This is a genomic window from Pseudonocardia sp. HH130630-07, from assembly GCF_001698125.1.
Taxonomy (GTDB): domain Bacteria; phylum Actinomycetota; class Actinomycetes; order Mycobacteriales; family Pseudonocardiaceae; genus Pseudonocardia.
In genome coordinates this window covers 2,333,008-2,446,088 of sequence record NZ_CP013854.1, presented here as the reverse complement: position 1 = coordinate 2,446,088, position 113,081 = coordinate 2,333,008, and the positions used below count along the sequence as shown (strand labels likewise).

Annotated in this window: 107 protein-coding genes and 1 tRNA gene (2 of these 108 only partly in view); 42 read left to right on the top strand and 66 right to left on the bottom strand. The window is 74.5% G+C overall.

Translation table 11 applies throughout. The features are described from left to right. From AFB00_RS11845 to AFB00_RS11835, 3 genes are all read right to left on the bottom strand, one after another. On the bottom strand, positions 1-278 hold the 5' portion of the coding sequence (locus AFB00_RS11845) for a YbaB/EbfC family nucleoid-associated protein (protein WP_068797275.1). It extends 52 nt beyond the left edge of the window; 278 of the gene's 330 nt are visible here — the first part of the coding sequence; the start codon lies at positions 276-278; its stop codon lies off the left edge, out of view. A gap of 51 nt (positions 279-329) precedes the next feature. Beyond that, positions 330-2,951 carry an ATP-dependent chaperone ClpB gene (gene clpB / locus AFB00_RS11840; RefSeq protein WP_068797274.1) on the bottom strand — a complete coding sequence of 874 codons (2,622 nt, stop codon included), beginning with the start codon at positions 2,949-2,951 and terminating at the stop codon, positions 330-332. Positions 2,952-3,251: 300 nt separating this feature from the next. Next, positions 3,252-4,028, bottom strand: coding sequence for a pyridoxamine 5'-phosphate oxidase family protein (locus AFB00_RS11835; protein WP_442965854.1), 777 nt, complete (start codon positions 4,026-4,028; stop codon positions 3,252-3,254). A 320-nt stretch (positions 4,029-4,348) separates the two neighbouring features. On the opposite strand from AFB00_RS11835, the gene AFB00_RS11830 reads away from it, so the two are divergent. Then, the gene (locus AFB00_RS11830; protein WP_197519827.1) at positions 4,349-5,521 is read left to right on the top strand and encodes a globin domain-containing protein; all 1,173 of its coding nucleotides are present in this window, start codon (positions 4,349-4,351) and stop codon (positions 5,519-5,521) included. Between the two features lie 9 nt (positions 5,522-5,530). Here the strand turns inward: AFB00_RS11830 and AFB00_RS11825 are convergent, their stop codons facing one another. From AFB00_RS11825 to AFB00_RS11810, 4 genes are read right to left on the bottom strand one after another with little or no spacing between them, the layout of a single operon-like run. After that, positions 5,531-6,340, bottom strand: a complete 810-nt coding sequence (locus AFB00_RS11825) for a TauD/TfdA family dioxygenase (RefSeq protein WP_197519826.1) — start codon at positions 6,338-6,340, stop codon at positions 5,531-5,533. A 57-nt stretch (positions 6,341-6,397) separates the two neighbouring features. Next, complete coding sequence (locus AFB00_RS11820) at positions 6,398-7,204, bottom strand: ABC transporter permease (protein WP_068797272.1); 807 nt, start codon at positions 7,202-7,204, stop codon at positions 6,398-6,400. A gap of 8 nt (positions 7,205-7,212) precedes the next feature. Beyond that, entirely contained in the window at positions 7,213-8,154 is a 942-nt protein-coding gene (locus AFB00_RS11815; protein ID WP_068797271.1) for an ABC transporter permease, read from the bottom strand. Continuing rightward, positions 8,151-9,707, bottom strand: coding sequence for an ABC transporter substrate-binding protein (locus tag AFB00_RS11810; RefSeq protein WP_083275458.1), 1,557 nt, complete (start codon positions 9,705-9,707; stop codon positions 8,151-8,153). Before AFB00_RS11810 ends, AFB00_RS11815 begins: the two co-directional genes overlap by 4 nt. A gap of 156 nt (positions 9,708-9,863) precedes the next feature. Between AFB00_RS11810 and AFB00_RS11805 the strand changes: the two genes are divergently transcribed. Further along, a complete protein-coding gene (locus AFB00_RS11805; protein ID WP_231974337.1) occupies positions 9,864-11,141 on the top strand; it encodes an MDR family MFS transporter in 1,278 nt (425 codons plus the stop codon). A 5-nt stretch (positions 11,142-11,146) separates the two neighbouring features. On the opposite strand, the gene AFB00_RS11800 is transcribed toward AFB00_RS11805, so the two are convergent. The 4 genes from AFB00_RS11800 to dnaK all read right to left on the bottom strand — a co-directional run bounded on the left by AFB00_RS11800 (position 11,147) and on the right by dnaK (position 15,594). Further along, complete coding sequence (locus tag AFB00_RS11800; RefSeq protein ID WP_068800228.1) at positions 11,147-11,533, bottom strand: heat shock protein transcriptional repressor HspR; 387 nt, start codon at positions 11,531-11,533, stop codon at positions 11,147-11,149. A gap of 101 nt (positions 11,534-11,634) precedes the next feature. Further along, on the bottom strand, positions 11,635-12,861 hold the full coding sequence (dnaJ, locus tag AFB00_RS11795) for a molecular chaperone DnaJ (protein ID WP_068797268.1): 1,227 nt from the start codon (positions 12,859-12,861) through the stop codon (positions 11,635-11,637). Between the two features lie 91 nt (positions 12,862-12,952). Beyond that, positions 12,953-13,675 (bottom strand): nucleotide exchange factor GrpE, encoded by a 723-nt coding sequence (gene grpE, locus AFB00_RS11790; RefSeq protein ID WP_068800227.1) that lies wholly within the window; start codon positions 13,673-13,675, stop codon positions 12,953-12,955. Between the two features lie 35 nt (positions 13,676-13,710). After that, a complete protein-coding gene (dnaK, locus tag AFB00_RS11785; protein ID WP_068797267.1) occupies positions 13,711-15,594 on the bottom strand; it encodes a molecular chaperone DnaK in 1,884 nt (627 codons plus the stop codon). Positions 15,595-15,961: 367 nt separating this feature from the next. On the opposite strand from dnaK, the gene AFB00_RS11775 reads away from it, so the two are divergent. Further along, entirely contained in the window at positions 15,962-16,783 is an 822-nt protein-coding gene (locus AFB00_RS11775; protein ID WP_068797265.1) for an ESX secretion-associated protein EspG, read from the top strand. Positions 16,784-16,876: 93 nt separating this feature from the next. Here AFB00_RS11775 and AFB00_RS11770 read toward each other — a convergent pair whose 3' ends face one another. The 6 genes from AFB00_RS11770 to AFB00_RS11740 are packed head-to-tail and all read right to left on the bottom strand — an operon-like array spanning position 16,877 to position 24,373. Beyond that, positions 16,877-17,902, bottom strand: a complete 1,026-nt coding sequence (locus AFB00_RS11770; RefSeq protein ID WP_083275456.1) for a C40 family peptidase — start codon at positions 17,900-17,902, stop codon at positions 16,877-16,879. Then, on the bottom strand, positions 17,899-18,498 hold the full coding sequence (locus AFB00_RS11765; protein ID WP_068797264.1) for a hypothetical protein: 600 nt from the start codon (positions 18,496-18,498) through the stop codon (positions 17,899-17,901). The genes AFB00_RS11770 and AFB00_RS11765 overlap by 4 nt, the downstream gene beginning before the upstream one ends. Beyond that, positions 18,488-20,404 (bottom strand): hypothetical protein, encoded by a 1,917-nt coding sequence (locus tag AFB00_RS11760; RefSeq protein WP_068797263.1) that lies wholly within the window; start codon positions 20,402-20,404, stop codon positions 18,488-18,490. The genes AFB00_RS11765 and AFB00_RS11760 overlap by 11 nt, the downstream gene beginning before the upstream one ends. Continuing rightward, on the bottom strand, positions 20,401-23,397 hold the full coding sequence (locus AFB00_RS11755) for an ATP-binding protein (protein WP_083275455.1): 2,997 nt from the start codon (positions 23,395-23,397) through the stop codon (positions 20,401-20,403). Before AFB00_RS11755 ends, AFB00_RS11760 begins: the two co-directional genes overlap by 4 nt. Next, entirely contained in the window at positions 23,384-24,097 is a 714-nt protein-coding gene (locus AFB00_RS11745; RefSeq protein WP_231974335.1) for a hypothetical protein, read from the bottom strand. The genes AFB00_RS11755 and AFB00_RS11745 overlap by 14 nt, the downstream gene beginning before the upstream one ends. A 3-nt stretch (positions 24,098-24,100) precedes the next feature. Continuing rightward, on the bottom strand, positions 24,101-24,373 hold the full coding sequence (locus AFB00_RS11740) for a hypothetical protein (protein WP_068797261.1): 273 nt from the start codon (positions 24,371-24,373) through the stop codon (positions 24,101-24,103). 573 nt (positions 24,374-24,946) lie between these two features. On the opposite strand from AFB00_RS11740, the gene AFB00_RS11735 reads away from it, so the two are divergent. Then, on the top strand, positions 24,947-27,400 hold the full coding sequence (locus tag AFB00_RS11735; RefSeq protein ID WP_068797260.1) for a heterodisulfide reductase-related iron-sulfur binding cluster: 2,454 nt from the start codon (positions 24,947-24,949) through the stop codon (positions 27,398-27,400). A 69-nt stretch (positions 27,401-27,469) separates the two neighbouring features. On the opposite strand, the gene AFB00_RS11730 is transcribed toward AFB00_RS11735, so the two are convergent. From AFB00_RS11730 to AFB00_RS11720, 3 genes are read right to left on the bottom strand one after another with little or no spacing between them, the layout of a single operon-like run. Further along, complete coding sequence (locus tag AFB00_RS11730) at positions 27,470-28,495, bottom strand: hypothetical protein (protein WP_156819495.1); 1,026 nt, start codon at positions 28,493-28,495, stop codon at positions 27,470-27,472. A gap of 45 nt (positions 28,496-28,540) precedes the next feature. Next, positions 28,541-29,125: a dCTP deaminase gene (gene dcd, locus AFB00_RS11725; RefSeq protein ID WP_068797258.1), complete on the bottom strand. Its 585-nt coding sequence runs from the start codon at positions 29,123-29,125 to the stop codon at positions 28,541-28,543. 23 nt (positions 29,126-29,148) lie between these two features. After that, complete coding sequence (locus AFB00_RS11720) at positions 29,149-30,321, bottom strand: UDP-N-acetylglucosamine 2-epimerase (RefSeq protein WP_068800225.1); 1,173 nt, start codon at positions 30,319-30,321, stop codon at positions 29,149-29,151. A gap of 158 nt (positions 30,322-30,479) precedes the next feature. Here AFB00_RS11720 and AFB00_RS11715 point away from each other — a divergent pair. Next, a tRNA-Gly gene (locus tag AFB00_RS11715) sits at positions 30,480-30,553 on the top strand. Positions 30,554-30,636: 83 nt separating this feature from the next. On the opposite strand, the gene AFB00_RS11710 is transcribed toward AFB00_RS11715, so the two are convergent. The 3 genes from AFB00_RS11710 to AFB00_RS11700 all read right to left on the bottom strand — a co-directional run bounded on the left by AFB00_RS11710 (position 30,637) and on the right by AFB00_RS11700 (position 32,892). Beyond that, positions 30,637-31,281, bottom strand: coding sequence for a uridine kinase family protein (locus AFB00_RS11710; RefSeq protein WP_068797257.1), 645 nt, complete (start codon positions 31,279-31,281; stop codon positions 30,637-30,639). 77 nt (positions 31,282-31,358) lie between these two features. After that, positions 31,359-32,186 (bottom strand): hypothetical protein, encoded by an 828-nt coding sequence (locus tag AFB00_RS11705; RefSeq protein ID WP_068797256.1) that lies wholly within the window; start codon positions 32,184-32,186, stop codon positions 31,359-31,361. Between the two features lie 73 nt (positions 32,187-32,259). After that, positions 32,260-32,892 (bottom strand): FMN-dependent NADH-azoreductase, encoded by a 633-nt coding sequence (locus AFB00_RS11700; RefSeq protein WP_068797255.1) that lies wholly within the window; start codon positions 32,890-32,892, stop codon positions 32,260-32,262. Between the two features lie 99 nt (positions 32,893-32,991). On the opposite strand from AFB00_RS11700, the gene AFB00_RS11695 reads away from it, so the two are divergent. From AFB00_RS11695 to AFB00_RS11680, 4 genes are read left to right on the top strand one after another with little or no spacing between them, the layout of a single operon-like run. After that, positions 32,992-33,528 carry a MarR family winged helix-turn-helix transcriptional regulator gene (locus AFB00_RS11695; protein WP_068797254.1) on the top strand — a complete coding sequence of 179 codons (537 nt, stop codon included), beginning with the start codon at positions 32,992-32,994 and terminating at the stop codon, positions 33,526-33,528. 27 nt (positions 33,529-33,555) lie between these two features. Further along, on the top strand, positions 33,556-33,933 hold the full coding sequence (locus AFB00_RS11690) for a nuclear transport factor 2 family protein (protein ID WP_068797253.1): 378 nt from the start codon (positions 33,556-33,558) through the stop codon (positions 33,931-33,933). Continuing rightward, complete coding sequence (locus AFB00_RS11685; protein WP_068797252.1) at positions 33,930-34,391, top strand: MarR family winged helix-turn-helix transcriptional regulator; 462 nt, start codon at positions 33,930-33,932, stop codon at positions 34,389-34,391. Before AFB00_RS11690 ends, AFB00_RS11685 begins: the two co-directional genes overlap by 4 nt. Before the next feature lie 58 nt (positions 34,392-34,449). Further along, positions 34,450-34,851 carry a VOC family protein gene (locus tag AFB00_RS11680; protein WP_068797251.1) on the top strand — a complete coding sequence of 134 codons (402 nt, stop codon included), beginning with the start codon at positions 34,450-34,452 and terminating at the stop codon, positions 34,849-34,851. 4 nt (positions 34,852-34,855) lie between these two features. Here the strand turns inward: AFB00_RS11680 and AFB00_RS11675 are convergent, their stop codons facing one another. The 3 genes from AFB00_RS11675 to AFB00_RS11665 are packed head-to-tail and all read right to left on the bottom strand — an operon-like array spanning position 34,856 to position 37,889. Beyond that, a complete protein-coding gene (locus tag AFB00_RS11675) occupies positions 34,856-35,206 on the bottom strand; it encodes a putative quinol monooxygenase (RefSeq protein ID WP_068797250.1) in 351 nt (116 codons plus the stop codon). Next, positions 35,203-36,960: a CocE/NonD family hydrolase gene (locus AFB00_RS11670; RefSeq protein WP_156819494.1), complete on the bottom strand. Its 1,758-nt coding sequence runs from the start codon at positions 36,958-36,960 to the stop codon at positions 35,203-35,205. Before AFB00_RS11670 ends, AFB00_RS11675 begins: the two co-directional genes overlap by 4 nt. Before the next feature lie 35 nt (positions 36,961-36,995). Next, complete coding sequence (locus tag AFB00_RS11665) at positions 36,996-37,889, bottom strand: NADP-dependent oxidoreductase (RefSeq protein WP_068797248.1); 894 nt, start codon at positions 37,887-37,889, stop codon at positions 36,996-36,998. A gap of 69 nt (positions 37,890-37,958) precedes the next feature. Between AFB00_RS11665 and AFB00_RS11660 the strand changes: the two genes are divergently transcribed. The 7 genes from AFB00_RS11660 (at position 37,959) to AFB00_RS11630 (ending at position 42,319) form a co-directional block, all read left to right on the top strand. Then, positions 37,959-38,546 (top strand): TetR/AcrR family transcriptional regulator, encoded by a 588-nt coding sequence (locus AFB00_RS11660; protein ID WP_068797247.1) that lies wholly within the window; start codon positions 37,959-37,961, stop codon positions 38,544-38,546. 81 nt (positions 38,547-38,627) lie between these two features. Further along, a complete protein-coding gene (locus AFB00_RS11655) occupies positions 38,628-38,969 on the top strand; it encodes a DUF6204 family protein (RefSeq protein WP_156819493.1) in 342 nt (113 codons plus the stop codon). A gap of 64 nt (positions 38,970-39,033) precedes the next feature. Further along, positions 39,034-39,913, top strand: a protein-coding gene (locus tag AFB00_RS31715; protein WP_442965865.1) for an IS5 family transposase whose coding sequence is annotated in 2 segments (ribosomal slippage) — positions 39,034-39,401 and positions 39,400-39,913 — 882 coding nt in all. Because the reading frame shifts where the segments join, the coding sequence is not laid out codon by codon here. A 25-nt stretch (positions 39,914-39,938) separates the two neighbouring features. After that, a complete protein-coding gene (locus tag AFB00_RS11640) occupies positions 39,939-40,511 on the top strand; it encodes a TetR/AcrR family transcriptional regulator (RefSeq protein WP_068797245.1) in 573 nt (190 codons plus the stop codon). Positions 40,512-40,646: 135 nt separating this feature from the next. Further along, on the top strand, positions 40,647-41,651 hold the full coding sequence (locus tag AFB00_RS11635; RefSeq protein ID WP_068797244.1) for a TetR/AcrR family transcriptional regulator C-terminal domain-containing protein: 1,005 nt from the start codon (positions 40,647-40,649) through the stop codon (positions 41,649-41,651). Further along, positions 41,648-41,770 carry a hypothetical protein gene (locus tag AFB00_RS35485; RefSeq protein WP_257785253.1) on the top strand — a complete coding sequence of 41 codons (123 nt, stop codon included), beginning with the start codon at positions 41,648-41,650 and terminating at the stop codon, positions 41,768-41,770. Before AFB00_RS11635 ends, AFB00_RS35485 begins: the two co-directional genes overlap by 4 nt. Positions 41,771-41,773: 3 nt before the next feature. Continuing rightward, complete coding sequence (locus AFB00_RS11630; protein ID WP_083275454.1) at positions 41,774-42,319, top strand: hypothetical protein; 546 nt, start codon at positions 41,774-41,776, stop codon at positions 42,317-42,319. Between the two features lie 14 nt (positions 42,320-42,333). Here the strand turns inward: AFB00_RS11630 and AFB00_RS11625 are convergent, their stop codons facing one another. The 8 genes from AFB00_RS11625 to AFB00_RS35595 all read right to left on the bottom strand — a co-directional run bounded on the left by AFB00_RS11625 (position 42,334) and on the right by AFB00_RS35595 (position 49,056). Further along, the gene (locus AFB00_RS11625) at positions 42,334-42,717 is read right to left on the bottom strand and encodes a hypothetical protein (protein ID WP_068797243.1); all 384 of its coding nucleotides are present in this window, start codon (positions 42,715-42,717) and stop codon (positions 42,334-42,336) included. 74 nt (positions 42,718-42,791) lie between these two features. Beyond that, positions 42,792-43,412: a pyridoxamine 5'-phosphate oxidase family protein gene (locus tag AFB00_RS11620; protein WP_068797242.1), complete on the bottom strand. Its 621-nt coding sequence runs from the start codon at positions 43,410-43,412 to the stop codon at positions 42,792-42,794. A gap of 45 nt (positions 43,413-43,457) precedes the next feature. Continuing rightward, positions 43,458-44,471, bottom strand: coding sequence for a ketopantoate reductase family protein (locus AFB00_RS11615; protein WP_083275453.1), 1,014 nt, complete (start codon positions 44,469-44,471; stop codon positions 43,458-43,460). A 14-nt stretch (positions 44,472-44,485) separates the two neighbouring features. Next, positions 44,486-44,824, bottom strand: coding sequence for an MmcQ/YjbR family DNA-binding protein (locus AFB00_RS11610; protein ID WP_068797241.1), 339 nt, complete (start codon positions 44,822-44,824; stop codon positions 44,486-44,488). A 50-nt stretch (positions 44,825-44,874) separates the two neighbouring features. Continuing rightward, entirely contained in the window at positions 44,875-45,597 is a 723-nt protein-coding gene (locus tag AFB00_RS11605; RefSeq protein WP_068797240.1) for an alpha/beta fold hydrolase, read from the bottom strand. Positions 45,598-45,607: 10 nt separating this feature from the next. After that, positions 45,608-46,432 carry a hypothetical protein gene (locus AFB00_RS11600; protein WP_068797239.1) on the bottom strand — a complete coding sequence of 275 codons (825 nt, stop codon included), beginning with the start codon at positions 46,430-46,432 and terminating at the stop codon, positions 45,608-45,610. A gap of 61 nt (positions 46,433-46,493) precedes the next feature. Then, positions 46,494-46,880 carry a hypothetical protein gene (locus AFB00_RS11595; protein WP_156819492.1) on the bottom strand — a complete coding sequence of 129 codons (387 nt, stop codon included), beginning with the start codon at positions 46,878-46,880 and terminating at the stop codon, positions 46,494-46,496. A 259-nt stretch (positions 46,881-47,139) separates the two neighbouring features. Continuing rightward, entirely contained in the window at positions 47,140-49,056 is a 1,917-nt protein-coding gene (locus AFB00_RS35595) for an Hsp70 family protein (RefSeq protein ID WP_068797237.1), read from the bottom strand. A gap of 281 nt (positions 49,057-49,337) precedes the next feature. Here AFB00_RS35595 and AFB00_RS11585 point away from each other — a divergent pair, with 281 nt between their 5' ends. From AFB00_RS11585 to AFB00_RS11570, 4 genes are all read left to right on the top strand, one after another. Beyond that, positions 49,338-50,153: a hypothetical protein gene (locus tag AFB00_RS11585; RefSeq protein ID WP_068797236.1), complete on the top strand. Its 816-nt coding sequence runs from the start codon at positions 49,338-49,340 to the stop codon at positions 50,151-50,153. Positions 50,154-50,269: 116 nt separating this feature from the next. Beyond that, a complete protein-coding gene (locus AFB00_RS11580) occupies positions 50,270-51,055 on the top strand; it encodes an IniB N-terminal domain-containing protein (RefSeq protein ID WP_068797235.1) in 786 nt (261 codons plus the stop codon). 194 nt (positions 51,056-51,249) lie between these two features. Further along, on the top strand, positions 51,250-53,094 hold the full coding sequence (locus AFB00_RS11575; protein ID WP_068797234.1) for a dynamin family protein: 1,845 nt from the start codon (positions 51,250-51,252) through the stop codon (positions 53,092-53,094). Further along, a complete protein-coding gene (locus AFB00_RS11570) occupies positions 53,091-54,575 on the top strand; it encodes a dynamin family protein (RefSeq protein ID WP_068797233.1) in 1,485 nt (494 codons plus the stop codon). Before AFB00_RS11575 ends, AFB00_RS11570 begins: the two co-directional genes overlap by 4 nt. On the opposite strand, the gene AFB00_RS11565 is transcribed toward AFB00_RS11570, so the two are convergent. Together AFB00_RS11565 and AFB00_RS33970 are read right to left on the bottom strand one after the other, a co-directional pair. Further along, complete coding sequence (locus tag AFB00_RS11565) at positions 54,572-55,468, bottom strand: CPBP family intramembrane glutamic endopeptidase (RefSeq protein ID WP_083275452.1); 897 nt, start codon at positions 55,466-55,468, stop codon at positions 54,572-54,574. The genes AFB00_RS11570 and AFB00_RS11565 overlap by 4 nt on opposite strands. Positions 55,469-55,628: 160 nt before the next feature. Then, positions 55,629-58,319, bottom strand: coding sequence for a helix-turn-helix transcriptional regulator (locus AFB00_RS33970; RefSeq protein ID WP_083275451.1), 2,691 nt, complete (start codon positions 58,317-58,319; stop codon positions 55,629-55,631). A gap of 93 nt (positions 58,320-58,412) precedes the next feature. Between AFB00_RS33970 and AFB00_RS11555 the strand changes: the two genes are divergently transcribed. The 3 genes from AFB00_RS11555 to AFB00_RS11545 are packed head-to-tail and all read left to right on the top strand — an operon-like array spanning position 58,413 to position 59,922. Continuing rightward, positions 58,413-59,072 (top strand): IspD/TarI family cytidylyltransferase, encoded by a 660-nt coding sequence (locus AFB00_RS11555; protein WP_197519825.1) that lies wholly within the window; start codon positions 58,413-58,415, stop codon positions 59,070-59,072. Positions 59,073-59,091: 19 nt separating this feature from the next. After that, a complete protein-coding gene (locus tag AFB00_RS11550; protein ID WP_068797230.1) occupies positions 59,092-59,565 on the top strand; it encodes a DUF6247 family protein in 474 nt (157 codons plus the stop codon). A 3-nt stretch (positions 59,566-59,568) separates the two neighbouring features. Further along, positions 59,569-59,922, top strand: a complete 354-nt coding sequence (locus AFB00_RS11545) for a hypothetical protein (RefSeq protein WP_068797229.1) — start codon at positions 59,569-59,571, stop codon at positions 59,920-59,922. A gap of 60 nt (positions 59,923-59,982) precedes the next feature. Here the strand turns inward: AFB00_RS11545 and AFB00_RS11540 are convergent, their stop codons facing one another. After that, a complete protein-coding gene (locus AFB00_RS11540) occupies positions 59,983-61,179 on the bottom strand; it encodes a peptidoglycan recognition protein family protein (protein ID WP_068797228.1) in 1,197 nt (398 codons plus the stop codon). A gap of 259 nt (positions 61,180-61,438) precedes the next feature. On the opposite strand from AFB00_RS11540, the gene AFB00_RS11535 reads away from it, so the two are divergent. The 3 genes from AFB00_RS11535 (at position 61,439) to lnt (ending at position 66,330) form a co-directional block, all read left to right on the top strand. Further along, the gene (locus AFB00_RS11535; RefSeq protein WP_068797227.1) at positions 61,439-63,277 is read left to right on the top strand and encodes an acyl-CoA dehydrogenase; all 1,839 of its coding nucleotides are present in this window, start codon (positions 61,439-61,441) and stop codon (positions 63,275-63,277) included. Positions 63,278-63,343: 66 nt separating this feature from the next. After that, positions 63,344-64,795, top strand: coding sequence for a polyprenol phosphomannose-dependent alpha 1,6 mannosyltransferase MptB (mptB, locus tag AFB00_RS11530; protein WP_068797226.1), 1,452 nt, complete (start codon positions 63,344-63,346; stop codon positions 64,793-64,795). A gap of 17 nt (positions 64,796-64,812) precedes the next feature. Beyond that, a complete protein-coding gene (gene lnt, locus AFB00_RS11525) occupies positions 64,813-66,330 on the top strand; it encodes an apolipoprotein N-acyltransferase (RefSeq protein ID WP_068797225.1) in 1,518 nt (505 codons plus the stop codon). Between the two features lie 4 nt (positions 66,331-66,334). Here the strand turns inward: lnt and AFB00_RS11520 are convergent, their stop codons facing one another. From AFB00_RS11520 to AFB00_RS11505, 4 genes are all read right to left on the bottom strand, one after another. Next, the gene (locus AFB00_RS11520) at positions 66,335-66,760 is read right to left on the bottom strand and encodes a CBS domain-containing protein (RefSeq protein ID WP_068797224.1); all 426 of its coding nucleotides are present in this window, start codon (positions 66,758-66,760) and stop codon (positions 66,335-66,337) included. A 96-nt stretch (positions 66,761-66,856) separates the two neighbouring features. Beyond that, positions 66,857-69,211: a VanW family protein gene (locus AFB00_RS11515; RefSeq protein WP_197519824.1), complete on the bottom strand. Its 2,355-nt coding sequence runs from the start codon at positions 69,209-69,211 to the stop codon at positions 66,857-66,859. A gap of 409 nt (positions 69,212-69,620) precedes the next feature. Next, positions 69,621-69,941 carry a GroES family chaperonin gene (locus AFB00_RS11510; RefSeq protein ID WP_068800222.1) on the bottom strand — a complete coding sequence of 107 codons (321 nt, stop codon included), beginning with the start codon at positions 69,939-69,941 and terminating at the stop codon, positions 69,621-69,623. A 196-nt stretch (positions 69,942-70,137) separates the two neighbouring features. Further along, complete coding sequence (locus tag AFB00_RS11505; RefSeq protein WP_068797223.1) at positions 70,138-71,328, bottom strand: ATP-binding protein; 1,191 nt, start codon at positions 71,326-71,328, stop codon at positions 70,138-70,140. A gap of 324 nt (positions 71,329-71,652) precedes the next feature. Between AFB00_RS11505 and AFB00_RS35480 the strand changes: the two genes are divergently transcribed. After that, positions 71,653-71,787 (top strand): hypothetical protein, encoded by a 135-nt coding sequence (locus AFB00_RS35480; protein ID WP_257785252.1) that lies wholly within the window; start codon positions 71,653-71,655, stop codon positions 71,785-71,787. A gap of 132 nt (positions 71,788-71,919) precedes the next feature. On the opposite strand, the gene AFB00_RS11500 is transcribed toward AFB00_RS35480, so the two are convergent. From AFB00_RS11500 to AFB00_RS11475, 6 genes are all read right to left on the bottom strand, one after another. Next, entirely contained in the window at positions 71,920-72,480 is a 561-nt protein-coding gene (locus tag AFB00_RS11500; RefSeq protein WP_068797222.1) for an FxsA family protein, read from the bottom strand. Between the two features lie 64 nt (positions 72,481-72,544). Continuing rightward, positions 72,545-74,059, bottom strand: coding sequence for a dihydrolipoamide acetyltransferase family protein (locus AFB00_RS11495; protein ID WP_068797221.1), 1,515 nt, complete (start codon positions 74,057-74,059; stop codon positions 72,545-72,547). A 12-nt stretch (positions 74,060-74,071) separates the two neighbouring features. Continuing rightward, complete coding sequence (locus AFB00_RS11490; protein ID WP_068797220.1) at positions 74,072-75,046, bottom strand: alpha-ketoacid dehydrogenase subunit beta; 975 nt, start codon at positions 75,044-75,046, stop codon at positions 74,072-74,074. Next, positions 75,043-76,236 carry a pyruvate dehydrogenase (acetyl-transferring) E1 component subunit alpha gene (gene pdhA / locus AFB00_RS11485; protein ID WP_156819491.1) on the bottom strand — a complete coding sequence of 398 codons (1,194 nt, stop codon included), beginning with the start codon at positions 76,234-76,236 and terminating at the stop codon, positions 75,043-75,045. Before pdhA ends, AFB00_RS11490 begins: the two co-directional genes overlap by 4 nt. A gap of 210 nt (positions 76,237-76,446) precedes the next feature. After that, positions 76,447-76,794, bottom strand: a complete 348-nt coding sequence (locus tag AFB00_RS35770) for an antitoxin (protein ID WP_068797218.1) — start codon at positions 76,792-76,794, stop codon at positions 76,447-76,449. A 102-nt stretch (positions 76,795-76,896) separates the two neighbouring features. Beyond that, positions 76,897-77,478, bottom strand: a complete 582-nt coding sequence (locus AFB00_RS11475) for a peroxidase-related enzyme (RefSeq protein WP_068797217.1) — start codon at positions 77,476-77,478, stop codon at positions 76,897-76,899. Between the two features lie 66 nt (positions 77,479-77,544). Here AFB00_RS11475 and AFB00_RS11470 point away from each other — a divergent pair, with 66 nt between their 5' ends. Further along, positions 77,545-77,889, top strand: coding sequence for a DUF3024 domain-containing protein (locus AFB00_RS11470; protein WP_068797216.1), 345 nt, complete (start codon positions 77,545-77,547; stop codon positions 77,887-77,889). A 3-nt stretch (positions 77,890-77,892) separates the two neighbouring features. Here AFB00_RS11470 and AFB00_RS11465 read toward each other — a convergent pair whose 3' ends face one another. The 4 genes from AFB00_RS11465 to AFB00_RS11450 form a co-directional block, all read right to left on the bottom strand. Next, a complete protein-coding gene (locus AFB00_RS11465) occupies positions 77,893-79,881 on the bottom strand; it encodes a hypothetical protein (RefSeq protein ID WP_156819490.1) in 1,989 nt (662 codons plus the stop codon). 328 nt (positions 79,882-80,209) lie between these two features. After that, positions 80,210-82,027 carry a phosphoenolpyruvate carboxykinase (GTP) gene (locus AFB00_RS11460; protein ID WP_068797214.1) on the bottom strand — a complete coding sequence of 606 codons (1,818 nt, stop codon included), beginning with the start codon at positions 82,025-82,027 and terminating at the stop codon, positions 80,210-80,212. Between the two features lie 359 nt (positions 82,028-82,386). Continuing rightward, positions 82,387-82,725, bottom strand: a complete 339-nt coding sequence (locus tag AFB00_RS11455; RefSeq protein WP_068797213.1) for a hypothetical protein — start codon at positions 82,723-82,725, stop codon at positions 82,387-82,389. A 165-nt stretch (positions 82,726-82,890) separates the two neighbouring features. Continuing rightward, positions 82,891-84,483, bottom strand: coding sequence for an MFS transporter (locus AFB00_RS11450; protein ID WP_068797212.1), 1,593 nt, complete (start codon positions 84,481-84,483; stop codon positions 82,891-82,893). Between the two features lie 117 nt (positions 84,484-84,600). Here AFB00_RS11450 and AFB00_RS35650 point away from each other — a divergent pair, with 117 nt between their 5' ends. Beyond that, positions 84,601-85,173 (top strand): TetR/AcrR family transcriptional regulator, encoded by a 573-nt coding sequence (locus AFB00_RS35650; protein ID WP_068797211.1) that lies wholly within the window; start codon positions 84,601-84,603, stop codon positions 85,171-85,173. Between the two features lie 80 nt (positions 85,174-85,253). Further along, positions 85,254-85,709 carry a hypothetical protein gene (locus AFB00_RS11440; protein ID WP_068797210.1) on the top strand — a complete coding sequence of 152 codons (456 nt, stop codon included), beginning with the start codon at positions 85,254-85,256 and terminating at the stop codon, positions 85,707-85,709. Positions 85,710-85,754: 45 nt separating this feature from the next. Here AFB00_RS11440 and AFB00_RS11435 read toward each other — a convergent pair whose 3' ends face one another. Together AFB00_RS11435 and AFB00_RS33130 are read right to left on the bottom strand one after the other, a co-directional pair. After that, on the bottom strand, positions 85,755-86,006 hold the full coding sequence (locus tag AFB00_RS11435) for a DUF6802 family protein (protein WP_068797209.1): 252 nt from the start codon (positions 86,004-86,006) through the stop codon (positions 85,755-85,757). A 49-nt stretch (positions 86,007-86,055) separates the two neighbouring features. Further along, complete coding sequence (locus AFB00_RS33130; RefSeq protein WP_068797208.1) at positions 86,056-86,826, bottom strand: hypothetical protein; 771 nt, start codon at positions 86,824-86,826, stop codon at positions 86,056-86,058. A 232-nt stretch (positions 86,827-87,058) separates the two neighbouring features. On the opposite strand from AFB00_RS33130, the gene AFB00_RS11425 reads away from it, so the two are divergent. From AFB00_RS11425 to AFB00_RS34765, 4 genes are all read left to right on the top strand, one after another. Beyond that, positions 87,059-88,018, top strand: a complete 960-nt coding sequence (locus AFB00_RS11425; protein WP_231974333.1) for a glycosyltransferase family 2 protein — start codon at positions 87,059-87,061, stop codon at positions 88,016-88,018. 69 nt (positions 88,019-88,087) lie between these two features. Beyond that, positions 88,088-89,092 (top strand): glycosyltransferase family 2 protein, encoded by a 1,005-nt coding sequence (locus AFB00_RS11420; protein WP_068797207.1) that lies wholly within the window; start codon positions 88,088-88,090, stop codon positions 89,090-89,092. Further along, positions 89,085-89,879, top strand: coding sequence for a tRNA (guanosine(46)-N7)-methyltransferase TrmB (trmB, locus tag AFB00_RS11415; protein ID WP_068797206.1), 795 nt, complete (start codon positions 89,085-89,087; stop codon positions 89,877-89,879). Before AFB00_RS11420 ends, trmB begins: the two co-directional genes overlap by 8 nt. A 913-nt stretch (positions 89,880-90,792) precedes the next feature. Then, positions 90,793-91,875 (top strand): nitric oxide synthase oxygenase, encoded by a 1,083-nt coding sequence (locus tag AFB00_RS34765; protein WP_231974430.1) that lies wholly within the window; start codon positions 90,793-90,795, stop codon positions 91,873-91,875. Positions 91,876-91,879: 4 nt separating this feature from the next. Here AFB00_RS34765 and paaI read toward each other — a convergent pair whose 3' ends face one another. Continuing rightward, the gene (gene paaI / locus AFB00_RS11405) at positions 91,880-92,272 is read right to left on the bottom strand and encodes a hydroxyphenylacetyl-CoA thioesterase PaaI (RefSeq protein WP_083276015.1); all 393 of its coding nucleotides are present in this window, start codon (positions 92,270-92,272) and stop codon (positions 91,880-91,882) included. Between the two features lie 146 nt (positions 92,273-92,418). On the opposite strand from paaI, the gene AFB00_RS11400 reads away from it, so the two are divergent. Together AFB00_RS11400 and AFB00_RS11395 are read left to right on the top strand one after the other, a co-directional pair. Then, positions 92,419-93,063, top strand: coding sequence for an NYN domain-containing protein (locus AFB00_RS11400; RefSeq protein ID WP_068797204.1), 645 nt, complete (start codon positions 92,419-92,421; stop codon positions 93,061-93,063). After that, the gene (locus tag AFB00_RS11395) at positions 93,060-94,412 is read left to right on the top strand and encodes an amidohydrolase family protein (RefSeq protein ID WP_068797203.1); all 1,353 of its coding nucleotides are present in this window, start codon (positions 93,060-93,062) and stop codon (positions 94,410-94,412) included. Before AFB00_RS11400 ends, AFB00_RS11395 begins: the two co-directional genes overlap by 4 nt. On the opposite strand, the gene AFB00_RS11390 is transcribed toward AFB00_RS11395, so the two are convergent. Together AFB00_RS11390 and AFB00_RS11385 are read right to left on the bottom strand one after the other, a co-directional pair. Then, on the bottom strand, positions 94,385-95,635 hold the full coding sequence (locus AFB00_RS11390) for a D-arabinono-1,4-lactone oxidase (protein WP_197519823.1): 1,251 nt from the start codon (positions 95,633-95,635) through the stop codon (positions 94,385-94,387). The two genes, AFB00_RS11395 and AFB00_RS11390, sit on opposite strands and share 28 nt — an antisense overlap. 464 nt (positions 95,636-96,099) lie before the next feature. Further along, positions 96,100-96,552, bottom strand: a complete 453-nt coding sequence (locus AFB00_RS11385; protein ID WP_068797201.1) for a hypothetical protein — start codon at positions 96,550-96,552, stop codon at positions 96,100-96,102. A gap of 460 nt (positions 96,553-97,012) precedes the next feature. Here AFB00_RS11385 and AFB00_RS11380 point away from each other — a divergent pair, with 460 nt between their 5' ends. Then, a complete protein-coding gene (locus tag AFB00_RS11380; RefSeq protein WP_231974331.1) occupies positions 97,013-98,386 on the top strand; it encodes an AI-2E family transporter in 1,374 nt (457 codons plus the stop codon). Next, positions 98,383-100,041 carry an SDR family oxidoreductase gene (locus AFB00_RS11375; protein WP_083275442.1) on the top strand — a complete coding sequence of 553 codons (1,659 nt, stop codon included), beginning with the start codon at positions 98,383-98,385 and terminating at the stop codon, positions 100,039-100,041. Before AFB00_RS11380 ends, AFB00_RS11375 begins: the two co-directional genes overlap by 4 nt. A gap of 17 nt (positions 100,042-100,058) precedes the next feature. Here AFB00_RS11375 and AFB00_RS11370 read toward each other — a convergent pair whose 3' ends face one another. After that, a complete protein-coding gene (locus AFB00_RS11370; protein ID WP_231974329.1) occupies positions 100,059-101,198 on the bottom strand; it encodes a class I SAM-dependent methyltransferase in 1,140 nt (379 codons plus the stop codon). Positions 101,199-101,384: 186 nt separating this feature from the next. Between AFB00_RS11370 and AFB00_RS11365 the strand changes: the two genes are divergently transcribed. Further along, positions 101,385-101,912 carry a dTDP-4-dehydrorhamnose 3,5-epimerase family protein gene (locus AFB00_RS11365; RefSeq protein ID WP_068797200.1) on the top strand — a complete coding sequence of 176 codons (528 nt, stop codon included), beginning with the start codon at positions 101,385-101,387 and terminating at the stop codon, positions 101,910-101,912. A gap of 42 nt (positions 101,913-101,954) precedes the next feature. Here AFB00_RS11365 and dnaB read toward each other — a convergent pair whose 3' ends face one another. From dnaB to rpsF, 5 genes are all read right to left on the bottom strand, one after another. Next, positions 101,955-103,367, bottom strand: coding sequence for a replicative DNA helicase (gene dnaB, locus AFB00_RS11360; protein ID WP_068797199.1), 1,413 nt, complete (start codon positions 103,365-103,367; stop codon positions 101,955-101,957). Between the two features lie 628 nt (positions 103,368-103,995). Next, positions 103,996-104,445 carry a 50S ribosomal protein L9 gene (rplI, locus tag AFB00_RS11355; RefSeq protein ID WP_068797198.1) on the bottom strand — a complete coding sequence of 150 codons (450 nt, stop codon included), beginning with the start codon at positions 104,443-104,445 and terminating at the stop codon, positions 103,996-103,998. 17 nt (positions 104,446-104,462) lie between these two features. Then, on the bottom strand, positions 104,463-104,699 hold the full coding sequence (rpsR, locus tag AFB00_RS11350) for a 30S ribosomal protein S18 (protein ID WP_068797197.1): 237 nt from the start codon (positions 104,697-104,699) through the stop codon (positions 104,463-104,465). A gap of 52 nt (positions 104,700-104,751) precedes the next feature. Continuing rightward, a complete protein-coding gene (locus AFB00_RS11345; protein WP_068797196.1) occupies positions 104,752-105,309 on the bottom strand; it encodes a single-stranded DNA-binding protein in 558 nt (185 codons plus the stop codon). 11 nt (positions 105,310-105,320) lie between these two features. Further along, a complete protein-coding gene (gene rpsF, locus AFB00_RS11340; RefSeq protein WP_068797195.1) occupies positions 105,321-105,635 on the bottom strand; it encodes a 30S ribosomal protein S6 in 315 nt (104 codons plus the stop codon). Between the two features lie 401 nt (positions 105,636-106,036). Here rpsF and AFB00_RS11335 point away from each other — a divergent pair, with 401 nt between their 5' ends. After that, a complete protein-coding gene (locus AFB00_RS11335) occupies positions 106,037-106,810 on the top strand; it encodes a deoxyribonuclease IV (protein ID WP_068797194.1) in 774 nt (257 codons plus the stop codon). Position 106,811: 1 nt separating this feature from the next. Here the strand turns inward: AFB00_RS11335 and AFB00_RS11330 are convergent, their stop codons facing one another. From AFB00_RS11330 to AFB00_RS11315, 4 genes are all read right to left on the bottom strand, one after another. Further along, positions 106,812-107,501, bottom strand: coding sequence for an NUDIX hydrolase (locus tag AFB00_RS11330; protein WP_068797193.1), 690 nt, complete (start codon positions 107,499-107,501; stop codon positions 106,812-106,814). Between the two features lie 21 nt (positions 107,502-107,522). Beyond that, positions 107,523-108,608 (bottom strand): glycosyltransferase family 87 protein, encoded by a 1,086-nt coding sequence (locus AFB00_RS11325; RefSeq protein WP_442965867.1) that lies wholly within the window; start codon positions 108,606-108,608, stop codon positions 107,523-107,525. A 422-nt stretch (positions 108,609-109,030) separates the two neighbouring features. Then, on the bottom strand, positions 109,031-111,667 hold the full coding sequence (locus AFB00_RS11320) for a transglycosylase domain-containing protein (RefSeq protein ID WP_269466027.1): 2,637 nt from the start codon (positions 111,665-111,667) through the stop codon (positions 109,031-109,033). A gap of 120 nt (positions 111,668-111,787) precedes the next feature. After that, positions 111,788-112,186 (bottom strand): DUF5318 family protein, encoded by a 399-nt coding sequence (locus tag AFB00_RS11315; RefSeq protein ID WP_068797191.1) that lies wholly within the window; start codon positions 112,184-112,186, stop codon positions 111,788-111,790. Between the two features lie 182 nt (positions 112,187-112,368). On the opposite strand from AFB00_RS11315, the gene AFB00_RS11310 reads away from it, so the two are divergent. Together AFB00_RS11310 and AFB00_RS11305 are read left to right on the top strand one after the other, a co-directional pair. Beyond that, on the top strand, positions 112,369-112,986 hold the full coding sequence (locus tag AFB00_RS11310; protein WP_068797190.1) for a PadR family transcriptional regulator: 618 nt from the start codon (positions 112,369-112,371) through the stop codon (positions 112,984-112,986). Position 112,987: 1 nt separating this feature from the next. Further along, on the top strand, positions 112,988-113,081 hold the 5' end (the start) of the coding sequence (locus AFB00_RS11305; protein ID WP_068797189.1) for an inositol-3-phosphate synthase. Its footprint extends 986 nt past the window's final position; only the first 94 of its 1,080 coding nucleotides appear in the window; the start codon lies at positions 112,988-112,990; its stop codon lies beyond the right edge, outside the window.

Sequence of the window (113,081 nt, the reverse complement as noted above, 5' to 3'; positions counted from 1 at the left end):
CGGGCGTCCGTGACCGCGTCGGCGGCCAGCCGGACCACCGTCTCCGCCAGCCGGGTCAGCGGGAGGTCACCGGCGCGGGCGCCGAACCGCACGTCGGTCAGCGCCCCGGACGCGTCGACGGTGATCGCGACCGCCCCGTCCCGGGTCTGCGCGGTCGCGGTCACCTCGCCCGCACGCGCGCAGGCCTGTTCGGCCCGGACCCGGGCGGCCTCGATCCGCCTGCGGTAGTCGTCCAGCCAGGTCCGCGCGGACGGCGGGGCGGATGTCGGTCGCTCCATGGGCCGGAACGATGACGGTGCACCGCCCCGGCCCGCTGGCGAGTCGGCGGATCAGTTCGCTATCGCGATCGGGGCCACCGACCTCCCGACGACCAGCGCGCCGGTCCCGCCGCCGGCCGCCGGGTCCAGGTCGACCCGCACGGTGTCGCCCTCACGCACCGCCCCGGACAGCAGCTCGCGGGCGAGCTGGTCGCCGATCGCGCTCTGCACCAGCCGGCGCAGCGGGCGCGCCCCGTAGACCGGGTCGAACCCGTTCATCGCGAGCCACTCCCTGGCGGGGTCGGTGACCTCCAGCGTCAGCCGCCGCTTCGCGAGCCGCTCGCCCAGCACCCCGACCGAGATGTCGACGATGTGGGTCAGCTCGTCGGTGGACAGCGCGTGGAAGACCACGACGTCGTCGAGCCGGTTGAGGAACTCCGGCTTGAAGTGCGTCCGGACGATCGCCAGCACCGCGTCCGCGCGGGCGGACTCGTCCAGCGACTGGTCGGCGATGGCCTGGCTGCCCAGGTTGGACGTCAGCACCAGGATCGTGTTGCGGAAGTCCACCGTGCGGCCCTGGCCGTCGGTGAGCCGGCCGTCGTCGAGCACCTGGAGCAGCGTGTCGAAGACGTCCGGATGGGCCTTCTCGACCTCGTCGAGCAGCACGACGGTGTACGGCCGCCGCCGGACCGCCTCGGTGAGCTGGCCGCCCTGGTCGTAGCCGACGTAGCCGGGCGGGGCACCGACCAGGCGGGCCACCGAGTGCTTCTCGGAGTACTCGCTCATGTCGATGCGGACCATCGCGCGCTCGTCGTCGAACAGGAACTCGGCCAGCGCCTTGGCCAGCTCGGTCTTGCCGACGCCGGTCGGGCCGAGGAACAGGAACGAGCCGGTCGGCCGGTTCTCGTCGGCGATCCCGGCCCGGGCCCGGCGCACCGCGTCCGACACCACCTGGACGGCCTCGGCCTGGCCGACGACGCGCCGGCCCAGCTCCTCCTCCATCCGCAGCAGCTTGGCGGTCTCACCCTCCAGCATCCGGCCGGCCGGGATCCCGGTCCAGGAGCTGACGACGTCGGCGACGTCGTCCGGGCCGACCTCCTCCTTGAGCATCACGTCCTCGGCGCGCTGCACCGTCTCGGTCGCCGCCGCCAGCTCCTTCTCCAGCTGCGGGATCCGCCCGTAGCGCAGCTCCGCGGCCCGGCCGAGGTCGCCGTCGCGCTCGGCCCGCTCGGACTCACCGCGCAGCTGCTCCAGCTGCTCCTTGAGCTCGCGGGTGGACTCGATGGCGCCCTTCTCGTTCTGCCAGCGGGCGGTGAGGGCGGCCAGCTCCTCGCGCTGCTCAGCCAGCTCGGCGCGCAGGGCGACCAGCCGGTCGGCCGACGCGGCGTCGGACTCCTGGGTGAGCGCCATCTCCTCGATCTCCAGCCGGCGCACGGCCCGCTCCACCGTGTCGATCTCGACCGGGCGCGAGTCGATCTCCATCCGGAGCCGGGACGCGGCCTCGTCCACCAGGTCGATCGCCTTGTCCGGGAGGAACCGGGCGGTGATGTAGCGGTCCGACAGCGTGGACGCGGCGACCAGCGCGGCGTCGGTGATCCGGACGCCGTGGTGCACCTCGTAGCGCTCCTTGAGCCCGCGCAGGATCCCGACCGTGTCCTCCACGCTCGGCTCCCCGACCAGCACCTGCTGGAACCGGCGTTCCAGCGCGGCGTCCTTCTCGATGTGCTGGCGGTACTCGTCGAGCGTGGTGGCGCCGACCATCCGCAGCTCGCCGCGGGCGAGCATCGGCTTGATCATGTTCCCGGCGTCCATCGCGCCCTCGCCGGACGCCCCGGCGCCGACGATCGTGTGCAGCTCGTCGATGAACGTGATGACCTCGCCCGCGGAGTCGGTGATCTCCTTGAGGACGGCCTTGAGCCGCTCCTCGAACTCACCGCGGTACTTCGCCCCGGCGACCATCGAGCCCAGGTCGAGGGCGATCACCCGCTTGTTGCGCAGCGACTCCGGGACGTCCCCGGTCACGATCCGCTGGGCCAGCCCCTCCACGATCGCCGTCTTGCCGACGCCCGGCTCGCCGATCAGCACCGGGTTGTTCTTGGTGCGCCGCGAGAGCACCTGCACGACCCGGCGGATCTCGGTGTCCCGGCCGATCACCGGGTCGAGCTCGCCGTCCCGGGCCCGGGAGGTGAGGTCCTGGCCGTACTTCTCCAGCGCCTGGTAGCTGCCCTCGGGGTCCGGGCTGGACACCCGGGCCGAGCCGCGGACCTTGCCGAACGCCTCGCGCAGCGCGTCCGGGCCGGCGCCGTGCCGGGCCAGGAGCTCCGCCACCGGGCCGCCGGACCGGGCGAGCCCGACGAGCAGGTGCTCGGTCGAGACGTACTCGTCGCCCATCTCGGTCGCGAGCTGCTGGGCGGCGGTGATCGCGGCCAGCGCGTCGCGCGACAGCTGCGGGGCGCTCACCGAGGACCCGGACGCCGACGGCAGCCGGTTCCCCAGCGCGGTCAGCTCCCGGCGGACGGGGTCGGCGTCCGCGCCGACGGCCGCCAGCAGCGGGACGGCGATCCCGTCGGCCTGGGCGAGGAGCGCCCCGAGCAGGTGGGTGGGGCCCACGTCGGGGTTGCCGGCCAGCGTCGCGGCCTGGACGGCCGCGGAGATGGCCTGCTGGGTACGGGTGGTGGGGTTGAAGGAGTCCATGCTCCGCGTTCCTCCTGGTCCTTCGCGCTCGGTGGGGGCGTTCGGATAGCCCGGGGGGAGCGCCCGGATCCCAGTGTGCCCGTTCGCCCCGTCCCTCGACACGTCCAACGGCAGGAAAGTTGAGCGTGTTCCGCTCAAGCACGACGGGTTCGCCGGATCACACCCGTGCCACCCACATGGACCACCGTCACCTGGCCCGGCCCACCCCGCCCGGCCCACTCATGGAGCTGGAGCCCGGCGGGAGCAGGCCGAAGCTCCATGAGTGCGGCCTGGCCGGGCGCCGGGGCGTGGCGTGACGGCTCAGCGGGAGTGCGGGCGGCGGCGCAGTGCGCGGGAGGCGCCGCCGCCGAGGTGCGTGGTGCTCGGGAACCGGCGCCGGGCCGGGCGCGGCGCGCGCTGCGGGGTCCCCTTCGCGCCGAAGAAGTCGCCGCCCTTGCGGGCCGGGTCGTCGGTGCCCCACTCCCGGCGCTGGGTCACCCGCTCCATCCGCGGGATGTGCTTGCGGCAGTGGATGTAGGCCTCCTCCACCTCGACGACCACCCAGCGCTCGGCGCGGCGGCCACCGGACTCCTCGCCGCCGGCGGCCGGGAAGCTCGCCCGGAACACCTCGTCGTCGACGATCCGGGCCCGGCCGTTGACGTGCAGGCCGATCAGGGACTCGGTGAAGTCGACCATGAGGATGCCGACGTGCGGGTTCTCCACGAGGTTGCCGAGGCTCGCGTAGACACCGTTGCCGCGGTACTCGGGGTAGGCGAGCGTGAACTCGTCCAGCACGCGGACGAAGCCGGGCGGCCCGGCGCGCAGCGAGCTGTCGCACTCGCCGTGGCCGTCGGCGGTGGCGACGAACGCCATCTCCATCCGGGCGATGAACTCGACCATCCGCGGGAGCAGCCGGTCCCGCAGCTGGTCGCCGTAGAAGCGGTCGGCGCGGGCGACGCTGCCGACCTGGTCCTGCAGGACATGCTCGCCGGCCGACCCGGGCCGGTGCGGCGGATCGACCGGATCCGGGACGATCTCCGGAAGGCGCGCGGGACGCTCCCGGCGGGGGAGCACCGGGGCGGGTGTTCGCAGCGGCACGACCACCACCGTGCCATCCGGCGGGCGCAGGACCAAACGATCACCACGACATTCGTCGGCCCGGCCAGGTCGGCACTCCCCGCGACGGACGCTATCCTGCCCGTGGCGCCACCCACGCCAGACGAGTACCCACCGTCCCCGAACGGATGATTCGTGATCATGCGTATCCGCTCACCGCTCCCGAGCGGGACGGCGCGTGCGCTGACCGCACGGGCCGCGCGGATCCTCGGGGGAACGGCGGATCTCGCGTACCCTGACCGGCGGTGCCCGGGCGTCGGCACCGCGGTACGGAGCACGACCGAGGAGAGTGTCCGCCAGGCATGACTGCTGACCAGCTGATCGCCGGCGGCGTCGCCCCGCCGCGTCGTCCCGCCTCCGAGGCGGACCGCACCGTCGAACTCATCCGGACCAGCTTCGCGCTGGTGGAGCCGGTCGCCGAGGACGTCGGGAAGCACTTCTACGCGACGCTGTTCAGCCGCGCCCCGGAGACGCGTGACCTGTTCCCGGTGAACATGGAGGTGCAGCGCAGCCGGTTGCTGCGCGCCCTCGTGCACGTCGTGCAGATGGTGGACCAGCCGGACGACCTCGTCCCGTTCCTCCAGCAGCTCGGTCGCGACCACCGCAAGTTCGGCGTGCTGTCCCAGCACTACAACGCGGTCGGCGAGGCCCTCATCACCGCGATCTCGGCCCACGCCGGGCGGCACTGGACGCCCGAGGTCGAGCGGGCCTGGACCGGCGCCTACGGGATCGTCGCGGACGCGATGCAGCAGGCCGCGGCGGCCGAGCGGGGCCCGGCGTCCTGGCTCGGCCGGGTCGTGGACCACCGGCGGATCGGCTGGGACATCGCCGTCGTCACCGTCGCGACCGACCAGCCGGTGCCCTACCAGGCCGGCCAGTACGTGTCGGTCGAGACACCGCACCGGCCGCGGTTGTGGCGCTACCTGTCCCCGGCCAACGCGCCGCGGCGGGACGGCACGATCCAGTTCCACGTCCGCGCCGTCGAGAACGGCTGGGTCAGCCGGGCGATCGTCGCGCACAGCCGGATCGGCGAGACCTGGCGGATCGGCCCGCCGATGGGCCGGATGGCGGTCCCGCAGAACACCGACCGCGAGCTGCTGATGATCGCCGGCGGCACCGGCGTCGCCCCGATGAAGGCCCTGCTCGACGAGGTCCGGCAGCGCCAGCGCCCGCCGCGCACCCAGGTCTTCGTCGGCGGCCGCACCTGGGACGACCTCTACGACTTCGACTCGCTGCGCAAGCTGTCCTACAGCTTCCCGTGGCTGGACGTGATCCCGGTCGTCGAGCACGAGGACGTGCCGTCCGGTGCCGAGACCGGCACGCTGGCCGACGTCGTGACCCGGTTCGGCGCCTGGAGCGACCACGACGTCCTCGTCTGCGGATCGCCGGCGATGATCCGGTCGACGGTCTCCCGGATGCTGGTCGCCGGCACGCCGCTGGACCGGGTCACCTACGACCCGTTCACGATGGACTGAGCGACCCGCTCAGAACGCGTCGGTGCTCCGTACCGACAGCACGTGCAGGACCCGGGACCCGGAGAACGCGTCCCGCCCGTGCAGGAACCGGTAGTTGTCGAGGACGAGCAGGTCGCCCCGCTCCAGCCGGAACCGCGGCGCCACCTCGAACGCGGTGGCGAGCAGGTCGGCGTACTCCTCGATCCGGGCCAGGTGCTCGTCCCACTCCGGCTCCCGGGGCACCGGCAGCGCGTAGTCGCTGGCCCGGACGGCCCGGCGACCGCCACGGGTGTGCTCGACCATCCGGCGCAGCAACGGTGTGGACGGCACACCGCGCGGCGGGTCGGTCCGGCTGCCGAAGAAGTCGGTGTCGGCGCCGGTGAGGAACGCGTGCAGACCGGGATCCTCGACGGCCACCCGGTCGATGAGCCGGTAGCCGTCGACCAGCACCGAGTCGCCACCGGACGGCGCCGGTGCGGAGCAGTGCATCAGCAGGTAGTCCTCGTCCGGGTCGCGCAGTCGCACGGTGCGTCCGTGCACGTCACCCTCGAGGAACGCGCCGTCGTTGTGCAGGCCGAGCACCGGTGAGTCGGTGCCGCCCTGCGGCCGGATGCCGAACAGCTCCCGCAGCCGCCGGCCGAGCAGCCGGGCGGCGGTCTCCACCAGCACCTCGGGATCGTCGCCGGCACCCGGGATCCGGACGACGCCGTCCTCGGCGAGCACCCGCCGGGCGTCCTCGACCGGCGCGGTGCGCGGCACCGTCCCGGTCTCGTCCACCAGGCCCTTGAGCTCGGGCCGGACCTCGCCCCGCCGCCGTCCGTCCGTGTCGGTGACCGCCACGTCGCACCTCCTGCCGCATCGTGGTTCTCGCAGCATTGTGGCAGCAGCAAGGTCCGATCAGTACTGTCCGGACGGTCCGGTGACCCACCGCCGCTCGAGCGCGCGGCCGAGCGCGGTCACCATCAGCGCCGTCCCGACGACGGCGGCCGCCGGCAGCAGCACGAGCTGCGGCGCGGAGAACAGGAACTGCCGCCCGTCGGCGAGCATCGCGCCCCACTCGGGGGTCGGCGGCTGCGGCCCGAGACCGAGGAACGACAGGCCGGCCACGGTCAGCAGCAGGTTCGCGAACCGCAGGCACAGGTGCGACAGCAGCGGGCGGGTCAGGTTCGGCAGCACGTGCCGGAACGCGATGCGGCCCGGCCCCGCCCCGACGGCGACCGCACCCTCGACGTAGGCCCGCCCCCGTTCCCGCACGACGAGCTGGTGGGTGAGCCTGGCGAACGGCGTCCACCCGGCGACGACCACCGCCACCAGCAACGATCCCGCGCCCGGCGCCCCGCCGGACGCCGCGACCACGACCAGCCCGACCAGCACGGCCGGGACCGCGACGAGCACGTCGATCGTCCGCTGGAAGACCTGCGCGACGGTCCGGCCGGCCCACCCCGCGAGCGTGCCGAGCACGGTGCCGATCAGCGCGCACAGGGCCAGCGCGACCAGGGTGAATCCGACCGAGGTCCGGGCGCCGACGGCGAGCCGGGCGAGCAGGTCGCGGCCGAGCTGGTCGGTCCCGAGCAGGTGCTCCACCGACGGGCCGGCGAACCGCTGGGACAGGTCGTTGGTCGTCGGGTCCAGGGGCAGCAGTGCGAGCACGAGGAGTGCACCGCCCAGCAGGGCACCGGTGGCCGGCCACGGGCGGTACCCCATGGCGGTCCTCATCGGGCCGCGCTCCGGGCGACCGGGTCCAGCGCCAGCGCGAGCAGCTCGGCGAGGATCCCGGCGAGCGAGGCGACCATGATGATCGCGAGCAGACCGGCCTGGACCACCGGGAGATCCTGACCGAGGACGGCGTCGTAGAGCAGCCGGCCCACCCCGGGCACCGCGAAGAGCACCTCGACGACGACCGATCCGCCCAGCAGACCGCCCAGGAACAGGCCGGACATCGAGGTCACCGAGGTCAGCGCGAGCCGGCCGCCGTGCCGCCACAGCACCGCGGGCTCGCTCATCCCCTTCGCCCTGGCCACCGTGACGTGGGCGCGTCCGAGCACGTCGACGGTCTCGGCCCGCACCAGCTGCGCGGCGAGCGCCGCCGGGAACGCGGCCAGGGTCAGCACCGGGAGCACCGCCTGGGCCGGGGTGCCCCAGCCGGTCGCCGGCAGCACCGGGACCACGACGGCGAACGCCAGTACCAGGACCGTCCCGAGCACGAACTCGGGCACCGCGACACCGAGCACCGAACCCGCCGTCAGCACCCGGTCGGCCCGGCCGCCGGGCCGGCGGGCCGCCCGCACCCCGGCCGGGATGCCGACGGCCCCGGCGACGACGAGCGCGCCCGCCGCGAGCAGGAACGACACGCCCAGCGCCGGCCACAGCGCGTCCGTCACCGGGGTGCGGCTGGCGTAGGACAGGCCGAGGTCCCCGCCGAGCAGCGCGGAGAACCAGCCGGTGAACTGGTCCCACCAGCTGCCGTCGAGGCCGTAGCGCTCGCGCAGCGCGGCGAGGACCGCCGGATCGGGGTCGGCCTCGCCGGTCCGGCTTCGGAGGATGCCCAGCGCCGTGTCCTGCCCGGACAGCCGGGGCAGCAGGAACACCAGCACCGATCCCAGCACGAACACCACCGGCAGCGCGGCCAGCCGGCGGACCAGCAGCGTCGTCACCCCGTCTTCGCCAGCCCGGGGACGACCAGCGACTTCGCGAGCGGATCGACGGTGTACCCCGCCACCCGGTACCCGACGCCGGTGGCCCGGGTGTGCACCAGCGGCACGCCGACGGCGTCGGCGGTCAGCATCGCCGACGCCCGGCGGAACACCTCCTGGCGGGCGGCCGGGTCGGTCTCGGTGGCCAGTGGGCGCAGCAGGGCGTCGAACGCGGGGGAGCAGTAGCGGTTGATGTTGTACGAGCCCTGGCAGGTGTAGTCCGTGCCCAGCGTGGCGCCGGCGTCCGGTACGTCGAGCAGGTAGCTGCGGGACAGCAGGTACATGTCGTAGTCACCGGCGAGCAGTTCGGGCTCACGGGCGTCGTGGTCACCGATCCGGACGTTCGCCTCGATCCCGGCCGCGCGCAGCATCTCCTGCACCGCGGTGGCGAGCGTCGGCAGCTCGGCGCGGTTGGCGTAGGTCCCGAGCTCGACCCGCAGCGGGCGGTCCGGGCCGAACCCGGCCTCGGCGAGCAGCTGCCGGGCGCGGGCCGGGTCGGCGGCGGGCGCCGGGGTCCGTGCCCCCCAGGCGACGGCCGGGCCGAACAGCTCCGACGCCGGCACGGCCGACCCGGCGAGTGCCTGCTCACCGAGCGCGGTCCGGTCGATCGCGGCGGTCACCGCCTGCCGCACCCGGACGTCGGAGAACGGCGCCCGGGACTGGTTGAGCAGCAGCGACGCGGTCCGGGGAGCGGCGACGGCCTCGTTGGCGTAGTCGCCTCCGGTGAACTCCAGCGCGGTGGCCTCCGGGAGCTCCTGGGCGATGTCGGCGTCCCCGGCCCGCAGCGCGAGCGCCCGGGCCGCCGGATCGGGGACGAAGGTCGCCGTGACCTCGGCGAGCCGGGCCCGCTCACCCCAGTACCGGTCGTGACGCTGCAGGGTCGCCGACTGGACGCCGTCGAGCCGGGTGATCGTCATCGGCCCGGTACCCGTGCCCTGCACCGCGGGCGGGGTGGACGCGTACGCCGACGGCGCCAGGATCGCGGTGTTCGCGCTGGACAGCCGCAGCGGCAGGATCGGGTCCGGCGCCGTCGTCGTGACCCGGACGGCGGCCGGCCCGTCCCCCTCGGCCCGCAGACCGACACCCTTGACCGCGCGCGGCGGTGCCGGGACGCCGGCCAGCCAGTTCAGCGCGGACGCGGCCGCCTCGCCGGTGAGCGGCTCACCGTTCTGGAACCGCACGCCGGGCCGCAGCTCGAACCGCCAGGTGCGCGGGTCGGCCTGCTGCTCCCAGGACACGGCGAGCGCCGGGTTCGCCCGGCCGTCCGGGCCGGAGGCGACCAACGACTCCGTCGCACCGAGCTGGGAGAGGACGAACGCGTCGTCGGTGTCGACGGCGTAGCCCGCGCCGGGGGCGAACGCCATGGCGAGGGTGAGCCGGCCGTCCGGGACCACCTGCCCGGTCCCGCCGCCGCCACCGCAGGAGGTGAGGACGAGTGCGCCGGCCGCCAGTGCGGCGACCACCCGGACGGCGGAACGACGGCGCCCGGGAACGGCGGCCGGTGCAACAGGCATGCGAGCTGTCCTCTCCGGCGCCTCGACGGGATGTCACCCGGCGCCCGGAAGATCCTCGGAAAGCGTGCGCGGACGGTCAAGCCTGTGCGTAGGTACGCATGGATGCCAGCTGCCACCGATTCGCGACAAGGGTGCCGGGTTTGGTACCACTTGCGGGTGCTCCGCAGTCTCGGCGACCGACCGGCCCGGGTGTCCGGCCGTGCGCGGTTCCGGGCGCTCCCGCCGGTCGTGCGGCTGCTCGTCGCGACCCAGCTGGCGTTCAACGTCGGCTTCTACATGGTGCTGCCCTACCTCGCGACGCACCTCGCCGAGGACCTGGGGCTGGCCGCGGCCACCGTCGGTCTCGTGCTGGGGCTGCGGACCTTCAGCCAGCAGGGGCTGTTCGTCGTCGGCGGCGCGCTGACCGACCGCTACGGGGCGAAGCCGGTCGTCCTCGCCGGCTGCGCGCTGCGGGTGCTCGGGTTCGTGCTGCTCGGCGCCGCCGGGTCGCTGCCCGCGGTGCTCGGCGGTGCGCTGCTCACCGGGTTCGCCGCCGCCCTGTTCTCCCCGGCGGTCGAGTCGTCGCTGGCCCGGGAGGCCGGACGCCTGGAACGTTCCGGCGAGGGGCCGCCGCGGGCCGAGGTGTTCGCGATGTTCGCGATCGCCGGGCAGCTCGGAACGGTCACCGGCCCCCTGGTCGGGACGGCCCTGCTGCTCGTCGACTTCGGCACCGCGTGCCTGGTGGCGGCCGCCGGTTTCGTGCTGGTCGGGCTCGCGCACTGGCGCCTGCTGCCGTGGCACCCGGCCGAGCACGCCGGGCAGCCGGTGCTCGCGGGCTGGGGCGAGGTGCTGGGCAACCGGCGGTTCCTGGTCTTCGCCGCCGGCTACTCGGGCTGGCTGCTGGCCTACAACCAGCTCTACCTCGCGCTGCCCGCCGAGCTGGAACGCGTCGACCGGGTGGCGGCGCTGGGGTTCCTGTTCGCGCTGATGTCGGTCCTGGTCGTCACCCTGCAGATGCGGATGACGGCGTGGTCGCGCCGGATCGGAGCGGGGCGCTCGCTGGTGCTCGGGTTCTGCCTCATCGCCGCGTCGTTCGCCGTCGTCGCGGTGGCCCGGCTGCTGCCCGGCCTGCCCGGCTGGTGGTCGATCGCGCCCGCGGTGGCGATGGTGCTGCTGCTCTCCGTGGGGGAGATGCTCGCCGTGCCCGTCGCGCAGGACCTCGTCCCGCGGCTGGCGGGGGAGCGACGACTGGGCGCGCACTTCGGCGTGCTCGCCTCGTTCGGCGGGCTCATGGTACTGATCGGCTCGACGGTCGTCGGTGCGCTGCTCGATCCGGCGGTCCCGCCGGCGGTGCCGTTCCTGGTGCTCACACTGGTCCCGCTGGTGGGCGCCGTCATCCTCGGGGCGCTCGCCCGGCGCGGCGGGATGGCCGTCGCGGTGCCCGCCACCGCCTGAGCCCGCTACTCCTCCGGACGGGCCGGGCGCCAGCGGACGATCGCCCGGCGGTCCACCGGGACGAGGTCACGCCGGTAGGACCGGTGCACCGCCGCCGTCGCCTGCGCGGCGGCCGCCCGCACCGCCTCCAGCTCCGCGGTGGTCTCCTCCAGCCGCGTGGACAGCTCGTCCACGAGCTGCTCCAGCTCGATGATCCGCTTGATCCCGGCGAGGCTGACGCCCTCGTCCTGGGAGAGCCGCTGGACCTCGCGCAGCAGGGCGATGTCGCGCTGCGAGTACCGCCGCCCGCCACCGGAGGCCCGGCCGGGGCTGACCAGCCCGAGCCGGTCGTAGCTGCGCAGGGTCTGCGCGTGCAGGCCGGACAGCTGGGCCGCGACGGAGATGACGAACACCGGGCTGTCGTGCGTGACGGCATCGTGGAACCCGGCATCCGGGACCCGACCGTGGTCGTCCCCGCTGCCCTCCCCGCCCCGGGAGCGTCCGGGCACCGCACTCACCTCCTGGCGTTACCGAGCAGGTCGGCCCGCGGGTCGAACGACGCCGTCGCCGCCGCGTACGCCTGCAGCGCCTCCGACGCCGACTGGTCCAGCTTCTGCGGCACCGCCACCTCGACGGTGACCAGCAGGTTGCCCTTCTTCCGGTTCTTGCGCTCCACACCGCGCCCGGCGACCCGGAAGGTACGGCCGCTGGCGGTCCCGGCCGGGATCTTCAGCGAGACCGTGCCGTCGAGCGTGGGCACCGTCAGGGTCGCACCCATCGTCAGTTCGGGGAAGGTCACCGGGACGGTGATCGTCAGGTCGTCGGCGTTCTTGGCGGACCGGCCGAACATCGGGTGCGGCGTGACGCCGACGGTGACGTAGAGGTCACCGGCCGGCGCGCCGCCGCGGCCGGGCTCGCCCTGCCCGGCGAGCCGGACCTTCTGCCCGTTGTCCACACCGGCCGGGACCCGCACGGACAGCGACCGGGTCCGGGTGGAGACGCCCTCGCCGTGGCACTCGGGGCACGGGTCGTCGATGATCCGGCCGGTCCCGCGGCAGTCGCGGCACGGCTCGGAGAAGGAGAACGCGCCCTGGCTGCGGTTGACCAGCCCGGCCCCGCCGCAGGTGCTGCAGGTGTGCGGGGTACTGCCGGGCCGGGAGCCGGTCCCGCCGCACCGCTCGCACCGGCCGGGCGAGGACAGCTGGATCGGCACCGTGGCGCCGCGGACCGCGTCGGAGAAGGAGATGGTCAGGCTGCTCTCGACGTCCTGCCCGCGGCGGGCACCGGCGGTGCCGTAACCAGCGGCTCCGGCACCCCCGGCACCGCTGTTGCGGGCGGCGCGGCCGAAGATGTCGCCCAGGATGTCGCTGAAGTCGCCCGAACCGGCACCGGAGCGCCCGGCCTGGCCGAACAGGTCGTTGATGTCGAACCCGCCCTGGCCGCCGGCCGGGCCGCTGCGGGGATAGCCGCCGCCGGTGCCGAAGCCGCCGAACCCGCCGCCTCCGGCGAACATCGCGCGGGTCTCGTCGTACTCCTTGCGCTTGCTCTCGTCCCCGAGCACGCCGTAGGCCTCGGAGACGGACTTGAACCGGGCCTCGGCCTTCGCGTCGCCCGGGTTGGCGTCGGGGTGCAGCTCGCGGGCGAGCTTGCGGTACGCCTTCTTGATCTCGTCCTGCGACGCCGACGACGAGACGCCCAGCTCGCGGTAGTAGTCCTTCTCGATCCAGTCGCGCTGGGTCATCCCGCCTCCTCTCCGGTCACGCACGCGGTGCGGTGGGCCGCTGCCCACCGCACCGCGTGCCGACGTCCGTGGTCGTCGTCGGTCAGGCCGATCAGGCCGGGTTCGCGGGCTCGTCCGCCGTATCGCCGGCCGCACCGTCGACCTGCCCGGACGACTCCACCGCCTCCGGGGACACCTCGGCCTCCGGGCGGTCCTGCACGGTCACCATCGCCGGCCGGAGGACCCGGTCGGAGATCCGGTAACCCCGGCGCAGCACCGCGGACAGCACGGTCACCGTCGGGCCGGAGCCCTCCGCCGGCTCGTGCTGCACCGCCTCGTGCACCTGCGGGTCGAACGCCTCGCCCTCGGCCCCGAAGGGCTCCAGGCCGAGCCTGGCCACCACCGAGGTGACCTTGTCCGCCGCGGACTTGAAGGCCCCGGTCAGATCGCCGTGCTGCTCGGCGCGCTCGAAGTCGTCGAGCACCGTGAGCAGGTCGGAGACGAACGAGACCTTGGCCGAGAGCTTCGCGTCCTCCCGGTCCCGGTCCGCCCGGCGCCGGTAGTTCGCGTACTCGGCGCTGACCCGCTGCAGGTCCGCCGTCCGTTCGGCGACCTCGGAGGTCAGCTTCTCGACTTCCGGGTCGATCCCGTCCGCCGGGCCCGCCACCGGGTCACCGGCGACGCCGTCCCCGGCCGGGACCGCCTCGTCGGCGATCCCGGTACCGGTGACGTCGATGTCGGTCTCGGTGTCCACCCTGGCCTCTCCGGTCTCCGGATCCACCTTGCGGCGGTCCCGGAACGTCACCGGCTCCTGCTGCTCGTCGTCACGTGCCATGTCGACCGTCCTGTCCTCGGGATGGCCGCCGGCCGTCACTTGTCGCCCTTGGCGTCCTTGTCGTCGTCCACGATCTCGGCGTCGACGACGTCGTCCTGCGGCTGCTCACCGGCGGCACCGGCGGCCCCGCCCGCGGCACCGGCACCGGCCGCCGCACCCGCGGCGTCCTCGGCGCCCGGCTGCGAGTACAGCGCCGACCCCATCTTCTGGGACTCGGTGGCGAGCTTCTCCATCGAGGACTTGATGGCCTCGTGGTCGGTGCCCTTGAGCGCCTCCTGGACCTCGCCCAGCGAGGCGTTCACCGAGTCCTTCACGTCGGACGGGAGCTTCTCGTCGTTCTCCTTGACGAACTTCTCCGTCTGGTAGACGAGGGTCTCCGCCTGGTTGCGGGTCTCGGCCTCCTCGCGGCGCTTGGCGTCCTCCTCGGCGTGTGCCTCGGCCTCGGACACCATCCGGTCGATGTCGTCCTTGGACAGCGCCGAGCCGCCGGTGATCGTCATCTCCTGGCTCTTGCCGGTGCCCATGTCCTTCGCGGACACGTTGACGATGCCGTTGGCGTCGATGTCGAAGGAGACCTCGATCTGCGGGACGCCGCGCGGGGCCGGCGCGATGCCGGTCAGCTCGAACATGCCGAGCTTCTTGTTGTAGGCGGCGATCTCGCGCTCGCCCTGGAAGACCTGGATCTGCACCGACGGCTGGTTGTCGTCCGCGGTGGAGAAGATCTCCGAGCGCTTGGTCGGGATCGTGGTGTTCTTCTCGATCAGCTTGGTCATGACGCCGCCCTTGGTCTCGATGCCGAGGGACAGCGGCGTGACGTCCAGCAGCAGGACGTCCTTGACCTCACCGCGCAGCACACCGGCCTGCAGGGCGGCACCGGCGGCGACGACCTCGTCCGGGTTGACGCCCTTGTTGGGCTCCTTGCCGCCGGTGAGCTCCTTGACGAGCTCGGTGACGGCCGGCATGCGGGTCGAGCCACCGACGAGCACCACGTGGTCGATCGAGCCGACCGGGATCCCGGCGTCCTTCACGACCTGGTTGAACGGGTTGCGGGTCCGCTCGAGCAGGTCGGAGGTGATCTTCTGGAACTCGGCGCGGGACAGCGTCTCGTCCAGGAAGAGCGGGTTCTTGTCGGAGTCGACCGTGATGTAGGGCAGGTTGACGCTGGTCGAGGACGAGCTGGACAGCTCGATCTTCGCCTTCTCGGCGGCCTCGCGGAGCCGCTGCATCGCCATCTTGTCCTTGGTCAGGTCGATGCCCTGGGAGCCCTTGAACTTGTCGACGAGCCAGGTGACGATCCGCTCGTCCCAGTCGTCGCCACCGAGGTGGTTGTCGCCGTTGGTCGCCTTGACCTCGACGACGCCCTCGGCGATCTCCAGCAGGGACACGTCGAACGTGCCGCCACCCAGGTCGAAGACCAGGATGGTCTGCTCCTTCTCGCCCTTGTCCAGGCCGTAGGCCAGCGCGGCCGCGGTCGGCTCGTTGACGATCCGGAGCACGTTCAGACCGGCGATCTGGCCGGCCTCCTTGGTGGCCTGGCGCTGCGCGTCCTCGAAGTAGGCGGGGACGGTGATGACCGCGTCGGTCACCTCGTCGCCCAGGTAGGCCTCGGCGTCCCGCTTGAGCTTCTGCAGGACGCGGGCGCTGATCTCCTGCGCGGCGTAGGTCTTGTCGTCGATCGACGGCGTCTTCCAGTCGGTGCCGATGTGGCGCTTGACCGAGCGGAAGGTGCGGTCGGAGTTCGTGACGGCCTGGTTCTTCGCGGACTGACCGGTCAGGACCTCGCCGTTGCGGGCGAACGCGACGATCGACGGAGTGGTGCGAGCGCCCTCCGAGTTCGCGATCACCGTCGGCTCGCCACCCTCGAGGACGGCGACGACGGAGTTGGTTGTCCCGAGGTCGATGCCGACCGTACGAGCCATGGTGACTGCCTCCGAATGTATCCGTGGATGATGTGAGTGCCTTCGGCTCAAGTTCTACCAGACCGGGGAGCGGTGCGTGGGAGGAGCTTGAGCGACGGTCGCTCAACCTGTTCGTACCCGGCTCAACGGGCGACCCCGGAGACTTGTTCCCGGCCGGCTCAACTTTTCTCCCGGCGCCGGTGGCGGGCGCCCGGTCCGGATTCGCAGTCGCGAACCGGGGCCGGCGTTCCCCCGTGCCCGGGCCGTGGTGCGTCTACGCTGCCGTCATGCAGACGCAGGCACATCTGCCCCGCGGCACCGGGCCCGGCGGTCCGATGGCCCAGATCACCGGGACCGACACCGCCGTCGGCCCCGAGGAGGACCCTCGATGATCGACTGGACCCGGGCCACCGTGCTCACCGTCACCGAGTTCGACGTCGCCCGCGACCTCCTCGATCTCGGTCGCAACCCGGCCGTGCTGGACCTGGTCAGCCCGGGGCCCAGCGACGGGGAACGGGCCCGTGTCGTGCGGGAGGCGCTCGGCTCGCTGGCGGCCCGCGGCCTGTTCGCCGACGGCGGGTTCCTGCCCGCCCTGACCGACGACCTGCGCACCGTGGTCGACGCCGAGTTCCAGCACGACCTGGTGGTCGCGCCGCCGCGCCGGCAGCGGGCGATGGTCGGGCACCGGGCCGGGCGGGCGGTGCTCGCCACCCGGATCGGCGACGACGTCGCGCTGCTCCGGGTACGGCCCGCGGACGCGGCGGCGGTGCTCGTGGAGCTGCTCGGCAACGTCGTCCCCGCACCGGCGCCGACCGTGCGGGTCCCGGCGGACGTGCTGGCCGACGCGGCGTCCGCCGCCGGCGACGACCTCGACCGGTTCGCACCCGAACTGCTCCGCCGCGGCTGCAGCGGCGCCGAGGCCGACCTGTTCCGGCGGATGAGCGCGAGCGAGGGCGTCGCCCAGCTCGGCGCGGGCCGGCGCGGGAGCGATCCGTGCCGCGCGCCCGGCGTGCTGCTGGTCCACGCCACCGCGGAGGGCTGCTTCCACCAGCGCCGCCCGACCACGGGCGACGTCGGCGGCCCGCTGCCCGCCGGGGCGACCGTGCACGCCGGCCCGGCGGACGGCCCGCTCCTCGTGTCCGAGCTGGACCGCCTGGCCGACGCCGTCCACCGCCGTCGCACCCCCATGGGGCCCCGCCGGACCGCATGACCGCTCCGCGCACCCCGCCGCCTGCGCACTCATGGAGCCAAAGCCCGGTGGCACGAGGCTCTTGCTCCATGAGTGCAGCGAGGGAGGGGCGGGTCAGGCCGGGTTCGGGGTCGTTCCGGGTCGGGTGGCCAGCGGGACCAGGTCCTCGAAGTCCCAGGGGACCGGCTGGACCCGCACCGGGAAGTTCCGGTTCGGCGCCTCGACCATCTTGTCGTCGCCGATGTACATCGTGACGTGGTAGATCGTCGACGGGTCGGAGGTGTCGCGGGCGTAGAACAGGAAGTCGCCGGGCTGGACCTCGCGCACCGGCAGGTGACCGCCGGAGCGGTACTGGTCCCGCGAGACCCGGGGGATCGTCATCCCGGCCGCCTCGTAGGCGCGCATGAGCAGGCTGGAGCAGTCGTAGGCGTCCGGGCCGGTCGCACCCCACACGTAGGGCTTGCCGAGCTCACCGAGCGCGAACCCGATCGCGGCTCCGGCGGTCCCCGGCGGCAGCGCACCGGTCGTGCCCGGCTCGCAGCCGGTGGGGTTCGCGACGTCGCCGATCTGCTCCACCAGCGAGGCCGCGAGCGGCTCCCACTTCGCGTAGGCGTCCGGGAACGCCGAACGCTGCACGGTCTGCGCGGCGACGGTGACCGGCATGCTCTCCCAGCCCGGCACCTCCAGCAGCCGCTCGTAGAAGATCCGGCTGCTGTACGCCGGGTCGGTGACCTGCGCCGGCGTCCCCCAGCCCTGCGACGGCCGCTGCTGGAACAGCCCCAGCGAGTCCCGGTCGCCGTAGTCGATGTTGCGCAGGGTGGACTCCTGCATCGCGGTGGCCAGCGCCACCAGCCACGCGCGCGGCGGCAGGTCCATGTCCTTGGCCACCGAGATGATCGACGCCGCGTTCTGCCGCTGGTCCTCGGCCAGCGTCTCGATCGTCGACCCGCCGCCGCCGCGCCCGACGGTGGCCGTCGAGATGCCGGTGTCGCACCACGCCGAGTCGCCGGTGCGCCCGCCGAGGTTGGGGCTGAACGCCAGGAACCCGATGGTCAGGAACAGCACCAGGGCCATCCCGATCGCCACGAACGGCAGCAGCAGCCGCAGCGGCCGCAGCGCCCGGGTGACGGGGGTGCTCATACCCGGTCGTAGCGGGACACCTTCCAGCCCGCCTCGGTGCTCACGACCAGAACGGACAGCCGCAGGGTGTCGGTCGGGACCTCCGCCTCGACGCTCTTCGGCGCGACCCGGACCGCGACCGCCGGGCCGGTGACCCGGGCGGCGGGGACGTTCGCCGGGTCGACCCCGGCGAGCACGCCGAGGAACTCGTCGGTGGTGTGCGGTCGCAGGCCCGCGATCCACTGCTGCGGCGTCATGCCCTCGGGATGGTTCACCCAGGACGACGCCCACACCCGGGCGGCCTCCAGCGCCTGCGGCGGCGCCTGGTCCACCGGCAGCGTGTCGGGCGTCAGCGGGGTGACCGGCGGGAGCATCGTCGGCGTCGGGGTGGCCGAGATCCCGGAGCCGGCCGCGTCCCGGCGTTCGTCCTGCTGCCCGCCCGCCGAGGAACCCCCACCGGACGTGCCGGCACCGAGCTGCCCGCCGAGGAAGACCAGGCCGAACACCAGCCCGGCGAGCACGACGACGCTGAACGCCAGCCGGACCGGCGAGCGCAACGGCCACTGCCACACGGCGCGGTAGGCGGCCGCCCGGCCGCGCGGGGACCTAATCGGCACGGCCGTCCCATCCGTCGGCGGTCCGCGCGGCGCGTGGCCGGTAGATCTTGTAGACGGGGACGCCGTCGACGAGCTCGGGGGTCACCGCGGCCGGATCGCCGGGGCGGCGCGGGGTCGCGGCGTCGCGGCGGTAGATGGAGCGATCGTCGATCTCGCCCGGGTCCGTACGGCCGGGGGTGGGTCCGGTGTTCGGGCGCCCCGAGGCACCGATCGGCAGCTGCTCGCGCCGGGCCCCCGGGATCACCGGGTTCGCCTGCGGCTCCCGCGCCCCGGCCGGCGCCCGGCGGCGCCAGGGCCGGGCTCCCGGCCCGGCCACCGTCTCCGCCTCGGGCCGCACCGTGTCCGGGCTGCCGGGACCCGTTCCGCCACCGCGCTCGTCCCACCAGCGGCTCTGCCGTTCGTCGCCGGGCACCGGGCCGCGCATCCGGTTCCAGACCTTCGACAGCGGTCCACCGGTAACCCCGGGGACGATCCCGCCGAACTGCTCACGGGTCAGCGACACCATCGACACCAGCCGCCGGAACGGCCGGGCGATCGCCCACATCACCAGCGTCACGACGCCGGTGACCAGCAGGGCCAGCCACAGGTCGATGCCGGATCCCGGGGCGAACAGCGACACGACGAGCAGCGCGTGCAGCCCGGCGAGCGCACCCACCACCAGCGTGTTCACCACCGCGGCCCCGCCGACCCGCAGGATCGCCGGGATCACGTCCGGCTTCAGCAGCGCGACCACGGCCACCGCCGGCGCGCAGACCACCAGCAACCGGATGATCAGCAGGGCGACCAGCACGAGGATCTTCGCCAGCAGCTGGAACAGCGCGATGCAGACGGCCTGGATGAAGGCCAGCGTCCCGGCGCCGATCCGGCTGCCGGACGCGCCGGTGAAGTAGGTGTAGCGGTCGCCCATCCGGTCGGCGATCGCGCCGTAGTCGCCCTTCTTCTGCTCCGCCGTCTCGGTGGTGGCCCGGCCCTCCAGCACCTCGGCGTTGCTGAAGGTCTGGGCCCGGAGCAGGTCCCGGCCCAGGTCCTGGGCCTGCGGCACGTCGGGCGCACCGAAGTTGCCGCGCAGCCAGTTCTGGTAGGCGACCTGGTCGACCAGGATGGTGGGCAGGGTGTCCCGGGTACCGAGGCCGACCTGGTCCAGGAACCCCTCCTGCATCTGGGTCACGCCGTCGAGCAGCAGGCCGTCCGCGGCCCGGGACCAGTCGACCGGGGCGAGGTAGGCGGCCGACCCGAGCATCAGCGCGAGGACCGCGATCCCGGTGCGCTGGGCCTGCCGGGCGAGGTCCCCGCGCATCGCCAGCAGCAGGATGATGATCGCGAACCCGAGCAGGCCGAGCCCGACCCAGGTGGTGAACACCGTCTCGTACATGGCCCGGGTCGCGGTCGTGATGACGTTGTCCAGCGGCTCGAACAGCGCACCGCCGTCGGCGATCAGGTAGTGCGCCCAGTTCACCCCGCCGACGGCCAGCTTCGCCAGGTTGAACACCTGGTTCCCGAGCCAGGTGTCGGTGGTGACCGAGGGGTTCAGCACCCCGGACGCGGCACAGCCCAGGTCGTAGTTGTGCCAGACCAGCCCGGCGTAACCGGACTCCTCGTAGACGCTGCCGGCCTCGCCGTGCAGCGGCGCCGGCCGGTCCAGCGAGCCGACCAGCCCGGTACCCGGCCGGTCGGGTTCCGGGGGCGTCTTGCAGTCGAGGGCCTGGGCCATCGCGGGCGAGCCGACCAGCACCGTCCCCACGGCCAGCACCGCGACGACCAGTGCCGCCCGGGTACGACGGCGGCGCGGCCGGGTGCCCCCCCGTACCCGGCGCGAGCGCCGGACCGAGACCACGACGGCCGCCACGACCACACCCAGCACGACCCAGACACCGGCACCACCGGACGGGTCCAGGCCGGCGGTCACCGCCCGTCCCCGCGCGGTTCGCCCCGCTCGTCCGCCCCGGCGACGGCGGGCTGCCCGTTGGTGCCCGGGCCGTCGGGGGCGGGCTCGTCGACCACCCAGTCGTCGTCGAACTCGTCGAGGAGGTCGATCTGCTCGTCGTCGTAGAGCTCGGCGCCGGATCCGTCACCGGCCGGGACCACCTGCACGCCACCGGCGCGGACCCGGCCGGCCAGCACCGGGTCGGCCTCGCCGGGCCCGATCCGGGTGTCGATCTCCAGCAGGTCGCCGTCGAGGTCGGGCGACCCGGGCGCGGGCGACGGCGGCACGAACACCGGCGGCAGCGGGGTGGGCTCGTCCGGCGCGTTGATCTCCGGGCCGGACGGCGGCCGCGGCGCGGCGACCCGGGCGGCGTCCGGGTTGGTGTCCAGCGCGTCCCGGACGTGCTCCAGGTGCGGGGCCTCCAGGTCGATCCGGATCTTCTCGACCCCGCCGTGCCCGTCGGCGAAGACGAACTGGCGCGGGGTGTCGTCCGGCCGGTCGTCGTGCCGGGGGCGCGGGGACAGCGTCCCGAGCATCTCCTCGTAGCCGACGTCGGTGGGGACCCGCAGCAGGCGCAGCGCCTCGGACTGGGCCTCCTCGTCGTCGGTCCGCCCGACGAACACCGCGTTGACCAGCGAGGCGAAGCCGGAGACCCGCAGCAGGTCACCCGCCAGCTGGGAGGCGAACAACGCCCGGACGTTGAACTTCCGGGAGTCACGGGCGAGCCGGTCGATCAGCACCTTGCCGGTGGGCACCTGGGACAGGAAGTGCGTCTCGTCGAGCGCGACGCCCTTGCGCAGGTTGCGGTCCGCGTCGTAGATCGTGCGCTGGGTCAGCCAGGACGCCAGGTTCAGCAGCTCGACGCCGAGCGACTCGTTGTCCGTCCACTCCTCGCGCGGGCTGCCCGGCCGGGGCAGCGACAGGCCCTGCATCGTCAGCACGGTCAGCCGGTAGTCCCGGTCGGCGTGCCACGGGTCGGACCGGGTCTCGTCCGGGAACAGCAACGCCGCCTGCGGCAGCTCGCGGCGCTCGTCGAGGAAGTCGGCGACGACGCCGGCGTGCTGCTCGCCCTCCTCGGCGTGCCGGCGCAGGGTGTCGATGACCATGCCGGGATGCCGGTCCGGGGAGCCGCCGACCTCGCGGACCGCGCGGAGCAGCACGATCCGGGTGTGCGGCTGCCGCGAGATCTCGTAGGGCAGCAGCCCGGACAGCACGTCCAGGACGAGCCGGCGCCGGGTCGCCGCGGCCAGCGAGCGCTCCCGCTTCCAGGCGCGCTCGGGATCGTCGTCGTCGGCGAAGTGGTCCGGCCGCGGCTCGGCGACCACCCGGTACGGGTTGAGGATGCCCGGGTCGGCGTGCAGCAGGTTGATGTGCCGGGAGAACGGCGCCAGCTCCGGCAGCCGGGTCAGCTCCGCCAGCGGACCGGACGGGTCGAGCACCGTCCAGCGGGCCCCGCCGCGCAGCGACTTGTAGACGACGAGCCCGGTCAGGAAGGACTTGCCGGACCCGAGACCACCGACGATGGCGGTGAGGCCGGACGCCCGCCGGACCTCCTGGGCCAGCCACGGGTCCCAGGCCACCGGCCGCCGGGTCGCCGTGCAGGTCTCGCCGAGCATGATGCCGCGCCGGTCACCGACCGAGGCGGTCGCCGCGGGCACCCCGGCGGCGGCCCAGGTGACCGACCCCCGGCGCCGGTACGCCGTCGAGGCGAGCGGCTCGCCGGGGATGAACTCGCGGGCGTAGCGGTACTGCGCCTCGGGGTGCTCGACCTGCACCTTCGGTCGGTACAGGTCGACGACCTGCTGGGCCCGGGTGGTGGCCTCGGCCTCGTCCCGGCCGGAGACGGCGATCCGCCACCAGCCGTACAGCCGGGTGTTGAGCTGGGTCAGCCCGGACGTGAGCTCGTCCTCGACCTCGAGGACGCGGTCGGCCTGGCGGGCCAGCGACATCGGTGGATCGAGATCGTGGTCGTGGGTGTAGTGCCGGATCTGGCTGCGGACCTTGCCCATCTGCCGCTGCAGCTCGCCGGTGACGTCCTCCGGGCGGCGCACGTAGATCCGCGCGGACCACTCCACCGGGAACGGCAGCCGGTCCGAGTGCTGCATCCACGGGTCGTCGACCTCGGGGATCCGCAGGCCCTCCATCAGCCCGACCGACAGCACCGCCACGTTGCGCGAGACCGCCTGGGACCGCATCCGCCCGACGACCTGCACGGTCGGGGCGTACGGCTCCTGGTGCAGGTCGACGCCCTCGGTGAACGCCGCGAGGTCCTCGGCCTCCCAGGTGGTCACCCCGCGGGGCACCGAGGACAGGCCGCGCGGCGCGGGCAGGCCGAGCGCGACCGAGCGGTGCATCAGCCAGGCCATGTCCTCGGCGTTGGCCGGGACGGCGTCCAGTCCGGACCCGGCGACCAGCACGTCGAGGTGGTTGACCTCGGACTCCAGCGCGGCCAGCTCGGCGCGCACCGCCGACGGCGCGATCCGGTCCAGCACCGGCGCGGCACGCTCCACCCAGCGGTCGAGCAGGCCCCGGCCGGACACCTCGATGCCGAGGAAGACCTCCTTGTCGGCCATCGACAGGCCCATCAGGTGGCGCTGCTCGCCCTCCAGGAACCCGTCCCAGCCCAGTGCACCGGGGACGTCCGGCATCCGGCCGAGCGCGTTCTGGTCGAACGACTCCGCCCACATGTGCACCGGGTACGGCCGGGTGGTGACCCGCAGGTGCAGCCAGCGGCCCTGCAGCTCACCGAGCTGGGCCGCGATCTGCCGGATCAGCACCTCGCGCTGGTTGTCGCTGCGGAAGCTCCAGGCCTGGGCCGCCAGCCGGTACCAGGCCATGACCTGGGTACCGGTCCGGGTGAGGTGCCCGTCGATGGAGCGCAGCGCGATCGACGGCGTGTAGCCGGAGCCGCCCTCCCCCGCGCGGGCACGGCCACGCCTGCCCGCCCGGCGGGAGGTCCGCTCAGGAGCGGCCACGGTGGCCTTCCCTGCGCCACGCCTCGTTCCGCCCGACCCTGGCCGGCACGCTCGCCCCACGCCCCCGGCTGCGGCCGCGGGCACGCCGGAAGCGGCGCGGCTTCGGCGCGCTCCCCGGCTCGGGCAGCGGCGGCACGACCCGCTCCGGTTCGGCCCGGGCCGGCTCACCGGAGCCGCCGGCGGGCACCGTCACGACCGCGGGCCGTTCCCCGGCGCCCACGAGCCGCCCCGGCCGGGCCGGTGATCCGGAGGTCCGGCCGGTGGCGGCGCGGACACCCGGGCGCGGTCCGCCCGACGGGCGGCCGGCGGCCTTCCACGGCCGCTGCTGCACCCCGGGGTGCGCCCGGCTGGCGCGGACCCGCACGTGCCCGGCCCGGACCGAGCCACCCGCGGCCCTGCGCCCGGCCCGCGGCCCGGTGACCTCGGCCCAGAACTGGCCGAGCACCTGGCCCAGCGGCCGTTCCTCGTTGATCTTCTTGCCGAGCAGCCGGGTGATCGCCACCGTCCCGACGACCGACCAGGCGACGGAGATGAAGTTCAGCCCGATGCCGACCTGACGTTGCACGATCATGATCACCATCATGACGAGCAGGCCGACGCCGTAGCTGACGTACCTCGCCCGCCAGGGGAAGGTGGCCCGCGGCGGGCCGAGCCACACCGCGTCGACGCGGTAGACCTCGTCGTCCGTGCGAACCAGCACGGATCAGCCCGTGGAGACGAGCAGGTTGGCCAGGGCCTCACCGACCGCCGGGCCGTTGCCGGTCACGGCGATGCCGAGCGCGATGAGCCCGACCAGCAGACCGACACTCCGCCGGGCCACCCCGGCGTTGTCACCGCGACCACCGATCCAGAGCAGGATGACGGCGATCGCGAGCAGGATCAGCGGAACGATGTTGTTCCTGATCCAGTCCTGGAGGTTGACCGTCGTGAGCTCGCCCTGGGCCAGCACCAGCTGGATCGCCTCGTGCGAGGTCATCTCAGCTCCTCCTTGCGGAATCCGCTTCTCGGTCGCTCCCGCAGGCGAGTAGACCACGAGACCCGACGGTGATAGTAGAGGAGTGCTCCGTCCGCCCGGTACGACCGCCACGCATCGCAGTCGATCGAACACGTTTGGCGGAAGGCCGCTCCGTCCGGTGAGCGTGACACGCACCTCATATCGGGCACCCCGAGGGGACCCCGACCGCCCGGGATGACATGGTCAAGGGTGGCTACTGTTCGGTAACAAGACGTCACCCGCCGGGCGGTGGGGCAGCGCGCGCCGCACACGGGCGCACTACCCTTCGCCCGACCGCCGTCGCGTCCCACCACAGCAACGCGACGGCGACGTCCGAGGAGGCACCACGATGGAGAGGTCCGCCCGGTCCCGGCGCAACGGCTCGCCGTGCCCGCCCGACCGGCTGTCCGTTCCCGTGCCGCACCGGACGCGCGCAACGATTCCCGTTCCGTCCCGCCACGACGACCGCGCGCTCCCGGGCGCCTCTCGCCGGCCGGCACGGCCCCGCACGCTCGGGCCGGGACCACTGGGTGGTCCAGAAGGAGGTTCCCCCGCATGACCTGGGTGCAGTACACGCTCGGCATCGTCACGGTGCTCTCGGCGATCGTCGCGGTGGTCCTGGTCGCACGTACGGTCGCGTACCTGGTGAAGGTCATCCGCGCCGGCGCACCGGACCCGACCCGGACCGGGCCCTTCGGGCCGCGGTTCACGACCATGCTCACCGAGACCCTCGGCCACACCAGGATGCTCAAGTGGAGCCACGTCGGTGTCTTCCACTGGCTGGTGATGGTCGGGTTCGGCGGGCTGTTCCTGGCCCTGATCGAGGCCTTCGTCGAGGTGTGGAACCCGACGTTCCACCTGCCGCTGCTGGGTGAGTGGTCGGTCTACTCGCTGTTCGTCGAGATCCTGGGCGTCGGGACGGTCGTCGGTATCGGCGTGCTGATCGTCATCCGGCAGCTGAACAACCCGCGCACGCAGGGCAGGTTGTCCCGCTTCTACGGCTCCAACCAGGGCCGGGCCTACTTCGTGGAGGCGATCGTCCTCCTGGAGGGCCTGGGCATCCTGGTGGTGCGCGGGGCCAAGGAGTCCCTCGGCGTGTTCGACGTGCCGACCTGGTCGGCACCGGTGTCCAAGGCGCTGGGCGCGATCCTGCCCGCCTCGCCGACGCTGGTCACGGTGTTCGCGGCGGTCAAGGTCCTCTCGGCGACGGTCTGGCTGATCGTGATCGCGGCCACGCCGACGATGGGTGTGGCCTGGCACCGGTTCACCGCGTTCCCGAACATCTACTTCAAGCGCGACGACGACGGCCGCAAGGCACTCGGCGCGACCCGCCCGATGATGTCGAACGGCGCGGTCCTCGACCTGGAGGAGGCCGACCCGGACACCGACACGTTCGGCGTCGGGCGGGTCGAGGACTTCACCTGGAAGGGCCTGCTCGACTTCACCACCTGCACCGAGTGCGGGCGGTGCCAGTCCCAGTGCCCGGCCTGGAACACCGAGAAGCCGCTGTCGCCGAAGCTGCTGGTCAACGCGCTGCGCGACCACGCCTACGACAAGGCGCCCTACCTGCTGGCCGGTGGCAGCACCGACATGGCCGGCGACGAGGTCGGCATCACCGGCGACGGCGCCGAGGCGCGCCTGGCGGCGATCCCCGAGGGGGCCCGCAAGGAGGCCGAGCGGCCGCTGATCGGCGGCGAGGACGTCCTGGGCGTGATCGACCCGGACATCCTGTGGTCGTGCACCATGTGCGGGGCCTGCGTCGAGCAGTGCCCGGTCGACATCGAGCACGTCGACCACATCGTCGACATGCGCCGCTACCAGGTCCTGATCGAGTCCGAGTTCCCCACCGAGCTCAACTCGCTGTTCAAGAACCTGGAGAACAAGGGCAACCCCTGGGGCCAGAACGCCAAGGACCGCCTGGAGTGGACCAAGGGCCTCGACTTCGAGGTCCCGGTCGTGGAGAGCGAGCTGCCGGCCGGGACCGAGTACCTGTTCTGGATCGGCTGCGCCGGCGCGTTCGACGACGGCCAGAAGAAGACCGTGCAGGCCACCGCGGAGCTGCTGCACCGCGCCGGGGTGGAGTTCGCGGTGCTGGGCTCGGGCGAGACCTGCACCGGTGACCCGGCCCGGCGTTCGGGCAACGAGTTCGTCTTCCAGATGCTGGCCCAGCAGAACGTCGAGACCCTCAACGGCGTGTTCGACGGCCGTGGGCCCGGCACCCGCAAGATCGTCACGACCTGCCCGCACTGCCTCAACACCCTGGGCCGGGAGTACCCGCAGCTCGACGGGCACTACGAGGTCGTGCACCACACGCAGCTGCTGAACAAGCTGGTCCGGGAGAAGAAGCTGGTCCCGGTGAACGCCCCGGCGGGCGAGGACACCGGTCCGGTGACCTACCACGACCCCTGCTACCTCGGGCGGCACAACGAGGTCTACTCCGAGCCGCGCGAGCTGGTGGGCGCGGCCGGCGCGACCCTGTCGGAGATGCCGCGGCACGCGGACCGGTCGATGTGCTGCGGTGCCGGTGGCGCGCGGATGTGGATGGAGGAGCGCATCGGCAAGCGCATCAACGTCACCCGCGCCGAGGAGGCCGCCGAGACCCTCACCAAGGCCGGCGGCGGCAGCGGACCGACCGGCACGCTCGCGGTCGGCTGCCCGTTCTGCCGGACGATGATGACCGACGGCGTCAACCAGACCGCCGGTGACGCGGTCGAGGTCAAGGACGTCTCGCAGATGCTGCTGGCCGCCGTGCGCCGCGGGGACCCCGCACCGGAGCCCGGGCCGGCGACCGCGGACACCACCGGTGAGGACACGCCGACCACCGAGACCCCGGCCGTCGCGACGCCGGAGCCGGAGATCGCCCGGGAGGCCGCGGAGCAGGACCCGACCCCGAGCGGGTCGGACGGGGCATCCAGCACCGGGACGGCGGCACCGTCGGCGTCCGGGAACGGGTCCGCCAACGGCGCGACGCCCGACGAGGCCCCGCAGGAGAAGTCGACCGAGAACTGACCGCCCGCCGACGGAACGGCCGGGCGCCCGTGATCGGGTGCCCGGCCGTCCGTCTGCGGGGGGTCCCGGTCAGCAGGGGCCGAAGCCGGAGATCTGGAACGCGGGCGTCGCCGCCGGAGTGCGGGTCAGGACCACCCGGCCCAGGTCCGGACCGGCCGCCTGGGCCCATGTGGTCGCGCAGCCGTCGACGGTGACCGACGCGCCCGGCTCGACGTCCGGATCCGGCTTGCGGTCCGGGGCGGTCACGTCCGCACCGGCCGGTACCCGGGCGTGCAGTATCGCGATCGCCTCGTCGCACCCCGGGGCCCCGGTCGCCGCCTTCAGCTGGTCCACCGCGGGCGGCCGGGCGAACCAGCAGGCACGTGCCGGGTTGTTCTCGACGACCGCCGAGTCCAGCCCGAGCAGCGCGAGCTGCGGGCGGGGCACGCCGTACTCCGTCCGGAACTGGGCCGTCTGCTGGGCGTCCGCGGCGGCCCGGTCGTCCCGGATCTCCGCCGACCGGAACGCGTACCCGGTCCCGGCCAGCACGACCAGCACCATCCCGACGGCCAGCACCTTCCACCGCGGGAGCAGCAGCAGCCCCGCGACGACGACCCCGGCCGCCAGCGCCAGACCCCACACCCACGGGTTCTGCCGGGTCCCGTGGACCAGCGCCGCGACCAGGACGACGCCCGCCACGTGCGGGGTCCATCCCTTGAGCAACCGGTCCAGCCGGAACAGGGTCAGCAGCAGCAGGGTGCCGAACCCCAGGCCGGCCGGGACCCACCAGCGCCCCGGCTCGTCGAGGAACGGGAACAGGAACACCGCGGCCCCGACCAGCCCCAGCGCGCTCGCACCGCGGACGCTGCGCGGCCGCAGGCTGCGCCAGTACCGCCACGGGTCCCCGGATCCGGGAGCACGGCCCGGCGGCGGCGCGGCGGGCTCGGCGACCGACCCCTCGACCGTGTGCGGTGCCTCGTCCCGGGGCGGCGGGCGCCGTTGCAGCTCCCGGCCGGGTGCCTCCGGGGTGCGGGTCCGGCGGTCCGGACGGCCCGGACGGCGACGCCCGGTCGCCCACGGGTCCGGGTGCTCCGGGGAGCTGCGCTCGGCGTCCATCGCCACCAGGGTAGCGAGCCGGCGGCCCGCGTCACCCGGGCGCGATCAGCTCCGGCGGGTGTCGGTGCGGTGGAAGTTGCGGAACGCCCGCGACGGTGTCGGGCCCCGCTGCCCCTGGTAGCGGGAGCCGACGGCCTCGCTGCCGTAGGGCCGCTCGGCCGGGGCGGACAGCCGGAACAGGCACAGCTGGCCGATCTTCATCCCCGCCCACAGGGTGATCGGCAGGTTCGCCACGTTCGACAGTTCCAGGGTGATGTGCCCGGTGAACCCGGGGTCGATGAAGCCCGCGGTCGAGTGGGTGAGCAGACCGAGCCGGCCCAGCGAGCTCTTGCCCTCCAGCCGGCCGGCCAGGTCGTCGGGCAGCCCGACCCGCTCGAACGTCGACCCGAGCACGAACTCGCCGGGGTGCAGGACGAACGGCTCGTCGTCGGTCGTCTCCACCGGCGTCGTCAGCTCGTCCTGCTGCTGGGACGGGTCGATGTGGGTGTAGCGCGAGTTCTGGAACACCCGGAAGTAGCGGTCCAGCCGCACGTCGATGCTGGACGGCTGGAGCATCTCGACGTCCCACGGATCGAGAACGAGCCGGTCGGACTCGATCTCCTTGCGCAGGTCGCCGTCGGAGAGCAGCACCGGGACACCCTATCGAGCGGGCGTCAGGCGTCGGTCGGCTCCTCCTCCGGCGACGCCCCGGCGACGTCGTCGTGCCCGGCGGGCCGGTCCTCGGGCAGCTGCGGCGACCGGCAGAGCCCGAACATCCAGGCGACCGCCTGCTCGGTCCGGGCTGCCTCGAGCCCGTCCCCGGGGACCGGCCGGCGGCCGTGGTCGCCGTCGAGGACCTGGGCGACGGCCGGGACGGCGTCGGGAGCGGCGATGCTGCGGATCGAGTCGCCGGGCTGCGGGACGTTGGGCCCGTCGACCAGCACCGCGAGCGTCCCGAGCCCCGGGGCGTCGACGACGAGGTCGTGATCGTCGCTGACCAGCGCCGTCGCCGCGGCCAGGGCGGTCAGCTCGTCGGGCAGGCTCAGCTCGGGGACGACCGTGATCCGGGCGTGCCGCGGCGGCATCCGGGCGGGGTCACCGGTCGTGAGGCTCCCGGTCAGCACGACCTCGAGGCGCGGGTACCGGTCGACCAGCGCCGCCAGGTCGGCGAGTACCGGCACCGACGACGGCCGCCTCAGGTCGACGAGGACGAGCGTGCGGCGCTCGCCGCGGACCCGCCGCAGGACCGCGGCGCACGCGTCGTCCACCGGGTCCGGCAACGAGTTGACCGTGTCGCCGACGGTGATCACGTTCGGCCCGAGCGGGCTCCCGAGCGTCGAGCCGCCGGTGGTGAGGAACAACGACGCCAGCTGCCCGATGACCCGGCGGTGCGCCTCCTGCGGGAACGGGCACAGCAGGTCGTCGGTGCCCATCCCGGCCTGCATGTGCACGACCGGGATCCGGCGCCAGAACGCGACGGTCGCGGCCATCGCGGCGGCCGTGCCGCCGCCGTGCACGAGGATCGCCGACGGGTCCTGGTCGACCATCAGCCGGTCCAGCCGGGTGAGCAGCGCCGCCGCGGTGTCCGCCATGTCCGGCGCGACGTCGCCGGGCAGCAGGATCGTGATGTCGGTGGGCACGCCGAGCGCCTCGAACGTCTCGTGCACGACCATCGGGTCGGGCCCGGTCGCGACGGTGATCCCGCGGATCCGGTCGGCCGCGGCGACGGACGCCGCGACGGGGGCGAGCCGCGCGACCTCGGGCCGGCTGCCCGCGATGAGCAGGATGTCGTGCTCGTGGTCCGGACCGCCGGGACCATCGCCCCACGGCGTATCGAACACGCTCATCATGACCCCTCCGCCGGTGAACGCCGACCGGGTCAGTGTGCGCCGTCGCGACCCCGATGGGCGATACGTCCGCGACGGAAGGTCGGTTCCTGCGGCGACCGGGGACGGTGGCCCGTGACGGGCGGCCCGGGGGTGGTGCTAGGGTGATCACGCGACATGCGGATGTAGTTCAATGGTAGAACATCAGCTTCCCAAGCTGAATACGCGGGTTCGATTCCCGTCATCCGCTCCACACACAAAGGCCCAGGTCAGCGGCAGGTTTCCCGCCGAGCCTGGGCCTTCGTCGTTCCCGGCGGCCGTCCACCGGGCCGCAGATCAGAGGACGAGATCGAAGCTCCCGGCGGGCATCACGGTCCCGAAGTAGTGGTCCTCGGCCGTCGACCACCGCACCGCCCAGTCCTCGTCGTACTCCGCACCCTCGCGCTCGACGAGCCGGCGGCGACGGACCTCGGCCGGTGCCGTGAGCAGCACCCGCAGGTCGAGCAGACCGTGCAGCTCGGGCCGGCAGCTGTAGGCACCCTCCAGCACGACGAGCGGGGCGATCCGGACGGTCGTGGTGGCCGCCGCGAGCGGGGCGACCTCGCCGTCCCATCCCTCGCTGTCCCAGTCGAAGGCCCGCCATCCGGCGGCACCGTCCGCGCGTAGGCGCGTCAGCACGTCGTGTTGCCGGCGCCAGTCGAGGACCAGGTCCACCCGCTCGGCCGTCGTGCGGCGATCCCACGTCGCCGCGCTGCCGCCGCCGTAGAAGTCGTCGCCCTCGATCACCGTCACCGGTCCGCCGAACTCCCGGGCCACCCGAGCAGTGAGCGTCGACTTCCCGGACCCGCTACGGCCGTCGATCCCGACGAACAGCGGCCGGTGTCCGGGGGCCTTCCCCTGCCGCAGCCGAGCGAGGAGGACAGCTGCGGCCCCCTGCCCGGCGGCCGCCACGGGAGCGACCGACCGCTCGTCCGGAACCATGCCTCCATGATGGCTCCAGGGGCGGGGCGCGCGGGGACCGCCCGGGGCTCGGGGGTCCGCGGTGGCTGCGGCCGGGCTCAGTGGTGTGCGAAGCGCCGCGCGAACCACTCGGTGAGCACCCGGTCGACCGCCACCGCCCCGGGCAGCTGCGGGGCCGGCTGCAGGCCCGGCTCCTCGGCGAGCGGATGGGCCAGGTCCGGCACCGTCGTCAGCACGACGTCGTCGGGGCGCTCGTGGCGGGAACGGAGCGCGGCGACCAGGGCTGCCGCGTCCGCGCGCAACGTCGGATCGTCCTGTTCCCCGCTGACCAGCAGCAGCGGTGACCGGATGCCGAGGTCACCGGCGCGGGCCACGAAGTCCAGCTCGGCGGCGAGCTCCCGGGACCGGGGCGTCCACCGGTAGGGCCCGCCGAGCGCCGCCTCGAGCAGGCCGACCCCCGTCGCCACCCGGACCGCCGGGTTGACCAGGGCGACCGGCCCGACCGGGACGGGCGGGGCGGCGAGGACCTCCAGCGCGACCAGGCCGCCGAGCGAGGCGCCGAGGAGCCCGACCGGCCCGTCGCCGAACGGCAGCCGGTCGCGGAGCGCGGCCAGCGCGGCCGGGAACTCCTCGACGGCCTGGCGGACGACGGGGACCAGGTACTCGGTCAGCGCGTCCGCACGGGCCCGTCGCACGTGCTCGTCGAGCCGGCCGTCGACCATCCGGGATCCGCACAACGGCATGCCGAGGTGCACCCGCCAGGCGGGCACCCCCGCCATGGGCAGGGCGGCGGCGAAGGCCGCGTCGGTCCGGGGCGCGTCCAGCATGTGCCAGGTGACGAGCAGCGGGGCGGTGCCGCCGCCCGTCCCGGCCGGCGGGAGCGCCGTGAACGGCACGCCCGCGGCGTCGCCGGTGATGGTGTCCATGTGTCCTCCCGCGACGGAACCTAGGACCACCGGACCGGACCCGGCCACGGTGTCCGCTACGGGTGAAAGGGGTTCACCGCGAGGCGAGCGCCTTGCCCGCACGCGACGCCGCCTGCTCGGCGTCGGCCTTCAAGCTCGCGCCCAGCTCGGCGAACTCGGCGAGGGCCGGGTTGACCCCGGCGAGGGTGAACTCCCGCTCGACGACGGTCAGGTCGGCGCCCCAGAGGTCCACCAGGATCCGGCGCAGGAAGTCGGTGCAGTGGTCCCAGCCCTCCCGCGGGGTGCCCGGCCCGTAGGCGCCCCCGCGGGTGACGACCAGCACCACGGGCTTGCCCTCGAGCAGCCGGGCGCCCTGCTCCGCACCGGCGAAGACGAGGTCGATCCACGCCTTCACGTGCTGCGAGACGCCGAAGTTGTACAGCGGGAAGGCCAGCACGGCGGCGTCGGCGTCGCTCAGCTCCGCGGCGAGGGTCCGGGCCAGCCCGATCGCGGCCGCCTGCTCGGGGCTGCGGTCGGCTCCGGTGGCGAACCCGCCCGCGATGGCCCGGGCCCACGCCTCGGCCGGGAGCGGCTGTTCCCCGAGGTGCCTGCGGACGACGGGCTCCTCGGGCCGGTTCGCGGTGACCTCGGCGAGGACCAGGTCGGCCAGCTCGCTACCGGCCGAACGGGGGCCCTGGATGCTGGCGTCGATCCGGAGCAGGGTCATGGGGTCTCTCCTCGTGGGTGCGCGTCGCACTGAACTTGAACATGCAAGTTGGACTGTAAGTCGGTCAGCTTGAATATTCAAGTTCGGTACGCTGCCCTCGTGACGGACGCCTCCGAGGAACCGGACGAGCCGTGGCTCTCCGCCGAGCAGCTGCACCAGTGGGTGTCGCTGGTCGCGATGGTGACCACCCTGCCGGTGAGCCTGGACGCCCAGCTCAAGCGCGATCAGGGCATCAACCTGTTCGAGTACCACGTGCTGGTGGAGCTCGGCGACGCCCCGGGCGGCGTGCGGACGATGAGCACCCTCGCGTCGCTGGCCCGCGGCTCGCTGTCCCGGCTGTCCCACGCCGTCTCCCGGCTGGAGGCCGCCGGCTGGGTCGAACGACGGGCCTGCGGGGGCGCCGGCCGCCGCACCGAGGCACTCCTGACCGCCGAGGGCCGGGCGAAGCTCCGGGACAGCGCACCCGGCCACGTCCGCGAGGTGCGGCGCCTGATCATCGACACGCTGACCGCCGAGGAGCTGGCCCACCTCGGCCACGCCGCCCGGCGGGTCATCGCCGCCACCGACCCCGAGATCGCGGCGACCGTGGCCGAGCGGAGCCGGGAGCACACGGGATCGGCGAACCCCTTGCCCTGATCTATGCGAGCCGCATATGTTCCGTGGATGGACTTCGACGACGACGCCGTCACCGCCTGGCACGAGGCCGTGAACAGCCACGATCCGGCACGTGCGGCGAGCGCGGTCGGCGACGCGGTCGTGGTGTTCGGCCCCCGGGGAGCCGGCTCGATCGACCCGGCCCGGTTCGCCGAGTGGGTGCGGCGGTCCTGGATCACGCTCACACCACAGGCCCGGCACCCGGTCGGCGAGGACCTCACCGTCGTCGAGCAGGACGCCCGCTGGCCGGGTGATCCGGCCACGTCCCGGGTCGCCACGGTGTTCCGGGTCCGGGACGGGAAGGTGACCGCGGCCCTGCGGCTGCCCGACCTCGACGCCGCCCTCGACCTCGCGCGGGTCTGCCACGAGATGGCCGCCACCCGGTGACGCCGGACGGGCCCGGCCGGGCACTGTTCGCCTTCGTCCGGCACTGGTCGCGGCGGGCACCGGACGGCGACGATCCGATCGCCGCCCGCGGGCGCCACGCGCTCGTCGCCGAGGCGGTCGCCGCGCTCACCCGGCGCGACGTCGTCGCGACCGTCAACGCGATCGCCGCAGAGATCGGCCTCGACCAGAGCGGCGCGTCCCGCCTCGTCCGGGACGCCGCTGCGGCCGGGTACCTGACGGTCGGGCCCGTACCCGGCGACGCGCGGAGCCGCTGCACCGCACTGACCGGGGCCGGCGGCCGGATGCTCGCCGACGCCCACGCCTGGCAGGAGCAGGTCTTCGACCGGCTCACCGACGGGTGGAGCGCGCAGCGGCGGGCCGAGTTCGAGCGCGGGCTGCGGGAGCTGGTCGAGCGCAGCACCCTCGCCGGACCGGGGGAGCCCGGACCGCCGTCGTGAGCGCCGGGCCTCCGATTCCTCCACGACGACCGGCCCGCCGGTGCCGCACCGTGGACGCATGACAGCAGAACCCGCACCCACCGTCTGGCCGGCGTTGCGCTACACCGACGCGCCCGCCGCACTGCGCTTCCTCGTCGACGTCATCGGTTTCCGCGAGGCACTCGTGGTGCCCGACGACGGCGGCGACATCGTCCATGCGGAGCTCCGGTGGCCCGAGGGGGGAGCCGTCATGCTCGGCTCGCTGCGCCACACCGAGGGCGTCCACGACGAGGCGTCCCCCGGCACCGGCGTCGTGTACGTCGTGACCGACCGGGTGGACGACCTGTACGCGACCGTCCGCTCGGCCGGCGTCGAGGTGACCCGCGAACTGGAGGACACCGACTACGGCTCGCACACGTTCTCGATGCGCGACGCCGAGGGCAACCAGTGGACCTTCGGCACCTACCGCGGCGCTGCGTGACCGGTCAGAGACGCAGCCGGGCGGCCGCCGCCGGATCGGCCCGGACCGGCAGGTCGGCCGGCTCCAGGACGACCACCTCGGGCGCGGGATCCACCAGCTCCAGCAGTCGTGGCAGGTACTCGACCAGGACTCCCGCGTCGTGCGCGGCCCGGTCGGCCGGGGAGGCGTACTGCTCGACGACCGTGATCCGCACCGGGTCCGAGCCCGGCTCGGTGTAGAAGGCGTAGCGCAGGGTCCGGGGCTCCTCCTGCAGCACCCGGGTCGCGAGCTCGCCGAGCAGGGCGCGCAGCTCCTCGCCGCGCCCCGGGCGGGCCCGCAACCGCACGACGACGACGGTCTCTGCCGCGCCGGTCATGCGCCGATCACCGGGAGCCGCAGCACGGAGGGCGTCGACCCACCGTGGTGCACGGTGTGCCGGGCGGTGACGGCCTCGTCGAGGGTGCCGAGCTCGGGCACGGTCCGGGTGTGCAGGTTGCGGCTGAAGCGGGGGAAGCTGGCCCCGGCCACCTGCACCCGGATCCGGTGCCCGCGGCCGAACCGGTGCGCGACGTCGTGCAGGACGACCGTCACCCGGTGTGGACGGTCGGCGTCGAGCCAGTCCTCGTCGCCGCCGTCGCGGTAGCGGGCCCGCTGCGCGCCCTCGGCGACGTTGACGGCGTACCCGCCGGGTTCGACGTCGACGAGCGTGACGCACAGGTCGGCGTCCGGCGCGGTGCTGGTGACGAACGTGACCAGCTCCGGAGCGCCGCCGACGGTGACGTCGGCGGCGAGCGGCTCACCGGTGTAGACGAGCAGGTCGGTCCGGCCGTCCACGGCGCGCTGGTCCTGGATGCCGCCGGGCGAGGCGGCCTGCACGCCCTCGAGCACGATCGCCCCGCCGTGGGTGGGGAACGGGTCGTGCGGGTCGGCGGTGAACGTGTCGGACCCGGCGGTCGCACCGGGCTCGCCCGGCCGGTCCAGCCGTCCGTCACCGGCGGCGCTGCGGGCGTCGCCGGCGCTGGTGAGGGCCCACTCCCGGGTCGCGACCGCCGGGGGCGGCCAGGTGTCCGCGTGCGCCCAGGTGTTCGCGCCGCCGACGTAGTAGGCGACCCGCCCGGGACCGGAGAGGTACCGCCGGGCCGCCGGGTGGCCGGAGCCGTCACCGCCGCGCAGGTGCCGGTCGAAGAACGCGGCGAGCACCGGGCCCCAGACGGGCACACCGGCCGCCGCGTCCGGCAGCACCCTGGCCCCGACCTCGCCGGACGCCGTGTAGGTACCCATGTGGGTCCACGGCCCGGCGACGAGCGCGGCCCGCTCGTCGTCCCGCAGCAGCTCCGCCAGCCGGAACTGGGTCGGGCTCGTGAAGTCCCGGTACGCGGCGACCTGCAGGAACGGGATGGTGACCCGCTCGGGCTCGGTGAGCAGCGTCGGCCGGTCCCAGAACGGGTCGTTCGGCGAGCGCAGCCAGTCCGCCCAGAACGGGGCGACCCGGTCGTCGTCGAGCGGGGCGATGCCGGTCAGCGGCAGCCGCCCCAGGGTGGCGATGCGGTCGGCGTCGGCGGCGGCCAGCGACTCCAGCACCTGCCGGCGTTCCGCCGCGTCCAGCGACGTGTGGCCCAGCCCCTCCCGCACCATGCCGAGCGCGTAGGTCGTCAGGAATCCCAGCTCGAACAGCCCGCCCGGCCGGGCCGTGTGCGCCATGTCGGCGGTGCCGATCAGCGCGGCGGCGGCCGTGAGCCGCGGGTTGCGGGCCGCGACGGCCTGCAGCACGGTCATGCCCAGGTAGGACGAGCCGTACATGCCGACGGTGCCGTCGCTCCACGGCTGCTCCGCCGCCCAGTCGACGGCGTCGGAGGAGTCGTCGTACTCCTGGGTGAGGAAGTCGAAGCGGCCGCCGGACCCGGCGCGACCGCGGGTGTCCTGCACGAGCACCGCGAAGCCCTGCCGGGCGAGCCACAGCGGGTCGGCCACGATCCCCGAGACGCGGAAGGGATCGCGCCGGTCGTAGGGCGTGCGGTGCAGCAGCACCGGCCAGCGGCCGTCGCCGGCCGGGCGGTACAGGTCCCCGGCGAGGGTGACGCCGTCGCGGGTGGTCATGTGGACGTCGGCGTCCACCTGGGGTGGGTACACGGTCTCTCCTCCTGGTCGGTGGTGCGGGGACGGGCTCAGACGACGATGACCCGGCGCCCCCGCGTGTGGCCGGCGTGGCTGTCGGCGTGCGCCGCCGCGGCGTCGGCGAGCGCGTAGGACCGTTCGACCGGGATGTGCAGCCGGCCCCGCTCGATGAGGTCGACGGCCTCGGCGAGCGCGTCCGGCACGCTCCCCGCCGTCCCGGAGAACCGGACCCCGGACTCCGGCGCCGCGAGATCGGCGATCGAGACGACCCGGCCGGGATCCCCGGTCAGCTCGACCAGCTCGCCGATCACCCCGGAACCGGCGAGGTCGAGCGCCGCGTCCACCGGGCCGAGCGCGCGGACCCGCTCGGCCCAGCCGTCGCCGTAGGTCGTGGCGGCGGCGCCCAGGTCGCGGAGGTAGTCCTGGTTGGCCGGGCCCGCCGTGCCGATCACCGCGATGCCGCGCTCGCGGGCGATCTGCAGCACCGCCGAGCCGACACCGCCGGACGCGCCGCTGACCAGCAACGTCTGCCCGGGTTCGACGCCGACCTCACCGATGATGCGCAGCGCGGTCTCGACCACCGACGGGTACCCGGCCGCCTCGGCGAAGGAGAGCCCGCCGGGCATGCGGGTCCAGGCCGTCAGCACGGCGTGCTCGGCGTAGGTGTCGATCCCCTCCCCGAACACCCGGTCGCCGACGCGCACGTCGTCGACGCCCGGGCCGGTCTCGTCCACCACGCCGGCCGCGTCCAGCCCGACCCCGCACGGCAGCCGGACCGGGTGGGCGGCGAGCACCTGGCCCTCCCGGATCCGCCAGTCGGCGGGATTGACCCCCGCCGCGCGCACCGCGATGCGGACCTGACCGGGGCCCGCGTGCGGTTCCTCGGCGTCGACCAGCTGCAGGACCTCGGGACCGCCGAACTCGGCGAAGCTCACCCTCTTCATGGCCGCACCGTAGCACTAACCGTTAGCTTTTTGAATCTGTTGCACTTTCGTACTTGGTAGCATCGACCGATGAGCACGCCGACCGGACGCCGGGAGCGCAAGAAGGCCGCGACCCGGGAGCGGATCGCCGACACCGCCCGCAGGCTCTTCGCCGAGAGCGGGTACGACGCGGTGGGCATCCGGGACGTGGCCGCGGCGGCCGACGTCGCCGTCACCACGCTGTTCTCGCACTTCGCCTCGAAGGAGGCGCTGGTCTTCGAGCACGACCTCGACTTCGAGAACCGCCTCGTCCACGCGGTCGCCGGGCGCGCGCCCGGTGCGCCGCTCGTCCCGGTGCTGCGGGAGGAGATCCGGGACATGGTCCGGCACTGCACGTCCGGTGCGGCCGCCCCGCTCTGGCGGATGATCGACGGCTCGCCCGCACTGCGACAGTACGAGGAGTCGATGCGGCTGCGCCACGCGGAGTCGCTGGCCACCGCCATCGCCGCCGATCCCGGTCCGCCGCGCAGCACGACCGCCTGCCGGACCATCGCCCGGTTCGCGGTGGACGCCCACGGGCTGGCCCGGGAGTCCGGCGACCCGGACGCCGCGGTGGACGAGATCTTCCGGATGGTCGAGGCCGCCTGGGCGAGCACCACCCCGGAGCGGGCCGGCTGAACCGAACGTCGTGTGCGGACGCCGCCCTGCGCGCTAAGATACAAAAATGTATCTGGATCCACTTTCGTATTCGGAGGACCGGTGCGCACCTACCGAGTGACCCTCCGGGGGCGGTTCGCCGACGTGCCCGGCGCCGCGGGCGAGCACCTGCGGGCCGTCGCGCACGAGCACGGCGTCCTCGCGGCCCGCCACACCTCCGACGGCACCGTCACCTACGGGGCCGAACTCCGCGGCCTGGTGTTCCGGCACGAGTCCCGCCAGGGCGACGACGCCGACGACCCGGGGGAGAGCGCGGGCGCGGCGGCCGCGCACGCGGTGCACGCCTGGGCGGCGGCCCACGGCGTCACCGTCACGATCGACCGGACCGACACCACCTGCCTGGACGACATCACGATCCGCCGCCGGAACCGTCGTGCCGGCTAGGGCGTGTCTCCCAGATAGGCGGACCGGGGTGCGCGATGCTTGATCGGTGCCGCGTACCGCTGTCCTGACTGATGCCCAGTGGGCCCGTCTGGCGCCGCTGTTGCCCTCCTCCGAGGGTCGTCGCGGGCGCCCGTTCCGCGATGACCGCCGGGTGATCGAGGGGATCATCTACCGGTATCGGTGCGGGCTTCCCTGGCGCGACGTCCCAGCCGAGTTCGGGCCGTGGCAGACGTTGTGGAAGCGGCACCGCCGCTACAGCGGCGACGGCACCTGGGACCACATCCTGGCTGCTCTTCTGGTCGAGGCCGACGCCGCCGAGGTGCTCGGGTGGGCGGTCAGCGTGGACTCCACGATCATCCGTGCCCACCAGCACGCCGCGACCCTCAAGCGCGACACAGGGGGCCGGATCGAACTACACGAATCTGCTCGCCGAACCAGCAGATCACGCGCTGGGACGGTCCCGCGGAGGGCTGTCGACGAAGATCCACCAGCTCGTTGACGGGCACGGCCGCCCGCTGGTGGTCCTCCTCGGCCCCGGCCAGGGCGGCGACTCGCCAATGTTTCCGCACCTGATGGCGCGCCTGAGCATCGCCCGACCGGGCCCGGGACGACCCCGGACCCGGCCTGAACGCGTGCGCGCGGACAAGGCCTACTCCTCACGCGCGATCCGCCGGCACCTGCGCGAGCGCCGGATCATCGCTGTCATTCCGGAGCCCTCTGACCAGCAGGGACACCGCAAACGACGGGGCTCACGCGGTGGCCGACCGCCCGCATTCGATCCGGTCGACTACCGAAACCGCAACGTCGTCGAGCGCGGGTTCTGCCACGTCAAGCAGTGGCGCGGGCTGGCCACCCGTTACGACAAGCTCGCCCTGACCTTCCGCGGCGGCGCCGTCCTGAAGGCAATCGTCACCTGGCTCCGCGCATTGGGAGACACACCCTAGGCGCAGCCGGCAGGAGTCACAGGCATTGACCCGGGCCCGGCTGCTCGCCGCGGCGGCGGAGGTCTTCGCCGAGTCCGGGGTCGCCGGGGCGTCGGTGGAGACGATCGCCGAGCGCGCCGGTCACACCCGTGGCGCGTTCTACGGGCACTTCGCCGGGAAGGACGAGCTGGTCGCCGCCCTGCTGGAGGAGCGGACCCACCGCGAGCGGGAGGAGGTGGCCGGGCTCGCCGCCGCCGGGGGCGACACCTGGGAGGCCCTGCGCGAGTGGCACCGGCAGCGCTCGGTCCACGTCGAGCAGTGGCTGGCACTGCGACTGGAGCTGGTGCGCCACACCCTGAACCGCGCACCCGGGGAGCGGTCGGTGCTCGCCGGCCGGGAGACCGTCGCCCGGGAGGCGCTGACCGGCGCGGTGGCGCACGAGCTGGGCGTGGACCGGGCCGGGGCCGCGTTCACCGCGCTGGTCGTCCACGCTCTGGAGGACGGCCTGGCCATCCAGCGGGCCATCGACCCCGACTCGGTCCCGGCGGACGCCGTCGTGGCGGCGACCGAGATGGTCCTGCGCGGGGCACGGCGGCCGGGGGCAGGTCCCGGGCACTGAGCAGCGGCCGGTCCGCACGACAGGACGCTACGCCGTATCGCCGGTGACCCTGCAGCTGGAACGGGCAGCGTCCTAGTTCGTGGGTGCCCGCGTCCAGTACGCTCCGCCGGCAGCGCACCACGGAGGAGGACTCCCATGTCGACCAGCCGGCAGCCGGAGCCGCCGTTCCGGGTGATCGCGGGCCGGATCCGGGACCGGATCGAGTCCGGCGAGCTGCGTCCGGGGGACCGGGTCCCGTCGATCCGGCAGATCGCCCAGCGCTGGGGGGTCGCCATCGCGACCGCGACCCGGGCCGCCGCCGTCCTCCGCGACGAGGGTCTCGTCGAGCCGCGGACGGGAGCGGGAACGGTCGTCACCGGGCGAGCGGGCACCGGCACGACCGTCGCCACCGGCGGCCGCCGGGGCCCCGAGCGCCCGGCGACCCCCGGTCCGGCCGCCACCGTGGCCGCAGCAGCCGGGCCCGACGGGCAGGCACGGCGGGACCGGTTGCTGCGGGTGGCGATCACGATCGCCGACACCGAGGGGCTCGAGGCGGTGTCGATGCGCCGGCTCGCCGCGCACCTCGGCGTCGGCCCGATGTCGCTGTACCGCTCGGTCGCCGGCAAGGACGAGCTGCTGGCGCAGATGGCCGACAGCGCGTTCGGCGAGGTCGTCCTCCCGGACCCCGGGCCACCGGGCTGGCGGGCGAAGCTCGAGCTCGTCGCCCGTGCGGAGTGGCGGCTGTTCCGGCAGCACCTGTGGCTGCCGGCCACCGTGTCGCTCACCCGGCCGATGCTGGTCCCGCACATGATGGCGCACTCCGAGTGGACGCTGCGTGCGCTCGACGGGCTCGGGCTGCCGATGGCCGTCCGGGTCCGCGAGATGCTGACGCTGCAGTCCCTGGTGCTGAACATCGGCGTCGCGGTGGCCGCCGAGGTCGACGCCGAGCGGGACTCCGGGCTCCCGCTCGACCGGTGGCGGGTCACGCGACGACCGCAGGTGCGCCACGCCGTCGATCCGGCCCGCTACCCGCTGCTGGCCGCCATCCCCGAGGGGACCGCGGAGGATCTCGGGGAACTGTTCGAGTACGCGCTCGCCCGGCACCTGGACGGCCTCGCCGTCCTGCTGGAGCGCACCGGCGGGCCGGCGGAGCAGGCATGAACGCCTACACCGACGACACCGTGTTCGCCGCGATCGCGGTCGCGCGGCGGCGGTTCGCCGACCTGGCCGCCGGGCTCACCCCGGAGCAGCTCGACCGGCCCAGCCTGTGTGCCGGCTAGCGGGTGCGCGACGTCGTCGGGCACCTGAGCATCGCCTCGAACCCGCCGCGGGCCGCGCTCCTGTACGAGGTGGTGCGGGCACGCGGGAGCTACGACCGGGCGATGGACCGCATGTCCCGCGCCGCCGCGGCGGCACCGGTGCCCGGGCTGGTGGCCACGATCCGGGCGAACGCGGACAGCCGGTTCGCCGTCGCCGGGGTCGGGCCGCGCGGGCCGCTGACCGACGTGCTGGTGCACAGCGTGGACGTCACGGTCCCGCTCGGCGCCGGGTTCGAGGCGGACCCGGCGGCGGTCGGCACGGCACTCGGGTTCGTGACGGGCCGCCGGGCCGCCGCGTTCGTCCGGCGCGGGCGGCTCGACGGGCTCCGCCTCGTCGCGGCCGAGCGTCCGGACACCGGATACGGCGACGGGACCGAGGTACGGGGTCCCGGCACCGACCTGCTCGCCGCGGCCTGCGGGCGGGCGGCCGTGCTGGACCGGCTCGACGGTCCCGGGCTACCGGCCCTGGCCGCCCGGCTCGTACCGGCGCCCGGGGACCCGGCCCGCTGACCCGGCCCGCCGGGTCAGCCGGCCCGCCCCGCCGGGCCGGGGTCGCCCGTCCCGACCCACCACGCGGCCACACCGACCGCGGTGAACAGCGGGATCGCCAGCAACGCCACCGGACCGGCGAGGACGGCCAGCACCCCCAGCACGACGACGGCCGCCCCGGCCCCCAGCGCGGCGTGCAACGCGAGCACCGTCGCCGCGGCACCGCCCGGCGTACCGGCCACCCAGGCCAGCGTCCGGACGACCGACCCCACGAACACCGCCAGCACGATCCCGGCCACGATCGCCGTCGTCGGCAACGCCGCCCCGGCGGCCAGCACGAGCGGGATCGCCAGCGCGGTGAGGACGGCGGACAGCAGGGCGCGCACGGATCGCCGGACCGGCGGGACGGGGGTGTTCACGTGGACCCATTATTCATCCGCTGACCAGCGGTGACGATGTAATCTGCGTGACCCGTCCGGGCCGGTGGCGCGGCTCAGTAGAGCCGCTCGGCGTACTCCGCGCCGTAGTACCGCTCGATCTGCTCCAGCGGCTCGTCCGGCCGGGCCAGCTGCTTCGCGATCGCCGCCACCGACGGCAGCCGGTCCGCCTCCGGCCAGGTGCCGGAGCGCCACAGCTCCGAGCGCAGGAACGCCTTCGGGCAGTGGAAGAACACCTGCTCGACAGCGATCTCACAGGCCAGCAGCGGCCGCCGGCCCCGGACGGCGAGCGCGTCGAAGTAGTCGGCGTCGCGCACCAGGCGCGCCCGGCCGTTGATCCGCAGGGTGTCCGAGCGGCCGGGGACGAGCAGGATCAGCCCGACGTGTGGGTTCTCCAGGACGTTGCGCCAGCCGTCCACCCGGCCGTTCCCCGGCCGCTCCGGGACGGCGACGGTGCGGTCGTCGACCACGTGCACGAACCCGGCCGGATCGCCCTTCGGCGAGACGTCGCAGGTCCCGTCGGCGCCGGACGTGGCCAGCAGCACGAACCGGGACACCGCCAGCCACTCGCGGTGCACGTCGAGCAGCCGGTCCCGCTCCTTGGCCAGCGCCGGCTGCGACGCCACGCCGGTGATCTCCTGCAGCTCGGCCAGCGTCCGGATCTCCCGTGCACCCATACCCGGAACGCTAACCGCCCCCGCATCCCCTTTCCCCGGTTCCACTCATGGAGCTTCGGCCTCGTGTCGCGAGGCCGAAGCTCCATGAGTGGAACGGCGGGGGGTGGGGAGGAGAGTGGCGCCGCGGCGGGAGGCGGGGGGTTCGCCCGCGGCGGCCATCTCCTCGGCCACGCGCAGCAGCTCCGCGTTGACCGGGGTCGGTACGCCGTGGGCCGCCCCGAGGGCCACGATCTCGCCGTTGAGGTAGCGCGCCTCGACCGAGCCGCTGCCCCGGCGCAGGCTCTGCCAGGACGACGAGCCCTGCCGGCTCCGCCCGGCCACCGGCCGCTCGGTGAGGATGCCCTCGCGGCGGACGCGGTCGTCGTCGCCGGTCCGGGCGGTGATCCCGGCGGCGGTGTAGCAGGCCGTCCCCTCCGCGGTGGCCGCCTCGACCAGCCGGGCGGCGTCCGGGTCGGCGAACCCGCAGATCGCGTCGACGGCGTTGCCCAGGTTGGTGAGCAGCTTGCCGTACTTCGCGTCCATCACCGCCGGGTCGGTGTGCGAGGAGAACCCGGCGGCCGTGAGATCGGCGGCGACGGCGGTGCTGGTGGCGTCGACCCCGGACGGCCAGCACCCGACGTCGAGCATCCCCGGCGTCGGCGACGACGAGGCGATCACCACCCCCGGCTCGTAGTGCTCGGCCGGGAGGATCACCAGCATGGCCTGCACCCGGTCGAACCGCCGGGCCGCGGTGCGCTCGTTGGCGACGCCGTTCTGTGCGCACACGATCGTGACGTGCGGCGCCACCCCGGCCAGCGTCTCCAGTACCGGCCCGGTGTCCTGCGACTTCACCGCCAGCACGACGACGTCGTCGGGCCGCCAGTCGATCTCCGACACCGCGGCGGCCGCCGGCACCGGGTAGGTCCGGGGCCCGTCCGGGGTCTCCAGCCGCAGTCCGTGCTCCCGCAGCGCCGCCAGGTGCGGGCCGCGGGCGATCAGCACCACCTCCCGGCCGGCCCCGTGCAGCCGGGCCCCGATGGTCCCGCCGACCGCTCCTGCCCCGATCACCACGTAGCGCACACCGGCATCCTCGCTCAGCCGTCGTGCCGGCGCACCACCGCTGCCGGAGCCTTGCGCCGCCAGGCCTCCTCGACCAGCTCGGCGAGCTGCTGCGGATCGACGCGCTCGAGGTCGACCAGGATCGACCCGTGGCCGTCGTAGTGCGCGGTGGTGGAGAAGGCCGGGTCGCCGGAGGCCAGCAGCGCCTCCTTCTCCTCGAGCGAGCACATCACCACGAGCAGGTCGTCGCTCTCGGTGCGCAGCCGGACGAAGCCCTTCCCGCGCACCTTCAGCGACGGGGTCCGGTACCAGGTCGACTCCTCGACCTCCGGCAGCCCCGATCCGATACCCACGACGTCGTCCCAGTCCGGCACGGGTCCATCCTGCGCGGTCCGGGCCCGCGGCGTCGTGGACGAACCGGAGCTCAGCCCAGACGGGCGGCGAGGAACCGGTCCACCGCGGCCTTCCCGGCCTCGACGTGCTCCGGCTCCTTCCACTGCTCGACCAGCTCGGCACCGGGGGCGAGCAGGGCGATCCGCCGGGATACCGCCTCGGGATGGAACCGGTCACCGCCGGCCAGCACCTGCCACGGCGTCGTGAACCGGGCCAGTGCCTCGTCCGGGACGGAGAAGAGCATCCCGCCACCGCCGAACATGTTCGCCCGGAACGACGCCCACTCGGCGTCCGGCGGGCCGGGGCGTTCCGCCTCGACGGCGGCCCGCCAGTCGTCGAACCGCTCCTCGAACAGGTGCTGGTTGTCCGCCCGGCCGATCGGCTGCAGCGTGACGGCCGCCCGCACCCGCTCCGGCGCGGTGGCCAGCAGGCTCGCGACGTACGACCCGCCGATGCACATGCCGAGCACCGCGAACTCGGTGACGCCGAGGTGGTCGAGGAGCGCGAGCTGGTCGGCGGTGTAGGTGGACCAGCCGTCGGTGCCGTGCACCTCGGCGGTCGACGCACCGGCGTTGCGCTGGTCCATCGCGATCACCCGGTACCGGCCGGCGAGGTGCTCGATCGGGTCCCACGGGGCGTTGCCCCACGCCTCGATCGTCGAGCGCATCCCGCCCGGGGCGATCAGCAGGACGGGGAAGCCGCCACCCCGCTCCTCGTAGTGCAGCGAGACACCCGGACGCTCGAACGTGGCCATGGGCGCGACGTTAGGATACCCGCGGGGGGCTCCGCCGCTCCGGACGGCGGCGCGCCAGGACGGCGGTGCCGTAGACGACCAGGGCGAGCCCCAGCAGCAGCATCGGGGTGAACCCGGGGCGCACCGTGTCGTCGAGCAGGGTGATGCCGACCATCCCGGGCACCACGACCTGCACGACCATGTAGAGCGCGGTCACCGTCGAGATGTCGCCGAGCTGCAGCGCTCGGGCGTAGTTGTAGAGGCCGGTCACCGCCATCCCCAGCAGCAGGTAGACCAGCGGCTCGGCCAGCAGGCCGGAGACGGAGAAGCCGTCCGACACGTGCATCGCGCGGATGCACACGGACCCGCCGCCGAGGCCGAGCCCGGCCAGCACCGCCGACGGCCACGGCCTGGTCTGCCGGTTCGTCGCCAGCGTCGCGATCATGAGCAGGACGAGCGCGCCGACGAGGACCGCGACCGTGGTGCCGTGCCCGCTCAGCGCCTCCTTGCGCTCGGTCCCGGCGCTGCCGGCGACCAGCGCGAGCCCGAGCACGCTGGCCCCGATCGCGAGCCGGTGCACCGGGCGCAGCCACTCGCCCCTGGCGTAGCGGGCGTAGAGGGCGGTCATCGCGATCGCCCCGGCCAGCGTGGCCTGGACCGCGAAGATCGGGATGTGCTGCAGCGCGACGACCATGCAGAGCCAGGTCACGATGTCCATCCCGATCCCGCCGACGAAGCGGGGACGGGCGAGCACCGCGGTGGTCCGGCCACCCTGGTTCGCCGCGTCGGCCTGCAGGATCGCGGCGACCGTGCTGCACAGCATCGCCAGCACGGCGAACACCATGCCGATCAGCACGTGCGGTCCCGGGGGGGTCGCGACCGGGCGGCGGCGGAGATCGTCACCGTCCGATTCTCGCCTACCGTTGCCGCGCGCTCGCCGGGCGGGCGTCCGGCAGCGGCGCGGACCGCTGCTCGGGAAGTACCGACGGCTGCGGGCTCACCTCGAAGAACCCGCTCATCAGCCCGCCCACGCCGGCATCGGCCGGAGCGTGCAGGACGGCACCGCGCTCGGCGCGTCCCGCGCGCTCGGCGGCGCTGCGCCACGGGGAGACGACGGTCTCGGCGCTGCGGCGCTGCCGGAGCAGGGCCCGCGGGCGCTCGGTGAGCACCAGCACGAGGACCGTGACCGCGACGCCGACGAGCAGCGGCCCGCCGACGACCAGGACCGGCCACCCGAACACCAGGTACGCCAGCACCAGCGCCACCGCCGCCATCCCGACGACCGCCCCCGCCAACCGCGTCACCACGTGCTCCCCTCGCGCCCCGGCCACCCCAGTGGTCACAGTGGTTTTACCACCTCGGGGCCGCGGGTCCGTGCAGGACGCGACACACACCTTCGGGCGCCGTCGTGGGCGTCGGTCGCCCCGGGGAAGGGGCCGAGCCGGCGTGGGGGCTCCCGGTTCCACGCCGGCCCGGCGGTCCGAATCATCCCGTCCCGGCCGTGTGCCGGGCGGGGTGGGGGTCACTCGCCGCTGTCGGTGCAGCGCAGCGGGTGATCCGTGGTCATGCGGGGGTGTTCGTCGCCGACGCCGGGGTGGCCGGGGTCACCGGCGCGGTCGACGTCGACGGGGCCGGGGTGTTACCGGCGGTCGGGGTCGGTCCGGTCGTCGATCCCTGGTCCTGGTCGCCTTCCGGCCCGGTCGGAGCCGGGCTCTCCGGGGTGACGGGCACCGACGGCTCGACCGGCGCCGGGGACGACGCCGGGGGGACCGGCGCGGGCGGCGGGACGACCGCCGGTGCGGGCGGCTGGGCCGCCGGGCCCGGACGGGGGGCGGCCGGCGCCGGAGCGGTGTCCCGGGCGCCGCCCGAACCGCCGGAGGACGCAGCCGACCGCGGGGCCCGCTCGTCGGCCTCGCCGGACGCGGTCGCCGGGGCCGGATCGGCCGGGGCGTCGGCGGCCGGGGCCACCGGGGCCGGCGCCGGGACCGAGGTGGCCGGCAGCGTCGGGGCCGCGCGCAGCTCCCCGAGGGTCTCCTGGGCGGGCCAGAACAGCAGCGCCCCGGCGACGGCGGCGGCTCCCAGGAGCCCACCGGCCCCGATCAGGATCCGCTGCCGGCTGCGGGGTGCGGCGGCCGGTCCGGCGTCCCGGGTCACGACGGTCTGCGGGACCGGGCGCTCCGGGAACGGGGCCCGCGGCGCCGGCACGGCTGTGGCGAGCGCCCGGGTTCCCGCCGGAGCTGCCGGATTGGACGCCCGGGTGGCCGGCGGCGCGGCGACGGGCCGCCGCGGGGCGGGCACCGACGGCGCCGGCCCGGTCGACGCGTCGAGCAGCGCCACCCCGGAACGGCCGCCGGGTGCGGCGTGCGGGCCGGTGACCCCGCGCGGACGCCCGGCCGGAGCGGGGCCGTTCCCGTCCCGGATCGGCTCGATCCGGGTTCCGGGCCAGGACGCCGGGCCGGGGGACACCGCGAGCGCCGCACCGCGGGCGGCGCCGTGCACCGGGTCGGCGGCCACCGCGAGCGGGCGGCGCAGAGCCGCGGAGAGCACCTGGACCGCGACCGGCATCCGCGCGGCACCACCGGTCAGGAGCAGGTCGGCGTCCGGGGCGACGGCGAGGGCGTCCTCGATCGGGCCGACCACCGGTTCGAGCAGCGGGCGGGCCAGTTCGTCCAGGTCGGAGCGGTGCAGGCGGACCGGGACCCGGATCCCGGGCAGGGCCACCCGGACGGTGGCGACGGTGCTGCTGGAGAGCAGTTCCTTCGCCGCCCGGCAGTCGTCGCGCAGGGCGGCCAGCGCCGCCAGTACCCGGGGGTCGTCGGTGTCGAGCGCGTCGAACGCCGCCGCCAGCTCCGGGGTCGCACCGCGCACGAAGGCGAACACCGCGTCGTCGACGTCGGCGCCGCCGGTCCGGCAGGTGGAGCTGCGCCCGGCGACCGCGGGCAGCGCACCGGCACCCGCCGGGCTCAGCACCGTCGCGGTCGCGCCGGTCCCGCCCAGGTCGACGACGGCGAGCGGGCGCGCGCCCGGGACCTCGCCGCGGTGCGCCAGCGCCACGGCCTGCGGCGCGGCGACCAGCGACACGGTCAGGCCGCGCCGGTCCAGTGCCGCGGCCAGCAGGTCGCGCTTGTGCCGGCCCCAGGCCACCGGGTGGCTGACCCCGATCCGCGCCGGCGGTTCCCCGCGGCGCTCGGCGACCTCGTCGACGAGGTAGCGGACCAGGCGGGCGCACAGGTCCTCGGCCCGGTACGCGACGCCGCCGAGCGAGAGCGGGGTCGGGTCGCCGACCCGGTCGAGGAAGCCGCGGGCGACGCGGTCCGGATCGGCCGGTGCCCTGCGGTGCGCGAGCTCACCGCAGAGGAGGTCACCGGTGGGCGTGGCGACGAGGACGGCGGGCAGCGCGTGGACCTCGGACACCCCGTCGTGCAGCATCGCGGCGGTCACCGAGGTGGCGCCCAGGTCGATCCCGAGCAGGTAGGACATGTCCCTCCTCCGGTAGGCGCCGAATCCCCCCGACCCGCCGCTCCTGATGGGTGTGCGCGCACCGCGCGACAGCACCCCTCCCGGTTCTCATCGGTGCCGGGGCCGGTCGCGTTAACCCCGTGCCGCACAGCGGGTCGGGCGGGGGACCGATCCCCTAACGGCCCCCGTACGGACCCGGAGCGATCCCCGATGGCCGGACCGGCCGGCGCCCCTAACTTTCGAACTCGACACCGGCCGCTGCCCCCGGCGGACCGGTCACCGACGAAGACCCGGAGGTCGACATGGCCGACAACGACGTGACACTCATCGAGTTCGTCCGCATGCTGCTGGGCCTCGGCCCGGACAAGGACGAGAACATCCAGGTCCGCGACTGGTTCGAGAAGGACCCGCAGGCGGCGCTCAACCACTTCGGTCTCGGTGACCTGACCGCGGAGGACGTGCAGGACGCCGTCCTGATCGCCCAGGACAACGACACCGTGTCCTTCGACCGCAGCTACGACACCGGTTTCGACTGGGGCCGCGGCGGTGGCCACGAGGGTGGCAAGGAGGGCGGCAAGGAGTCCGCCGTCCACGAGAAGGTCCACGTCACGGACCACTTCCACACCTCGGACGTCGACGACCGCGACACCATCGTCGACAACTCGATCAACCAGAACGTCGACACCGGCGGTGGCGACTTCGACCAGGACATCGAGACCAACTCGGTGACCGCCTCCGGCGACGGCGCCGTGGCCGCGGGTGGCGACATCGACGACTCGACGATCACCACCGGCAACGGCAACATCGTCGGCGACGGCAACAACGTGGCCTCCGGCAACGGCAACACCATCGCCTTCGGTGACGGCGACGCGACCCGGACCGGCGACATCTCCGCCGACAACGGCTCCGCGGTCTCCATCGGCGGCGACGCGACCGGCTCGCACGACGCCGAGGACTCGTTCAACGAGACCACCGAGAAGACCACCGTCGACACCGACATCGACGGTTCGTACAACCAGGACTCGAGCCAGGACAACGACTCGTCGTTCACCGACAACAGCGAGTCGCACACCGACATCGGCTCGCACAACTCGGTCGACCTCGGCGTCGACGCCTGATCGGCACCTGCTGATCGAGGTCACCGGGCCGGCCGCCCCCGGCCCGGTGACCTCCCCGCCCCACCCGCCCTCCGTCGCCGGAACAGCGCGACGGCACCCTTTCCGAGGAGAGTTCGATGTCCGTCGAGAAGTCGCTGATCCAGTTCATCCTTGACCTGCTCAAGGACCCCAAGGCGCTGGCCGAGTTCAAGGACGACCCGCAGGGCCTGCTCGCCCGCTGCGGCCTGTCCGACGTCTCCGCCGAGGACGTCCGGGACGCGGTCGTCCTGGCCCAGGACAACGACGACGTGTCGTTCGACCGGGACTACAACACCGGCGGTGGCCACCACACCCCGCCGCCGCCGCCCGTCGTGCACGGTGAGGACCCGGTCAAGTACATCGACAAGTACGTGACCAACAACCACTACACGTACAACGTGGACGACCGCGACACCATCGTCGACAACTCGATCAACCAGAACATCGACACCGGCGGCGGCGACTTCAACCAGGACATCGACACCAACTCGGTCGTCGCGTCCGGCGACGGCTCGGTGGCGGCGGGCGGGGACATCTCCGACTCCACGATCACCACCGGCGACGACAACATCGTCGGCGACGACAACGACGTGGTGAAGGGCGACGACAACACGATCGCCTTCGGTGACGGCGACGCGACCCGGACCGGCGACATCGCCGCGGACGACGGCTCGGCCGTCTCCACCGGTGGCGACGCGACCGGCTCGAACGACGCGACGGACTCCTACAACGACTCCGAGACGACGACCGAGACCTCGACCGACATCTCGGACTCCTACAACGAGGACTCCAGCCAGGACAACGACTCGACGGTCACCGACAACAGCGAGACCCACACCGACACGCTCTCGCACAACGACGTGTCGGCGGACGTCGCGCTCTAGAGTCGACGACCGGTCGGACTGCTCCGTCCGGGAGTACCGACCGTGGACCGTACGGCCCATCGGCCCTGGTCACCCACCCGTGGGCGACCAGGGCCGATGGCGTTCGTGTATCCATGACAGCGACACGGCGAGACGCACGGCGCCGGTGTCCCCCGTGGGCGCCGGCGCGGTCGTGACGAGGGGGCCTGGCACACGTGGCGGTACCGGAGGCGGTCGGTCTGGTCGACCTCGCGCTGAAGGCGGTCACCGCCTACGACCGCCCGGACCTCGCGCCGCGGCTGCAGGCCGCGAAGGCGCGGCTCACCGACCCCGCCGTGCGGGTGCTCGTCGTGGGCGAGTTCAAGCAGGGCAAGAGCCAGCTCGTGAACGCGTTGGTCAACGCCTCGGTCTGCCCGGTGGACGACGACATCGCCACCGCCGTCCCGACCCTCGTGCGGTTCGGTGAGGACTCCGCGGTGACGCTGGTCCGGGAACAGGACGGCGGCGAGCGTGCCGAGCGCACCCAGGTCCCGATGGAGAAGCTCGCCGACCACGTCTCCGAGGGCGGCAACCCCGGCAACCGTGCCGGGCTGACCCGCGCCGAGGTCACGTTGCCCCGCAAGCTGCTGCAGAGCGGCCTGGTGCTCGTCGACACCCCCGGCGTCGGGGGTCTGGGCTCCGCGCACGGCGCCGCGACGATGTCCGCGCTGCCCACCGCGGACGCGGTGCTGCTGGTCTCCGACGCCAGCCAGGAGTACACCGCGCCGGAGATCGAGTTCCTGCAGGCCGCCCGGAAGCTCTGCCCGAACGTCGCGTGCGCGGTGACCAAGACCGACCTCTACCCGCACTGGCGCCGGATCGTCGAGCTGGACGAGCGGCACCTCGCCGACGCCGGGATCTCCGCGGAGGTGCTCCCGGTGTCCTCGGCGCTGCGCCTGCACGCCGCCCGCACCCAGGACCTGGACCTGATCGCCGAGTCCGGCTTCCAGGCGCTGGTCGGGTTCCTGCTGCGCAAGGTCGTCTCCCGGGCCGACGAGCTGAGCCGGCGCTCCACCAGCCAGGACGTCCTGGTCACCTGCCAGGCGCTCGGCTCGACGATGCGCGCCGAGCTGATGTCGCAGAACGACCCGGAGAAGGCGACCGCGCTCGCCGAGGACCTGCAGGCCGCCCGGGCCAGGGTGGACGCGCTGCGGCAGCGGTCGGCGCGCTGGCAGACCACGCTGAACGACGGCGTCGCGGACCTCATCGCCGACATCGACTACGACCTGCGGGACCGGCTGCGCGCCGTCTCCCGGGACGCCGAGCAGCTCCTCGAGGACGCGGACCCGGCCGACATCTGGGAACAGTTCTCCGAGTGGTTCCACAAGCAGGTCTCGCACGCCGTGGCGCAGAACTTCGTGTGGACGACCGAGCGGGCCCGCTGGCTGGCCGAGCAGGTGGCCGAGCACTTCGCCTCCGACATCGACGTCCAGCTGCCCGAGCTGCGGATCGCCGGGGGTGCGGTGGCCGGCAAGGTCGACACCCTGGAGATGCCCGAGGGCGAGAAGTTCGGCTTCGGCCAGACCCTGTTCGTGGGCATGCGCGGCGGCTACGGCGGCCTGCTGATGTTCGGGCTCGCGTCCACGTTCGCCGGGTTCCTGCTGCTCAACCCGCTCTCGATCGGCGCGGGCCTGCTGTTCGGGGCGAAGACCGTGCACGACGAGAAGAAGCGGTTGAAGCAACGCCGCCAGGCCGACGCGAAGACGGCGGTCCGCCGGCACATCGACGAGGTGACCTTCCAGGTCGGCAAGGACTCCCGGGACAACCTGCGGCAGATCCAGCGCGAGCTGCGCGACCACTTCACGACGCTGGCCGAGGAGCTCTCGGAGTCGCTGAAGGAGTCGGTGACGGCCGCGCAGACCGCCGTGAAGGACGACGCCGCCCGGCAGAAGCGGGTGGCCGACCTGGAGGCCGAGCTGAAGCGCGTCGACGAGCTGTCGGAGCGGGCCCGGACGCTGGCCGTGGTGCCGGAGACCGCCGAGTCCGCACAGTCCGCACAGTCCCCGGGGGCCAGGGCATGAGCGCGCTGACCGAGCAGACCCGCGCCCTGCTGCGCAACGCGCTCACCGTCTACGGCGACTCCCCGCAGGCCGCGGGCTGGCTGCGGCACCACCTGGACCGGTTCGACGAGCCGCTGCGGGTCGCGATCGCCGGCAAGGTGAAGGCCGGGAAGTCGACCCTGCTCAACGCGCTGGTCGGCGAGCGGATCGCGCCCACCGACGCGGGCGAGTGCACCCGGATCGTCACCTGGTACGCCGACGCACCGGCCCCCGGGGTGCGGATGCGGATGCGCGACCCGGCGCAGCGCGAGCGCCCGCTCACCCTGGCCCGCCGCGACGGCGCGCTGCGGATCGACCTGCAGGGCACGCCGGTGGAGAGCGTCGACCGGCTGCTGGTCGACTGGCCGTCGCAGCACCTGCGGCACACCAACCTGATCGACACCCCGGGCATCGCCTCGCTGACCGCGGACACCTCGGCCAGGGCCGGGGAGTTCCTCACCCCGGAGGACTCCCCGTCACCGGCGGACGCGGTCGTCTACCTGATGCGCCACCTGCACGCCGGTGACGTGCGGTTCCTGGAGTCCTTCCACGACCGGGGCGTGGCCCGCGCGACGCCGGTCAACACGATCGCGGTCCTGTCCCGGGCCGACGAGATCGGCGTCGGCCGGCTCGACGCGCTCACCTCGGCCCGCCGGATCGCCCGGCGCTACCGCGGTGACGACAAGCTGCGCGGGCTGTGCCAGACCGTCGTCGCGGTCGCCGGGCTGGTCGCCGAGACGGCCAGGACCCTGCGCCAGGACGAGTTCGTGGCGCTCTCCGAGCTGGCCGCGCTGCCCCGGGCCGACGTGGAGGCGCTGCTGCTCTCGGCCGACCGGTTCGGCCGCAGCGAGCTGGACCGGCCCGACTCCGCGACCCGGGTGCGGCTGCTGGACCGCTTCGGCCTGTTCGGCGTGCGGCTGGCGAGCACGCTGATCCGCCAGGGCGTGACGGACCCGACGGCGCTGGCCGACGAGCTCGTCCGCCGGTCCGGGCTCGACGAGCTGCGCGGGGTGCTGGACACCCAGTTCGCCGAGCGGCGGGACCTGCTGAAGTCGCGCTCCGCGCTGCTCGCGGTGGACCTCGTGCTGACCCGCGAGCCCCGCCCGGCGACGGCGGCGCTGCGGGCCGAGGTCGAGCGGATCCTGGCCGGGGCGCACGAGTTCGTCGAGCTCAGGGCGCTGGCCGACCTGCGGGCCGGGAAGATCGTGTTCCCGCCGGAGGCACTCGTCGACGCCGAGCGGCTGCTGGGCGGCGACGGCGGGTCGGTCGCGGCCCGGCTCGGCCTGGACGACGGCGTCGGCCCGCGCGAGGTCCACGACGCGGCGGCCGAGGCGTTGCGCCGCTGGCGGCGGCGGGCCGAGAGCCCGCTGACCGGGCGGGCCTCGGCGGAGGCGGCGCGGATCGTCGTCCGCTCCTGCGAGGGGCTGCTCGCGGCACCGGCGCAGCATCCCGCGCCGCACTAGCCGACCGGGGCGATCGCCGGGGCCGGGTGGATCCTCCCGGACCCGCGCAGCGGCGTCAGCAGGCCGATCCCGTGGCGGCGCGACACCCACAGCGACAGCCCGGCCGTGAGCACGAGCGTGGTCGGTACCGAGGTCAGCAGCGCCGCCGGGTCGATCTCCCCCTGCTCCAGCAACGTCGGGTACGCCGGGGTCATGGTCACCACCGCCAGGTTGTTGCCGGTGTGCGCGACGATCGCGAGCTCCAGGCCGCCGGTCTTCCACACCAGGAACCCCGTGCAGAGCGCGAACACGGCGATGTCGACCTGGCCGACCCAGTCGTAGCCGTGCCCGGCCATGAACAGCGGCACCGGCAGCACGATCCCCCACACCGGCGAGCGCAGCCAGGTGCCGAGCACCTGCTGCGGGAGCCCGCGGAAGGCGTACTCCTCGCCCGCGCACTGCAGCGGGACCAGCACGATCCCGATGACCAGCGCCAGCACCGCCGGGGAGTCGAACCGCAGCACCCCCGGGTCCGGCGGGTCGAGCAGCAGCGCCAGGCCCCACTGCAGGACCAGGCAGGCCGGGAGGACGACTGCGGCCGCCCGCAGCAGCAGCGACCAGCGCACCCGGCCGTCGACCGAGTGCACGGTGCCGCGCCGGCCACCGCCCCAGCGCACGCCGAGCACCACGGCCGGGACCAGCAGCGCCAGCGGTCCGAAGAGGATCGCCATGTCGACCGGGTTGCGCGCGTCGTCCAGCATTGCCGACGGCGAGGGGACGCCCGGCACGGTGATCAGGACGACGCCGAAGACCAGCCCGACGACGATCCCCGCCGCCAGCAGCAGCCCGGCGACCACCGCGACCGTCGTGAGCGGACGCCACCAGGTCCCCGTGCGCTGCTCCAGACGGGCCATCCGGTGATACGGAAGCCCCACCGGTGCACTCACCACCTCACACCCCCGTTCCTCCACTCATGGAGCTTCGGCCCGGTGACACGAGGCCGAAGCTCCATGAGTGGACAGGGGCAGGGGCGGGGGCAGGGGCAGGGACGGCGAGGGGAGGCGCGGGCACCGCTCAGGCCCGGCGGTCGTTCAGGATGCGGCGCAGCTCGTCGAGCAGCTCGCTGCGGCTCCCGGCACCGAGGCGCTGGCGCATCCGCGCCACGTGGTGCTCGACCGTCTTCGCCGAGATGAACAGCGTCTCGCCGATCTCCTTCTGGGTGCGCCCCTGCACGACGAGCTCGGCGACCTCCAGCTCCCGGTCCGACAGCAGCGACGGCTGCTCGGCACCGGCCTCCGGAGCCGGCCCGTTGCCAACCGGCCCGTCCTGCGGGGCACGGGTCGCCGGCACCTCCGGGACGACCGGCACGGCCGTCCCGCCGGGTCCACCCGGTTCCGCGGGACCGTCGGGCGCGGGCTCGGCGGTCGGTGCGGGACGGACGTCCGCGGCCGCGGCCTGCAACGCCCGTGCGCAGGCCAGCAGGGTCGAGACCGCCTTGCGGTCCGCCGTCCGCAGCGCCGCCTGCCCGGCGAGCTTCCCGCCGTCGAAGGACAGCCCGACGGCGTGCAGCCCGCGGGCCGCCTCCTCGACCGCGACCGGGTCCACCCGGTTCTCCAGCACCCCGACCCAGTGCGGCGCCGCGGTGGCCATGGCGTGCGCGAACCGGCTGCCGCCCGCAGCACCCTCCAGGGCCGCGGTCTGCTCCCGGGCGGTGCCGACGTCGTCGGTCAGCACGGCGGCCTGCAGCCGGGCCCAGTGCAGCGGCGCCGACCACAGCGCCGGACGGCCGAGCCGGTCCAGCAGCGCGGTCGCCTCGCCGAGGTGCGGCGCGACCCAGCTCTCCTCCCGCAGCCGGGTCGCGGCCGTGACCAGCTCGCCGAGCGGCTGCAGCACGAACAGGTCGACCGGGTGCCGGACGATCGCCTGCCGGGCCCTGGTCCAGGACCGCATGAGCCCGCCGAGGTCGGAGTTGCGGCGGGCGATCGCCACCTGCAGGGCCGCGGCGAGGAACTCGTCGCGCGGCTCCAGCGGACGCTCGACACTGTCCTCGTCGACCGCGGCGAGCCAGTCGGCCGCCGGGACGGTGGCCCCGCGCAGCAACGCGATCCAGCCCAGCAGCAGCCGGTGCCGGGACCGCGCCGGTGGGCCGCCCAGACCGGTGCGCAACGCCCGGCCCAGCACCGAGGACGCGACGTCGAACTCCCCGGTGTGCACCGCGACGAGCGCGGCGAGCGCGGCCGGGGTGTCCGGGAGCAGGGCCGCACCGTGCGCGCTCTCCAGCAACCCGGCCGCCCTGGCCAGTCCGGACAGCGCTGCGGTCGGGGATCCCTGCACCGAGTCCAGCACGCCGCGGGCGGTGAGATCGTCGGCGCCGTCGACGAGCGTCGGTGCCCGGCCCGGCACGATCCCGCCCGCCCGGCCGACGACGGCGGCGGCCTCGTCGAGCGCGCCGGTCCCGATCAGCACGGGCACCGCGGCGGCCGGCGGGTGCTCGCCGCCGACCGCTGCCGTCCAGCGGTACAGCTCGGCGCTGCGGGCCAGCAGGCCGCGCCGGGCGAGGACGGCGGCGGCCACCGCGCCCGCTCGGACCGCGTCCTCCGGCTCGACGGCGTCGGTCGCCGACAGCACCTCGTCGGCGTGCGCGAGCGCGCCGTCCAGGTCCCCGGCGACGAGGTGCGCCGCCGAGCGGCGGGCGGCCAGTGTGAGCGGCGCTGCTCCCGCGGCGACGGCGTCGGCGTAGTACCGGACGGCGTCCGGGTGCTCGCGGCGACCGGCCTCCGCGGCCGCGGCGGCGAACACCGCGGCGGCCCGCTCGCCGGTGGCGCCGGACCCGCGCAGCAGCCGCGCCACGGCCAGCACGCTGCCGCCCCGGTCCAGCTCGATCTCGGCGAGCGAGCGGCGCAGCTCGGTCCGGCGGGCCGGGGCGACCCGGGCCCGCACGACCTCGGCCACCAGCGGGACGACCCGGCCGTCCGGGGTGCAGAGGCCGGCGGCCACCGCGCGGGCGACCAGCTCGTCCAGCTCGTCGACACCGGACCCGGCGCCGTCGGAGAGACCCAGCAGCGGGACCAGGACCTCGCCGTCGGACGGGGCGCCGAGCGCGGTCGCGACGACCAGGTCGACGACCCGGCGGTCCTCGGAGTCGACGGTGTAGCCGATCTGCTCGGCGAGCGCCGCGGGGACCGGGCCCCGGGTCGTGCCGGACGCGAGCAGCCGGTCGACGAGCATCGGGGAACCGGCGGTCCGCTCCAGGACGGCGCGGACGTCGTCGTCGGGGATCCGGCGGCCGGTGACCCGGGCGGCCCGCGCCTCGACCCCGGCGGCGGTCAGTGCCCCGAGCACCAGCGGCGGGGCGCTCGCGGCGAGCGTCGCACCCAGCCGGGCGAGGCCCCGCTCGCGCGGCCACGGCCGGAACGCGACCACCATCCGCACACCCGGCTCCTCCGCGTGCGCCCGGAGCCGGTCCAGCCCGGCGGCGTCCAGGTCGTGGGCGTCGTCCACCACCAGGACGGCCGCCGGGTCCGGGTGCCCGGCCGGGACCGTCCGCACGACCTCGGCCCCGGAGCCCGCCCAGGCCGCGGCGAGCGCCCGGAGCACGGTGGTCTTCCCCGATCCGGCGGGGCCGCTGACGGCGACCGCGCGGGGGGCCGCCGGATCTCCGGTGACCGCACGGAGCAGGGCGACGGACTCGGGCCCGCCGGCGAGCGGACCGTCCCCGGTCGCGCCGGTGGCCGGTGCGGTGCCGGCCGGTGCTGCTGCGCCCACTCCCGGGCCTCCTCACGGTCCCTGGATCGCCGGTGACCGAGCGTATCGGGTGCGACTGACGGGAACTGCCCGGGTCCGGGCAGGATCACCACTGTGGATGAACCTGTGGATGACGAGGTGTGGGCGATCGTCCTCGCCGGTGGCCGCGGTACCCGCTACGGGCGGCTCAAGCAGCTCGACGAGCTCGCCGGGATCCGCCTGGTGGACCACACGGTCGCCGCCGCCCGGCGGACCTGCGACCGGGTCGCGCTGGTGCTGCCGCCCGGTGTGGTGTGGGACGGCGAGCCGGTGGACCGGCTCGCCGAGGGCGGGGACCACCAGTCGGCGTCGCTGCGGGCCGGGCTGACCGTCGTCCCGCGGTCGGCCGGGATCCTGGTGCTCGCCGACCCGGCGCACCCGCTCGCCGCGGACCGGATCTTCACCGACGCGATCGCCGAGGTCCGGGCGGGCGCCGACGGGGCGGTCCCGGTGGTGCCGATGCTGGAGGTCGTGCAACGGGTGCTCGACGGCGTCGTGGTCGAGACCCTGCCGAAGGACGACACCTGGATCGCGCAGTCACCCCAGGCGTTCCGCGCGGGGGTGCTGCGGGCCGCGCACGCCGACGCGCCCCGGCCGGTCGAGAACTCGGGGATGCTCGCCGCGCTCGGGCACCGGGTGGTGACGGTCGCCGGGGACCCCGGGAACCTGCACGTCGCGACGGAGGAGGACCTGGCCGTCGTCCGGCGGCTGGCCGTTCCTTGCGATGACTTCTGAAAAAGTTCAGAATTGGGCCGTGACGACCGAGGTGCAGTGGAGCGAACTGCAGCGTGACCCGAAGGGTGTCGCTGCGCTGGCCGACCAGGGCGAGGTCCGGGTGCGCCGCCGCGACGGCGCACCCCTGCTCCTGCTCCGGGAGGAGAGCGCCGACGCCGCCGCCGTGGGCGCGGTCAGCGCCGCCCGGGCACTGCGCAACGCCCTGGTGCACCTGCCGGGAGAGCAGGGGGTCGCTGTCCTCGTCGAGGAGTTCCCGTGGGTGGACGTACTCCCCGAGACCGACCGCCGTCGTTTCGTCGCCGACTTCGTCAGGGCGGTGGCCGCATCGGCCGAGCTCGGGCGCTGGGCGGTGCTCGCCCAGGTCGTCCAGGAGTGGCGGGCGACCGCGTCGATCCACGCCGATCCGGCACTGGCCGCCGACCTCGCCGTCTCCCTCGACGACATCGGCCTGGACTCCGACTTCGGAGCGGTCCCGGCCCCGGAGGGCGAGTGATCCGTGGCCGCCGAGCGAGGGGACCGGATCGCTCCGCCGGCCGGTCCGCACGGATGGGAGGCCCGCTTCGCCACGACGGAGGCCGCCAAGGGCTGGGAGGATCTGTGCCGGGTCGCCCGGCCGAACACGTGGGAGGCCTGGGTCGTGCTGACCGAGCGTCCCGACACCCCGCAGAACCCGTCCCGTCAGCACCGTCTGCGTGGCGGCCTCGCGACCCGCACGATCGGCGGCCGGGAGCTCGGCCAGTGGCAGTACGAGGTCACCGCGGGCGGTCGGATCTGGTACTGCCCCGATCCGGCGCGGCGCGTCGTCTGGGTGGTCGCCGCCTCCACCCGGCACCCGAAGGCGACCGGCTGAGCCCGTTCCCCGGCGTGCCGCACCCCGCGCGACGCGTGTCGCACGCCGGGACGGAGCGCGTCAGCGGTCGCGGGCGCCCGGCGGGTCCTCGGCGGTGGGGGCGGGGGTTCCGCCGGTGCCCAGGAGGCGTTGCCAGACCGGGTGGTCGACGGTGTCGGGGACGCTCTCCGTGCCGGAGTGTGCGGCCAGCAGCTCGACGGCCCGTTCGGCGTCGCCGCCGCTGCCGACCTGCACCGTGCGGGCCAGCTCCGGCCAGGACTCGCCGCCCAGCAGGCCGTTGGCGTCGTCGGCGCGGTGCGCGACCTGGAACTCGGTGACGGCGGACCGGGTGCGGTCGTCGTAGCGCCCGTCCGGTTTCCCGGACAGCGCACCGGCGTCGCGCAGCAGGAGCTGGGCGGCCTCGACCCGCGGGCCCTCGTCACCCGCCCGCAGCAGCGGCCAGCTCGCCTTGACCGCCTCGGTCCGGGACAGCCGGCGGCCGAGCAGGTCGCCGACCTCCCGCCGGAGCCGGGGCAGCTGCCCGTAGAGCCGGTCGCCGGGACAGATCGTGTTGCGGTAGTCCCGGTGCCCGTAGAGCTCGCTGGGGGCGATCCCGTACTGCGCGCAGATGTAGGCGCAGGTCGCCCGCAGCGAGTCCCACAGCGGTCCGGGCGGGTCCTCGGAGATGTAGGTGCCCTCGTTCTCGATCCCGATCGCGATCACGTTCTGGCCGGGGGAGTGCGCCCCCTCCACCACCCGCCGGCCGCCGTTCAGCTCGCCCAGGCTCAGGAACCGTCCCTCCAGGACGTGCCCGCCGCGCGAGATCGTGAAGTGCTGTCCGGAGTCCAGCCAGCCGTTGCGGTCCATGTGGTGGGCCTGGATGCCGCGGGCCATCCGGTGCGCGGCCGGGATGCTGAAGTCCGGGGTGTTCGCACCCGCCGTGTGGTGCACGAGGATGCGGATCGGCCGCCGGTCCCAGATCTTCGGCGGCGACGACGGCGGGCGGGCGCCCCACTCCGCGCACCGCGCGATGTACGGGGCGCGGGCCGCCTCGCCCCGGCCGACCGGGCCCGGCACGTCGTCCGGTCCCGGGACGCGGGGCAGCGGGCCCGGTTCGTCGGTCACCGGGGGCGGCGCCGCGTGCGCCGTTCCGCCGAGGGCCGGCACCGCAAGGCCGGCGGCGGCCCCGGTGACCAGCAGCCGGCGCCGGTTCGGCCGCCACGACCCGGCCGGGGGTGCACCGTCCCCGGGGTCGGTGTGCTCGCCGGGTGTCCCCATCGCGCACCGTCCTTCCGGGAGCGTCCGCAACGGACGCCACCTCAGTCACAGACGTCACGGCAGCCCCGTGCGTCGTGGGCGATTCTGAATCGCTCCCCCCGATTCCAACGGCGGCGCGCCGGGCGCGCCCGTCACCCGCAGGGGTCACTGCGCCGGGCGGCACGGCCACCCTTGCCGTGGTTACCGACGAGTAATACTCTGGAGTCGGTTACCGGCCGGTAAGCAGACCGGCCTCGGCGGGAACGGCGGTGAAGGACGGATGGGCCACTACAAGAGCAACGTGCGCGACCTGGAGTTCAACCTCTTCGAGGTGTTCCGGATCCAGGAGCATCTGGGGACCGGCCCGTTCGCCGACGTCGACGTCGACACGGCCAAGGGCGTGCTCTCCGAGCTGTCGTCGGTGTGCACCGGCCCGCTCGCCGAGCACTACGCCACGATCGACCGCAACCCGCCGGTGTTCGACCCCGCGACCCACTCGGTCAGCACCCCGCAGGAGCTGAAGGACGCCTACCGCGTGCTGTGGGACGGCGAGTGGTGGCGGCTCGGGCTGCCGAACGAGCTGGGCGGGATGGGCGTCCCGCCGTCGGTGCAGTGGGCGGCGGCCGAGCTGATCCTGGGCTCCAACCCGGCGATCTTCATGTACATGGCCGGGCCGAACTTCGCCGGCATCGTGCACCGCAACGGCACCGACGAGCAGCAGCGCTGGGCGCAGCTGATGATCGACCGCGGCTGGGGCGCCACCATGGTGCTGACCGAGCCGGACGCCGGGTCCGACGTCGGGGCCGGCCGGACCAGGGCCGTCCAGCAGCCCGACGGCAGCTGGCACGTCGAGGGCGTGAAGCGCTTCATCACCTCGGCCGAGCAGGACTTCACCGAGAACATCATGCACCTGGTGCTGGCCCGGCCCGAGGGCGCGAAGCCCGGCACCAAGGGCCTGTCGCTGTTCCTGGTGCCGAAGTTCCACTTCGACTCCACGACCGGCGAGCCGGGCGAGCGCAACGGCGCCTTCGTGACGAACGTCGAGCACAAGATGGGCCTCAAGGCGTCCACCACCTGCGAGCTGACCTTCGGCGCGCACGGCACCCCGGCGGTGGGCTGGCTGCTCGGCGAGGTCCACGACGGCATCGCACAGATGTTCCAGGTCATCGAGTACGCCCGGATGATGGTCGGGACCAAGGCCATCGGGACGCTGTCGACCGGGTACCTGACCGCGCTGGAGTTCGCCAAGGAGCGGGTCCAGGGGGCCGACCTGACCCGGATGACGGACAAGACCGCGCCGCGGGTCAGCATCACCCACCACCCGGACGTCCGGCGCAGCCTGATGCTGCAGAAGGCGTACGCCGAGGGTCTGCGGGCCCTGTACACCTACACGGCCACCTTCCAGGACCGGATCCGGCTCGGCGGCGAGGGTGCCGGGATCAGCACCGAGCTGGCGGAGAAGGTCAACGACCTGCTGCTGCCGATCGTCAAGGGCGTCGGTTCGGAGCGGGCCACCGAGCAGCTGATCCAGTCGCTGCAGACCCTCGGCGGTTCCGGCTTCCTGCAGGACTACCCGATCGAGCAGTACATCCGCGACGCCAAGATCGACTCGCTGTACGAGGGCACCACCGCGATCCAGTCCCAGGACTTCCTGTTCCGCAAGATCGTCCGGGACAACGGGCAGGCGCTGGCCCACGTCGCCGGCGAGGTGCAGGCGTTCGTCGACTCCGACGCCGGCAACGGCAGGCTCAAGGAGGAGCGCGAGCTCCTGCGCACCGCGCTGACCGACGTGCAGGGGATGCTCGGCACGCTGACCGGCTACCTCTACGGCTCGACCAAGGACGTCACCGAGCTGTACAAGGTCGGCCAGCACACCGTCCGGCTGCTCATGGCGGTCGGGGACCTGCTCGTCGGCTGGCTGCTGCTGCGCCAGGCCACGGTGGCGCTCGACGCGCTGGGGACCGACGGCGTCTCCGCCAAGGACCGCGCGTTCTACGAGGGCAAGGTCGGCGTGGCCGGCTTCTTCGCCCGGACCGTGCTGCCCCGGCTGACCGCGGAGAAGGCGATCGTGGAGAACGCCGACAACGCGCTGATGGAGCTGCCGGAAGCCGCGTTCTGACCCGCTCCGGGCCGGGGTCCACCCCGGCCCGGAACCGGCCGTGCCCGCCCGGCAGGATCCGGGATCATGACGGTGCCGGCTGGCCTCCACCGCACGTCCGTCGACGGCGTCGTCCGCCTGGTCGGCCTCGTGGGTGCGGTCCTGCTGTGCGCGGGCAGCTGGGCCGTCGTCCGGGCGGGTGCGTGGGCACCACCGGGTCTCGCCGTCGCCTGCTGCGGGGTCGGTCTGGTGGTCGTCGCCTGGGGGGTCGCGGCCCGCGCCGTCCTGCGCGGGACCGTGCCGCCGCCCGGGTGGTCGGTGCGCACGCTCGCCCTGTGGGCCGCACCGTTGCTGGTGGCGCCGCCGCTGTTCAGCAAGGACGTGTTCAGCTACCTCGCGCAGGGCGGCGTCGTCGCGCGCGGCCTGGACCCGCACGTGCTCGGCCCGGTCGACGGGCTGCCCGCCGGGTCCGCGCTGCTGGCCGAGGTCGACGGCCACTGGCGGGCCACGCCGTCGCCGTACGGACCGGTCACGGACGCGCTGCAGGGTGCGATCGCCGTGCTCACCGGCGAGGGCGTCGCCGCCGCCGTCGCCCTGCACCGGGTGCTCGGGGTGCTCGCGGTGCTCGGTGTCGTCTGGGCCGTCCCGCGGCTCGCCGCCCGGTGCGGGATCGCCCGGGAGGGCGCCCTGCTGCTCGCCGCGGCGAACCCGCTGGTGCTGTGGCACCTGCTCGGCGGCGTGCACAACGACGGGCCGATGCTCGCGCTCGCGCTGTGCGGCCTGGCCGTCGCGCTGCGGGGGATCGACACCGGCCGGTTCGGCCCGGTCGCCGCCGGGGTGGGACTGGTGACGCTCGGGGCGCTGGTCAAGGCCCCGGCGGCGGCCGCGCTGGCGGTGATCGCGGTCGCGGCCGCGCGGCCTCCGCAGCGCCGGGCCCGGTACGCGCCGCTCGTCGTCCTCGGGATCGGGGCCGGTGCGCTCGCCGTCGTCACCGTGGTCTCCCTGGCGGTCTCCGGCGCGACCGGGTCGGCCACGAGCTGGCTGCTCTCGACGGCGACGCCCGGCCGGCTCGGCAGCTGGATGGCACCCACCAACTGGCCCGGGTTCGCCGCGGGGGCCCTCGGTGGTCCCGGCGCCGCCGCCGGGACGCTCGCGCTGGGCCGCACGGTCGGTGCGGTGGTGAGCGTGCTCCTCGTCGTGCTGCTGCTCGTCCGGCAGTGGCAGGGCCGTCGCGACCCGGTCGGCACGCTCGCGCTGGTCTACACCGCCGTCGTCGTGCTGGGGCCGGTCGTGCAGCCGTGGTACGTGCTCTGGGCGGCCGTCCCGCTGTTCGCCTCGGCCGTCGGGGACCGGGCCCGCCGGTGGACGGCCGGCGCCGTCGCGGTGTTCGCGGTGGCCGTGCCGCCGTCGGCCGGTGACTTCTCCGCCCGGGTGCCCGACCTGGTCCTCGCCTACGGCGCGGCGGTCGTCGTCGCGGGGATCGCCCACCTCGTGCTGCGGCGTGCGGAGCGGGCACCGCCGCACGCCGGCGATCGATGAACGTTCATGCTGTCGGGGTGGACGCAACGGCCGCCGGGCGGCTCTCGGGGTTCGGGGCACCACTGCTCCGCGTGGCGGTGGCCGCGGCCGCCGGGGTGCTCCTGCACCTGGCGTTCCCGCCCCGCACGGTGTGGTGGACGGCGGTCGTCGCGTTCGCCCTGCTGTGGTGGGTGCTGCAGGGGCGCCGGATCCGGGCGGCGGCCGGGCTCGGCTTCGCGTTCGGCCTCGGGTTCTACCTGCCGCACCTGTTGTGGCTGCAGAACTTCCTCGGCCGGGAGTTCGGCGTCCTGCCGTGGGTGGGGCTCTCCGCCCTGATGGCGGTGTTCACGACGGCCGGGTGCGTGCTGGTCGCGCTGGTGTCCCGGTTCCCCGCGGCGCCGCTGTGGGGCGCGCTCGCCTACGTCGGGCAGGAGTGGGTGCAGAGCCGGTTCCCGCTGAACGGCTTCCCCTGGGGCCGGGTCGCGTTCGGCCAGGTGGAGGGCCCGTTCCTGCCGCTGGCCGCCGTCGGGGGCGCCCCGCTGGTCTCGCTGGCCGTGGTCGCGGCCGGGTTCTCGGTCGCGGCGCTGCTGATCCGGCCACGGGAGCTGCGCCGGGCCGTCCCGGTCGTCGCGCTGGTGGCGCTGGTCCTGGTGGTGCCGCAGCCCCCGACCGAGGCGCAGAACGGGACCCGGGCGGTCGCCGTCGTGCAGGGCAACGCCCCGGACATCGGCCTGGGCCTGCTGAACGCGAGCGCGACGCTGCGCCGCAACCACCTCGCGGAGACCGCCGAGCTGGAGCGCGCCGTGCGGGCCAGGACCGAGCCGCGGCCGGACCTGATGGTCTGGCCGGAGAGCTCGACACCGACCGACGGCGACGACCCGGTGCTCGACCGGGTCGTCGACGGGCTCGGCGTCCCGGCCCTGATCGGGGCCTACTACCGGGCGGGCGAGGCGGTGGAGAACGCGGTCGCCGTCTGGAACCCCGGCTCCGGGGTCGGCGAGCGGTACGCCAAGCAGGAGCTGGTCCCGTTCGCCGAGCGCATCCCGCTGCGCCCGATCGCCGGGCTGGTCACGCCCTACGTCGGACTGTCCGACCTGAGCGCCGGGACCCGGCCCGGGGTGCTGGACGTCGCGGGGACCCGGGTCGCCGTCGGCATCTGTTACGAGGTCGCCTACGACCACGTCCTGCGGGACGGGGTCCGCGACGGCGGCCAGCTTCTCGTCATCCCGACGAACAACGCCTGGTACGGCGTCGGGGAGATGACCTACCAGCAGCTCGCGATGGCCCGGCTGCGCGCGGTCGAGCACGGCCGGGCCGCCGTCGTCGCCGCGCTGAGCGGGGTGAGTGCGGTGGTCCGGCCGGACGGGACGGTCGTCCGCTCCACCGACATGTACACCGCGACGAGCTTCGTCGAGCAGGTGCCGCTGCGCTCGGACCTCACCCTCGCCGACCGGTGGGGCGGGCCGCTGGAGCACGGCCTCGCGCTCGGTGCGCTCCTCGCCGCCGCGGCCGGAGCCTGGCGACGGCGCCGCACCACACCGGCCGACGAGGGGTGACGGGCTACTGCGCGATGTAGCTCTCCAGCTGCTCGCGCTCCTGCTCCAGCATGTCGATCCGGGCCTTGACCAGGTCACCGATCGAGACGATCCCGGCCAGCGCGCCGTCGACGACGACCGGGAGGTGCCGGACCCGGCGCTCGGTCATGATCCGGGCCAGGTCGCCCACCGCGTCGTCCGGCGAGCAGGTGACGACCTCCGCCGTCATCAGGTCGGCCACCCGGGAGCGCAGCAGCTCCTCGCCGTGCGCGTGCAGCCGGCGGACCACGTCCCGCTCGGAGACGATCCCGACGATCCGGTCGCCGTCGACCACCGGGAGCGCGCCGAGGTTCTCCTCGGCGATGTGCCGCAGTACCTCGGCGACGGACTCGTCCGGTGACACGGTCGTCACCGCGCTGCCCTTGCCCTTGAGAACGTCCGCGATCCGCATGGCGTACCCTGATCCCTCCGCGTCGTCGTCTCGGAGGGATCAGGGTACGAACGTGACGTGGCTCTCGTCAGCCTCTAACCGGCGATCTTCACCGGATCAGCCGCCGCACTGCACGATCGGCTGCGGGTTGTACTTGACCGTCCGGGTGTCGCTGGTGGTCTCGCCGGTCTGGACGTTGCGCATCGTCCGGGTGTCGGTCGCGGTGAACCCGGGCGAGCCCTTGCTCGCGCTGCACGGCTGCCCCGGCGGGATGTTCACCAGCTGCGGCTCGGTCGGGTTCGTCCGCGGACCGCTCTGCGAGGTGACGTCGTACATCTTCTGGCCGAGGAAGGTCACCGTCACGTTGCTCGGCGTCCACGACGTGCGGATCAGCACCGCGGTCGGCCCGTCGTTGCGGAACTTGACGTCGATCAGGTCGTTGAAGACCGTCGCCTCCCGGGCCACCGGGTACCGGCTGATGTAGTAACTGTGCTCCTTGTGCTCGATGTCGGTCATCCCGGCGAAGTACGACGCGTTGTACAGCGTCGTCGCGAGCTGGGAGACACCGCCACCGACGCCCCGCGCCGGGTGGCCGTCCTCGATGATGCCCGCCTCGACGTAACCGTTCCCCGCGTTCCGCGGGTTGGTCACGCCGTTGAGGCTGAACGTCTCGCCCGGCTGGACGATCTCGCCGTCGATCATCTCGGCGGCGCGCCGGATGTTCTGGCCGGAGTCCGCGGCGAACCCGCCCGTGGTGAACGTGCCGATCTCACCGGCGTTGCCCAGCGACTCCAGGTCGGCGGTGGTGATCTCGGCCGGCTTCTGCGCGTAGACCGCCGGGACCTGGCGCTCACCCTGCCCGGTCAGGACCGGCAGCACGTTCGCGAAGGTCGCGTCGTAGTCGATGCCCCGGCCGTCCTGGGACGGGACGACCCGCGGCGGGGTCGCGGCGAAGTCGAGCTGGGCGTCGACGCCCGGCTTCTCCGTGCTCGCGAGCTGCGGCTTCGCCGAGTCCTCCAGCGTCTTGTTCGCGATGACCGGCTTCAGCTTCGCGGCGCCCTCCGGGTCCGCGGTGAAGCTCAGCGCCTTCACGATGTCCTCCGGCGGGATCGTGGCGTTCGCGCCCTCGCCGGTGACCGTCAGCGGGCCGGACACCGCGGGCAGCGCGACGTCGTCGATCGCCTGCTGCACGTCGGCGGGGGTGGTGACCGCCTGCTCGATGATCAGCGGGAGCTGCACCGGCTCACCGGAGGCCCACCGCTGCTCGACGACGCCGACGGCCGCGTCCACGTCCAGCTGCTGGCCGGGTTCCGGCGCGACCGGGGCCGGGCTCAGGCCCTGCCACTCGACGGCGCCCTCCTTCGGCTCCTTCATGACCAGCGGGGCCATCTGCTCCAGCGCGGACCGGACGGCACGGTCGTCGGTCGAGTTGACGACGCCGACGTCCTGGCTGGTGAAGAACGAGGAGACCCGGGTGATCGGGTTCAGCGGCTGCTCACCCGCCTCGTCCAGGGTGCGGTCGTAGTCGACCTTCAGCCCGGCCGCCCTCGGGTCGATCTCGCTGCGGATCTCGCCCGCCTGGACCGGCACCGGCGCGGAGGACCGCGGCTCGATCGCGGTCTGCAGCTTCTCGGTCGCCGCGGCCCGGGACAGCCCGCCGATGTCCTGCCCCGCGACGACGACGCCGCGCGGCACGCTCCCCGAGGTGACCAGCAGGTCACCGAGGTAGGCCAGCAGCAGCAGCCCGACGACCGCCGCCGCGACGATCAGCCCGGTCCGCCGGCCGCGGCCGGGACCGGAACCCTCCGGATCGCCGCCGTCACCACCGCCGTCGCCCGGTCCCGGGTCGTCGGGGCCGCCGGGACCACCCGGGCCACCGGGCCCGGGCGCGCCGGCTGCACCGGCCGCACCGCCGAAGACGGCCGTGCCCGCGGTCTCGATCCGCTCGGTCCGCTCGCCGGCGTTCCCGGAGTCGGCCGCGGCGCCGACCCGGGGCATGACCTGGGTCCGCTGGTCGCTCAGCGCGGCGACGCGGACGGTGTCCTGCGCGCCGTGGCCGGCGGTGTCCTGCCCGCCCGGAGCGGGACGGGACGGGGTGGCAGCGCCCGGCTGCGACACGGGCTGCGCCGGTTCGGCGCCGGCCGGCGCCGCGGGGACCTGCAGGTTCGCGGTGGGACCGTCGCCGGACGGGCCGGACGCCGGAGCGTCACCCGGGCGGTCGGCGGGTGCGGGCGACGGCCGGGGCGACGGCGAGGGCTTCGCCGCGGGCTCGGCCCGGCCGGCCGGCTCGCCCGGGCGCTGGACCGGCGCGGGCTCGCCCGGGCGCTGGACCGGCGCCGGGTCGGCGGGCCGCTGCCCGGACGCCGGGTCGACCGGACGCTGCCCGGCACCGGGCTCGGCCGGACGCTGGCCGGACACCGGCTCCGCCGGGCGCTGGCCGGACACCGGCTCCGCCGGGCGCTGGCCGGACACGGGCTCGGTAGGCCGCTGGCCGGACACGGGCTCCGCCGGGCGCTGGCCGGGCGCCGGATCGGCCGGTCGCGGGTCGGCCGGACCGGGCTCCGCGGCCGATCGGGCGGCGGCCGGACCGGGCTCCGCAGCGGGGCGCGGACCCGGCGACGGCCGCCGGGGCGCGTCCGCGCCACCCGCGGGCCCGGGCGACGGGCGGTCGCGCGCAGGCATCATCGGACGGGCGGACGGAGCCGGTGGAGTCCGGTCGGCACCGGCCGTCCCACGGTCTCCCGCTCCCGTTTCTGACGTCACCGGCTGCTCGGCCGGGTCGCCGGACGGGGACTGACGCTCGGGCATGACGTGGGACTTCCTTTCCGCACTGCCGTCGTGCCCGGCCGGGCCCGCTCCTCGCGGGTGCCGGGCCGGGGAATCAGAGGTAGAGACCGGTTCCGTGCTGGGCACCGGTGGAGGCCACCGCATGCAGGTCGCGCTCCCGCATCACCAGGTGCCCGACCCCGCCGATCTCGACCTCGTACTGGTCCTCGGGCGCGAGGAGGACACGGTCACCCGGTTTCACCGTGCGCACGTGCTGCCCCACCCCCACGACCTCTCCCCAGACCAGACGCTTGGCGACCTGTGCGGTTGCCGGAATGACGATTCCGGCCGAACTCCGTCGCTCGCCGGTACCGTCGACCTTCTTGATCATGACCCGGTCGTGGAGCATCTGGATCTCGAGTTTGGGCTCGACCACCCGGCCGATGCTACGACCCGCCACCGACACGTCCGGCAGCGCCCGGTGCTGCGACGACCGGTCGGAAACAGGGAAGGCCCCGCGACGCGACCGGGTCGGGGGTCCGGTGGCATCGCGGGGCTCGACCGGTCAGTCGCGCTACGAGATCGCTGCGTTACAGCGCAACCGGTTTTCACCCGTCCGGAGTACCCGTGGTTCAGGTGCTGGCGAGCAGGTACCGGCCGAAGTGCGGCACGGTGAACGCGATCTGGCCGCGCTGGGCCGAGAACACCAGGCCCTTCTTCATGAGGCTGTCCCGGGCCGGCGAGAGCGACGAGGCCCGCCGGTCCAGGTGCTTCGCCACCATCGACGTCTCCACCGGCAGGTCCTCGCCGTCGGTCAGCTCGGCCATCGCCCGCAGGTACTCGCGCTCGGCCGGGGTGGCCCGCTCGTAGCGGGACCCGAAGAACCCGACGGCCAGTTCCGCCTCCGCCTCGGGTGCCGCCATCGCGACGTCGCGCACCCCGATCGGGCTGGTGGGGGCGGCGTCCCAGGCCGCCTTGCCGTAGGCCTGCACGAAGTACGGGTACCCGCCGGAGCGCTGGTAGAGGTCGTCGAGCGCCTCCTGGTCGAACGTCGCGTCCTCCCGCTCGGCGGGTGCGCGCAGGGCGAAGTCCGCGTCGGAGCGGTCCAGCCGGTCGATCCGGGAGTACTTGAACAACCGCTCCGAGTACGACTTCGACGCCGACAGCACCGCGGGCAGGTGCGGCAGCCCGGCCCCGACGACGACCAGCGGCACCCGGGACTGGGACAGCTCGTGGCAGGCCGCGCAGAGCGCCGAGACGTCGTCCGGGCCCAGGTCCTGCATCTCGTCGACGAGCAGCGCGATCCCGGAGCCGACGTCCTGCGCCAGCTCCGCGACCTCGGTGAACAGCTCGACCAGGTCGATCTCGATGTCGCCGGAGTCGGCCCGGCCGTTGCGGACCGGGACGTCGATGCCGGGCTGCCAGCGGTCGCGCAGCTTCGTGCCCTCCGGCGAGGACCGCAGCGCGAACGCCTTGAGGACGCCGAGCACCTCGTCGATCCGCTCCGGCGCCCGGTGCCGCACGGCCAGGTCCCGGATCGCGCGGTGCAGCGCGGCCGACAACGGCCGGCGCAGGTCGGCGTCCGGCCGGGCCTCGATCTTCCCGGCGCCCCAGCCGGCGTGCATCGCCATCGAGCGCAGCTCGCCGAGCAGGACGGTCTTGCCCACCCCGCGCAGCCCGGTGAGGACCAGGCTCCGCTCCGGACGGCCACGGGCCACCCGTTCGAGCACGATCTCGAACGCGTCCACCTCGCGGTCCCGGCCGGCCAGCTCCGGGGGCCGCTGCCCGGCACCGGGAGCGAACGGGTTGCGCACCGGATCCATGACCGGACGGTATCCGCCGGTCTTCCGGATTCCGTAGACGGCGGTATCGGACGCCCGGCGTGTCGGTCGGATCCACCCACCCGGCCCAGTGCCGGCGGCCCCACCGGACGGTCACGCAGCGTTGTGGCAGGTCGCAACGATCCCGGTTCCGGGGACGCCCGGGGCGCCGGCGGGCATGATCGACGTGGCTCCCGGCTATGAGTTACACGATTGTCATCACGATCCGGTCGGCTCGTCCGGCGAACCTTCCACCACCCGCTCCGACCAGCGACACTCGTTCCCATCACCGAGCCCACCGCACGTTCCCGTCCGGAAGGAAGCGCTGTGAGCCGACGCCGCGGACGGCACCGCACCACCGAGACCCACCACTCGACCCTGCGCATGCGCCCCGTCACCCAGCGTCGACGGCGCCTCGACGGCCTGCGGAACCTGATCGCCGCGGCCCGCCCCGGCTGGTGAGCCGGGGTACCGGATCGCGCCGGTACCGCTGATCCGCAGCAGGTCCGGGCGGACGCACCGCTCCCGGACCCGTGCGGTCCCGGCGACCCCCTGCGCGGGCGGGCACCCCGTGCGGCGATCCGGGCGCGGAGGTCAGCCGTCGGTGCTCCGGCGGTCCGCCGGGCTCCCGTCGTCGACGACCTCACCGTCGATCACCGGACCGGAGCCACGCGGACCCGCGCCCGGCGTGCCGGTGCCGGTGCCGGTGATCATCGGCCGGGAGCCGCCGGGCCGGGCGGTGTCCTCCACGACCGTCTCGCCGTCCACGACGGTCGCGCCGTAGCGGATCCGCGCGGTGCGCAGGCCCGGTGCGGCCCGTTCGGCGGCGCGCACCATCCGGCGCCGGACCAGCGCCCTGGTCGGCGGCAGGACGAGCGCCAGGCCGAGCACGTCGGTGATCAGGCCGGGCACGAAGATGAGGATGCCGCCGATCGAGACGAGCAGGCTGTCGGTCGCCTCCTCGTGCGCGAGCTTCCCGCCCTGGATCGCGGTCGCCATCGCACGGAAGGCGCGCACGCCCTCGCGGCGGGCCAGCAGCAGGCCGACGACCGACCCGGCGAGCAGGACCAGCAGGGTCCAGCCCAGCCCGATCCAGGCGATCAGCCCGGCGATCGCCACCACCTCGAGCACGACGTAGAGCAGCACGAACGGCATGCCCGTACAACGCACGAGCATGTCGTTCTGCTCCCGGTCCGCCCGGATTTCACCCCGGAAGCGGTCACCAGGTGAAGGCGACCCCCGGATCGGCCAGCAGCGCACCGACGTCGGCCAGGAACCGCGAGCCCTCGGCGCCGTCGACGACCCGGTGGTCGAACGACAGCGCCAGCTGGCAGACCGTCCGCACGGCCAGCTCGCCGTCCACCACCCACGGGGCCTGCTTGATCGAGCCCAGGGCGAGGATCGCGGACTCGCCGGGGTTCAGGATCGGGGTCCCGGTGTCGACGTCGAACACGCCGACGTTGGTGATCGTGAACGTGCCGCCGACGAGGTCCGCGGGTGCGGTCCGCCCGGCCCGGGCGGTCTCGGTCAGCTCACCGAGCGCCTCGGCGAGGCGCCGGAGGTCGAGCGTGTCCGCGTCCCGGATCTTCGGCACGACGAGACCGCGCGGGGTGGCCGCGGCGATGCCGAGGTGCACCCGCTCGTAGTAGACGATCTCGCCGGCGCGCTCGTCCCAGCTCGCGTTCGCGGCCGGGGTGCGCGTGGCGGCGAGGCAGGCGGCCCGCGCGGCGAACGCCAGCGGGGTCAGCTTCACCCCCGAGAACTCCCGGGAGGACCGGAGCCGGTCGCGCAACGCCATCATCTCGGTGACGTCGACGGTCAGGAACTCGGTGACGTGCGGTGCGGTGAAGGCGCTGGTCACCATCGCGGCGGCGGTGGCCTTCCGGACGCCGCGGATCGGCTCGCGCCGGTCCCCGGCACCCGCACGGGGCGCGGCACCGCCCACGGCGGCCGGCCGGGCCGGCGCGGCGGCGACCGGGGTCTCCGCCGAGGCCGCCGAGGTCACGTCGTCGCGGGTGATGCGACCGTGCTGCCCGGTGCCGGTGACCGACCGCAGGTCGACCCCCAGCTCCCGGGCCAGCAGCCGGACCGGGGGCGGGGCCAGCGGGACGAGCCCCGCCGTGGGCCCCTGGCCGGCGGGCCCGTCCGCCGGGGATCCGCCGGCGGCGGTCGCGGGCCCGGATCGGGCCGTGGTCCCGGCGGTCTCGTGGCGGCCGCCGCCACCTGCCGACCCGCCCTCGGCGCCGCCCGGCGCGGGTGCGCCGACCGGCGCGGGTTCACCCCCCGCGGCGGGTGCACCGCCCGCGGCGGATTCGCCCCCCGGGGCGGGTGCGCCGTCCGCGACGCCCCGGCGCGGACGCCGCCGCGCGGCGCCCTGACGGGGGCCGTACCCGACCAGCGTCGCGATCCGGCCGTCCTTGCCCGCCTCGCCGATCTTCGCGCCACGGTCGTCGCCGGAGTCCCCGGTGCCCGGCTCCGGGGCCGGTGCGCCGCCGCCCGCGGTGTCGATGGCGATGATCGGCGTCCCGACCGCGATCGTCGCGCCGGGCTCGGCGAGCAGCTCGCCGACCGTCCCGGTCCACGGCGACGGCAGCTCGACCGCCGCCTTCGCCGTCTCGATCTCGACGATCACGTCGTTCACCTTCACGGTGTCGCCGGGGGCGACCCGCCAGGTCACGACCTCCGCCTCGGTCAGACCTTCGCCGACGTCGGGGAGCTTGAAGAGTTCACGCATGCGTTGGGTTCCTCACCAGGCCAGCGAGCGGTCGACGGCGTCCAGCACCCGGTCCAGGTCGGGCAGGTAGTCGTCCTCGAGCCGGGACGGCGGGTACGGCGTGTCGAAGCCGGTCACCCGCAGCACCGGGGCCTCCAGCGAGAAGAAGCACTCCTGCTGGATGCGCGCGGCGACCTCGGAGGTGACCGACGACTCCGACGGCGCCTCGGACACGACGACCAGCCGGCCGGTCCGGCGCACCGACTCCGCGACCGGGCCCAGGTCCAGCGGGGACAGCGAGCGCAGGTCGATGACCTCGAGGTCGTGCCCGTCGTCGACGGCGGCGGTCGCGGCCTCCAGGCAGGTCCGCACCATCGGGCCGTAGGTCGCCAGCGTCAGCGTGGAACCGGGCCGCACCACCCGCGCGGAGTGCAGCGGCGGGGCGGCGCCGAGGTCGGGATCGACCTCGCCCTTCTCCCAGTACCGCCGCTTCGGCTCGAAGAAGATCACCGGGTCGTCGGAGAGGATCGCCTGCTGGATCATCCAGTGCGCGTCGGCCGCGTTCGAGCAGGCGACCACCTTGAGCCCCGCGACGTGCGCGAACAGCGACTCCGGGGACTCGGAGTGGTGCTCGACGGCACCGATGCCACCGCCGAACGGGATCCGGACGACGATCGGGACCGGCACCTTCCCCTGGGTCCGGAACCGCAGCTTGGCGAGCTGGGAGACGATCTGGTCGTAGCCGGGGAACACGAACCCGTCGAACTGGATCTCGCAGACCGGCCGGAAGCCGCGCACGGCGAGCCCGACCGCGGCCCCGATGATCCCGGACTCCGACAGCGGGGTGTCGAGCACCCGCTGCTCGCCGAAGTCCTTCTGCAGGCCGTCGGTGATCCGGAAGACACCGCCGAGCCGGCCGACGTCCTCGCCCATGACCAGCACCCGCGGATCACGTTCCATCGCCGCGCGCAGGCCGTCGTTCAGGGCCTTCGCCATCGTGGTGCTCATGCCGGCTCACCCTCGGTCGTGAAGGACTCGTGGTAGGCGAGATGGGTGTCGCGCTGGGCGTCGACCTGCGGCGACGCGTCCGCGTAGACCTCGGAGAACATCCGCTCCGGGCCGGGCTGGGGCATCGCCCGGCAGAACGTCCGCAACCGCTCGCCGAGCTCGTCCGCCTCCGCCTCGACGGCCTCGAAGAACTCCGGCTCGACGCCGTGCCGGCGGGCCAGGTGCACCCGCACCCGTTCGATCGGGTCCTTGAGCTTCCAGAGTTCCACCTCGTCGGCGAGCCGGTAGCGGGTGGCGTCGTCGGAGGTGGTGTGGGAGTCCATCCGGTAGGTGAACGCCTCGATCAGCACCGGGCCGTTCCCGGTGCGGCACTCCTCCAGCGCCCACCGGGTGACGGCCAGGCAGGCGAGCACGTCGTTGCCGTCCACCCGGACGCCGGGGAAGCCGTAGCCCCGGGCGCGCTGGTAGAGCGGGACCCGGGTCTGGCGGGACAGCGGGACCGAGATCGCCCACTGGTTGTTCTGGCAGAAGAAGACCAGCGGGGCGTCGTAGGCGGCCGCCCAGACGAAGCCCTCGTGGACGTCGCCCTGGCTGGTGGCCCCGTCACCGAAGTAGCAGATGGTGGCCTCGCCGGTCTCGGAGTCCCCGACCTTCGACTCGAAGCGCTGGCCCATCGCGTACCCGGCGGCGTTCAGGCACTGGTTGCCGATGACGATCGTGTACGGGTGGAACCGCTTGCCGGCGAAGTCCCAGCCGCCGTGGTCGGTGCCGCGGAAGATGCCGAGCAGCTCGGTCGGGTCGATGCCCCGGGTCCAGGCCACGCCGTGCTCGCGGTAGCTGGGGAAGCACATGTCCGTCGGGCGCAGCGCCCGCCCGGAGCCCACCTGGGCCGCCTCCTGGCCGAGCAGCGGGACCCAGATGCCCAGCTCGCCCTGGCGCTGCAGGGAGTTGCCCTCCCGGTCCGCCCGGCGCACGAGGACGAGGTCGCGGTAGAGGTCCTTCAGGTCCTCGGCGGTGATGTCGGCGGCGTAGCGGTCGAACCGCTCGTCCGGGACCCGCTCGCCCTCCGGGGTCAGCAGCTGGACCAGCTCGGCCCCGCCCTCGTCGACACCCTTCAGACCGGCGACGACCTGGTCGTGGCTGGGCCGCGACCGTGGATCGGTCGGTAGCCACGCCTGTGGTTCGTCCACGGGGACACCTCCTCGGATCGCCCGGGCCGGGGTGCCGGCGGGCGGCTCTTCCGCGTGGCCCGCACGGGGTGGGCGGGCCGGGGACGCTCGGTCGCGTCACCGCCGATCCTGGCACGCCGCGCGGCGCCGGGGACAGCAGTGCCGGTCGTGGTGTCCGCATGCGACGGACCCGGCACCCTGCGTGGTGTGCCGGGTCCGTCGGGACGTCGCTCAGGCCCCCTGCGGGCCGGGCGGCGGGGTGGTCGGCGGCTGCTGCTGCCCGGGAGTGGCCGGCGGCGGGACGGGGTGCCCCGTCGACGGGTCACCGGGGCGGCCCGGGGCCGGCGGCGTGGTCCCGGGGGCGCCGAAGCCGTACCCCGGCTGCGGGATCCCGGCCACGTCCTTGGCCTTGCGCGCCACCCCGGAGATCTGGTTCGTGTAGCGGCCCTTGGTCTGCTTGTCCACGAACTGGGCGGCGGTGTCCAGCGCGCGGCCCGCCTGGTCGGGGTGGGAACGCGCGTAGCGGCGGGCGGCCTCGGCCGCACCGGCGAGGACGGTGAGTCGGCGGAACAGGGACATGGTGTGCGGACCTCCGTGGCTACGACGGGCTCGCGGGTCGCGTGGACCCGCGGAAGGGAAACGTGTTCGCGTCGGCAGGAAGTTCCCCCGCCGGGTGCGGCCCTAACGTCCCATGGTGAAGAACTCCGGGTTCGGGCGCAGGGCGGTGAGGTGGGCGAGCCGGTTGGACATCGCGAACAGCGCGGTGATCGCGCCGACGTCCCAGATCTCCTCCTCGGTCAGGCCGGCGGCCCTGGCGGCGTCCAGGCCGGCCTCGGTGAGCCGGTCGGGGTCCCGCGCGAGCAGCAGCGCGAGATCGACGATCGCCCGCTCGCGCACCGGCAGTTCCGTCGCGTGCGGGTTGGTGGCGACCCGGTCGGCGATCTCCGGGTCGGCGTAGCGGATCCGCAGGATCGCGCCGTGCGCGACCACGCAGTAGGTGCAGTGGTTCGCCCCCGAGGTGGCGACGACGACCAGTTCCCGCTCCGCCTTCGACAGCGTCGACGCGGTGCCCTCCGGCGGGTTCATCAGGGCGTCGTGGTGGTCGAGGAACGCCCGCAGCTCGGCCGGTCGGCGCCCCAGCGCCCGGAAGACGTTCGGGACGAAACCCGAGCGCTCCGCCACGGCACCGACCCGCTCCCGCAGGTCCGGTGGGAGATCGTCGAGATCCACGTGCCCGAACCGGCTCACCTCGTGCTGCGACATGCTCCCGGACGCTAGTACCTCGTCAGGGTTGGCGGCCCGGGCACGGATCCGGGACCATCTCCGGGCATGGGGGTCCCGGAGCAGGTGCGCGAACGGCTCGCGACGTGGTGCGTGGAGCAGGTGCCCGAGGGCAGCCGGGACCGCCGCCGGATCGGCTATACGACGGCCGGGGGCACGGTCACCGTCCTGGATCGGCGGCCACCGGCGTTCCCCGAGCTGGGCGCCGCCTGGACGTCGACGGCGCTGGCCCGGTTGCGGATCGACGATCCCGAGCCGGGCAGCTGGACGCTCTACGTGCCGGGGGCCCGGGGCTCCGGCCGCCGCTGGGAGCGCGTCCGGCCACCGGCGACCGACCCGTTCGAGCTGCTCGACCGGGTCGCCGCCGACATCCGCTCCGCCGGGCCGGCCTGAGGTTCAGTCCTCGTCCGCACCGCGCCGGGCGGGGGCCATCGCCGACGGTGCCGACGGACGGCTGTCCTCCGCCGGCGCCGACGCCGGGCGGGGCGCGGGGACCGCGGCGACCGCCGGGGCGTCCACCGGCCCGGCCTGGGCCGGGACGGCGTCCGCCGGAACGTCGTCCGACGCGGGTGCCGGCTCGCCGGTCCCGCCGCCTGCCGGGCTGCCGGTGCCGCGCAGGAACCGCGCCGAGGCCTGGTTGAGCACCTCGATCAGGGTGGTGCCGGAGGACTCCGCACGGGGCTCGTCGGAGACCACGGCCAGCATCCGCGGTGCGACCGCGGTCAGCAGCAGCCCGTCGGCCTGCAGCGCACCGGCCCCCAGCACGACGACGAGATCCGCCGCGTCCGCCGCGGGGAGCGCGCTCAGCACGGCGTCGGACGCGGCCACCTGGACCAGCCCGAACCCGTGGACCCCGTTCTCCGCGTCCGCCGTCCAGGCGGCGACCAGATCGGGGTGCGAGCCGGACAGCCGCTGCAGCAGCGACTCCAGCTCGGTCACGTCGGCCAGCTCGCGACGGGCCCGGCCCAGCTCGGCGAGCGCGGCGGCGTAGGCCTCCGGGTCGTGGTCGCGCAGCGCGTCGACGACGGCCGGGTACTCCGGGGCGAAGGAGCCGTCCGGCACCGCGGCCTCGCACTCGGCGGCCATGCGCTCCAGCTCGTCGGCGGCCTCCGCCGGGTCGCCCTGCTCGTCGTGGTCGACGATCGCGCGCGCCACCCGCTCCGCGGACGCCAGGTCCGGCACCGAGACCGGCGAGCCCTGCTGCAGGAACAGCACGTCGTGGCGCAGGGCTCCGACGGACCGCGCGGCGGCTGCGGTGTCGTCGAGGGACCCGATCAGTGCCGGGAGGTCGTCGGTCCCCTCCGGGACCGGCAGGCCGAGCGTCGTGCACAGCCGGGCGATCTCGGTGTCCCGGTCGGCCAGGTGCAGGTGCCGGGAGACGGCGAGGATCTGCTCGTGGGTCTGCGGGACCGCGCCGTCGACCCGGAAGACCTGCAGCAGCGGCTCGGCGTCCTTCTGCTCCTGCGGGCGGAAGTAGCTGCGGGTCCGGCCGCCACCGTCGAGGAAGTGCAGGTAGCGGCGGATCGCGAGCTCGCCGCCTTCGGGGAGCGGTTCGTCCTGCTCGACCCGGGACCCGGACCCGGCCCGGTCGTCACGCTGGTCGGCGGCGAGTTCCCGCAGCGACTCGAGCTCGGTCCGCAGGCCGCCGTGCACCAGGCGGCCGGCCACGTCGCGCAGCCGCTGCGGCTCGGCCGCCCCGTCGAGTGCGGCCAGCGCGGTGAGCGTGGCCGCGGCGACCTCGGTGACCGCCGCCAGGCGGTCGGCGTCGAGGTCGCGGAGCAGCCCGGCGACGATGCGGGCCTCGCCGGTGTCCTCGCCGGCGGTCCCCTCGACCACCCGGGCCGCCTGCTCGCAGCAGTCGGCGACGTCGGCCCCGGCCGGGAGCGCGCTCTCCGGCGGGATCTCCTGCCCGGCGCGGGACCGGTCGGCACCGACGGTGGCGAGCAGCGTGCGCAGCCTGCGGAACTCGCTCGACGGCAGCGTGGGCAGCCGGTCGACGACCCGGCCGGACACCGCCGGGGGGAAGGCCGCGCGCACGGCGGCGAGCCGCTCGGCCTGGCCGCCGGTCAGCACGATCCGCATGCCGTCGCCGGTCAGCTCGCCGAGCACCCGGGCCAGCTCGTCGGGGCCGGTCTCGGAGAGCACGACGAGTGCCTCCCGGGCCAGCGCCCCGGCCAGCGTGTCGCCGGACCCGGCGGACGACTCGGCCGGCCCGGTGGAGTCCAGCGCGGCCGACAGGCTGCGCAGACCGGCCGGTACCCGGCCGTCACGCACGTCACCGACGATCCGGGACGACGCGGCCGCGGTCGCCGCACCACCCCGGCCACTGCCCGCGAGCCGCTCGACGAACGCGACGAGAGCCTCCGGGTCCGTGCCCTCGGACACCCGGACATCCAGCATCGCGCCACACACCTCCGCCGTACCTGCATCACCACGCCGGGACGGCGCTCACGTCGTGTATCGCCGGGCCGCGGCCGGCGTTGCGCCGGTGCGGCCCCGCCGTGCCCGTGCCGGGACGACCGTCGTCACGATCAGCGACGACGGCCGGACCCGTCCGGTCTCCACGGGAGGTTACCCGTCGGAGGACCCACCGGCATCGACAGAGAATGACCTGCCGATGTCACGGGGCGCCGCCGAACGGATGATCTCCGGTGACCACCGTGAGCGACGACGCCCCGTGAAGCACTGCCCCAAGCGGGTGAAATTCGCCCTGTCAGGCGCCGAGGCGCTGCTTCAGTGCCTCGAACTCGTCCCGGATCGAGGACGGCAGGTGGTCCCCGATCGTCGCGAACCACTCCTCGATGAGCGGGATCTCGGCCTTCCACTCCTCGACGTCCACGGCCAGCGCCGCCTCGACGTCGGCGACCTCGGCGTCGACCCCGTCGAGGTCGATCTGGTCGGCGGTCGGCACGAACCCGATCGGCGTCTCGACGGCGGCCGCGGTGCCCTCCATGCGCTCGACGCACCACTTGAGGACGCGGCTGTTCTCGCCGAAGCCGGGCCACAGGAACCGGCCGTCGTCACCGCGGCGGAACCAGTTGACGTAGAAGATCTTCGGGAGCTTGTCGGCGTCCGCGTTCTTGCCGGTGTTCACCCAGTGCGCGAAGTAGTCGCCGACGTCGTAGCCCAGGAACGGCAGCATCGCCATCGGGTCGCGCCGGACCTGGCCGAGCCCGCCGGCCGCGGCCGCGGTCTTCTCCGAGGACATGGTGGCACCCATGAAGGTGCCGTGCTGCCAGCTGCGCGCCTCGGTGACCAGCGGGATCGTGGTCTTGCGGCGGCCACCGAAGAGGATCGCCGAGATCGGGACGCCCTGCGGGTCGTTCCACTCCGGCGCGACGACCGGGCACTGCTCGATCGGCACGGTGTAGCGGGAGTTCGGGTGCGCGGCGTCGGTGCCGGACTCCGGGGTCCAGTCGTTGCCCTTCCAGTCCGTCAGGTGCTGGGGATCGCCCTCCAGCCCCTCCCACCAGACGTCGCCGTCGTCGGTCAGCGCGACGTTGGTGAACAGCGCGTTCCCGGCCTCGATGGTGCGCATCGCGTTCGGGTTGGTCTTCCAGTTGGTGCCCGGCGCGACGCCGAAGAAGCCGAACTCCGGGTTGATCGCGTAGAGCCGCCCGTCGGCGCCGAAGCGCATCCAGGCGATGTCGTCACCGACCGTCTCGGCCCGCCAGCCCGGGATGGTCGGCTGCAGCATGGCGAGGTTGGTCTTGCCGCAGGCGCTGGGGAACGCGGCGGCGACGTAGTAGGCCTTCTCCTCCGGGCTGATCAGCTTGAGGATCAGCATGTGCTCGGCGAGCCAGCCCTCGTCGTGCGCGATGGCCGAGGCGATGCGCAGCGCGTAGCACTTCTTGCCCAGCAGCGCGTTGCCGCCGTAGCCGGAGCCGTAGCTCCAGATCTCCCGGGTCTCCGGGAAGTGGCTGATGTACTTGTTCTCGTTGCACGGCCACGGCACGTCGGCCTGGCCCTCGGCGAGCGGGGCGCCGATCGAGTGCAGCGCCTTGACCCAGCGGTCGCCGGCGGCGTCGAGCAGCGGCAGGATGTGCGCGCCCATCCGGGTCATGATCTTCATCGAGATCACGACGTACTCGGAGTCGGTGATCTCCACGCCGAGCATCGGGTCGTCCGAGTCGGTCGGGCCCATGCAGAACGGGACCACGTACATGGTCCGGCCCTTCATCGAGCCGCGGTACAGCTCGGTCATGGTCGACTTCATCTCGGCCGGCGCGGTCCAGTTGTTCGTCGGCCCGGCGCCACGCTCGGTCTCGGTACAGATGAAGGTGCGTTCCTCGACCCGCGCGACGTCGTCGGGGTCGGAGGCCGCGTAGAACGAGTTCGGCTTCTTCTCCAGCCGGGTCAGCGTGCCGGCGTCGACCAGCTGCTGGGTGAGCCGGTTCCACTCGGCGTCCGAACCGTCGCTCCACACGACGCGGTCCGGCGTGGTCAGCTCGGCGATCTCCTGGACCCAGGCCGCGACGCTCTGGTTGGTGGTCGGTGCCTTGTCGGTTCCCGGAACGGTCGCTGCAGTCATCTCGTCCTGTTCTCCTCGCCGGCCCCGGCCCGTCTTCCGGGGGAACTGCTAGGAGCCCGGACCGAACTCGGTACGGGCCTGACGGGAAATGGTGTAGAGCGAGGCTACCCGCGGAATCGCGACCGACCCACGGGTCGTATTGAGAGGTCAGGCACAGCACCGATCAGGTAAATCGATCCAGGCGACGACCCGGTCCACCAGCGTCGTCGCTGGTGACAGCCCTGTCACACGATCGCAACCCGATCCGGGTGACGTATTCCAGGACACACCGCGCCGATATTGCAGAAAGCGACGGTTACCGCCGAATAAACTCGTTCGCAACTCGGAAGAGTCCGGTTCTCGGTTTCGCACGGTCACACTTACGCATCTTCAGTACAGAAGCGGCCCACGCCTCCCGGGGAGGTACGGGCCAGTTCCGGAACCATGATCGGCAGCCGGTGCGCGGTGACCTGCCAGTAGCGCGCCTCCGGATCGGCGGCCCGCCACGCGTCGGCGAGCCGGATCACCGCGTCCGGGTCGATGCTCCGGCGCGGGCGGGGCCGCATGCCGCAGCGCTCCCGGACGGCGCGGTCGAGCGCGCGCCAGGCGTCGGTCGCCGTGGAGTGGACGGTCACCTGCGGCTGGCCCTGCGGGTCCGTCGCGTCGTCCGACGCCTCGCCGAGGACCAGGGTGTAGGCGCTGACCACGTCGTAGGGCACGGCGGGCTCCCGATCGGTTCGTTCCGGCGACCGGCCCCGGCCACCGCGCTCGCCGTAGTGAACCAGGAGGGGAACGCAGCGACCCCGATCGGTGGACCGCACACGCGTCCGGTCGCCGGAACGCCCCGGGCGGGGCGGTGGACGGTCACCCGTACCCGGGTCGGGTCACCGCCGGCCGCTCACCGCGTGCGACGCCGCCGGGTCCATGCCGGCGACCCCGGCCGCCAGCACGGCGCGGTGCGCCCGCCGCAGACCGGTTCCGGCGGCCACCAGGACCACGGCGACCGCGACGGCCGCGACCCCGGCCGCGACGTCGACCCCGGCCACGAACGCCGTGCGGGCGGACGCGACGAGCTCGGCCGCGGGCCCGGACGGCAGACCGGCCGCCGCGCTCACGGCCGCGCCGATGGTCTCCCCGGCCGCGGCCGGCGCCCCGTCCGGGAGGACGACACCCGCCCGGTAGACGGCGGAGAGCACGCCGCCGACCAGCGCGGTGCCGAGCACGGCGCCGACCTCGTAGGCCGTCTCGGACACCGCCGAGGCGGCGCCGGCCTTCTCTGGCGGCGCCGCGGCCAGGATCGCGTCGTTGGTGACGGTCTCGGACAGTCCGATCCCGGCGCCGATCAGGACCGCGGCCGTCATCAGCAGGGCCACCGCCGAGTCCACCCGGACGAACAGGACCAGCACGAACCCGGCGAGGACCAGTGCCAGCCCGGTGGCGACCAGGCCGTGCAGCGGGAACCGCCTGGCCAGCCGGGCCGCGAGCAGCCCGGCGATCGTCGTCACCACGAAACCGGGGAGCAGCAGCAGGCCGGCCTGCAGCGGCGAGGACCCCAGCACGAGCTGCAGGTACTGGGCGGCGAAGAACAGCAGCCCGGTCAGGCCGAACATGGTCGTCGCGTTGGCCAGCGCGCTGTAGCGCAGCACCGGCCGGGAGAACAGCTCGAGATCGATCAGCGGGTCGAGCCCGCGGCGCACCCGGCGCCGCGAGTGCGCGGCGAACGCCACCCCGGCACCGGCACCGACCACGAGCGCGAGCAGCGCCCCGGCCGCGTCACCGGAGCCGGCCAGCTTGATCGCCAGGACCAGCGGCCCCATCGCCAGCAGCGACAGCACGACGCCGACCGGGTCCGGCCGCCCCGGCGCCGCGGCCCGGGACTCCGGCAGCAGGACCGGTGCGACGAGGAGCAGCACGGCCATCGGCGGCACGCTCATCGCGAAGATCGAGCCCCACCAGAAGTGCTCCAGCAGCAGCCCGCCGACGATCGGGCCCAGCGCCGCACCGGCGGCGAAGCCGGTGGCCCAGATCGCGAGCGCGAGCCGGCGCCGGGCGCGGTCGACGAACACCGTCCGGATCAGGGCGAGCGTCGCGGGCATGAGCATCGCCCCGAAGACGCCGAGCAGCGCACGGGCCGCGACCAGCTGCCCGGCCGAGGTGGCGAACGCCGCGAGCAGCGACACCAGCCCGAACCCGGCGACACCGATCAGGAGCAGCCTGCGGCGGCCGATCCGGTCGCCGAGGGTGCCCATGGTGACGAGCAGGCCGGCCAGCACCAGCGGGTAGACGTCGACCACCCAGAGCAGGGTCGTGGCGTCCGGCCGCAGGGCCGCGGTCAGCTCGGGCAGCGCCACGCCCAGCACCGTGTTGTCGATCGAGACCAGCAGGGTCGGGATCGCCAGCACCGCCAGTGCGAGCCAGGCACGCGGACCGGGCAGGTCCGTCCCGGCCGCCCGGTTCGTCAGCTCGGGCCGTGACATCTCTCGTCTCCTTCTGTGCTTTACCGTCCGGACGGTGCAGAACTATACCGTCCAGACGGTACAGTTCCCAGGCCCTGCCGGCCGTGTGAGACGGGGCACCGCCGGTAGGGTGCGCGCATGGCCGAGCGGCGGAACGCAGCAGGATCGGCCCGCGACCGCGTGCTCGACGCGTACGAGACGGTGCTGGTCGAGCAGGGGCCGGGCGGGACGACGCTGGACGCCGTCGCCGCGGTCGCCGAGGTCTCCAAGGGCGGCCTGCTCTACCACTTCAACTCGAAGGAGTCCCTCGCCGCCGGGCTGCTGGACCGGCTGCGGGAGCGCAGCGCCACCGACGCGGAGCTGATGCGCACCGACCCCGGCGGCGCCGTGTCCTACTACCTGCGGACCTCGGTGCCCGGCGGGGGCTCGCCGGTCGGCCTGACCCGCACGTACCTGGCGACGCTCCGGATCGCCGACGGGGGCGCGGCCGGTGACGCCGCCCGGGACGCCCTCGCCACGGTCGACGCCGACGGCCTGGCCGCCCTGCGCACGGAGATCGACGACCCGGTCGTGGCCTGGCTCGTCCAGCTCGTCGGCGACGGCCTCTACCTGCGCACCCTCACCGGCGCCCCGCTGACCGGCGACGTCTCGCCGGCCGAGCTGCACGACACCCTGCAGTCCCTGCTCGCGGCGCGGCCCCGGACGGGGTGAAACCGGACGCCTGCACACAGCGTCGGAGCGATCGCTCAGGGTAGGCTTCAGCCCTGCTCGCGCACGGGGAGGGGCCCACCGTGGAGGGAACCGGAAGTTACCTGGCACTGGTCGTGATCGGAGTGGTGATCACGGTCGGCGTCGGACAGATCCTGCTGCGCTCGGGGCAACCGTTCCTGGAGGACGTCTTCCAGAACAACGAGACGGCGCACTCGATCAACCGGCTGCTGGTGGTGCTGTTCCACCTGCTCACCCTCGGGGTGCTCGGGATGATCTCGATCGTGCCCGTGCCGGACACCACGAACACGGCGCAGACGATCGTCTTCAAGATGGGCGTCGTGCTGCTGCTGGTCGGCATCGCCTACGGCGTCAGCATGCTGGTCCTGCTGCGGATCCGGGAGCGGCGGCGGCAGCTGAAGGTCTCCGCCGAGATCGACCAGAAGATCGCCGAGCAGCGCTCGGGCCCCGGCCGGTTCCGCCGCGGCGGTAACCCCGACCCCGAGCCCCGGACGTCGTCGGACCAGTCCGACAGCTGACCCCGGTCCCGCCCGCACACCCCCGCGGAGCCGGGGTGCTGCGGCTCAGGGCGGGTCCGGCAGGTCCAGGGTGAGCACCTGGTCGGCGAGTCCGTCGCCGTCGGTGTCGGTCCAGCGGGTGGTCGCGTACGGACCGTCGACGAGGAGGACGTCGGCCCGGCCGTCGCCGTCGGTGTCGCGCGCCCCCGGCCCGCGCACCGGGACGGCGGAGCCCGTTCCCAGCAGGTCCTCGGACCGCACGGCGGAGCGCGGCACCCGGACCGTCGCCCACCACGGCGCCGCGAGGCCCGCGGCCACCGCGGTCGTGCCGCACGGCCACCGGACCGGGCCCTGTGTGGCACCCGGATCAGTACGCACCGGCCGGCCCGCCCTCACGGATCGGCCCGGCCCCGCACCCGGCGTCCGCACTCCGGAGGGGGCCGGCGGCCCCCTCCACGGGGGATCCGGCACCCGTCCCGCGGGCGAGCGCGTGTTCGATCTCGACCGTCCGCCGGGCCAGCTCCCGCTCCGCCGCGCCGAGCACCGCCGCGCGGACCCGCCGGGTCTGCTCCCGCGCCCGTGCCGCCCGGACGGCGCGGACCCGGAGCCCCGCGCCCGCCACGACGAGCAGGACCAGCCCCGCGCACACCAGCACAGGGCCCGGGCCCGGCAGCCCGCGCCCGCTCCCCGCGAGCACCGACAGGGCCGGGATCACCGAGCCGGGCACCAGGACCGCCGCGCCACCGGAGGCGAACGGCCACCGCGATCCGCCGGGCGGGCCGGGCAGCACGGCGGACACCGCGCGTCCCAGGATCGGCCCGAGTGGGCGTGACGGAGGGTGAGTGAGGTCTGTCACATCGATGCCCGAGCGGCCCAGTCCGCGCGTCGCGTGTGCACGACACAGCAGCGGACCCGCGCGGCGGGCCCACCCGGCGTCGAACTCGGCCGCCGGCCCGGCGAGGCGTGCCGACCACCATCGCGGGTCCGCCGCCGGTCGGGAACGACGCAGCGCCACCGCGGACAGGGCCTCCACCTGCAAGGACAGTCGCTCCACCGCGTCCATCCCGGCCAGCGCGAGCCCCGGCCGCAGCTCCCCGGCGAGATCGACACCGCGCCGCTCCGGCGCTGCGAGCCACATGCACACAGTGTCGCCGTTCCGGCGCCGGAACGGCGGAACGGCCGCGCGCGATCGACTCCGTCACACCGGCCGAACCGGGCGCCGGGCCCGGACGGAACAACCGCCCGGGGCAACCCCCTCGACGCTCGGTACGTCTCACGATCGGGGCCGAGGAAGCTGCCCGACACGAGAACCGCAACCAGACCGTGACTTCGTCGTTGGACGGAGGGAGCGGAACCTGTATGGAGGAAGTGTGAGCGCCGTTACGCCCGCCCGCCCGGCCACGCCCGAGTCGAGCGCGCCCGCGCGCCCCGGACAGCAGCACGGAGCCGGGGCGGCACAGCCGACGTTCCCGGCCAACCCGGCCCGGACCGGTGGCGTTCCGCACGCCCCGCAGCCGGAGGGCCCCGAGGGCTTCCGGCGCCCGCGGCCCCGTCCGGCCCCCCGCCGTAGCGCGAACCCCGCCGTGTCGGTGATCGTCCCGACCCGCAACGAGGCCCGGAACCTGGAGATCGTGCTGCCGGCGATCGCCGCGGTGCGGCCCGCCGTGCACGAGGTCATCGTCGTCGACGGCAACTCGACCGACAACACGGTCGCGGTCGCCCGCCGGACCCTGCCCTGGGCCCGCGTCATCACCCAGACCCGCAAGGGCAAGGGCAACGCGATGGCCTGCGGTTTCACCGCGGCGACCGGCGACGTCATCGTCATGTTCGACGCCGACGGCTCGGCCGACCCGAACGAGATCCCGGCCTTCGTGAACGCCCTGGTCGAGGGCGCCGACTTCGCGAAGGGCAGCCGGTTCTGCAAGGGCGGCGGGTCCGACGACATCACCCTGCTGCGCAAGTCGGGCAACGCCGGACTGAACACCGTCGCGAACCGGCTGTTCGGCACCCGGTACTCGGACCTCTGCTACGGCTACAACGCGTTCTGGGCCGACCTCGTGCCGCAGCTGGAGCTGCCGGACCCGGCCGCTCCGCAGCCGGAGGACGGGGCGATGCTGTGGGGCGACGGTTTCGAGATCGAGACCGTGCTGAACTGCCGGGTGGCCGCGGCCGATCTGAAGATCACCGAGGTGCCGTCGGTCGAGCGTGAGCGCATGTTCGGCGAGACGAACCTGCGGACCTTCGCGGACGGCACCCGGGTACTGCGTACCCTGATGTCCGAGCACCGCCGCATGGAGCAGCGCCGCAAGGCGTCGGGCTACGCCCGCTGACCCTGCTCCCTCCGCACCTGCCATGGGGCCAGTGCCCCGCGGTGTGTCGACCCGAGGAGCGAGAACGTCGTGAGCGTCCTGCCGACGGCCAGCGTCGTCGTGTGCATCTACACCGAGAAGCGCTGGTTCGACATCAAGGCGGCCGTCGAGTCGGTCGAGGCCCAGGAGGTCCGGCCGGTCGAGACGATCGTCGTCGTCGACCACAACGAGCGCCTGCGTGAGCGCGCCGAGGAGGAGTTCGGCCCGCGCGGCGTGGTCGTGGTCGCCAACGAGCGCGCCCAGGGCCTGTCCGGGGCCCGCAACACCGCCGTCGAGCTCGCCTCCGGCGAGGTCGTCGTCTTCCTCGACGACGACGCCGCGGCCCGGCCGGGCTGGCTGGGTGCGCTCCTCGCGCCCTACGCCGACCCGGACGTCATCGGGGTCGGCGGCATCGCCCACCCGAGGTGGCCGGACGGACGGCCGCGCACGCTGCCCGGCGCCGTGCCCGGTGACCGGGACGCGACCGGCGAGCTGGACTGGGTCGTCGGGTGCACCTACACCGGCCAGCCCACCGAGCGCGCCGAGATGCGCAACCTCATGGGCTGCAACATGTCGCTGCGCGCCGAGGTGTTCAAGCGCGTCGGCGGGTTCGCCGAGGACATGGGCCGGATCGGCAAGAACCCGCTGGGCTGCGAGGAGACCGAGCTCTGCATCCGCGCCCGGCAGGCCTACGTCGCCGACGGTCGGTCGCCGCGGATCCTGTTCGAGCCGAAGGCCGCCATCGACCACCGGGTCTCCGACGACCGCGTCTCCTGGAAGTACCTGCTGCGCCGCGGCTGGGCCGAGGGGATCTCGAAGGCCGCCGTGTCCCGCGTCGTCGGGACCGGGGACTCGCTGTCCGCGGAGAGCAGCTACACGATGAAGGTGCTGCCGAAGGGCGTCCTGCGGGAGGCCCGGGAGCGCAACCCCGCGTCGGCCGCCGCGATCGTCGCCTGCTTCGGGGTCACCGCGGCCGGCTACGTCCGCGGACGGCTGCCCGGTGCCACCGCCCACGTGCGCCTGCCCGCCGCCGACCCGAACCGCCCCGGTGCCTGACGTCGCCGACCGGCGGATCCGCTCCTACGTCCACCAGCGCGTCCGGCTCTCCGACGGCCAGGAGTCGGCCTGGCGCCGGCTGTGGCCGGTCTGGGGGGCCGAGGTCGACGAGATCGTCGGGAGCGCCCGGTCCGGCGGGTGGGATCCCCGTGCCGCGTTCGACCGGGACGCCCCGGTGGTCCTCGAGATCGGTTCCGGCATGGGGGAGACCTCCGCGCTGCTCGCCGCGGCCGAGCCGGAGACCGACCATCTCGCGGTCGAGGTCTACGAGCCGGGCCTGGCCCAGCTGCTGATGCGGATCGAGCAGGCCGGCCTGACGAACCAGCGGCTGCTCCGCGGCGACGCGGTCGAGCTGCTGACCCACGCGATCGCCCCGCGGACGCTGGACGGGCTGCGGATCTTCTTTCCGGACCCGTGGCCGAAGCGGCGGCACCACAAGCGCCGGCTGATCCAGCCGGAGTTCGTCCGGCTGGCCGCCTCCCGGCTCGTCCCGGGTGGTGTCCTGCACCTGGCGACGGACTGGCCGCACTACGCGGAGCAGATGCGCCGGGTCGTCTCGGCCGAGCCGGCACTGCGCCCGGACCCGGGGTTCCCGCCCGGCCCGGACGGCTGGCAGGAGCGGCCGGCCATGCGTCCGGTGACGAAGTTCGAGGACCGGGCCCACGAGGAGGGCCGCCCGGTCCGCGATCTGATCTGTGTGGCTGATCACACGAATGCTTCAGATGAGTTACGGACAGTAACCGACTACGGTCGAGACATCCCCCGAGATGACCCCCCGGTCGAGTGACCCCCGAAGGACGCCCGTGACGACGGTGGAGCACGCCACGAGCCAGCAGCCCGCCCCGGCCCAGCCGACCCGACCCGTACGCCGGCCGTCCGGGTTCCGGCCCAGTCCCACCCCCCGGCCCAAGGAGGGGGAGCCCGCGACCCAGCAGGTTCCCGTCGACGGTTCCGGGGCCCAGGAGGAACGGACCCGCGCGGTCGCGGTCGTCCCGCTGGTCGGAGCGGTCGAGACGACCACGGCGACCCCGGCCACGACGACCCCGGCCACGACGACCGGTGGCGCGGCGAACCCGGCGGGTCCCCGGCCGGGGCGGCCCGACGGCCCCCGGCACGGCGCACCGGCGGGCGCGGAGGCGACCACCGCCGTACCCCATGGCGGGCCGGCCCGCGGACCCAGCGCCGGGCCCGGGCCCGGGCCCGGCGGCGCTGAGGCGACCACCGCCGTACCGCGCAACGCGGCCGAGGCGACCACCGCGGTACCCCGCAACGCGGCCGGCGCGACCACCGCGGTGCCCCGCGGCGGGGCCGGCGCGACCACCGCCGTCGAGCGCGGCAGCATCGACGCCGCAGGCCGCGGCGGCGCCGAGGCCACCACCGCCGTGAACCGCGGCGGGCCGGACGGCTCCGCCGTGGCCGGGGACGGTGCCCGCCGCCGCGGCGACGCGCCCGACGGACCCCACCGGGGCGCCGAGGCGACCGCAGTGGTGTCCCGGGACCAGGTGACCGTCGCGACGCCCGCGCCGGAGAAGGTCACCCTCGCGGTGCCGTTGCGTGAGGTCGACCGGGGCCCCCGCCCGGGCCCCGCGGGCACGACGGAGCCCCCCGCCGCACCCCGGGGCTGCCCGGTGACCGGGCACGGCCGCTCCGGGGGGCACCCGCACCCGCCCGGCGTCGCCGACGAGCGGAACCCGGCGCCGGTGGACCCCGCCGCGGCCGAGGAGTTCCTCCGCCAGTTCCACGCCGAGACCGAGCCCGGCGAGCCGCTGGCCGACCGGCTCCGCGCGGTCCGTTCCGAGATCGACCGCACCGGCACCTACCGCCAGACGACGGCGGAGCTCACCTTCGGCGCCCGGATCGCCTGGCGGAACTCGGCGCGCTGCATCGGGCGCCTGTACTGGCAGTCGCTGCAGGTCCGGGACCTGCGCAACCTGCACGACGCGGCGGACGTGGCCCAGGAGAGCGTCGCGCACCTGCGCTCGGCCACCCGGGGCGGCCGGATCCGTTCGACGATGACGGTCTTCGCCCCGGACACCCCCGCCCGGCCGGGTCCCCGGATCCGCAACGACCAGCTGATCCGGTACGCGGGCCACCGCAACCCGGACGGGTCGGTCACCGGCGACCCGTCGCAGGTCGCCTTCACCGACCACGTCGCGTCGATGGGCTGGCCGCGCCCGCAGCCGGCCGGACGGTTCGACGTCCTGCCGCTGCTGATCACCGGCCCGGACGGGCGGCCCCGGCTGTTCGACGTCCCGCCGGACGCCGTCTACGAGGTACCGCTGCGCCACCCCGAGCACCCGTGGTTCGCCCGCCTCGGGCTGCGCTGGCACGCCGTCCCGGCGATCAGCAACATGCCGCTGGAGATCGGCGGGATCACCTACCCGGCCGCACCGTTCAACGGCTGGTACCTCGACACCGAGATCGGCGCGCGCAACCTCGCCGACCCAGACCGCTACGACCTGCTGCCGGAGATCGCCACCCGGCTCGGCCTCGACACCCGCTCGATCCGCACCATGTGGAAGGACCGGGCGATGGTCGAGCTGGTCCGCGCCGTGACGTTCTCCTTCGACGCGGACGGCGTCACCATGGCCGATCACCACACCGAGTCCGAGCGGTTCCTGCGGCACCTGGAGAAGGAGGAGGCCGCGGGGCGCAGCTGCCCGACGGACTGGAGCTGGATCGTCCCGCCGATGTCCGGCTCACAGACCCCGGTCTTTCACCGCTACTACGACGAGCCGGACCCGGAGCTGCGCCCGGCGTTCCTGGAGCCGCACGGCTTCTGAACGCTCACGCCGGTGGCGGCGGCGCCAGCCCCGGGACCTGGCGGGTGCGGCCGCGGAACTCGGCGACGGCGGTCCCGTCGCCGGTCCTGACCGTGACGTCGTAGAGCCCGGAGCGCCCGGCCAGCGACCGCTCGACCGCCTCCGCGCTCAGCACCTCACCGGCGCGGGCCGGGCGCAGGAACGCGATGTCCGCGCCGGTCGCCAGCGTGGAGACGCCGTGCGCGTTGCAGGCATAGGCCATGGCCGCGTCGGCCAGCAGGAACAGGTACCCGCCGTGACACACACCGTGCCCGTTGGCGTGGTCCGGGCCCACCGTCATCGTCGCCACCGCCCGGCCGGGTCCGACGTCGGTGACCGTCACCCCCGCCGCCCGGGCTGCCCGATCGGTGGCCCGCATCGCCGCCGCCGTCCGTTCCGCGACCCGCTGCGGGTCGGTGTCCGCCGAGTTGTTCACCGGCGCAGTCTCCCCGGACGTACTCGTGGGGCGAAAGCCCAGCACCGGCGGCGCGAACGGACCGTTCGGCGACGGTTACGCTCGCCGGCATGAACAGCGGCACGGGGCACCAGGGACGAGGCGTCCCCACGGGCCCGGCGGAGCGGGTCCTGCTCGTCTGGGACGCCCCGAACATGGACATGAGCCTCGGGTCGCTGCTGGGCGCGCGACCGACGTCGGCGTACCGGCCGCGGTTCGACGCCGTCGGCCGCTGGCTGCTCGACCTCGCCGGTACCGAGGCCGAGGCCGAGGCGTGCGTGTTCACCAACGTCGCACCGGGCAGCATCGAGATCGTCCGGCCGTGGGTCGAGGCGCTGCGCAACGTCGGTTTCGCCGTCTTCGCCAAGCCCAAGACCAGCGACGACTCCGACGTCGACGACGACATGCTCGCCCACATCGACCTCCGCTCCGGCGAGGGCAGGCTGCGGCACGTGGTGGTCGCCTCCGGCGACGGCCGGGCGTTCAAGGAGCCGCTGGAGAAGCTCGTCGAGGGCGGCACCGACGTCACGGTCATCGGGTTCCGCGAGTACGCCGGGTTCGCGCAGGCCTCCGAGGTCATCTCGTTCCTCGATCTCGAGGACATGGACGGCGTGTTCCGCGAGCCGCTGCCGCGCGTCTCGCTCGACACGCTGCCCGACGAGGGCGCCTGGCTGCCGCCGTTCCGCTCGCTGCGTTCGCTGCTCGAGCGCCGGTGAGCACACTGCAACGGCTGACCGCGCCGGTCGCGCTGAGCTGCGCACCCGGCTTCCCGGTCGTCCGCGACGCCGTGCTCGACGTCGACGAGACCGGGCGCATCGCCTGGTTCGGGCCGGCCGTCGACGCGCCGGCGACCGACGCCGTCGTCCGGCCGCTGCCGGGGCTGCTCATGCCCGGCCTGGTCAACACGCACTGCCACACCCCGATGTCGCTACTGCGCGGGATGGGCGGCGACCTGCCGCTGATGCCGTGGCTGACCGACGTCATGTGGCCGGCCGAGGGCCTGCTCACCGAGTCCGACGTGCACGCCGGGATGCTGGCCGGCTGCCTGGACCTGCTGCGGACCGGGTGCACCACCAGCGTCGAGATGTACTTCTTCACCGACGCGCTGGCCGACGCCGTCCGTACCGCGGGCTCGCGGGCGGTGCTGACGCCGGGGATCATCGCCGCGCCGGGCTGGGACCGGCTGGGCAGCTGGGAGCAGATGCGCGACGACGTGTCCGCCCGGATCGACGCGCACGGCCTGCAGCCCGGCGCCGACGGCCGGATCGAGCTGGGCTACGGCCCGCACTCGGCGTACACGCTGCCGGCGGGCGCGCTGGAGTCGGTGGCCGCCGCCGCCCGGGAGCGCGGCGCGCTGGTGCACACCCACGTCGCGGAGTCCCGCGGCGAGGACGCCGACGTCCGCGCGGCGCACGGGTCGGTCCCGGCCATGCTCGACGCCGGCGGGGCGCTGGGCGGCCGGTTCCTGGCCGCGCACTCGGTGCACCTGTCCGACGACGACGTCGCCACCTACGCCCGGCACGGCGTCGCCGTCGCGCACTGCCCCGGCTCGAACGCCAAGCTCGCCGCCGGCACCGCCCGGCTGCTGGACCTGCGCCGGGCCGGGGTCGCGGTGGGGCTGGGGACCGACGGGCCGGCGTCCTGCGACGACATGGACCTCTGGCAGCAGGCCCGGCTGGCCGGCCTGCTGGCCCGGGTCGGCGCCGACGACGCGGCCGCGCTCACCGCGGCCGACGCGCTGCTGCTGGGCACCGCGGACGCGGCACACGCGATCGGCCGGGACGACCTGGGCGTGCTGGAGGCCGGCCGGTGGGCCGACGTCGTGCACGTCGACACCGAGGACTCGGCGTTCGTGGCCCCCGAGGACGACGCCCAGCTCGTGTCCAACCTCGTGTGGGCCGGCGGCTCCCGGCTGGTGCGTGACGTGTGGGTGGGCGGCGAGCAGGTCGTCTCCGGCGGCGAGCCGACCATGACCGACCGCCGGGAGTCCCTGACCGCGGTCCGCGGCATCTCGGCCCGGCTGCGCGCCGCGCTCGGTCAGGGGCCGAGCACCGCCGACAGGTAGGGGTCGGTGAACCGGCGGTCCGGGTCGAACCGGTCCCGGACCTCGGCGAACGCGGCCCAGCCCGGGTAGGCGACGGCGAGCTCGTCCGGTCCCCACTCGTGCCGGGTCGTCCAGCAGGGGCGGCCGTCCGCGTCCTCCAGCACCGCGCAGGCAAGACGGCGCAGCGGCTCCTCCGCCGGCCCGCGGGCACGGATCCGCAGGTACGCGGTGTCCCGCCCGGACGCCGGGTGCAGCAGCCCGGTCTCCGCCGCGCCGGTGCGCACCCGCACCGGCCGCAGCTCGTGCCCGCGGGCGGCCGCCGCGGCACCCAGCTCACGCAGCACCGACCCGAGCGCGGCCCGCGGCACCGCCCACTCGGCGAGGTCCGGGTCCCACGGCTGCGGGTCGGGCAGGACCTGGTGCGGCGGGCCGACCGTCCCGGGCGTCCAGCGCTGGGGCGGCGGCCAGGACGACCGCGACTGCCACCAGGAGGACGCGAGCCGGGACACGGCCTGCCCCCAGCCGGCCCGTTCCGGCGGCTCGGCCGCGGCGCCCGCGGTCTCGGGGGTCTCGGGCTCGGCCCAGCGCAGGACCGCCTGCCCGGTGTGGACGGCGACGTCGCACTCGGTCCAGGCGTAGGCGGAGAACAGGTCGTCGGCGAGGACGTCGTCGACCCGGGTCTGCTCCTCGCCCACCCGCAGCCGCTGCAGCGGCACGGTGCGCAGCTCCACCGAGGTGACGACGCCGAACGCGCCGAGCCCGCACCGGACGGCGTCGAGCTCCGGGCCGCCGGTGACCTCCCGCACGGTCCCGCGCCCGTCGACCAGCCGGACCGCGCGGACCTGGTCCGACAGCGAGGTGCCGCGCGGTACGCCGCCGGTCATGCCGAGGCCGATCGCCCCGGCGATCGTCGCGCGCGGCGGGTCCGGGACGGTCGCGAGCGCCCGGCCGGACGCGGCGAGCGCGGTGCACAGGTCCGCGAGCGTCTCCCCGGCGCGGACCCGGACGGTGTCCTCGTCGCCGGAACCCGCCGCGCCACCGATCCGGGCGACGCCGGTCAGTGCCGAGGCGTCCAGCAACACCTCGTCGGTACGGACGAGTGGCCCCGGCGCCCGGCCCCCGGCGCCGGTCGGCCGCACCGTGGTGCCCCGTTCGGCGGCACGGCGGATCGCGGTCGCCACGCCCGCCTCGTCCAGGGGGCGGTCGGTGCGGCGGGGGCCGGTCGCCGGGGCGTCGGTGCTCATCGTCGACCAGCGTAGAGCCCCCGCCGTCACCGTGTGCAGCGATCCGTGCGCGACACGGTGTCGGGCGGCGACCGGTGCGTGGCTCATGGGGAGGATGGTGACCCACGTGTCCCGGCGGGACACCGAACCGGCCCGCGCGGACTCTTGTGGAGCAGTCGATCGGCCGATACGGTCACACTGCGTGGCGATCATGTCGCCACCCGGGACCGGGGCGGCGACCGCCCCGGAACCCGGACCGCCCCGGCCCGGAACCGCGCTCCCCACGGCTCCGGGAGACGGCGCGACCGCACCCCGGCATCGCACGACCGTGCCGGCGGGTGCGCGCACGTGCGAGGGCCGGACCGGTGTCGGCTCCCTCCGACCTCCGGCCCGGCCCTCGCCCTGCGTGCTGACGCCCCGGCTCCCCAGCCGCGGTCGTCATCCACCCCACGGCCCTGAGGTCTCCGTGGGACGCCTGCTCCGCCTCAGGCGGTGCGGCCCATCCGGTGCCGGCCGGCCCCGCCGAGGAGATCCGCGATCGCGGCGCGGTCCGTCGCCCGCTGGGCGTCCCGGCGACGGCGGAGCATCGCCAGTGCCGCGTCCCCCGGGTCGTTCCAGTCGTTCCGCCCGCCGTCGCGGCCGTGCGTCCCGGACGCCGGCGCCGGGACGGCGACGTGGTGCGCGGCGACCGACTCCGCGGCCCGCCGGTTGCGGACGGTCGAGCGGTGCATCCGGCGTACCGCGTCGCCCGCCGAGCCGGTGGTACCGGGCTCGCGCCACCCGCCGACGGTGAGGGAGTGGAAGATCGGCGTCTCGTCCCGGATCTCGGCGTGGGACTCGTGCCGGCCCGGGAAGGGCCAGCCGTCCCGCTCGGCCCGGCGGGCCCGGATCGACGCCTCGAGACTGCTGCTGCCGGGAAGGTGATCGAACTCGTACACCCGCCGTACCTCCTGCTCCCTGACGTCCGTCGCTGCCGGGGCCGGTGCCGCTCGGCCCACTCACCGGCTTCAACGGGTGACACACGAGTGGGGAAACGGCGGTTACAGCAGCGCTGCCCGTTCCGCCCGGACGAGTGGCGACCCGGCCGGTGATCGATACGAACGACTACCCAGGGTACCGACATACCGCCCTCGTGGAGCAGTGCGTGATCGGTCCCGGGATGCTGCGTGCCCACCGTGCGAGAAGAACCGCACGTCGGGTCCGGTGCGTGAGCACCGGACCACCCGGTCGTGATCATGTGTGCAGACGGTGGGTCCACTACACGGGTGTCATTCGACCCTCGGTCACCGTCGCGGCGCCGGGCTGCTCCGCCCGCACGGCCGCTGGGCCGTCCGGGGGCACCGCCCGCGCGGCGGCCGTCGATCCCCTGCCGGGCGCCCCCGCGCGCACTACCGTCGGATGCATGACGGAACGGCGCGGTACGGCGGAGACCCCCGGGGTGCCCGCCGCCGCGCCCGCCACCCGGCCACGCGGAGGCGTCGTACGGCGCCGCCCGGCCGGTGCCGGGCGCGCCACGACCGTCGTCCGGCTCGGGATCCGCCGCCCGTCCGGGACCGGTGCCGCTCCCGTGCTGACCGGCGGGCCGGAGGGGGCCCTCACGGCCCGGCCGATGCCGGAGACCCGGCCGGCACCGGAGGAGCGGATCACCCGCAGGCCCCGGCGCCCGCTGCCCCGCTCCGAGGTGCCCGGCCCGCTGCGGATCGCCTCCGAGGTGTGTGCCCGGCTGCTCGTCGTCGCGGCGGGCCTCGCGCTGCTGGTGTTCCTGGTCGTCCAGCTGCGGGTGGTGGTCATCCCGGTCGCGATCGCGGTGCTGCTGGCGGCGTTGCTCGCCCCGCTCGTCCGCTGGCTGCACGAGCACCGGGTGCCGCGCGGGATCGCCACCGGGCTCGTGATGGTCACCGGGCTGGCCGCGCTCGGGGGGCTGCCACCCTCGTCGTCAACACGCTCGTCGCCGGCACCACCGACCTGGTCGGCCAGCTCACCGTCAGCGTGGCCTCGTTGCAGGGCCTGGTGGACGCGACGCCGTTCGACGTCGACATCGAGCAGCTCGGGGACCAGATCCTGCAGACGCTGGAGAACAACCAGCAGACGCTCACCTCGGGGGCCGTCAGCACCGCGGCCACCCTCACCGAGGTCCTCGCCGGGTTCGCACTGTGCCTGTTCGCGCTGATCTTCATGTTGTACGACGGATCGCGCATCTGGGGCCTGCTCCGGCTGCTGGCCCCGTCCCGGCGCCGGGAGCGGGTGGACGTCGCCGGCCGCCGCGCCTTCGCCTCGCTGGTCGGCTACGTGCGGGCGACGGTGCTCGTCGCGATCGTCGACGCGGCCGGGATCGGGATCGGGCTGTGGGCGACCGGGGTCCCGCTGGCCCTGCCGCTGACCGCGCTGGTCTTCGTGGGTGCGTTCATCCCGATCGTCGGCGCCGTGCTGACCGGGGTGGTCGCCGTGCTCATCGCGCTCGTCGCGAACGGCTGGGTGACCGCCCTGATCGTGCTGGCCGTGGTGCTGGCGGTGCAGCAGATCGAGAGCCACGTGCTGCAGCCGCTGCTGCTCGGGCGGGCGGTCCGGCTGCACCCGCTCGCCGTCGCGCTGGCGGTCGCCGCGGGGGTGGTGATCGCCGGTGTCGCCGGGGCGCTGCTCGCCGTCCCGCTGCTGGCCGTCCTGACCGCGGCCGTCCGGTCGCTGGCGGCGCCGGACGAGGTCGGCCCGGACGAGGTGGACCCGCTGCGGGCCCGCCAGGGCGAACCCCCCGGGACGATCCGGCCGCAGTGAGCCTGCCGTCCGGCCCGACCGGTGGCACGATCCGGGGCGTGCGCTATCTCGTCACCGGGTCCACCGGGTACATCGGCGGGCGGCTCGCGCCGCGACTGCTCGGGCACGGACCGGAGGCCGACCTCGTGCCGGACCCCGGGGCGGGACCGGTGCAGGTGCGGTGCCTGGTCCGTGACCCGGACAAGCTCGCCGACGCGCCGTGGGCCGCCGACGCCGAGATCGTGCAGGGCGACCTGCTCGACCCGGAGAGCGTCCGCGCCGCCTGCGCCGACGTCGACGTCGTCTACTTCCTCGTCCACTCGCTGTCCGACGACGACTTCGCGGCCACCGACCGGAGGGCCGCGCTGATCCTCGGCGAGGCCGCCCGCGCGGCCGGGGTCACCCGGATCGTCTACCTGAGCGGGCTGCACCCCGACGGTGACCCGTCCCGGCTCTCGGCGCACCTGGCGTCCCGACTGGAGGTGGGGGAGACGCTGCTCCGGTCGGGGGTACCGACCGTGGTGCTGCAGGCCGCGGTGATCCTCGGGTCCGGGTCGGCGAGCTTCGAGATGCTCCGGCACCTGACCGAGCGGCTGCCGCTGATGGTCACGCCGAGCTGGGTGCACAACCGGATCCAGCCGATCGCGGTGCGCGACGTGCTGCGCTACCTGATCCGGGTGGCCGAGATCCCGGACGAGCTGAACCGGACCTTCGACGTCGGCGGCCCGGACGTCCTCACCTACCTGGAGATGATGCAGCGCTACGCGACGGTCGCCCGGCTGTCCCGGCGCCGGATCGTGCCGGTGCCGGTGCTGTCCCCGTCGCTGTCGGCGCACTGGATCAACGTCGTCACCCCGGTCCCGAAGTCGATCGCGAAGCCGCTGATCGAGTCGCTGGTGCACGAGGTCGTCTGCGCCGAGAACGACATCACCCGGTACGTGCCGGACCCCGCGGGCGGGTTGATCGGCTACGAGCGCGCCGTCGAGCTGGCGCTCGCCCGGATCACCGACGGCGAGGTGGAGACCCGCTGGTCCGGTGCCAGCACCGGGAACGTGCCGTCGGACCCGCTGCCCAGCGACCCGGACTGGTCCGGCGGCAGCGTCTACCTCGACGAGCGCGAGCAGCCGACCAGCGCGTCGCCGGAGCGGCTGTGGACGGTCGTCGAGGGGATCGGCGGCGAGCGCGGCTGGTACTCGTTCCCGCTGGCCTGGTCGGTGCGCGGCTGGATGGACCGGGCCGTCGGCGGGGTGGGGCTCTCCCGCGGCCGGCGCGACCCGGACGACCTGCACACCGGCGACGCGCTGGACTGGTGGCGGGTCGAGCGGCTGATCGAGCCGGGGGGCTCCCGCCCGGACGGGAGCGACCTCGGCCCGCAGGACGGCCTGCTCCGGCTGCGGGCCGAGATGAAGGTGCCCGGACGGGCCTGGCTGGAGATGTCGGTGGCCCCGCGGCCGGGTGGCTCGGTCTACCGGCAGCGCGCCGTGTTCATCCCGCACGGGCTGCCGGGCTACCTCTACTGGTGGTCGGTGGCACCGTTCCACGGCATCGTGTTCGGCGGCATGGTCCGCAACATTACGCGCACGGCCGAACGCACCGGGTCCGATCCCGCACCGGCCACCCGGCGGCCGTCCTGGCTGCGCTCGCGGGGACGGCGGCGGTCCGACCGGGCGGCCTGACGCCGACCGGGACGGGCTCAGCGAGCGACCACCACGGGGTCGAGCACCCTCGGGGCGGGGTCGAGGACGACCCACCGCCCACCGTCGCGCTCGACGCCCGGCAGCGCGGCCCGCACCTCGCCGGCCAGTTCCGGCACGAACAGCACGACCCGGTCCGGGCGCAGCGCGGCGAGCTCGGCGGGGGAGACGATGGGCACGTCGGTACCCGGCATCCGGCGCCCCTGCCGGGTCGGCGCGGCATCGCCGACGGCCGCCAGCAGGTCGGCGGAGAGCCCGGCCCGGCAGACCAGCGGCACCGCCCGGGACGCCGCACCGTAGCCGGCGACCATCCGGCCGGCCCGGCGCTGCCCGGCGAGCCAGTCCCGGAGCCGGTGGGCCTGGTCCGCTGCGTCCTGCAGCCCGGCGAGGCCGGCCGGGGTGGTGAGATCGAGCCCGCCGGACTCCCGCAGCATCCGGCGGGTCTCCCGGTCCGGTTCCGCACCGGCCCGGGCGGTGACGAGCAGGGTCCCGCCGGACAGCGGGTACCACCACGCGCGGTGCACGCCCAGGCCGTGCGCCCGCAGGGCGGCCGCCAGGGCCGTGAGCGACCAGTACGCGTGGTGGCCGTGCCGCAGGTCGTACCACTGGCCGTCGCGGACGAGGGTGTCCAGCGGCAGGAGCTGCAGCGCGAGCGTCCCGCCGTCGGCGAGCAGCGCGGCCCGGCGGCGCAGGGCCACCCCCTGGTCCGGTTCGTGCAGCAGCCCGTAGACGTCGACGACCAGGTCCGCCGTCCCCGGTCCGGCGTCCCGGCCGGCGTCGGTCGTGCCGTGGCCGGTCAGCCGGGGGAGCCAGGACCCGCCGTGCGGGCTGCCGAACTCGACCACCCGGCGGCCCGGACCGACCACGCCCTCCCGCACCAGCCGGTCGATCGCCTGGTCGCTCTGCTCGAGGACCGCCAGCGGTTCGACGGCGGCCGGCTCCTCGGTGACGTCGGCGTCGATCTCGAGCTGGGCCAGCCCGCAGGATCCGCACAACCACATGCGCAGCGGGGTCGCCGGGTCCGGGAGCGGGTCGGCGACCGGGGGCATGCGGTCCCACGGCGGCTGTTCCCCGAGGTCCAGGACGGTCCTCCCGTCGACGGACCCGCAGCAGCGGCACCGCATCCGCACCGTCCCCACCCCCGCTCCGTCCGCTGGGCGCGATGGTAGAGGCCGGGGTGGCGGCGCCGGCGGGAACTCGTTCGGAGCAGCACGATCTCGCGCTGCGTCACCATCGGGCCGCTCGCTCGTTTCCCTACCGGTACCGGAATCCGGCCGCACCGTCGCGTCCCGCGGGGGTGCCGATCCGACCGAGGGGAGCAGCGCATGCAGGTCGTGGCCACTGTCGTGCCGGGCGCGCTGCTGCTCGGCCCGGGGCGGACTGGGCCGGGCTCCGGCCCGGTCCCGGATCTGTCGATGTTCACGCTGCGTCGTCGTCGGCAACCGTCGCGTGGCGCCGTGCACGGGTTGCACGGCCATCTCGACGAGCCGGTGCTGGTCCGGGTGCTGTCCGGGGCCGGCTACACCGCCGTGATCGACGCCCGGCCCGACGCCGGGACGTTCGGCCGGCTCGCCGTCACCCTGGTCGAGGACGACGCGATGCTGCTCGTCCCGCCGGGCTGCCTGTACGGCGTGCAGGCCGTCGCCGGGGAGACCGTCGTCGAGGTGCGGGCGGCCGTCCTCCCCGCGGAGCGGGAGCAGCTGCGCGCCGATCCCGACGACCCGGACCTGAACATCCGCTGGCTGGATCCCCGCCCGCGCCGCACGCCGGACGACGACCGGTCCTGGGACGCGTTGTGCTCCCGGCTGGGCGCTCCACCCGGACCCCGCCGGGACCGCGTCTCCCTCTGGTGACCGGCCCCGGGCTCTGGTGACCGGCCCCGGGAACGCCCGGGCTCAGCCGTGGGCGAGGTCGGAGAACCGGCTGTAGTGCAGCTGGTGCGCCACGGTGATCGTGGTCGTGGGGCCGTTACGGTGCTTGGCCAGGATCAGGTCCGCCTCGCCGGCCCGCGGGTCGTCCTGCTCGAACGCGTCCGGCCGGTGCAGGAGCACCACCATGTCCGCGTCCTGCTCGATCGAGCCGGACTCACGCAGGTCCGACAGCATCGGCCGCTTGTCGGTGCGCTGCTCGGGACCACGGTTCAGCTGGCTCATCGCGACGACCGGCACCTCGAGCTCCTTGGCGATCAGCTTGATCTGCCGGGAGAACTCCGAGACCTCCTGCTGCCGCGACTCCACCTTGCGGCCCGAGGTCATCAGCTGCAGGTAGTCGAGGATGATCAGTTTCAGGTCGTTGCGCTGCTTCATCCGGCGGGCCTTCGCCCGGATCTCCATCAGCGTCAGGTTCGGCGAGTCGTCGATGTAGAGCGGCGCCTCGGAGATCTCCGACATCCGCCGCGCCATCCGCGTCCAGTCCTCGTCCGACATCCGGCCCGCACGCATGTCGGCCAGCCGGATGCGTGCCTCCGCCGAGAGCAGGCGCATCACGATCTCGGACTTGCTCATCTCCAGCGAGAAGAACGCGCTGGTCATGCCGTTGCGGATGGAGCACGACCGAGCGAAGTCCAGGCCGAGGGTCGACTTACCCAGACCCGGCCGGGCCGCGACGACGACCATCTGGCCCGGGTGCAGGCCGTTGGTCACCGCGTCGAGATCGGCGAACCCGGTCGGCACGCCCGCCGCGACCCCGCCCTGGGAGGCGATCGCGTCGATCTCGTCCATCGTGGGCTGGAGCAGCTCCTCCAGCACCGTGTAGTCCTCGGTGGTGGTGCGCTCGGTGACCTCGTAGACCGCGGCCTGCGCCCGGTCGACGACCTCCTCGACCTCGCCGCCCTCGTTGCCGTGGTACCCGAGCTGCACGATCCGGGTGCCCGCCTCGACCAGCCGGCGCAGGATCGCCTTCTCGCCGACGATCTCGGCGTAGTAGGCGGCGTTCGCCGCGGTCGGCACGGTCGCGATCAGGGTGTGCAGGTAGGGCGCGCCGCCGAGCCGGACGAGCTCGCCCCGGCGCTGCAGCTCCGCCGACACCGTCACCGCGTCGGCCGGCTCACCGCGGCCGTAGAGATCCAGGATGGTCTCGTAGACGGTCTGGTGCGCGGGCCGGTAGAAGTCCTCGGGCCGCAGCACCTCCACCACGTCGGCGATCGCGTCCTTGCTCAGGAGCATGCCGCCGAGCACGGACTGTTCCGCCGTGAGGTCCTGGGGCGGCTGCCGGTCGAAGGCGCCGCTCCCGCCGTCGCCCGAGCCGGACTGCTCGCCGTCCCGGACGGCGCGGGGCCTGCCCGTAGGACGGTCGTCGGTCAGAGCCATACGCAGCGTCACCCCCGATGACCAGCCTACCGAACACACGTTCGATGCGCGAGGGACGATCCGGCACTTCTCGACGGATCTCCCGTGGTGTCCGGTCCGGGCGGTCGTCGCCGGGCGCGGGACGCGCCGACCACCTCGCCGGTCCGGTGCCACCGAGGCTAGGTCGCCCGGGCGGGGCAGTGCGAACCACTCTGGTGATCGACATGGGGATGGACTGTGCACCGAGACCGCCCGTCCCGGGACGGCGCTGTGGACAAGTTGGGGACAGCACTGCCGAATTCGAGGAATCAGCAGGTCAGAGCGTGATCAGCTGATGTGGACAACTTTGCTGTGGCGTGTCGGCGCACGCCGTTTCTCGGCGTGTCGGAGCACTCGGGCGACCGCTCACCGTCCGGCGCATCCACAGCTCCGCCCGACGCCCGGCCCGGTATCGCTCCGGCGTGTCGGCCGGGTGACGGAGCACCCTTCGTGCGGTCGCCCGGTCGGGTCGGGGAGCCCGCCCGGCGTCGCACACCGCCACCACGCTCCCCACCGGGACGCCCTGGAGACACGAAAGGGCGGTGTCCGGAACCGTGGTTCCGGACACCGCCCTGACTACGTTCAGTGGTCAAGTGACCACTGTCACAGCTCAGCCTGCTGCGACGACCGCGATCGCCAGCTCGGTGGTGACCTCCGGGTGCAGGCGGACCTGCACCTGGTGCTTGCCGAGCTCCTTGATGTGCCCCGGGACGTCGACGGTGCGCTTGTCGAGCACCGGGCCGCCGGCGGCCTTCACCGCGTCGACGACCGCGAGCGGGGTGACCGAGCCGAACAGCCGCCCGTTGGCACCGGACTTGGCCGGCACCGTGACGTTCAGGTTCTTCAGCTGCGAGTCGACCTGCTGGGCGTGCCCCAGGTCCCGGATCTCGCGGACCTTGCGGGCCCGGCGGATCTGCTCGACCTGCTTCTCGGAGCCACGGGTGGCCACGACGGCGAGCTTGCGCGGGATCAGGTAGTTGCGGCCGTAGCCGTCCTTGACCTCGACGATGTCGCCGGGCGCGCCCAGGTTCGGGACGTCGGCGTTGAGGATCAGCTTCATCTGCGTTCTCCCCTGTCTCAGCGCGCGGTCGAGGTGTAGGGCAGCAGCGCCACCTCGCGGGAGTTCTTGACCGCGACGGCGACGTCCCGCTGGTGCTGACGGCAGTTGCCGGTCACCCGGCGGGCCCGGATCTTGCCCCGGTCGGAGATGAACTTCCGCAGCAGGCCGGTGTCCTTGTAGTCGATCGCCTGCGCCTTGTCCTTGCAGAACGCGCAGACCTTCTTCTTCGGCTTGCGCACGATGGCCTTGGCCATGGTGGTGCTCCTGGAGTCGTCCACCGCCCGTCGCGGACGGTGGGTGCGTGGATCAGAACGGGGGTTCGTCGTTCGACGCCGCGCCACTGCCGGCGGGCGGGGCCGAACCCCAGGGATCGTCATAGCCGCCGGAGTTGCCGCCCCCGGAGTTGCCGCCGCCGCCCTGCTGGCCGCCGCCACCGCCGAAGCCGCTACCGCCGCCGTCGTAACCGCCGCCGCCACCGAAGCCACCGGAGCCTCCGCCCCGGTTGACCTTGTTGACCTTGGCGGTCGCGTAGCGGAGCGAGGGGCCGACCTCGTCGACCTCCATCTCCACGACGGTGCGCTTCTCGCCCTCCTTCGTCTCGAAGGAGCGCTGGCGGAGCCGGCCCTGGACCACGACCCGCGCACCGCGGGTCAGTGACTCGGCGACGTTCTCCGCCGCCTGGCGCCAGATGTTGCAGCGCAGGAACAGTGCCTCGCCGTCCTTCCACTCGCCGGACTGGCGGTCGAAGGTGCGCGGGGTGGACGCGACGGTGAAGTTGGCGACCGCGGCGCCGGAGGGTGTGAAGCGCAGCTCGGGATCCGCCGTCAGGTTGCCCACGACGGTGATCACGGTCTCTCCGGCCATGACGGGTCCTCTCAGTCTGCGGCGGGCGCCGGCGTGCGGGTGAGGTCCTTGCGCAGCACCTTGGTGCGCAGCACGGACTCGTTCAGACCCAGCTGGCGGTCCAGCTCGGTGACCGTGGCCGGCTCCGCGGCGATCTCGACGACCGCGTAGATGGCCTCGCTCTGCTTCCGGATCTCGTAGGCCAGGCGGCGCTTGCCCCAGACCTCGATCTTCTCGACCGATCCGCCGTCGCTCTTCACGACGGTGAGGAACTGCTCCAGGGACGGCTGCACGGTGCGCTCGTCCAGGCTTCCGTCGAGGATGACCATGACCTCGTAATGACGCATGAGAACCACTCACCTCCTATGGACTCGTGACGGTCGCGACCCGGACGGCCGCGACAGGAGGTTCTCAACACACCCCGGCGGTCCACGGCACACAGATCGCGCCGCACCACCGGGATGGCTCCGAGCAGGCTACCAACGCCCCCTCGGCCCCCGACCTGCGGGTACGCCCACCCACCCCGCCGCCGCTCACCCCGCCGCAGCCGCACTCATGGAGCTAAAGCCTCGCGTCGCCGGGCTTTCGCTCCATGAGTGCACCCCGGGCCGGATGTACTCATGGAGCTTCGGCCCGGTGGGACGAGGCTCTGGCTCCATGAGTGGGCCGGCCGCGGGGGCGAGTGGGCGCGGGGCGGGTGGGGCCGCGGGGTGGGTGGGCGGGCCGGTGCGCTCGCTACCGTGGCGGCATGCAGATCGGAGCGCACGTCCGGGACGCCGAGGATCCGCTGGCCGCGGCCGGTGAGGTGGGCGCCGAGGTGATCCAGCTGTTCCTGTCCGACCCCCAGGGCTGGAAGAAGCCGCCGCCGCACCCGCGGGCCGCCGAGCTGGCCGGCTCCGACGTGGCGGTGGTGGTGCACGCCCCCTACGTCGCGAACGTCGCCTCGACGAACAACCGGATCCGCATCCCGTCGCGCAAGATCGTCCAGCAGCACCTGGCCGGTGCGGCGGAGGTCGGCGCGTTCGGGCTGGTGGTGCACGGCGGGCACGTGACCGCGGGCGAGGACCCGGCCACCGGCGTCGACAACTGGCGCAAGTTCGTGGAGCGCCAGGCCGGCGAGCACGGGTTCGACGTACCGGTCCTGATCGAGAACACCGCTGGCGGCGACAACGCGATGGCCCGCCGGTTCGACGCGCTCGCCCGGCTCTGGGACGCGGTCGGGGAGTTCGGGGTCGGTTTCTGCCTCGACACCTGCCACGCCTTCGCCGGCGGCGAGGAACTGGCCGGGATCGTGGAGCGCACCAGGGCCATCACCGGCCGGATCGACCTGATCCACCTCAACAACTCGCGCGACCCGTTCGACTCCGCACGGGACCGGCACGCGAACATCGACTCCGGGACGATCCCGCCGGACGAGCTGGCCGCCGTCGTGGCCGAGGCCGGGGCACCGGTCGTGGTGGAGACGCCGGCCGAGGGACAGGCCCGCGACATCGCGTTCCTGCGCGGCGCGGTCGTCGCCTGACTCACCGCCAGGCGAACACCGGCTGTTCCAGGTGCGCCACCCTGGTGCGCCTGCCGTGCAGGACGACCTCGCGGAACTGGTGGAGCACCGCTCCGGTGGGGGCGTGCACGAACCGGTCGAACAGCGGCACCTGGATCACCGGGGCGTCGGACTCCGGGATCGTCAGGAACCGGGGCTCGCCGTCGATCTCCGCCAGCGGGGGCCGGTGCAGCTCGGCGACCTCGTCCGGGTTCGGCACCGGTTCCCCGGCACCCCCGGCCCACAGCACGACCGGCGTGATCACGTAGCCGGAGCGGGTCGGGTAGTCGTCGAGCAGGCCCAGCACCCGGTCCGGGCCGAGGTCGAGCCCGACCTCCTCGGCAACCTCCCGCCGCCCGGCCTGCTCGGCCGTCTCACCGGCGTCGATCCGGCCGCCCGGCAGCGCCCACTGCCCGGAGTGCGCCCGCAGCGAGCGGGCCCGGCGGGTCAGGACGAACGCGACCTCCTGCGCCAGCGGGCCCGTCCCGGTGGCGCCGGGCACCGGCAGCAACGTCATCGTGACGGCGGCCGGTCGCCGCCCGGCCCGTTCGGCCTCGGTCGCGGCGATCCGCTGCTCCGGCCCGAGCACGGCCAGCGCGTCGCGGACCCGCTCGCGCAACCGGTCGGCCACCTGCTCCGGGACCTGCTCCGGTACTGCCGCGCCGTCGCCCATGCCGCGATCCTGCACGGGGGATCAGCCCGCCGCGACCGGGACCGGCCGGCGCGGCCACACCGGGTCCGGGTCGCGGTCCGGCGCCGGTTCCCGCCGCAGCACCTGGCGTACGACGAGCACGCACAACGCGACCACCACGGCGTCCCGCACCAGCACGGTGACCAGGAACGGCTCGATCGGCAGGCCCTTCGCGTCCTCCCCGAGGTACTGGAGCATCCGCGGCACCCAGACCAGCGCGTCCACCGTCATCCAGGCCAGCAGCAACCGCCAGCGCGGCAGGGCCAGCACGGCGAGCGGCACCAGCCACAGCGAGTACTGCGGGCTCCACACCTTGTTGAGCAGCAGGAAGGCCGCCACCACGAGGAAGCCCAGCTCGGCGACGGCCGGTGGGCGGGGTGCCCGCCACGCCAGCCAGGCGATCGCGGCGAACGCGAGCGCCATCAGCGCCGCCGTCACCGCGTTGAGCACGGCCGGGGCCGCACCGTCGGCCAGCTGCCCGTCGAACCCGGACCAGCCGGTGAACGTCGACAGCGCGAACCAGATCGAGTCCGGGTCCGCGGGGCGGGTGCGGTTCAGCGTGAAGAACTCCGACCAGCCCGGCCACCAGGCCAGTGCGACCGGGAGGTTCACCGCGAGCCAGGTGACGGCCGCCGCCGCGATCACCCGGACCGCCCGCGGCAGCCCGCCGTCGCCGCGCCGGCGCAGGCCGACCAGCAGGATCGGCAGCAGGAGCAGAGCCGGGTAGAGCTTCGCCGCGGCACCGAGCCCGATCAGCACCCCCGCCCAGCCGGGCCGGTCCCGGCGCAGGGCCAGCAGGCCGCCGGTGGCGAGCGCGACGGTCAGCGTGTCGAAGTTGGTGAACGCGTGCACGACGACCAGCGGGGACAGCGCGACCAGCGCGGCGTCCCACGGCCGTTCGGGCCGCAGGGCCAGCACCGCCCAGACCACCGTTAGCCAGGCGGCCGCCAGCCACACCGCGGTGATGTCGAAGTACACGACGACGGCGAGCGCCCCGGGCAGCGGCAGCCGGTCCGCCAGCCAGAGCCAGCCGTCGGTGAGCTGGGCGTTCAGGTACTGGAAGAACCCGGTGACCACCGGGTACTCCATGTAGCGCTCGGACTGCGAGCCGTCGGCGCGGGTCTCGGACCAGGAGTCGCGGTAGGGGACTGCGTCGTCGGCGAGCCCCTCCAGGCCGTAGAGCGGGACCGTGTCAGAGTAGCACATCGCGACGTACTGACGGTCCTCGCGCCAGTCCAGGGCGAGCGTGCCGTCGTCCGTGCGGTACTGCTGCAGGCACGCCGCCTTGCCGAGCCAGCCGAGCGCGAGCACCAGCACCGCGAACAGCAGGACCACCCGCAGCGGGGTCCAGTACCGGGAGCGGCCGACCAGCGCGTGCCGGCCGAGCGGGCCCCCGGCCAGGCGGCTGGCCGAGCGGGCCAGCGGCTCGCTCCAGCTCGGGGTGACCCGGTCGGCCGGGCCGTCACCGGCCCGCTCGACGGTCGAGCCGGGTCCGGGACGGCCGGACGGGATCAGTTGCCGCCCCCGCCGTCGCCACCGTCGTCGCGGCCCGAGCCGCCGTCGCCACCGCCGTCACCACCGGAGTCGCCGCCACCGTCGCCGCCGGAGTCGCCGCCGCCGTCGCCCCGGCCGCCCTCGTCGCCGGAGTCGCCGCCGTCGCCACGACCGGAGTCGCCGTCGCCGGACGAGCCGTCCTCGTCGCCGCGGCCGCTCTCGTCCCGGCCGGAGTCGCCGCGCCCGTCCTCGGACCCGTCCCGGCCGGACCGCTCGCCGTCCTCACCGTTGCGGTCGCCCGACTGCTCGCCGTCACCGGTGGACGCCTCCCGCGCCGGGGCCTGCCCGATCGGCTGGAACCCGGAGAACTGCTCGACCGGGGTGCCGTCCAGCACGCCGTCCATGAACGACTGCCAGATCGAGCCGGGCAGCATCCGGCCGTAGATCGCCTGCCCCGAGGAGTTCCGGATCGGGGTGTTGTCGTCGGTGCCGACCCAGACCGCCGTGGACACCGACGGCGTGTAGCCGACGGTCCACGCGTCGTTGTTCTGGCCCTCGGTCGCGCTCTGCACCGTCCCGGTCTTGACCGCGACCGGGCGGCCGCCGCTCAGCGCGATCCGCGAGGACCCCGCGACGTCGGTCATCGACTCGGTGACGTTGCGCGCCACCTCGGACTCCATGACCTGCTGCCCGGTGTCGGTCGACCCGCGCTCGTAGACCACCCGGCCGTCGCTCGCCGTCACCCGCGACACCAGGAACGGCTCGCGCCGCGTGCCGTCCGCGGCGAACGTCGCGTAGGCGGCCGCCATGTCCTCCGGGTGCACCTCGCGGTCACCCAGCGAGATGCCGCCGGTGGGGTTGGGGAGCAGGTCCGCCGGGATACCGGCCTGGTGCGCGGCCTCGGCGACCTTCTGCGGGCCCACGTCGAGGCCCATCCGGTAGAAGACGGTGTTGATCGACTGCGTCATGGCCGTCTTGACCGAGCAGTTCGCGCAGCTCACACCCTCGGAGTTGGTGACCCTGGTCCCGGCCAGCTCCTGCGGCGACGACCCGTCGTAGGTCGCGCCGAGCCCGATCGGGTCCGGTGCCTGCAACGCCGCGGCCAGCACGAACGGCTTGAACGACGACCCGGGCTGCTTGAGCACGCTCGCGTAGTCCAGGCCGACGCCGTTGTCCCCGCCGTAGTAGGCGAGGACGGCCCCGGTCTTCGGGTCCACCGACACCAGCGAGGTGCGCAGGTTGTCGGGCTGGCCCTCCATGACCTCCTGGGCGGCCTCGGCGGCGTTCTCCTGGGCCTTCGGGTCGATCGTCGTGGTGACCGTGAGGCCCTGGGTGTTGATCTCGGTCTCGGAGATCCCGAGCCGGTCGAGCTCGGCACGGGCGGCGTTGTAGATGTGCCCGCGGTCGTCGCCGGGGATCCCGCCGCCCTCGTTGCCCGAGGACTCCCGCCACTGCGGGAACTGCTGCTGGGAGCGCTCCCCGGCCGCCATCCAGCCCTGGGCCACCATCCCGTCGAGCACGAACGTCCAGCGCTTCTGGGAGGTCTCCAGGTTCTTCGCCGGGTCCCACCGGGACGGCGACTGGATCAGCCCGGCGATCATCGCGCCCTCGGACGGGGTCAGGTCCGCGACGTTCTTCCCGAAGTACGCCTGGGCCGCCGCCTGCACGCCGTAGGCCCCACGGCCGAGGTAGATCGCGTTGAGGTAGTTCTCGAGGATCTGCTCCTTGGTCATGTCCTTGGACATCTTCGCCGCGAGCACCACCTCGCGGAACTTGCGGAACAGCGAGTACTGGTCGTTGCCGGTGGTCACCTTGATGTACTGCTGGGTGATCGTCGAGCCGCCACCGCTGCCGCCGGTGAGCTGGTTGAGCACCGCCCGCCCGATGCCGCTGATGTCGAAGCCGGGGTTGGAGAAGAAGGACCGGTCCTCGGCCGCCAGCACCGCCTGCTGGACGTGCACCGGGACCTGGTCCAGCGGGACGCTGATCCGGTTGACGTTGTCCGGGCGGACGGTCGCCAGCGGCGCGCCGTCGGTGTAGGTGAACGTCGAGACCTGGGTGACCGCGATCTCGTCGGCGGTGGGCACCGGGATGACCAGCCAGCCGATCGCGAACGCGACCAGCGGGCCGACGACCGCGAGCGCGGCCAGCCCGAGCAGCCAGTTCCGGATCCGGCGCCGGCGGCCCGGGCGCCTGCCGTCGCCGCCGTCGCCGGGACGGCTGCCGTCGGTGCGCCCGGGTGGCCCGCCACCGCCGTTGCGACCGGTCCGATCCGGTCCCGGCCCCATCGCCGCGGTCTGCGGCGGCGGCTGCTGGGCCGGGAACGGCTGGCTGACCGGGCCGAAGTGCCCGACGCCGGAGTCGTCGTGGGTCAGCAGCGGCGGCGGGGCCTGGGACGGTGGCGGCTGCGACGGCGGCGGGCCCGGCCGGGGACCGGGCGGCGGGCCCGGCGGGCGGGCGCCCGGCGGCGGGCCGGGAGGACGCCCGCCGGCCGGACGGCCGGGTGGCGGTCCGGGACGCTGCGGCGGGGGCGGCGGCGGGCCGCCCGGTCGCTGCCCCGCACCGGGCCGGGGAGCCGGGGGCGGGAGCGGGCGGCCGGGATGCGGCGGGGGGCCGGGGGCGGGGGCCCGCCGGGGGTCGCGCTCGTCGTTCACCGGGCAGCTCCGTGGGGTGCGGTCTCGCTGGTCCGCCGGCCGGGGCGGGGGCGCCCGGGGCGGTGGTCCGTACGCGGCCGGCGGCACGCGGCCGACCCGGCTCGTCGCGGGGGCAGGTCCTCAGCCACCTGCGGTCCTGGGGCCGCGGCGCTGACGCCGGCCGGTACCGAGGACGTACGACCGGACCAGATGGTTCCAGCCGCAGGTCCGGCACACCTCGACCACGTGCACCGTGAACTCGGCGGTGGTGGCGGCCAACTGCTCCAGGTCCGCGCTCGAACGCGCCGATCCCGAGACGTGCCGGAGACTCTCCCCGAACACCCAGGAGACCTGGTCGAGCTGCTCCCTGCCGCACATCGGGCAGGTCTGGTCGACCGGGGTGCCGTGGAATCGGGCGGCGCGATGCAGGTAAGCACCGGCGTCGCACACCTCCTCCGGACCGACCCGGCCGGCGCGGACGTCGACCAGCAGCGCGCGGCGCTGCAGGGCGTAGTCCACCACCTGTCGCGGGCTGAGCACCCGACCAGGGTACGCGCGGGGAGCGACCTCACCCACCGGCCGCTCCGGTCACACCGCCTGTGATGACGATCATCGAGCCGGGCCCGCGATGTATCGGACCGATACAGTCGATCGGTCCGGCACCCGGCCGGTGCCCACCGGTTGCGCATACCGGTGCCCCGCAGGAGCCCAGGAGGTGAGCCGTGCTGGAGTTCGCCGTGCTCGGCCTGCTCCAGGAGGGCCCGTTGCACGGCTACGAGCTGCGCAAGCAGCTGGGCCGGCGGCTCGGCGGGCTCCGTGCATTCTCCTACGGCTCGCTCTACCCCGCGCTGCGCCGGCTCGTCCGGGCCGGGCTCATCGCCGACACCGGCTGCGGGGCGGACCCCGGCGACCAGCCGGCGGGCCCGGGATGGCCGCGGCGCGGCCGCCGCGTCTACCGGATCACCGGCGCGGGCCGGCGGCGGTTCGCCGGGATGCTCGACGACGCCGGGCCCCAGGCGTTCCAGGACGGCGGTTTCCGCGTCCATCTCGCGTTCTTCGCGCACGCGCCGGTCCAGACCCGGATCCGCATCCTGGAGGGGCGCCGGAGCACCATCACCGAGCGCCGGGACGAGCTGCGGTCGGCCCTCACCGCCGAGCCGGTCGACCGCTACACCCGCGAGCTGCACCGCCTCGGGCTGGAGAACTCCGAGCGCGAGGTGTGCTGGCTGAACGAGCTGATCGCGACCGAACGGGCCGAGCAGGGAGCCACGGACGGTCGCCAACCGAGGACCACCGCCGACGGCGGGGTACGACAGGACGAGACAACAGGAGGAGCCTGACATGAGCCAGGTTCGGGTCGCGGTCGTCGGCGTGGGCAACTGCGCGGCATCGCTGGTCCAGGGTGTCCACTACTACGCGGACGCCGATCCGTCGA

Coding starts and splice junctions, on each gene's coding strand:
- clpB (WP_068797274.1), bottom strand. CDS start 2,951: ATGGACTCCTTCAACCCCACCACCCGTACCCAGCAGGCCATCTCCGCG.
- AFB00_RS11830 (WP_197519827.1), top strand. CDS start 4,349: ATGACTGCTGACCAGCTGATCGCCGGCGGCGTCGCCCCGCCGCGTCGT.
- AFB00_RS11820 (WP_068797272.1), bottom strand. CDS start 7,204: ATGGGGTACCGCCCGTGGCCGGCCACCGGTGCCCTGCTGGGCGGTGCA.
- AFB00_RS11810 (WP_083275458.1), bottom strand. CDS start 9,707: ATGCCTGTTGCACCGGCCGCCGTTCCCGGGCGCCGTCGTTCCGCCGTC.
- dnaJ (WP_068797268.1), bottom strand. CDS start 12,861: ATGACCCAGCGCGACTGGATCGAGAAGGACTACTACCGCGAGCTGGGC.
- grpE (WP_068800227.1), bottom strand. CDS start 13,675: ATGGCACGTGACGACGAGCAGCAGGAGCCGGTGACGTTCCGGGACCGC.
- dnaK (WP_068797267.1), bottom strand. CDS start 15,594: ATGGCTCGTACGGTCGGCATCGACCTCGGGACAACCAACTCCGTCGTC.
- AFB00_RS11775 (WP_068797265.1), top strand. CDS start 15,962: ATGATCGACTGGACCCGGGCCACCGTGCTCACCGTCACCGAGTTCGAC.
- AFB00_RS11770 (WP_083275456.1), bottom strand. CDS start 17,902: ATGAGCACCCCCGTCACCCGGGCGCTGCGGCCGCTGCGGCTGCTGCTG.
- AFB00_RS11740 (WP_068797261.1), bottom strand. CDS start 24,373: ATGACCTCGCACGAGGCGATCCAGCTGGTGCTGGCCCAGGGCGAGCTC.
- AFB00_RS11735 (WP_068797260.1), top strand. CDS start 24,947: ATGACCTGGGTGCAGTACACGCTCGGCATCGTCACGGTGCTCTCGGCG.
- AFB00_RS11730 (WP_156819495.1), bottom strand. CDS start 28,495: ATGGACGCCGAGCGCAGCTCCCCGGAGCACCCGGACCCGTGGGCGACC.
- AFB00_RS11720 (WP_068800225.1), bottom strand. CDS start 30,321: ATGAGCGTGTTCGATACGCCGTGGGGCGATGGTCCCGGCGGTCCGGAC.
- AFB00_RS11710 (WP_068797257.1), bottom strand. CDS start 31,281: ATGGTTCCGGACGAGCGGTCGGTCGCTCCCGTGGCGGCCGCCGGGCAG.
- AFB00_RS11705 (WP_068797256.1), bottom strand. CDS start 32,186: ATGGACACCATCACCGGCGACGCCGCGGGCGTGCCGTTCACGGCGCTC.
- AFB00_RS11700 (WP_068797255.1), bottom strand. CDS start 32,892: ATGACCCTGCTCCGGATCGACGCCAGCATCCAGGGCCCCCGTTCGGCC.
- AFB00_RS11690 (WP_068797253.1), top strand. CDS start 33,556: ATGGACTTCGACGACGACGCCGTCACCGCCTGGCACGAGGCCGTGAAC.
- AFB00_RS11680 (WP_068797251.1), top strand. CDS start 34,450: ATGACAGCAGAACCCGCACCCACCGTCTGGCCGGCGTTGCGCTACACC.
- AFB00_RS11675 (WP_068797250.1), bottom strand. CDS start 35,206: ATGACCGGCGCGGCAGAGACCGTCGTCGTCGTGCGGTTGCGGGCCCGC.
- AFB00_RS11665 (WP_068797248.1), bottom strand. CDS start 37,889: ATGAAGAGGGTGAGCTTCGCCGAGTTCGGCGGTCCCGAGGTCCTGCAG.
- AFB00_RS11660 (WP_068797247.1), top strand. CDS start 37,959: ATGAGCACGCCGACCGGACGCCGGGAGCGCAAGAAGGCCGCGACCCGG.
- AFB00_RS11635 (WP_068797244.1), top strand. CDS start 40,647: ATGTCGACCAGCCGGCAGCCGGAGCCGCCGTTCCGGGTGATCGCGGGC.
- AFB00_RS35485 (WP_257785253.1), top strand. CDS start 41,648: ATGAACGCCTACACCGACGACACCGTGTTCGCCGCGATCGCGGTCGCG.
- AFB00_RS11620 (WP_068797242.1), bottom strand. CDS start 43,412: ATGGGTGCACGGGAGATCCGGACGCTGGCCGAGCTGCAGGAGATCACC.
- AFB00_RS11605 (WP_068797240.1), bottom strand. CDS start 45,597: ATGGCCACGTTCGAGCGTCCGGGTGTCTCGCTGCACTACGAGGAGCGG.
- AFB00_RS35595 (WP_068797237.1), bottom strand. CDS start 49,056: ATGTCCTACCTGCTCGGGATCGACCTGGGCGCCACCTCGGTGACCGCC.
- AFB00_RS11585 (WP_068797236.1), top strand. CDS start 49,338: ATGGCCGACAACGACGTGACACTCATCGAGTTCGTCCGCATGCTGCTG.
- AFB00_RS11580 (WP_068797235.1), top strand. CDS start 50,270: ATGTCCGTCGAGAAGTCGCTGATCCAGTTCATCCTTGACCTGCTCAAG.
- AFB00_RS11570 (WP_068797233.1), top strand. CDS start 53,091: ATGAGCGCGCTGACCGAGCAGACCCGCGCCCTGCTGCGCAACGCGCTC.
- AFB00_RS11565 (WP_083275452.1), bottom strand. CDS start 55,468: ATGGCCCGTCTGGAGCAGCGCACGGGGACCTGGTGGCGTCCGCTCACG.
- AFB00_RS11540 (WP_068797228.1), bottom strand. CDS start 61,179: ATGGGGACACCCGGCGAGCACACCGACCCCGGGGACGGTGCACCCCCG.
- AFB00_RS11535 (WP_068797227.1), top strand. CDS start 61,439: ATGGGCCACTACAAGAGCAACGTGCGCGACCTGGAGTTCAACCTCTTC.
- mptB (WP_068797226.1), top strand. CDS start 63,344: ATGACGGTGCCGGCTGGCCTCCACCGCACGTCCGTCGACGGCGTCGTC.
- AFB00_RS11520 (WP_068797224.1), bottom strand. CDS start 66,760: ATGCGGATCGCGGACGTTCTCAAGGGCAAGGGCAGCGCGGTGACGACC.
- AFB00_RS11505 (WP_068797223.1), bottom strand. CDS start 71,328: ATGGATCCGGTGCGCAACCCGTTCGCTCCCGGTGCCGGGCAGCGGCCC.
- AFB00_RS11500 (WP_068797222.1), bottom strand. CDS start 72,480: ATGCCGTTCGTGCTGCTCTACGTCGTGCTCGAGGTGGTGGCGATCGCC.
- AFB00_RS11495 (WP_068797221.1), bottom strand. CDS start 74,059: ATGCGTGAACTCTTCAAGCTCCCCGACGTCGGCGAAGGTCTGACCGAG.
- AFB00_RS11490 (WP_068797220.1), bottom strand. CDS start 75,046: ATGAGCACCACGATGGCGAAGGCCCTGAACGACGGCCTGCGCGCGGCG.
- AFB00_RS35770 (WP_068797218.1), bottom strand. CDS start 76,794: ATGTCCCTGTTCCGCCGACTCACCGTCCTCGCCGGTGCGGCCGAGGCC.
- AFB00_RS11475 (WP_068797217.1), bottom strand. CDS start 77,478: ATGTCGCAGCACGAGGTGAGCCGGTTCGGGCACGTGGATCTCGACGAT.
- AFB00_RS11470 (WP_068797216.1), top strand. CDS start 77,545: ATGGGGGTCCCGGAGCAGGTGCGCGAACGGCTCGCGACGTGGTGCGTG.
- AFB00_RS11460 (WP_068797214.1), bottom strand. CDS start 82,027: ATGACTGCAGCGACCGTTCCGGGAACCGACAAGGCACCGACCACCAAC.
- AFB00_RS11450 (WP_068797212.1), bottom strand. CDS start 84,483: ATGTCACGGCCCGAGCTGACGAACCGGGCGGCCGGGACGGACCTGCCC.
- AFB00_RS35650 (WP_068797211.1), top strand. CDS start 84,601: ATGGCCGAGCGGCGGAACGCAGCAGGATCGGCCCGCGACCGCGTGCTC.
- AFB00_RS33130 (WP_068797208.1), bottom strand. CDS start 86,826: ATGTGGCTCGCAGCGCCGGAGCGGCGCGGTGTCGATCTCGCCGGGGAG.
- paaI (WP_083276015.1), bottom strand. CDS start 92,272: ATGCGGGCCACCGATCGGGCAGCCCGGGCGGCGGGGGTGACGGTCACC.
- AFB00_RS11400 (WP_068797204.1), top strand. CDS start 92,419: ATGAACAGCGGCACGGGGCACCAGGGACGAGGCGTCCCCACGGGCCCG.
- AFB00_RS11390 (WP_197519823.1), bottom strand. CDS start 95,635: ATGAGCACCGACGCCCCGGCGACCGGCCCCCGCCGCACCGACCGCCCC.
- AFB00_RS11380 (WP_231974331.1), top strand. CDS start 97,013: ATGCATGACGGAACGGCGCGGTACGGCGGAGACCCCCGGGGTGCCCGC.
- AFB00_RS11365 (WP_068797200.1), top strand. CDS start 101,385: ATGCAGGTCGTGGCCACTGTCGTGCCGGGCGCGCTGCTGCTCGGCCCG.
- dnaB (WP_068797199.1), bottom strand. CDS start 103,367: ATGGCTCTGACCGACGACCGTCCTACGGGCAGGCCCCGCGCCGTCCGG.
- rplI (WP_068797198.1), bottom strand. CDS start 104,445: ATGAAGCTGATCCTCAACGCCGACGTCCCGAACCTGGGCGCGCCCGGC.
- rpsR (WP_068797197.1), bottom strand. CDS start 104,699: ATGGCCAAGGCCATCGTGCGCAAGCCGAAGAAGAAGGTCTGCGCGTTC.
- AFB00_RS11345 (WP_068797196.1), bottom strand. CDS start 105,309: ATGGCCGGAGAGACCGTGATCACCGTCGTGGGCAACCTGACGGCGGAT.
- rpsF (WP_068797195.1), bottom strand. CDS start 105,635: ATGCGTCATTACGAGGTCATGGTCATCCTCGACGGAAGCCTGGACGAG.
- AFB00_RS11335 (WP_068797194.1), top strand. CDS start 106,037: ATGCAGATCGGAGCGCACGTCCGGGACGCCGAGGATCCGCTGGCCGCG.
- AFB00_RS11330 (WP_068797193.1), bottom strand. CDS start 107,501: ATGGGCGACGGCGCGGCAGTACCGGAGCAGGTCCCGGAGCAGGTGGCC.
- AFB00_RS11325 (WP_442965867.1), bottom strand. CDS start 108,608: ATGGAGTACCCGGTGGTCACCGGGTTCTTCCAGTACCTGAACGCCCAG.